Annotated in this window: 90 protein-coding genes, 2 tRNA genes, 3 rRNA genes and 1 pseudogene (2 of these 96 cut by a window edge); 48 read left to right on the top strand and 48 right to left on the bottom strand. The window is 61.6% G+C overall.

The window, feature by feature from the left end:
* The 3 genes in view from LOY35_RS03520 to LOY35_RS03510 are tightly spaced (at most 27 nt apart) and all read right to left on the bottom strand, a layout consistent with a single transcriptional unit that may run on beyond the window.
* Positions 1-333: the 5' end (the start) of a D-aminoacylase gene (locus LOY35_RS03520; RefSeq protein ID WP_258630700.1), read on the bottom strand. The gene continues 1116 nt to the left of window position 1, outside the view; the window shows 333 of its 1449 coding nt (coding positions 1-333); its start codon is at positions 331-333; its stop codon lies off the left edge, out of view.
* A gap of 1 nt (position 334) precedes the next feature.
* Positions 335-1195: a MurR/RpiR family transcriptional regulator gene (locus tag LOY35_RS03515; protein ID WP_258630699.1), complete on the bottom strand. Its 861-nt coding sequence runs from the start codon at positions 1193-1195 to the stop codon at positions 335-337.
* 27 nt (positions 1196-1222) lie between these two features.
* A complete protein-coding gene (locus LOY35_RS03510) occupies positions 1223-2572 on the bottom strand; it encodes a GntP family permease (RefSeq protein ID WP_258630697.1) in 1350 nt (449 codons plus the stop codon).
* 361 nt (positions 2573-2933) lie between these two features.
* On the opposite strand from LOY35_RS03510, the gene LOY35_RS03505 reads away from it, so the two are divergent.
* The gene (locus LOY35_RS03505; RefSeq protein WP_258630695.1) at positions 2934-4379 is read left to right on the top strand and encodes a SulP family inorganic anion transporter; all 1446 of its coding nucleotides are present in this window, start codon (positions 2934-2936) and stop codon (positions 4377-4379) included.
* A gap of 248 nt (positions 4380-4627) precedes the next feature.
* Here LOY35_RS03505 and LOY35_RS03500 read toward each other — a convergent pair whose 3' ends face one another.
* Complete coding sequence (locus tag LOY35_RS03500; RefSeq protein WP_258630694.1) at positions 4628-5545, bottom strand: LysR family transcriptional regulator; 918 nt, start codon at positions 5543-5545, stop codon at positions 4628-4630.
* A 183-nt stretch (positions 5546-5728) separates the two neighbouring features.
* Complete coding sequence (locus LOY35_RS03495; protein ID WP_258630692.1) at positions 5729-6319, bottom strand: NAD(P)H-dependent oxidoreductase; 591 nt, start codon at positions 6317-6319, stop codon at positions 5729-5731.
* 196 nt (positions 6320-6515) lie between these two features.
* On the opposite strand from LOY35_RS03495, the gene LOY35_RS03490 reads away from it, so the two are divergent.
* A complete protein-coding gene (locus tag LOY35_RS03490; protein WP_258630690.1) occupies positions 6516-6827 on the top strand; it encodes a putative quinol monooxygenase in 312 nt (103 codons plus the stop codon).
* On the opposite strand, the gene LOY35_RS03485 is transcribed toward LOY35_RS03490, so the two are convergent.
* Positions 6817-7581: a sulfite exporter TauE/SafE family protein gene (locus LOY35_RS03485; protein ID WP_258630688.1), complete on the bottom strand. Its 765-nt coding sequence runs from the start codon at positions 7579-7581 to the stop codon at positions 6817-6819. The two genes, LOY35_RS03490 and LOY35_RS03485, sit on opposite strands and share 11 nt — an antisense overlap.
* A 236-nt stretch (positions 7582-7817) precedes the next feature.
* Here LOY35_RS03485 and LOY35_RS03480 point away from each other — a divergent pair, with 236 nt between their 5' ends.
* Together LOY35_RS03480 and LOY35_RS03475 are read left to right on the top strand one after the other, a co-directional pair.
* A complete protein-coding gene (locus tag LOY35_RS03480) occupies positions 7818-8702 on the top strand; it encodes a LysR family transcriptional regulator (RefSeq protein ID WP_258630686.1) in 885 nt (294 codons plus the stop codon).
* Between the two features lie 100 nt (positions 8703-8802).
* Positions 8803-9147: a cupin domain-containing protein gene (locus LOY35_RS03475; RefSeq protein WP_024781087.1), complete on the top strand. Its 345-nt coding sequence runs from the start codon at positions 8803-8805 to the stop codon at positions 9145-9147.
* Between the two features lie 242 nt (positions 9148-9389).
* On the opposite strand, the gene mmsB is transcribed toward LOY35_RS03475, so the two are convergent.
* On the bottom strand, positions 9390-10277 hold the full coding sequence (mmsB, locus tag LOY35_RS03470) for a 3-hydroxyisobutyrate dehydrogenase (RefSeq protein WP_258630684.1): 888 nt from the start codon (positions 10275-10277) through the stop codon (positions 9390-9392).
* Positions 10278-10287: 10 nt separating this feature from the next.
* Positions 10288-11814, bottom strand: coding sequence for a CoA-acylating methylmalonate-semialdehyde dehydrogenase (locus LOY35_RS03465; protein ID WP_258630682.1), 1527 nt, complete (start codon positions 11812-11814; stop codon positions 10288-10290).
* A 139-nt stretch (positions 11815-11953) separates the two neighbouring features.
* Between LOY35_RS03465 and LOY35_RS03460 the strand changes: the two genes are divergently transcribed.
* Complete coding sequence (locus LOY35_RS03460; RefSeq protein WP_258630679.1) at positions 11954-12901, top strand: LysR family transcriptional regulator; 948 nt, start codon at positions 11954-11956, stop codon at positions 12899-12901.
* On the opposite strand, the gene LOY35_RS03455 is transcribed toward LOY35_RS03460, so the two are convergent.
* From LOY35_RS03455 to LOY35_RS03395, 13 genes are all read right to left on the bottom strand, one after another.
* The gene (locus LOY35_RS03455; protein ID WP_258633468.1) at positions 12898-13350 is read right to left on the bottom strand and encodes an OmpA family protein; all 453 of its coding nucleotides are present in this window, start codon (positions 13348-13350) and stop codon (positions 12898-12900) included. The two genes, LOY35_RS03460 and LOY35_RS03455, sit on opposite strands and share 4 nt — an antisense overlap.
* Before the next feature lie 73 nt (positions 13351-13423).
* On the bottom strand, positions 13424-14674 hold the full coding sequence (locus tag LOY35_RS03450; protein ID WP_258630678.1) for a diguanylate cyclase domain-containing protein: 1251 nt from the start codon (positions 14672-14674) through the stop codon (positions 13424-13426).
* The gene (locus LOY35_RS03445; RefSeq protein WP_258630676.1) at positions 14671-15246 is read right to left on the bottom strand and encodes a YfiR family protein; all 576 of its coding nucleotides are present in this window, start codon (positions 15244-15246) and stop codon (positions 14671-14673) included. Before LOY35_RS03445 ends, LOY35_RS03450 begins: the two co-directional genes overlap by 4 nt.
* Before the next feature lie 134 nt (positions 15247-15380).
* Positions 15381-17477 (bottom strand): exodeoxyribonuclease V subunit alpha, encoded by a 2097-nt coding sequence (recD, locus tag LOY35_RS03440; RefSeq protein ID WP_258630674.1) that lies wholly within the window; start codon positions 17475-17477, stop codon positions 15381-15383.
* Positions 17474-21163 (bottom strand): exodeoxyribonuclease V subunit beta, encoded by a 3690-nt coding sequence (gene recB, locus LOY35_RS03435; protein ID WP_258630672.1) that lies wholly within the window; start codon positions 21161-21163, stop codon positions 17474-17476. The genes recD and recB overlap by 4 nt, the downstream gene beginning before the upstream one ends.
* On the bottom strand, positions 21160-24609 hold the full coding sequence (gene recC, locus LOY35_RS03430; protein WP_258630670.1) for an exodeoxyribonuclease V subunit gamma: 3450 nt from the start codon (positions 24607-24609) through the stop codon (positions 21160-21162). The genes recB and recC overlap by 4 nt, the downstream gene beginning before the upstream one ends.
* 155 nt (positions 24610-24764) lie before the next feature.
* A 5S ribosomal RNA gene (rrf, locus tag LOY35_RS03425) occupies positions 24765-24880 on the bottom strand.
* A 170-nt stretch (positions 24881-25050) separates the two neighbouring features.
* Positions 25051-27942, bottom strand: a 23S ribosomal RNA gene (locus LOY35_RS03420).
* Positions 27943-28192: 250 nt separating this feature from the next.
* Positions 28193-28268, bottom strand: a tRNA-Ala gene (locus tag LOY35_RS03415).
* A gap of 26 nt (positions 28269-28294) precedes the next feature.
* Positions 28295-28371: transfer RNA gene (locus LOY35_RS03410), tRNA-Ile, on the bottom strand.
* Positions 28372-28436: 65 nt separating this feature from the next.
* Positions 28437-29973, bottom strand: a 16S ribosomal RNA gene (locus tag LOY35_RS03405).
* The 16S, 23S and 5S rRNA genes sit together here with 2 tRNA genes alongside, the layout of an rRNA operon.
* 631 nt (positions 29974-30604) lie before the next feature.
* Positions 30605-32098 carry a CoA-acylating methylmalonate-semialdehyde dehydrogenase gene (locus LOY35_RS03400; RefSeq protein WP_258630668.1) on the bottom strand — a complete coding sequence of 498 codons (1494 nt, stop codon included), beginning with the start codon at positions 32096-32098 and terminating at the stop codon, positions 30605-30607.
* Positions 32099-32169: 71 nt separating this feature from the next.
* Complete coding sequence (locus LOY35_RS03395; protein ID WP_258630666.1) at positions 32170-33519, bottom strand: aspartate aminotransferase family protein; 1350 nt, start codon at positions 33517-33519, stop codon at positions 32170-32172.
* Positions 33520-33641: 122 nt separating this feature from the next.
* Here LOY35_RS03395 and LOY35_RS03390 point away from each other — a divergent pair, with 122 nt between their 5' ends.
* The 3 genes from LOY35_RS03390 to LOY35_RS03380 all read left to right on the top strand — a co-directional run bounded on the left by LOY35_RS03390 (position 33642) and on the right by LOY35_RS03380 (position 35902).
* A complete protein-coding gene (locus tag LOY35_RS03390) occupies positions 33642-34562 on the top strand; it encodes a LysR family transcriptional regulator (RefSeq protein WP_258630665.1) in 921 nt (306 codons plus the stop codon).
* Positions 34563-34656: 94 nt separating this feature from the next.
* Positions 34657-35307, top strand: coding sequence for a TetR/AcrR family transcriptional regulator (locus tag LOY35_RS03385; protein ID WP_258630663.1), 651 nt, complete (start codon positions 34657-34659; stop codon positions 35305-35307).
* Between the two features lie 7 nt (positions 35308-35314).
* On the top strand, positions 35315-35902 hold the full coding sequence (locus tag LOY35_RS03380) for a YigZ family protein (RefSeq protein ID WP_258630661.1): 588 nt from the start codon (positions 35315-35317) through the stop codon (positions 35900-35902).
* Between the two features lie 297 nt (positions 35903-36199).
* On the opposite strand, the gene LOY35_RS03375 is transcribed toward LOY35_RS03380, so the two are convergent.
* On the bottom strand, positions 36200-36643 hold the full coding sequence (locus tag LOY35_RS03375) for a hypothetical protein (protein WP_258630659.1): 444 nt from the start codon (positions 36641-36643) through the stop codon (positions 36200-36202).
* An 81-nt stretch (positions 36644-36724) separates the two neighbouring features.
* On the opposite strand from LOY35_RS03375, the gene LOY35_RS03370 reads away from it, so the two are divergent.
* The 3 genes from LOY35_RS03370 (at position 36725) to LOY35_RS03360 (ending at position 39391) form a co-directional block, all read left to right on the top strand.
* On the top strand, positions 36725-37075 hold the full coding sequence (locus LOY35_RS03370; RefSeq protein ID WP_258630658.1) for a MerR family transcriptional regulator: 351 nt from the start codon (positions 36725-36727) through the stop codon (positions 37073-37075).
* 24 nt (positions 37076-37099) lie between these two features.
* Positions 37100-37786: an SDR family oxidoreductase gene (locus LOY35_RS03365; protein WP_258630656.1), complete on the top strand. Its 687-nt coding sequence runs from the start codon at positions 37100-37102 to the stop codon at positions 37784-37786.
* 246 nt (positions 37787-38032) lie between these two features.
* The gene (locus tag LOY35_RS03360) at positions 38033-39391 is read left to right on the top strand and encodes an 8-oxoguanine deaminase (protein ID WP_258630654.1); all 1359 of its coding nucleotides are present in this window, start codon (positions 38033-38035) and stop codon (positions 39389-39391) included.
* An 81-nt stretch (positions 39392-39472) separates the two neighbouring features.
* Here the strand turns inward: LOY35_RS03360 and LOY35_RS03355 are convergent, their stop codons facing one another.
* Positions 39473-40564 carry a calcium:proton antiporter gene (locus LOY35_RS03355; RefSeq protein ID WP_258630653.1) on the bottom strand — a complete coding sequence of 364 codons (1092 nt, stop codon included), beginning with the start codon at positions 40562-40564 and terminating at the stop codon, positions 39473-39475.
* Positions 40565-40774: 210 nt separating this feature from the next.
* Between LOY35_RS03355 and LOY35_RS03350 the strand changes: the two genes are divergently transcribed.
* Positions 40775-41728: an adenosine deaminase gene (locus tag LOY35_RS03350; RefSeq protein ID WP_041022552.1), complete on the top strand. Its 954-nt coding sequence runs from the start codon at positions 40775-40777 to the stop codon at positions 41726-41728.
* Between the two features lie 120 nt (positions 41729-41848).
* Here LOY35_RS03350 and LOY35_RS03345 read toward each other — a convergent pair whose 3' ends face one another.
* The 3 genes from LOY35_RS03345 to LOY35_RS03335 form a co-directional block, all read right to left on the bottom strand.
* The gene (locus tag LOY35_RS03345; protein WP_258630652.1) at positions 41849-43228 is read right to left on the bottom strand and encodes an MFS transporter; all 1380 of its coding nucleotides are present in this window, start codon (positions 43226-43228) and stop codon (positions 41849-41851) included.
* Positions 43229-43314: 86 nt separating this feature from the next.
* Positions 43315-44049: a helix-turn-helix transcriptional regulator gene (locus LOY35_RS03340; RefSeq protein ID WP_258630650.1), complete on the bottom strand. Its 735-nt coding sequence runs from the start codon at positions 44047-44049 to the stop codon at positions 43315-43317.
* A 160-nt stretch (positions 44050-44209) separates the two neighbouring features.
* A complete protein-coding gene (locus LOY35_RS03335) occupies positions 44210-45139 on the bottom strand; it encodes a LysR family transcriptional regulator (RefSeq protein ID WP_258630648.1) in 930 nt (309 codons plus the stop codon).
* A 114-nt stretch (positions 45140-45253) separates the two neighbouring features.
* On the opposite strand from LOY35_RS03335, the gene LOY35_RS03330 reads away from it, so the two are divergent.
* Together LOY35_RS03330 and LOY35_RS03325 are read left to right on the top strand one after the other, a co-directional pair.
* Complete coding sequence (locus LOY35_RS03330) at positions 45254-46267, top strand: zinc-binding alcohol dehydrogenase family protein (protein ID WP_258630647.1); 1014 nt, start codon at positions 45254-45256, stop codon at positions 46265-46267.
* Positions 46268-46452: 185 nt separating this feature from the next.
* A complete protein-coding gene (locus tag LOY35_RS03325) occupies positions 46453-46623 on the top strand; it encodes a hypothetical protein (RefSeq protein WP_167355722.1) in 171 nt (56 codons plus the stop codon).
* Here LOY35_RS03325 and LOY35_RS03320 read toward each other — a convergent pair whose 3' ends face one another.
* Positions 46624-47826, bottom strand: a complete 1203-nt coding sequence (locus LOY35_RS03320; protein WP_258630646.1) for a multidrug effflux MFS transporter — start codon at positions 47824-47826, stop codon at positions 46624-46626.
* A 94-nt stretch (positions 47827-47920) separates the two neighbouring features.
* Positions 47921-48118: a heavy-metal-associated domain-containing protein gene (locus LOY35_RS03315; RefSeq protein WP_258630643.1), complete on the bottom strand. Its 198-nt coding sequence runs from the start codon at positions 48116-48118 to the stop codon at positions 47921-47923.
* A 149-nt stretch (positions 48119-48267) separates the two neighbouring features.
* On the opposite strand from LOY35_RS03315, the gene LOY35_RS03310 reads away from it, so the two are divergent.
* The 3 genes from LOY35_RS03310 to cueR all read left to right on the top strand — a co-directional run bounded on the left by LOY35_RS03310 (position 48268) and on the right by cueR (position 51651).
* A complete protein-coding gene (locus tag LOY35_RS03310; protein WP_041022545.1) occupies positions 48268-48651 on the top strand; it encodes a hypothetical protein in 384 nt (127 codons plus the stop codon).
* Between the two features lie 196 nt (positions 48652-48847).
* On the top strand, positions 48848-51241 hold the full coding sequence (locus LOY35_RS03305) for a heavy metal translocating P-type ATPase (protein WP_258630640.1): 2394 nt from the start codon (positions 48848-48850) through the stop codon (positions 51239-51241).
* Complete coding sequence (gene cueR / locus LOY35_RS03300) at positions 51238-51651, top strand: Cu(I)-responsive transcriptional regulator (protein ID WP_258630636.1); 414 nt, start codon at positions 51238-51240, stop codon at positions 51649-51651. Before LOY35_RS03305 ends, cueR begins: the two co-directional genes overlap by 4 nt.
* Before the next feature lie 363 nt (positions 51652-52014).
* On the opposite strand, the gene LOY35_RS03295 is transcribed toward cueR, so the two are convergent.
* Complete coding sequence (locus tag LOY35_RS03295) at positions 52015-52908, bottom strand: PA4780 family RIO1-like protein kinase (RefSeq protein WP_258630635.1); 894 nt, start codon at positions 52906-52908, stop codon at positions 52015-52017.
* A gap of 225 nt (positions 52909-53133) precedes the next feature.
* Entirely contained in the window at positions 53134-53925 is a 792-nt protein-coding gene (locus LOY35_RS03290; RefSeq protein WP_258630634.1) for a helix-turn-helix transcriptional regulator, read from the bottom strand.
* A gap of 79 nt (positions 53926-54004) precedes the next feature.
* Here LOY35_RS03290 and LOY35_RS03285 point away from each other — a divergent pair, with 79 nt between their 5' ends.
* Positions 54005-55033 (top strand): bile acid:sodium symporter family protein, encoded by a 1029-nt coding sequence (locus LOY35_RS03285; RefSeq protein WP_258630632.1) that lies wholly within the window; start codon positions 54005-54007, stop codon positions 55031-55033.
* Here LOY35_RS03285 and LOY35_RS03280 read toward each other — a convergent pair.
* Positions 55020-56297, bottom strand: coding sequence for an acetyl-CoA C-acetyltransferase (locus tag LOY35_RS03280; protein WP_258630629.1), 1278 nt, complete (start codon positions 56295-56297; stop codon positions 55020-55022). The genes LOY35_RS03285 and LOY35_RS03280 overlap by 14 nt on opposite strands.
* A gap of 146 nt (positions 56298-56443) precedes the next feature.
* On the opposite strand from LOY35_RS03280, the gene LOY35_RS03275 reads away from it, so the two are divergent.
* Together LOY35_RS03275 and LOY35_RS03270 are read left to right on the top strand one after the other, a co-directional pair.
* Complete coding sequence (locus tag LOY35_RS03275; protein WP_258630627.1) at positions 56444-57796, top strand: 3-oxoacyl-ACP reductase; 1353 nt, start codon at positions 56444-56446, stop codon at positions 57794-57796.
* A gap of 2 nt (positions 57797-57798) precedes the next feature.
* The gene (locus LOY35_RS03270; protein ID WP_258630625.1) at positions 57799-58653 is read left to right on the top strand and encodes a MaoC family dehydratase; all 855 of its coding nucleotides are present in this window, start codon (positions 57799-57801) and stop codon (positions 58651-58653) included.
* Positions 58654-58935: 282 nt separating this feature from the next.
* Here LOY35_RS03270 and LOY35_RS03265 read toward each other — a convergent pair whose 3' ends face one another.
* Genes LOY35_RS03265 through LOY35_RS03250 form a run of 4 tightly spaced genes read right to left on the bottom strand, consistent with a single transcriptional unit; the run spans position 58936 to position 61184 of the window.
* A complete protein-coding gene (locus LOY35_RS03265) occupies positions 58936-59490 on the bottom strand; it encodes a DUF4136 domain-containing protein (RefSeq protein ID WP_258630622.1) in 555 nt (184 codons plus the stop codon).
* 21 nt (positions 59491-59511) lie between these two features.
* Positions 59512-60120 carry a DUF4136 domain-containing protein gene (locus LOY35_RS03260; protein WP_258630618.1) on the bottom strand — a complete coding sequence of 203 codons (609 nt, stop codon included), beginning with the start codon at positions 60118-60120 and terminating at the stop codon, positions 59512-59514.
* Positions 60121-60132: 12 nt separating this feature from the next.
* Entirely contained in the window at positions 60133-60882 is a 750-nt protein-coding gene (locus LOY35_RS03255; RefSeq protein WP_258630617.1) for a methyltransferase domain-containing protein, read from the bottom strand.
* The gene (locus LOY35_RS03250; RefSeq protein ID WP_024780720.1) at positions 60879-61184 is read right to left on the bottom strand and encodes a MazG-like family protein; all 306 of its coding nucleotides are present in this window, start codon (positions 61182-61184) and stop codon (positions 60879-60881) included. Before LOY35_RS03250 ends, LOY35_RS03255 begins: the two co-directional genes overlap by 4 nt.
* Before the next feature lie 163 nt (positions 61185-61347).
* Here LOY35_RS03250 and LOY35_RS03245 point away from each other — a divergent pair, with 163 nt between their 5' ends.
* The 4 genes and pseudogenes from LOY35_RS03245 (at position 61348) to LOY35_RS03230 (ending at position 64875) form a co-directional block, all read left to right on the top strand.
* Positions 61348-61641, top strand: a complete 294-nt coding sequence (locus LOY35_RS03245; RefSeq protein ID WP_024780721.1) for a hypothetical protein — start codon at positions 61348-61350, stop codon at positions 61639-61641.
* Between the two features lie 533 nt (positions 61642-62174).
* Positions 62175-62363 (top strand): annotated as a pseudogene (locus tag LOY35_RS03240) (DUF6124 family protein); the annotation flags it as partial.
* Between the two features lie 542 nt (positions 62364-62905).
* Complete coding sequence (locus LOY35_RS03235) at positions 62906-63253, top strand: DUF6124 family protein (RefSeq protein ID WP_258630614.1); 348 nt, start codon at positions 62906-62908, stop codon at positions 63251-63253.
* Between the two features lie 272 nt (positions 63254-63525).
* Positions 63526-64875: an MATE family efflux transporter gene (locus LOY35_RS03230; protein ID WP_258630612.1), complete on the top strand. Its 1350-nt coding sequence runs from the start codon at positions 63526-63528 to the stop codon at positions 64873-64875.
* Positions 64876-64879: 4 nt separating this feature from the next.
* Here LOY35_RS03230 and LOY35_RS03225 read toward each other — a convergent pair whose 3' ends face one another.
* From LOY35_RS03225 to LOY35_RS03200, 6 genes are all read right to left on the bottom strand, one after another.
* Positions 64880-65677: a DUF4123 domain-containing protein gene (locus LOY35_RS03225; RefSeq protein WP_258630609.1), complete on the bottom strand. Its 798-nt coding sequence runs from the start codon at positions 65675-65677 to the stop codon at positions 64880-64882.
* Positions 65674-66984 (bottom strand): type VI secretion system Vgr family protein, encoded by a 1311-nt coding sequence (locus tag LOY35_RS03220; RefSeq protein WP_258630608.1) that lies wholly within the window; start codon positions 66982-66984, stop codon positions 65674-65676. The genes LOY35_RS03225 and LOY35_RS03220 overlap by 4 nt, the downstream gene beginning before the upstream one ends.
* Before the next feature lie 450 nt (positions 66985-67434).
* The gene (gene speA, locus LOY35_RS03215) at positions 67435-69348 is read right to left on the bottom strand and encodes an arginine decarboxylase (protein WP_047700192.1); all 1914 of its coding nucleotides are present in this window, start codon (positions 69346-69348) and stop codon (positions 67435-67437) included.
* A 210-nt stretch (positions 69349-69558) separates the two neighbouring features.
* Complete coding sequence (locus LOY35_RS03210) at positions 69559-69930, bottom strand: translation initiation factor Sui1 (protein ID WP_258630603.1); 372 nt, start codon at positions 69928-69930, stop codon at positions 69559-69561.
* A 170-nt stretch (positions 69931-70100) separates the two neighbouring features.
* Positions 70101-70646, bottom strand: a complete 546-nt coding sequence (locus LOY35_RS03205) for an NUDIX hydrolase (protein WP_024781396.1) — start codon at positions 70644-70646, stop codon at positions 70101-70103.
* Between the two features lie 3 nt (positions 70647-70649).
* A complete protein-coding gene (locus LOY35_RS03200; RefSeq protein ID WP_258630600.1) occupies positions 70650-71717 on the bottom strand; it encodes a DUF2333 family protein in 1068 nt (355 codons plus the stop codon).
* A 287-nt stretch (positions 71718-72004) separates the two neighbouring features.
* Between LOY35_RS03200 and LOY35_RS03195 the strand changes: the two genes are divergently transcribed.
* The 6 genes from LOY35_RS03195 to accC all read left to right on the top strand — a co-directional run bounded on the left by LOY35_RS03195 (position 72005) and on the right by accC (position 79841).
* Positions 72005-73666 (top strand): PleD family two-component system response regulator, encoded by a 1662-nt coding sequence (locus LOY35_RS03195; protein ID WP_258630597.1) that lies wholly within the window; start codon positions 72005-72007, stop codon positions 73664-73666.
* Between the two features lie 1450 nt (positions 73667-75116).
* Positions 75117-75665, top strand: coding sequence for a methyl-accepting chemotaxis protein (locus LOY35_RS28495; protein ID WP_408981243.1), 549 nt, complete (start codon positions 75117-75119; stop codon positions 75663-75665).
* 315 nt (positions 75666-75980) lie between these two features.
* A complete protein-coding gene (locus tag LOY35_RS03185; protein ID WP_258626100.1) occupies positions 75981-76898 on the top strand; it encodes an IS110 family transposase in 918 nt (305 codons plus the stop codon).
* A 604-nt stretch (positions 76899-77502) separates the two neighbouring features.
* Positions 77503-77955, top strand: a complete 453-nt coding sequence (gene aroQ, locus LOY35_RS03180; protein WP_258630595.1) for a type II 3-dehydroquinate dehydratase — start codon at positions 77503-77505, stop codon at positions 77953-77955.
* Between the two features lie 48 nt (positions 77956-78003).
* Positions 78004-78468, top strand: coding sequence for an acetyl-CoA carboxylase biotin carboxyl carrier protein (gene accB, locus LOY35_RS03175; protein ID WP_258630593.1), 465 nt, complete (start codon positions 78004-78006; stop codon positions 78466-78468).
* Between the two features lie 17 nt (positions 78469-78485).
* On the top strand, positions 78486-79841 hold the full coding sequence (gene accC, locus LOY35_RS03170) for an acetyl-CoA carboxylase biotin carboxylase subunit (RefSeq protein WP_024781402.1): 1356 nt from the start codon (positions 78486-78488) through the stop codon (positions 79839-79841).
* Between the two features lie 65 nt (positions 79842-79906).
* Here accC and LOY35_RS03165 read toward each other — a convergent pair whose 3' ends face one another.
* Positions 79907-83860 carry a dermonecrotic toxin domain-containing protein gene (locus tag LOY35_RS03165; RefSeq protein WP_258630592.1) on the bottom strand — a complete coding sequence of 1318 codons (3954 nt, stop codon included), beginning with the start codon at positions 83858-83860 and terminating at the stop codon, positions 79907-79909.
* 242 nt (positions 83861-84102) lie between these two features.
* Between LOY35_RS03165 and prmA the strand changes: the two genes are divergently transcribed.
* The 8 genes from prmA (at position 84103) to LOY35_RS03125 (ending at position 94449) form a co-directional block, all read left to right on the top strand.
* Positions 84103-84981 (top strand): 50S ribosomal protein L11 methyltransferase, encoded by an 879-nt coding sequence (gene prmA / locus LOY35_RS03160; RefSeq protein WP_258630590.1) that lies wholly within the window; start codon positions 84103-84105, stop codon positions 84979-84981.
* 30 nt (positions 84982-85011) lie between these two features.
* Positions 85012-86238, top strand: coding sequence for a DUF3426 domain-containing protein (locus LOY35_RS03155; RefSeq protein WP_258630588.1), 1227 nt, complete (start codon positions 85012-85014; stop codon positions 86236-86238).
* 184 nt (positions 86239-86422) lie between these two features.
* The gene (gene dusB, locus LOY35_RS03150) at positions 86423-87430 is read left to right on the top strand and encodes a tRNA dihydrouridine synthase DusB (RefSeq protein WP_258630587.1); all 1008 of its coding nucleotides are present in this window, start codon (positions 86423-86425) and stop codon (positions 87428-87430) included.
* Positions 87427-87747: a DNA-binding transcriptional regulator Fis gene (gene fis, locus LOY35_RS03145; RefSeq protein WP_024781407.1), complete on the top strand. Its 321-nt coding sequence runs from the start codon at positions 87427-87429 to the stop codon at positions 87745-87747. The genes dusB and fis overlap by 4 nt, the downstream gene beginning before the upstream one ends.
* 83 nt (positions 87748-87830) lie before the next feature.
* Positions 87831-89438: a bifunctional phosphoribosylaminoimidazolecarboxamide formyltransferase/IMP cyclohydrolase gene (gene purH / locus LOY35_RS03140; RefSeq protein WP_258630585.1), complete on the top strand. Its 1608-nt coding sequence runs from the start codon at positions 87831-87833 to the stop codon at positions 89436-89438.
* Between the two features lie 185 nt (positions 89439-89623).
* Positions 89624-90919, top strand: coding sequence for a phosphoribosylamine--glycine ligase (purD, locus tag LOY35_RS03135; protein ID WP_258630584.1), 1296 nt, complete (start codon positions 89624-89626; stop codon positions 90917-90919).
* A 99-nt stretch (positions 90920-91018) separates the two neighbouring features.
* Positions 91019-93790, top strand: coding sequence for a hybrid sensor histidine kinase/response regulator (locus LOY35_RS03130; RefSeq protein WP_258630582.1), 2772 nt, complete (start codon positions 91019-91021; stop codon positions 93788-93790).
* 62 nt (positions 93791-93852) lie between these two features.
* Positions 93853-94449 carry a MarC family protein gene (locus LOY35_RS03125; protein ID WP_047700219.1) on the top strand — a complete coding sequence of 199 codons (597 nt, stop codon included), beginning with the start codon at positions 93853-93855 and terminating at the stop codon, positions 94447-94449.
* A 13-nt stretch (positions 94450-94462) separates the two neighbouring features.
* Here the strand turns inward: LOY35_RS03125 and LOY35_RS03120 are convergent, their stop codons facing one another.
* Positions 94463-95281 carry a hypothetical protein gene (locus LOY35_RS03120; RefSeq protein ID WP_258630578.1) on the bottom strand — a complete coding sequence of 273 codons (819 nt, stop codon included), beginning with the start codon at positions 95279-95281 and terminating at the stop codon, positions 94463-94465.
* A gap of 213 nt (positions 95282-95494) precedes the next feature.
* On the opposite strand from LOY35_RS03120, the gene LOY35_RS03115 reads away from it, so the two are divergent.
* Positions 95495-96145, top strand: coding sequence for a hypothetical protein (locus LOY35_RS03115; protein WP_258630576.1), 651 nt, complete (start codon positions 95495-95497; stop codon positions 96143-96145).
* Between the two features lie 24 nt (positions 96146-96169).
* Here the strand turns inward: LOY35_RS03115 and LOY35_RS03110 are convergent, their stop codons facing one another.
* The 5 genes from LOY35_RS03110 to cobG form a co-directional block, all read right to left on the bottom strand.
* Positions 96170-103228: a TcdA/TcdB pore-forming domain-containing protein gene (locus LOY35_RS03110; protein WP_258630572.1), complete on the bottom strand. Its 7059-nt coding sequence runs from the start codon at positions 103226-103228 to the stop codon at positions 96170-96172.
* Positions 103229-103537: 309 nt separating this feature from the next.
* A complete protein-coding gene (cobJ, locus tag LOY35_RS03105; protein ID WP_258630569.1) occupies positions 103538-105238 on the bottom strand; it encodes a precorrin-3B C(17)-methyltransferase in 1701 nt (566 codons plus the stop codon).
* Entirely contained in the window at positions 105235-105966 is a 732-nt protein-coding gene (locus tag LOY35_RS03100) for a precorrin-2 C(20)-methyltransferase (protein WP_047700229.1), read from the bottom strand. The genes cobJ and LOY35_RS03100 overlap by 4 nt, the downstream gene beginning before the upstream one ends.
* Positions 105966-106592, bottom strand: a complete 627-nt coding sequence (locus LOY35_RS03095; protein WP_024781417.1) for a precorrin-8X methylmutase — start codon at positions 106590-106592, stop codon at positions 105966-105968. Before LOY35_RS03095 ends, LOY35_RS03100 begins: the two co-directional genes overlap by 1 nt.
* Positions 106585-107934, bottom strand: coding sequence for a precorrin-3B synthase (gene cobG, locus LOY35_RS03090; RefSeq protein WP_258633466.1), 1350 nt, complete (start codon positions 107932-107934; stop codon positions 106585-106587). Before cobG ends, LOY35_RS03095 begins: the two co-directional genes overlap by 8 nt.
* A gap of 926 nt (positions 107935-108860) precedes the next feature.
* On the opposite strand from cobG, the gene cbiE reads away from it, so the two are divergent.
* The 9 genes from cbiE to LOY35_RS03045 form a co-directional block, all read left to right on the top strand.
* Entirely contained in the window at positions 108861-110072 is a 1212-nt protein-coding gene (cbiE, locus tag LOY35_RS03085) for a precorrin-6y C5,15-methyltransferase (decarboxylating) subunit CbiE (protein ID WP_258630564.1), read from the top strand.
* Positions 110065-111162: a cobalt-precorrin-5B (C(1))-methyltransferase gene (locus LOY35_RS03080; RefSeq protein ID WP_258630561.1), complete on the top strand. Its 1098-nt coding sequence runs from the start codon at positions 110065-110067 to the stop codon at positions 111160-111162. Before cbiE ends, LOY35_RS03080 begins: the two co-directional genes overlap by 8 nt.
* A complete protein-coding gene (locus LOY35_RS03075; protein WP_258630559.1) occupies positions 111159-111875 on the top strand; it encodes a cobalt-precorrin-6A reductase in 717 nt (238 codons plus the stop codon). Before LOY35_RS03080 ends, LOY35_RS03075 begins: the two co-directional genes overlap by 4 nt.
* 352 nt (positions 111876-112227) lie before the next feature.
* Positions 112228-112584: a DUF6124 family protein gene (locus LOY35_RS03070; RefSeq protein WP_258630557.1), complete on the top strand. Its 357-nt coding sequence runs from the start codon at positions 112228-112230 to the stop codon at positions 112582-112584.
* A gap of 348 nt (positions 112585-112932) precedes the next feature.
* Positions 112933-113133, top strand: coding sequence for a DNA-binding protein (locus tag LOY35_RS03065; RefSeq protein WP_408981180.1), 201 nt, complete (start codon positions 112933-112935; stop codon positions 113131-113133).
* 147 nt (positions 113134-113280) lie between these two features.
* Positions 113281-113679 (top strand): DUF2946 domain-containing protein, encoded by a 399-nt coding sequence (locus LOY35_RS03060; protein ID WP_258630553.1) that lies wholly within the window; start codon positions 113281-113283, stop codon positions 113677-113679.
* A gap of 51 nt (positions 113680-113730) precedes the next feature.
* The gene (locus tag LOY35_RS03055; protein ID WP_258630552.1) at positions 113731-114210 is read left to right on the top strand and encodes a copper chaperone PCu(A)C; all 480 of its coding nucleotides are present in this window, start codon (positions 113731-113733) and stop codon (positions 114208-114210) included.
* 54 nt (positions 114211-114264) lie between these two features.
* Positions 114265-114657, top strand: coding sequence for a DUF2946 domain-containing protein (locus LOY35_RS03050; RefSeq protein ID WP_258633464.1), 393 nt, complete (start codon positions 114265-114267; stop codon positions 114655-114657).
* A 208-nt stretch (positions 114658-114865) separates the two neighbouring features.
* Positions 114866-115343, top strand: the start of a protein-coding gene (locus LOY35_RS03045) for a PepSY domain-containing protein (RefSeq protein WP_258630548.1). The gene runs 902 nt beyond the window's last position; 478 of the gene's 1380 nt are visible here — the first part of the coding sequence; the start codon lies at positions 114866-114868; its stop codon lies beyond the right edge, outside the window.

Raw genomic sequence — 115343 nt, 5'->3', positions numbered from 1 at the left:
GAGCAGGTTCATCGGGTCCGGCGGATCGCCCCGCAGGCACACCGGTGAAGCACTGATGCCGCAGTTGCCGACGATCACCGTGGTGACACCCTGGCTGAGCTTGGGCAGCATTTGCGGTTGGCGGATGACCATCGTGTCGTCGTGGGTGTGCACGTCGATGAATCCCGGCGCCAGCACGCGGCCAGCAGCGTCGACGTCGGCAATCGCCCGGGCCGCGCCGAGGTCGCCGATGCGCTCGATGCGCCCGGCACGAATCGCCACATCGGCGGTGTAGCCGGGCGTGTCGCGGCCATCGATGACCCGCGCATTACGGATAAGGGTGTCGTACAGCATGTCAGTCTCCCAGCGGCAGGTCATCGTCGCCGCCGCGGTAGTCGTCCAGGGCGAGTTTGACTCGCCGCAGGCGCTCTTGGTTGTCTTCAGGGTTGGCGAGGGCGAGTTCGGTCGCGAGCACATCGATAGCCAGCAGCATGCCGTAGCGCGCCGCCGTGGGCTTGTAGATGAACGAGGTCTCGGCGCCTTGCAGGGGCAGCACGACGTCGGCCAGTCGGGCCAGCGGGGAGTCGGCCCGGGTGATTGCCAGGATCGCCGCGCCGTAACTGCGCGCCAGCTCAACGGCACCGAGCAGTTCCGGGGTGATGCCGCTGAGCGAACAAGCGATGAGCACATTCGCCTCGCTCAACGAGGTGGCGGTGATGCGCATCATCACCGGGTCCCGGCACACGGCAATCGGATAGCCGAAACGCACCAGCCGCACCTGCAACTCCTCACTGCACAACGCCGACCAGCCACCGAGCCCGAACGCATGAATCATGCGTGCCTTGCCGAGCATCCGCACCGCATCGGCGAACCGTGTTTCTTCGAATGCCGACAGATGCTGACGCAAGGTCGACTCGATATCGCCAACAATTTGCCCATAAAACGCCGATTGCTCGGGCGCGCCCGCCGGATCGAGAAACCGGCTGCCAACACCGCTGGCCTGGGCCAGTTGCAGGCGCAGATCCCGCAGGTCGCGACACCCGACGGTACGGGCGAAGCGTGACAGCGTGGCGCTGCTGACTTCGGCGCGGCGGGCCAGGTCGTCCAGACTGGCGGAGGCGGCAAATCCTACGTCGTCGAGCATCAGCCTGGCGATTCTTCCTTCGCCGGCGCTGAAGGAATCCTGACGGACGCGAATCTGGTAGAGGATGTCCATGACGGCTCCTGTGTGGTTGCCTTGTACTCAGAGCAAACGCGCGAGCCCAAGGGTCAGGCCGAAGGCGACCAAAGAGATCAGCGTTTCCAGCACGGTCCAGGTCTTGAAGGTTTGGGCAACGGTCATGTTGAAATATTCCTTGATCAGCCAGAAACCGCCGTCGTTGACGTGTGAAAAGATAACCGACCCGGCCCCGGTTGCCAGCACCAGCAACTCGGGATGGGGATAGCCCAGGCCGATCGCCACGGGCGCGACAATGCCCGAGGCGGTCGTCATCGCCACGGTGGCCGAGCCGGTGGCGATACGCATCAACGCGGCGAACAGCCAGCCCATGACCAGGGGCGACAATTGGAATTCCTGGGCCAGCCCGACGATCTGCTGCGTGACCCCGGCGTCCACCAGGATCCGGTTCAAACCGCCCCCGGCCCCCACCAGCAACGTAATGCTGGCAGTGGGTGCCAGGCACTCGTTGGTGAACTTGAGGATCGACTCACGGTTGAAGCCCTGGGCCAGGCCGAGGGTCCAGAAGCTGAGGACAGTGGCCAGCAACAGTGCAATCACCGAGTTGCCGATGAACAGCAGGAACTGGTTGAAGCCGCTTCCCGGCGTAGAGATCAGGTTGGCCCAGCCACCGATCAGCATCAGGATCACCGGCAGCAGGATAGTCCCCAGGGTGATGCCGAAACCGGGCAACCTGGCGCGAGGTTCGCGCTCGAGAAACTGTCGCTCCAACGGGTTCTCTGCCGGTAACTGGATGCGCGGAACGATGAATTTTGCATACAGCGGGCCCGCGATGATCGCGGTGGGGATGCCAATCAGGATCGCGTACAGCAAGGTCTGTCCCACCGAGGCCTGGAACGCCTGTACCGCCAGCATCGCGGCCGGATGCGGCGGCACCAGGGCATGGACCACCGACAGCCCCGCGACCATCGGCAGCCCCACCATCAGGATCGACACGCCCACGCGCCGGGCGATGGTAAACGCGATGGGCACCAGCAGCACAAAGCCGACTTCGAAGAACAACGGCAGGCCGACCAGAAAGGCGATGCACACCATCGCCCAATGGGCGTTCCGCTCGCCGAAGCGCTCGATCAGGGTCTGTGCCATCCGCTCCGCACCGCCGGACTCGGCCATCATCTTGCCGAGCATCGTACCCAGGGCCACCACCAGCGCAATGTGCCCCAGTGTCTTGCCTACACCGGCCTCATAGGCACCCACCACGCCCGACGGCGGCATGCCCGCCAACAGCGCGAGGCCGATGGAGACCAAGGTGATCACGATGAACGGATTGAGCCGGTAGCGGGCGATCAGGACGATCAGCGCGATGATGGCAATGGCCGCGTAGACCAATAGCCAATAACCGAAAGCAGGTGCCATGCGGTACTCCTTGAACAGGGTCACGTCTATGAGTTGTGAAACTCATAAATCATTTCAAGGAATGATCTTCAAACACTTTGAAAATAACTTTCGTACCTGGATAAGAAACGTCGCTAACGGACATCGCGAAGCAGCCCCCATGAAAATCCACTGCAGAACTTTCATGCCTGTGGGAGCAAAGTTTGCTCGCGACAGCGGCAGACCAGCCAATGCCCTTGTTGACTGGATTGTCCGGATCGCGAGCAAGCTTTGCTCCCACAGGCCCACTGTTCCTCCGCCCGGCAATTGCGTACCATCCTTCTGCTTTTTGCACCACGTCCCCCGGCAGCCGACTCCCAACCGGCGCCCAGTCAGGTAAACCATGAAACCAGCACGCCTTCGCGCCGACGTCCTCGCCGGCCTCACCACGTCTTTTGCCTTGCTCCCCGAATGTATCGCCTTCGCCCTGGTGGCCCACCTCAACCCGCTGATGGGGTTGTATGGCGCTTTCATCATCTGCACCCTGACCGCACTGTTTGGCGGACGGCCCGGTATGGTGTCGGGCGCGGCGGGGTCGATGGCGGTAGTGATTGTCGCGCTGGTGGTTCAGCACGGCGTGCAGTACCTGCTGGCCACGGTGTTGCTGGGTGGGCTGATCATGGTGGCTTTCGGACTGTTACGGCTGGGCAAGCTGGTGCGCATGGTGCCGCACCCGGTGATGCTCGGCTTCGTCAACGGCCTGGCGATTGTCATTGCGCTGGCCCAACTGGAGCATTTCAAGAACGGCGAAACCTGGCTCAGTGGCGCACCGCTGTACTGGATGACGGGCCTGGTGGCGCTGACCATGGCCGTTGTCTACCTGCTGCCACGCCTTACCCGTAGCGTGCCGCCGGCCCTGGTGGCGATTCTCGGTGTCGGCCTGGCGGTCTACCTGCTCGGCCTGCCGACCCGCACGCTGGGCGACATGGCGCACATCGCCGGCGGCTTACCTGACTTCGCCCTACCGGACATCCCCTGGAACCTGGACACCCTGCAGATCGTGGCACCCTATGCGGTGATCATGGCGATGGTCGGTTTGCTGGAAACCCTGCTGACCCTGAACCTGACCGATGAAATCACCGAAAGCCGCGGTTACCCGGACCGCGAGTGCGTGGCGCTCGGCGCGGCGAATATCGCCTCCGGCCTGTTCGGCGGCATGGGCGGTTGCGCGATGATCGGCCAGACGGTGATCAACCTCAGCTCTGGCGGTCGCGGCCGATTGTCCGGCGCGGTGGCCGGGGTGATGGTGTTGCTGTTCATCTTGTTCCTGTCGCCCCTGATCGAGCGCATCCCGCTCGCTGCGCTGGTGGGCGTGATGTTCGTAGTGGCGCAGCAGACCTTTGCCTGGGCCTCGCTGCGGGTGATCAACAAAGTGCCGGCGAATGATGTGCTGGTCATCATCGCCGTGACCGTCATCACTGTGTTCACCGACCTGGCCGTGGCAGTGCTGTGCGGCATCATCGTCGCGGCGCTCAACTTCGCCTGGCAACAGGCCCGGGAGCTCTACGCCGACACCCATCTGGAGGCCGACGGCAGCAAACTCTATCGCCTGCACGGCACGCTGTTCTTCGCCTCGACCACACCGTTTCTCAACCAGTTCGACCCGGCGAATGATCCGATTCAGGTGACCCTGGACTGCCGTCACCTGAGCTTCGTCGACTACTCGGCCATCGCCGCGTTGAAGACCCTGCGCGAGCGATATAGCAAGGCCGACAAGCACCTGCGGGTGTTCCACCTCTCGGAGCGCTGCAAACAGATGCTCAAGCGCGCCGACGTGCATCACGACTGAAAAAACTGTGGGAGCGGGCTTGCTCGCGATGGCGGTGTATCAGCCAGCTCAATATTGACTGACCTGACGCTATCGCGAGCAGGCTCGCTCCCACAGGGGCATTGTGTTGGGCCGGGAAATTGGCCGGCGTTGCGCACCAGCCATTGACTGATGCCCGCGGTGGCGATGGAAACGCCGGTGGAGCGGGTATCGAAGACTGATCCTTGGCGAACCAGTCCCACATTGCCCAAATCACTCTTGCCTTGAAGTCATGAATCAGTCTGCAGATCCCGCGGGGCGTATTCGGCGAGTTTTTCCTGGATGAAGTCCAGGAAACACTGGATGCGCAACGCCAGTTGAGAGTTGCGGTAGTAGACCGCGTTGATCGGCTGGCGGTATCCGCTGTTGGCCTCGGCCAGCAGCACCTTCAATCGGCCGGCACGGATGTCGTCGCGGGTCATGAAGTCCGACAGGCAGGCGATGCCCTGCCCTTGCAGCGCCAGGTGGCGCACCGTTTCGCCACTGGACGCGCTGATGGCCGCCTGGATGGGCCAGCGGTCACCGTGAAGATGGCGCAGGGGCCATTGGTTGAGGCCATCGTTCTGGGCAAACCCCAGCAATACATGCTCCGCCAGTTCGGCGACGGTTGACGGCGTACCGTGCCGCTCCAGGTAGGCGGGGCTGGCCAGGATGTGCAACGGACTGCAACCCAGGGAGCGGGCATGCAGCGTCGAATCGGTGAGGGCGCCGATGCGGATAGCGACGTCGGTGCTCTGCTCCAGCAAATCAATGATCAGATCATTACTGTTGAGCTCAAGCTGGATGTCCGGGTAGAGCCTGCGGAACTCATCGATGTGCGGCACGATGGCATGCAGCATGAACGGCGACGCGGCGTTGATCCGCAACCGCCCCGAAGGCTTTTGCTGGCGGGAGGACAAGCGCTCCTCCAACGCCTCCAACTGGTCGAGAATGCCTTTGGCCTGTTCGAAGAAATACCGGCCCTCCTCGGTCAAATCCATGCGCCGGGTGGTGCGGTTGATCAGCGTGGTGCCGAGCTTGGCTTCCAGTCGGGACAGCGTGCGGCTGACCGCCGAGGGCGTCTGCCCGACCTGCTCGGCGGCGGCGGAGATCGACCCGCATTCGATCACGCAGACGAATATCTGCAACTCGTCGGATCTGGCTTTCACAAATATTCCTGTCGATTGTTCTCTTGTGGCGAGGGGATTTATCCCCGCTGGGCCGCGAAGCGGACCTTGAGTCAACACGCGATGTGCCTGGATGGCCGCGTTATCAACTTCGGCGCCTGCTTCGCAGGCGAGCGGGGATAAATCCCCTCGCCACAAAATAGTAGCCGCATGTGCGCTGAAATATCATGCCTCCAGGCCTAACACCTCGATCAAATGCTGTTCATACCGCGCCACATCGGCCTCGATGTTCGGGCGCTTCATCACGTCCACGCACAGGAAAGTCGGCAAGGCGATCATACCCAGGAACTGGTTGGCCTTGTGAAACGGAAAGTACACCGCGTCCACGCCCTTGCCTTCGAAGAAGTCGGTCGGATCCTCGAAGGCCTGCTGCGGGGCGTTCCAGGTCAGCGACAACATGTATTGCTTGCCCTGCACCAGGCCACCGCTGCCGTACTTCTGCGAGGCATCGGAGCGGGTACGGCCGTCACTGGCATAGAGACTGCCGTGACCTTCGGTGAACACTTCGTCGATGTACTTCTTCACGGTCCATGGCGCGCCCATCCACCAGCCCGGCATCTGATAGATGACGACATCGGCCCAGAGGAACTTGGCGACCTCTTCCTTGATGTCGTAACCACCGTCAATGAACGTGCTTTTGACGTCCAGGCCACCACGGTCCAGCACACTGAGGGCCGTGTCGTGGAGGGTCGCGTTATAGCGGCCGTCGGAATGAGCGAACTGTTTACCACCGTTGAGCAGCAGGACTTTTTTCATGGGGTAGCCTCATCGGGTTCCACGGCGAGCACCGTCTAAGGGCTGCCGAAAGGAGGTTGAAATGATGGGGGCAGACTACCGATGAGCCGCACGCGGAATAAGCGCTGCAACGACAAAACTGATTTGACCTATAAGCACGAATCAACAGCCGATTGTTGCCGTAGGATTCAACTCACTGTCACTCAGGAGACTCGCGATGAGCGAACTGCACGGTTTCATCCTCCACGCCAAGACCCGTCCGGAAAAAGCCGAAGCCTTCGAAGCACTGTTTCGTGCCTACGTCGAACCAAGTCGCGCCGAACCGGGCTGCATCGAATATCACATGCTGCGCGACCAAGAGGACCCGACGCTGTTTATCTTCTATGAAATCTGGCAATCCCAGGCCCACCTGGACGTGCATTCAAATCTGCCGCACATGAAGCAGTTCTTCGAGCAACGCATGGATTACCTGGAGCGCGACTTCGAGATCCGCCGCGTCGAGATGCTGAGTGCGCCGTCTAGCCGCTGATTAGCAAGTGAACGCCGAGCCCGCCAAGGCCGATGAAGAACACCCGCCGAAACAGCACGGCGCTGATCCGCTGGCGCAACCACTGCCCCAGCCACATCCCCAACAGCGCCGGCACCAAGGCCAGCAGCGATGCGCTCAGTTCCCCCCCGCCCAGGGCGCCGCGCCACAACAGGCCGGCCGCCAGGGCCAGCGTCGAAACGGTGAAAGACAGACCCAGGGCCTGCACCAACTCGTCCTTGCTCAAGCCCAATGCTTGCAGGTAAGGCACCGCCGGAATGACAAACACCCCCGTGGCGGACGTGATGACGCCGGTCAGCAGCCCGCAGAGCGGGGCGAGCCAGGGCTCAACATGGCCGCCGACCCGGAGCGTCGGCAGCGCCAGCCCACTCAGGGCATACACTAATAGTGCGCCGCCCAAGGCCCGCACCACCCAAGGCCCGCCGGCCATGCCGATCCACAAGGTGCCAAGGCCGGTGCCGATGAAAATCGCCAGCAGCAGCGGCCACAAGCGCCGGATCAAGGTAAGCAAGTGACCGCCGAAGGCCAGTTGCCAGAGATTGGTCAAGGTGGCCGGGATGATGAGCAATGCGGCAGCCTGCACCGGCGCCATAGCCAGCCCGAGCAACCCCATGGAAATGGTCGGCAGGCCGAGGCCGATCACCCCCTTGATCGTGCCGGCCAGCAGGAAAGTGGCGATGACCAGCAGGGATAGCGCTGGGCCCAGGTTCTGATAAAAAGCGATGAATGTGTTCATGGGCTATCCTGGGCCCAGGCGGGTGGTTTTGAAAATCTGCCATATACTTAGGCAGCCTCTTGTTCAGCAAGAGGCTGGAGACTTTGTGGGGCTATTGACGCCATCGCGAGCAGGCTCGCTCCCACAGGGTTTCGGGTGTACACAAATCTAGAGTCCACATCGGCCACTGTGGGAGCGAGCCTGCTCGCGAAGGCAATCCATCAGGCCCTACAAAACCCGGCACAGGCCCCATACCCATGCACTTCGACCTCACCGACCTGCGCCTCTACGTGAACATCCTCGACACCGGCAACATCACCGCCGGTGCAGCCCGCAGCCATCTGTCCCTGGCGGCGGCGAGTGCACGGGTCCGTGCCATGGAGGCGTCCCTGGGCACCGAACTGCTGGAACGCGGGCGCCGTGGCGTAACGCCCACAGCGGCCGGCAAGGCCCTGGCACAGCATGCCCGGGTATTGCTGCAACACGCGGAGCACTTGCAGCAGGATCTGGCGGAGTACGCCAAGGGGGTCAAAGGCCGGGTACGGCTGCTGTGCAACACCAGCGCCATGAGCGAATATCTGCCCGAGTTGCTGGCCACTTTCCTCAAGGACCATCCTAATCTCGACATCGACCTGCAGGAGCTGCCCAGCTCACGCATCACCCATGCCTTGCGCCAGGGCGCGGCAGACCTGGGTGTCGTCTCCGATGCAGTCGACACCGATGACCTTCAGACCCGGCCCTTTTGCAACGATCCGCTGGTACTGATCCTACCGTCCGAACACCCATTGGCCGACGGTCTCGTGGTGAGTTTCAGCGAGACCCTCAATCATGATTATGTCGGTCTGAACGCCTCCAGCGCCCTGGCGGTGTACCTCGAGGAGCAGGCCCTGCACACCGGGCTGCGCATGCGGATCCGCATTCGTGCCGACGGTTTCGATGGGGTGATTCGCATGGTGGCCCATGGCGCAGGTATCGCCATCGTGCCACGGGCCGCCATCGAACGTCGCCCCGCCGGACCATCGTATCGGTGCGTGCCGCTGCACGAGACCTGGGCACAACGGGCCCTGCTGTTGGCGGCGCGCAATTTCGAAGCGTTGCCGGCCTACGCCAAGGCTCTCGCCGTGCATCTGTCCGAGCATTGATTTGCGTTTCTGGGTAGCCCGATGTCGAGCACAGACAACTGGAGGACCGCAGACGTCTATAGGGTGCCTCTTCAGATTACGTCCAATGCCCGGAGTCCACATGACCGCACCTATCACCGTTCTGCGCGATACCCATCCGCTGCCCGTACTCGATGCCTGCAAATGGGAGAAGCTCGAAGGCGACCCGCACACCGTCAACCTCAACGCCTACACCAGCGAAGATGGCAGCAAAATCATGGGCACCTGGATCTGCACCCCGGGCAAATGGTACGTGGAGTACGTGAAGTGGGAATACTGCCACTTCCAGGAAGGCTACTGCATCATCACTCCGGAAGGCATGGAACCCATCCATTTGCGGGCCGGTGACATCTTTGTCATCGAGCCTGGGATGAAAGGCACCTGGGAAGTGGTTGAAACCGTGCGCAAATACTTCGTCTTTGCCTGACGCGGTTCGATACGCCTGCGGCCGATGCGCTGTGCTCGCCCGATGCGAACACAGCGCAGTGCCACAACCCGCTACACCGTGACGTTGACGACACTGATCCTGCCACTTCGATACGTCTCGAGTATCGGGTGGACACTGGACCGCGCCTCTCCCCCCGCCGTGAAAATCCCCACATATTCATCGACAGCACGTGTGGCGAGGACACTGAACTCACTCCCCCGCCACATTGATCCGTCTCGAGTTTATTGAGGCTTGCGATAGCTGTTAACGATGGCCGAGAAATCCTTGCCGCCCTCGCCCCTCTGGCTCATCGCCTGATACAACTGCTGCGCCACTGCGCCCAGCACTACCGGCTGGTGAACCTGCCTGGCGGCTTCAGTGGCCAGGCCCAGGTCCTTGAGCATCAGGTCGGCACCGAAACCACCGGTGTAGCCACGGGAGGCCGGTGCCGTTTCGATCACGCCCGGCCATGGGTTGTAGGTATCCGAACTCCAGCAACGTCCCGTGGAACTGTTGATGATGCCGGCCAGCACCTGGGTGTCGATCCCCAAGGCATCGCCCAGGGCCATGGCCTCGCTGACGCCCACCATCGAAATCCCCAGTAGCAGGTTGTTACAAATCTTGGCGATCTGGCCGGTGCCGACTTCGCCGCAATGAACGATGTTACGGCCCATTTGCGCCAACACCGGTTGCAAGGTGGCGAACAACTCGGCGGTGGCGCCGACCATGAAGGTCAGCGTGCCGGCCGCCGCGCCGCCAGTGCCACCGGAGACCGGCGCATCGGCCATCGCCACGCCTTGTTTGGCGGCAGCGGCAGCAACGTCGCGGGCGGTCTGCGGGTCGATGGTGCTGCAATCGACCGCTGGCGTACCGGCGGCAATGCCGGCCAGCACGCCGTCTTCACCCAGCCAGACACTGCGCACATGGGCAGCGGCCGGCAGCATGGTGATCACCAGCGCCGCGCCTTGGGCCGCATCGCGAGGCGAGGCGCTGACCGTGCCGCCCAACGCCGCAAGTTCGGCCAGCACGGTCTGGTTCAGGTCGAACAGGTTCAGCGAATGGCCGGCCTTGAGCAGGTTGCGCGCCATGGGCGCGCCCATGTTGCCCAGGCCGATAAATGCGATGTTCATGTCCGACTCCTTAGCGCAGGTTGATGGTGGTGTTCACACCGTCATTGACGCTGTCATCATCGAACCAGCGTGCGGTAACGGTCTTGGTCTGAGTGTAGAACTGCACCACCTGTTTGCCGTATGGACCCAGGTCACCGAGTTTCGAACCACGGGAGCCGGTGAAGCTGAAAAACGGCACCGGCACCGGAATCGGGATATTGATCCCCACCTGGCCAACGTCGATTTCACTCTGGAACTTGCGCGCCGCCGCGCCGCTCTGGGTGAACAGGCCAGTGCCATTGCCGAACGGGTTGGCGTTGACCAGGGCAATCGCCTCGTCGAGGGTGTCGACTTCCAGCACCACCAGCACCGGCCCGAAAATTTCCTCGGTGTAGATCCGCATGTCGGTGGTCACGCCGGAAAACAGCGTCGGCCCGACGAAGTTACCCTGCTCGAAGCCCGGCACGCTGACGCCCCGGCCATCGAGTTCCAGCTTCGCCCCCTGCTGCACGCCACTCTCGATCAATTCGAGGATCCGCGCCTTGGCCCGCTTGGAGATGACCGGACCGATGTCGGTGCCCGGCTCACTCCCGGCGTTGACCTTGAGCTTCTGCGCCAGCGCTTTCAGTTCCGGTAGCCATTGCCTGGCCGCGCCCACCATCACCACCACGGAGGTCGCCATGCAACGCTGGCCCGCCGCGCCGAAGCCGGCACCCACCAGGGCGTTGAGGGTCTGTTCGCGGTTGGCATCCGGCAGCACCACCGCGTGGTTCTTGGCGCCCATCATCGACTGCACGCGCTTGCCGTGCCGCCCCGCAAGGTCATACACATGGGTGCCGACCGCCGTCGAGCCGACAAACGAAACCGCCTTGATGTCTTTATGAGTGCAGAGCGCATCCACCACGTCTTTGCCACCATGCACCACGTTGAGCACGCCCGCCGGCACACCGGCTTCGACCGCCAGCTCGACCAGCAACATGGTCGACAGCGGATCCTGTTCCGATGGTTTGAGGACAAAGGTGTTGCCGCAGGTGATCGCCATGGGGAACATCCACAGCGGAATCATCGCCGGAAAGTTGAACGGCGTGATGCCCGCGCAAACACCGATCGGTTGGCGCAACGTGTAGGTGTCAACGCCACCGGCGACGTTCTCGGCAAACTCGCCCATCTGCAGGGTGCCGATGGAGCAGGCGTGCTCGACCACTTCCAGGCCACGGAAAATATCGCCCTCGGCATCCGCGAGGGTCTTTCCCTGCTCGGCGCTGAGCACGGCGGCGATGCGCTTGGAATGTTCGCGGATCAACGCCTGGAGCTTGAGCATGATGCGCATCCGCGCACCGATCGGCGTCAGCTTCCAGGTCTGGAAGGCACGTTGGGCAGCGGCAATGGCAGCGTCGACTTCCGAGGCGGTGGCGAATGGAACCTTCGCCAGCACCTGCTGGGTGGCCGGGTTGACGATGTCGTGCCATTCGCTGGAACGGGATTCAACCCACTCGCCGTCGATCAACAGTTTGACGGTCTGCAGGGTGGTGTCACTGGGCGTGAGGGAAACGTTCATGCTGGCCTCCGGGATTGTTCTTATAGAGAGCGTTGATTCAGCAGAAACCAAGGCGCAAAGACGCTCTTGGTGATGAGACGATTTTTGGAGTATAGATGTGCAAACTTCTAATAAGAACGCACATAAAAACCGGTCCATCATGCAAAAAAACATCACCTCCCTCGGTTCGCTGAACTGGGATGACCTCAAGTTTTTCCTGGAAGTGGCCCGCACCCGCAAGGCCAGCACCGCGGCCAAGCGCCTCGGCGTCGACTACACCACCGTGTCGCGACGCATCGGCTCGCTGGAAGCTTCATTGGGCACGCTGCTGTTCGAAAAATCCCGGACCAACGGCTTCGTACTGACCGCCGAAGGCCAACGCCTGCTGAGTTACGCTGAATCGATCGAAAGCACCCTGCACATGGCTTGCGAACAGGTGTCGGGATCGGGCGTCGCGTTGTCCGGTCATGTGCGCATGGGCTGCACGGAAGGCTTCGGCAGCTACTTCATCACGCCGCAGCTGAGCCACTTCGTCGACGCCTATCCAGCCATTTCGGTGGACATCCTGCCGCTGCCGCACTTCATCAGCCTCTCCAAGCGCGAAGCCGACATCGTCATCGCCCTGGAGCGCCCCGAACATGGCCCCTACGTATGTTGCAAACTGTGTGACTACCGGCTACAGCTCTATGCCACCCAGCCCTACCTGGACAGCCATCCGCCCATCCATCGTCCGTCCGATCTGAGCAAGCATTCGTTCATCAGCTACGTGGATGATCTGGCCTTCAGTTCGGAGTTGCTCTACCTCGCAAACGTGCTGCCCGACGCCAGCGCCCACCTGCGCAGCACCAGCGTGATCGCGCAGTTCGTGGCGGCGCAGCAAGGACGTTCACTGGCGATTCTGCCGTGCTTCCTCGCCGCCCAGGATCCACGGTTGCTGCCAGTACTGCCGGAGGACATCACCATCACCCGGCAGTTCTGGATGTACTGCCGGGAGGATCTGCGCAAGCTCAAGCGGATTACGTTGTTGTGGGATTACATCAGAGACGTGACTGAACAGAATCAGGCGCTGCTGATGGGCGAGAGCCGGGAGATGCTGTTTGCCGATTAGTCGGCAATGACCACGATGGCCACGCGACGGTTCTCCGTCCGGCCTTCGACCGTGTCGTTGGAGGCGACCGGTTTGCTGCTGCCCAGTCCACGGGATTGAACGTTTTCTTCGCGCATGCCAACACCGATCAGCACCTTGCTCACGCTATAGGCCCGACGTATCGACAGTTGATCGTTATAGGCCTGGGAACCCGATGCGTCGGTATGACCATCGACGCGTACCCGTTCGATTCCAGCGCCCAGCAGCGCCTTGCCGATTCGCTCGACGATCTCGGTGCTGGCTTCATTCAGGCTTTCTACGTCGCTGCCAAACAGCACCTTGCCCGACAGGCCGAACGCCCAACCCTCCTCGGTCAGTTTGAATCCTTGCTCCTTGAGCACGGCAATCTGCGCAGGCGTCAAGCCTTTGGGCGGGGCCGTCTGGCAACCGCTCAGGGCCAGGACGGTCATGAACAGAAATGAAATGAACAGTTGCAGGACAGATTGAGGGTATGAACGCACGCGTCAGCTCCTGGTTTTGAAGTTAAACAACGGGATGCTCCGTCCCCGTCGAATGTTGGCCGCCTCGGGCAAGGCGCTTGGCCTGGTACATCGCTGCGTCGGCGGCATGCAGCAAAGCGCCCGGAGTGGCGCCATGATCGGGATAGACCGCAATGCCGACACTGAGTGAAGTCAGCACAGAGGCATTGCCGGGCAATTGAATTGGTATTTCCATACTGGCGATGATCTTCTCAGCGATCCGTTCGGCGTCCTCGATCTTGTGCAACGGTGCAAGCAGCACCGCGAACTCGTCACCCCCAAGGCGCGCCACCAGGTCATCCTCGCGAAGCTGGGCGCGGACCCGGGTCGCCACCGCCGTCAATACGGCATCGCCGGCAGCGTGACCGAAGTTGTCATTGATGCCTTTGAACCGATCACTGTCCAGGTACAACACCGCCACCTGCTCGTCGAGTTTGCTGGCATTGCGCAAGGCACGAATCAGCCGGCCTTCGAAAAACGCCCGGTTCGGCAGTCCGGTCAGGCTGTCGTGGCTGGCTTGATGGGCCAGGGTCTCGTTCTCGCTCTGCAGATGGGTCTGCCAGGATTCGAGCTCGGCGAGCAGCGCGTTGAAGTCGTTGCCCAGGTTATCCAGTTCGGCAATGGCAGCCGGCGGGACTCGTCGATCCAGGGCTCGTTCGCAGCGGGCGGCGTGGGCCACGTCCGCCAGACTGCGCAGGGGGCCGGTGATCGCCCGCAACTGGCGCCGGGCCAGGTACAACGCCACCCAGGCACTCACCGCCGTGCACACGATGATCCCCGCCAGGCCGCTGAGCAAAAAACGCAACAGGCTGCCGCCATGCCCCGCCAGGTGGACACTGCCAATGGCCTGCCCCTGATGAAGGATCGGCACGCTGATGGGCTTTTCCAGGAATGCCTTGGCGATGTGCATCTCCAACCCCGACAACAAACCGGTTTCCGGTCGCTGCCAATGCGCCAACAGACGGCCATCCTCGTTGAATACCCGCGCATCGGCGACCTCTTCGGTGGTGGCAATCAATGCCAGCGCCTCGGTGGCGGCCACCGAGTCATCGAACACCACGGCCGCCTCCACGGTGTAGTTGATCGACCGTGCGATCAAGTGCAGGTTGTGATCGGCATAAACCCGTAATGCAAGCACTCCCAACAAAGTCAGGGACACACTGGCCATGGTCACCGCCACCAGTGCAACGATCAGATGGCCGCGGCCGATGACCGAGCCCAGGGTGGGACGGATACGCGAGGCTGGCAGACTCATGGCGCTGCTGACCTGCGACGTGAAAGCTGCAGGACACTCGGATGGATGCGTACGCCACTGCGCGCGACCGAATCGAGGTTGACCTCGAACGCCACCTGTTCATCGCCCACCCGCAAACAGAACAGGCTGCCCACGGTGCACTGGTCACCGCCTTCGCTGATGCTCAATACCGGTTTGCCGATCAAGGAGGCAAACAGTTGGGTGTGTTCATCGGCGGTCAGTCTGCCAACGTAGACCGCGTTGCATTCATCGGCGATGCCAGGGTAATCCGCCAGCAAACGCCGCACGTTCACCGTTCGGCCAGTGGACTGGGTGGTGCCGTTGACCAGATCGTCGGTGTATTGGGTCGGCCCGACAATGCAAAGCTGCAGTTGGGTAGGCTCTATGGGCCAGCGGGCGTAGCTGAGAATGCCCAATACGACCTGGGTCACCGCCTCGGCCCGCATCTGCGCGTGACCTGTAGGCTCCTGGCTTTCTGCAACCAGGACAGGCGACAGCAAACACAAAAAACTGGCGAGCAGATAATGCCTCCAGTCCTTGGCGCGCAGTGCTTGCCGAACAGCTCCACCCATGGAAACTCTCTTGATCGGTCCAGTAAATGTCGGAACGATAGCACAGTGCCAAAAAGCCAGCGAGACAACGCCTTACGGTGGCTTCCGACAAAAAGTCGCCGCCATTAAACCCATTGCCGTGAACATCCGTTCATTCAGCTACGCGGCTCCAGATCCAGCATCAGCCCGCTCAAGCGCTTGACCTTGCGCCGGACCGCTTCCTCGAATATCCCCGGCCGTGGCTCGATCAGGCTGAACCACTGTTTGGCCCGGGTAATGGCTGTGTACACCAGCTCTTTGGTCAATACGGGGTTCAACGCATCCGGAAGAATCAGCGCCGTATGGGTGAACTCCGAACCCTGGGATTTGTGCACCGTCATGGCATACACGGTTTCCACATCATTCAAGCGGCTGGGCAGGACGAAGCGCACACCGCCCTGTCCGTCGTTGCGAGGGAATGCCACCCGCAGGACCTGCCGGCCCGCATCCGGCCCATCACGCTCGGGCAATTTGAGGGCGATGCCGATATCGCCGTTCATCAAACCCAGACCATAGTCGTTGCGGGTCATCAAGACCGGACGGCCCTCGTACCACTGGTGATCGCTGTCGATAAGACGGGCCTTGAGCAGCGCTTCGGTCACTCTCTGGTTCAACCCTTCGACGCCCCACGGGCCTTTACGCACGGCACAGAGCAATTGGAACGCATCGAATGCAGAGAGAACCTCCCGAGCCCAATCGACCCAGCAGGCATCCTCCAGTGGACGGGACGCCGCCGGACGTCGTTGCTGCAGCAGGCTCAGGTAATGCCGATAGCCCTGGGGGCCTTCTGCCTGGCCTTCAAGCAGCAAGCGCTCCAGCGCCCCATCATGCTCACCCTTCAATGCCAGGGAGAACAAGTCGGCATGTTGCTTGGCCGCCAGCAACTGACGAGCCTTTTCGGGCTGCTGTTGGTTGACCCATCGAGCCAGTTGGCCGATACCACTGCCCTCGCCGAAGCGACGGGAGTGCCGGAGCATGACCACTTGCTGTGCCAACGGATGAGTGCCATCAAGGTCTTGCTGCAAATCACCAGCCGCCAGGTCTTCACCGCTGACCGACTCAAGCCAGGCTCGGGTTCGGGCGTTGTACCAGCCCTCCTCGGCATCCCGACACAAATCCGCCAGCACCGCACCGGCCTCCACCGAGGCCAACTGATCCTTGTCCCCGAGCAATACCAACCGCGCATGGGACGGCAACGCATCCAGGAGATTGGCCATCATCTCCAGGTCGATCATGGACGCTTCATCGATCACCAGTACGTCCAGCGGCAACCGATTCCCCCCATGGTGCCGAAAATGTCGGGTTCCCGGCCGGCTGCCCAACAACCGATGGACAGTGGTCACGTCGCAAGGAATCCGCTCGCGCACGGCCTCGGGGACATCCAGAGTCCGGACCTGCTGGCTGATGGATTCGGTCAGGCGCGCCGCCGCCTTGCCGGTCGGCGCTGCCAGGCGGATCCGCAGCGGCTTTCCGGCTTCGACCGCGGGAGCCTGAAGCAACGCCAGCAAACGCACGACGGTGGTGGTCTTGCCGGTGCCCGGACCGCCGGTGACGATACTGAAGGCACCGCGGGTCGCCAGGGCACAGGCCAGTTTCTGCCAGTCGATCGGGCCCGCGGCCGTGGCCGGCCCGAACAGCCCGTCCAGGCGTTCGCCCAGATCGACGGGGGCGGCCTCCTGTTCGGCCAGCCGTTGACGCAACGCCTCATCGATCCGCCGCTCATAGGTCCAATAGCGCCGCAGATAAAGGCGCTTACCGGACAGTACCAACGGCCGTTGCAGCGCCTCCTCTCGCACATCTGCGGCCAAGGCCACCAGGCGGCTGGAGGCCAGGGTCTTGCACCAATGGGCGCCCTCCAGGTTCCGCAATATCTGCGATGGCAACAGCATCACACCGGTTTGCGAATCCCCCTCGGGGGGCAGCGACAAGGCAAAATCCGGTTCCTTGAGCGTTTCGAACAGGTCCAGGCAGACATGCCCATGGCCCAGTTGATGACTGGCCAGCGCCGCAGCGAGCAGCACCAATGGATCGTCGTCGGGTGCCAGCTCATGCAGGAACGCGACGAAGGCTTTGTCCAGGGCGCGCAACCAGCCGCGCTCGACCCAGCGGGTCAGCAACAGCAGCAGATCGTCCGCACGGTCCAAAGGCACCAGTTCGACCAGGCTTTCGTCGTCCGACGGTTTGGGCAGCAGATCGACAAACGTCCGACTCATAGCAGTTCTCCCTGTACCCATGCCGGCTCGGCCTTGGGCTCGGGCGCTCCCTGGAAAAGGCGATCCAGTTGTTCGATCAGCGCTCGCGCAGGCTTGGTGAAGTAGACCCCTTGGCTGGCCGCACGGGTGCCACGAAGGAACAGGTACAGCGCACCGCCGACATGTCGGTCGTAGTCATAGTCGGGCAGCCGCGCCTTGAGCTGACGATGCAGCGCCAACAGGTACAGCACATATTGCAGATCGTAGCGATTGTCGAGGATCGATTGCTCCATGGCCTGAGGGGTGTAAGCCGTGTCATCGCTCCCCAGCCAGTTGGATTTATAGTCCGCCACGTAATATCGCCCTTCATGCTCGAAGGTGAGGTCGATGAAGCCCTTGAACATGCCGTTGAGCAGCACCGGCTCGGCAGCGACACGGGCCACACCGCCATGGGTGAATCGGCAAACCAGCTCATCGAGCTTGAGCACATCGACCTTATGGCTGGCGAACCAGAACTCCATCTCCACCTGGAACCGGGTCAGGTGTTCAAGCACCACCGGCGGCTGATCGTTGCCGATGCGCATAGGCATTGCTATCAAGTGCTGCAGCCAATCGTTGAGCGTCGTGATCCAGCCTGTCCAGCCTCGACGGTTGCAACGCCGGGCAATGGCGTCCTCGATGGCCGTTGGAGCGACGGCAAATCCTTCGCCGGCGACCCACTCCAGGAGGCCGTGGAGGAACGTGCCGGGGTTGGGCCCGCGAGGGAAGCGGTGAATGTCGCCTCCGATGGCGACCACTTCCCTGGGCGCATCAGGATCAAGCCGCTCATCGTCGAACAGCTTCTGGGCCTGGGGATCCTCCGGCGCCGCGTCGCTGCCCGCACTCAGGGTCTCGCCGATGCGCAAGGCGCTATACGAGGCGATCCACCAGTTTTCGCTGGCTTTGCGTACCGGCCTCAAGGGCTCGAGCAGCACCGCTTCGTTGCGCGCAGGCCGATAGCGTTCGTCGGTGGCCTGAGGCATCTCCTGGCAACTCACCGCAGTACTGCCTAGTTGCAGGTCTTCCAGCCATCGCCGCAATTGCACCGATTCGGACAGCGGCACACCGCCGCCCAACAGATACCCCAGCGCAGACAGATGCAGGATCGAGCTGCTGTTATTACCCCGCTTGAGATCGGCAACTCCCAGCCAGCAGGCATGTTGGGCGCGAGTGAGCGCCACGTAGAGCAGGCGCAAGTCCTCGGCCAGACGTTCGTCATCAGCCTTGGCGATCAGGTCGGCGGAAGGTTTCAGGCTGATCTGCGCCTTGCCGGCTTCATCGTGGTAATGCAGGGGCAACCGGCTGCCATCCACCGGCTTCGTCGAACAGATGAACGGCAGGAACACCAACGGATACTCCAGCCCCTTGGACTTGTGGATCGTCACCACCTTGACCAACTGCTCATCGCTTTCCAGGCGCAGGATCTGCTCTTCTCCAGCCTGACCGGACAAGGCCAGGTGCTCCGACAGGTGCCGGATCAGGGCCTGTTCACCGTCCAGCTCACCGGCGGCCTGTTGCAGAAGCTCGCTGAGGTGCAGCAGATTCGTCAGCACCCGCTCACCCTCATTGCGCATCATCAAGGCCTGGGGCAGTTCGAAATCATGCAGCAGGCGCCGCAACATGGGCAGCACCCCCTGGGTACGCCAGACCGTACGGTAGCCACGGAACTGCATGACCCGTGCTTCCCAGGCCAGCTCATCCTGGTTGAGTCGCTCCAGCTCCGTGAGCGGCAGATTCAACGTGATGCTCGCCAGTGCGGCCCGCAATGGTCGCTCGACATCAGGCTCGGCACAGGCCCTGAGCCAGGTCAGCAAGTCCCGTGCTTCCTGCGAGACAAAGACCGAATCCTTATCGGACAGATAGACGCTGCGTACCCCTCGCACGGACAACTCGTCCCGCACGGCCTGCGCTTCTTTACCGTCCCGCACCAGGATCGCAATGTCTGCTGGCAATAGCCCACGCAGTGCTTTTCCATCCTCGATGAAGCCGTCGCGCCCCGACTGGCCGCCGTTGAGCAGCGCCGTGATCTCACTGGCGCAGGCCGCCGCCATTTGCTGCCGATAGACCGCACTGGAGAGCGGCTTGTCCGACGGCAGGTGCCAGATGTTCAACGCAGCAAGGGGCTGACCCGCGACCTGCAAGGACTCCTTGCGGCCCTGGGCATCAACGGGCAGGAACGGCACCGGGTTCCGGTCCGGTGCTTCGCGAAACAGGAATGCCCCGCGCCCGCTCGGACGGGATTCGGCGCTCTGGAAAATGTGGTTTACAGCACCCACCATGGCGTGGCTGGAACGGAAGTTGGTTCCCAGGGTATGCAGCCTGCCGTCGGTCGCCTCACGGGCACGCAGGTAGGTATGGATATCGGCGCCACGAAAGGCGTAGATGGCCTGCTTCGGGTCACCGATCAGGAACAGCCCCGTCTCGGGGTTGTTGTCTTCGATGCGGTAGATGCTTTCGAAGATCCTGTATTGAACCGGGTCGGTGTCCTGGAACTCATCGATCAACGCGACCGGAAACTGCTCGCGTATCAGGCTCGCCAGGCGCTCTCCTCCGTCGGCCAGCAGCGCCGCATCCAGCCTCAGCAGCATGTCGTCAAAACCCATCTCAGCGCGTCGACGTTTCTCTGCCTCAAACCGTGCCCCCACCCATTGGGCCGCATGCTGCAACACCGCTGCATCCGGCGTGGGCAAGGCGTCCAGGCTGGCCTTGAGACTGGCCATGGCCTCCAGCCCGGGATGACTGGGCACATCGCCTTTCCAGGCCTCGGCCATGCCTTCGGGGGTCAATCGCGTAAATCCGGTACCGATATCCAGGAGCTCAAGACTCTCGTCATCCACCCAGGCGGAGATTTTCTGAAACCACGGCTCGAAGTAGCGTGCCTGCATCTTGCGCCCGTCGACGCTTTTGTTGGCAACGCCTTGCTGGCAGATCTCCAGCAGCTCCACCGCCCATTGCCGCCACGGCGCCTTGAGGTCGAGCAAGGCGGCACTGCGCTCCTGGAGCGATGCCAGGATGAGCTCGGCAGGCTCAAGCCCGTCAGCGTTGTCACGCTCGCTGGAAAACAGCCCCCTCACCCGCGGCAACAGGGCAGCGGGTCCTCCCCAATGGGTGCGTACCCAGTTCAATGCCTCACCCTGCATCGAGTAGCAGAACAGCCGCCAATAGTCGCGCAACACCTCGCCGAGCAATTCGCTGTGATCGGTTTCCAGGGTCTGGGTAAACAGGCTGCCGCTGTCGAAGGCGTGCTCACGCAACATCCGCTGACACCAACTGTGAATGGTCGAAACCGCAGCCTCATCCATCCATTGCGCGGCGATGTCCAGCCGATTGGCGCAACCGGGCCATTGCGCTTCGTCGAACTCGTCGCGCAATTGGGCAATCAGTGAATCGGGGGCCGGAATCTCATCACGAAAGAAGCGCGCCGCTTCGGCCAGACGCGTGCGGATACGTTCGCGCAGCTCCTTGGTGGCGGCGTCGGTAAAGGTCACGACGAGGATCTGTGGAGGAAGCAGTTCGCGACCGAACCCGGTCACCGAGCCGCCATGGCCCAGCACCAGCCGCAGGTATAACGCTGAAATGGTGAAAGTCTTGCCAGTGCCCGCACTGGCCTCAATCAATTGGCTCCCACGCAGGGGAAAAGCCAGGGCCAGAGGTGTCTGCCGACTCATGATTGCGCCTCCTCGCCAATCGCGGAACGCCATGGCGCGTCGAACAGAGGCCGATAAAGCGCATCACACCAGTCAGGAAATGTCTCGTCTGCCATGAGGGCATCGAAGTCGGCAAACTGCCGGGCCAGGGCCGGACTCTCACGTCGCTCGCCTTCAGAAGTCAGCCCATCGCCCTCGTAGGCTTTTCGGGCCGTCGCCTCGGCTTTATCCGGGTCCGTCTGACCAAGCCAGGCGAAGGCTGTTTTCACCGTGATCGGCAGTGGTTGGCGCATGCCTGACTGCCAAGCTTGCAACAGGTCACTGAGCAGTCTTCGCGCCACGGGTTCTTCAAAAGGCGCCAACAGCAAGCTGTCGTCACTGGCCACCAATGCGGTGGTCATCGACAAGCCGCTGGCGCACGCCACGAGATGATTGACCCAGGGACGTATCAGGCGATGCCACTTACGGGTCCTGACAGAGCCGATGCTGTTGGGTATGGCGGTGATGGCAAGGACCGCGCCGTCGGAGCGCTGGCGCAGGCCACTGAGCCATCCTTCGACGCTAACGTCATGCAACTGGAGACTGACAGGCACCGCGCTGGTCAACGGAGTGGGCCATAACGCCAGAAGCTGCTGATATCGCTGGAGCAGATCCGGCAGAGGCTCGATCAGTTCGCGCTGCATGCACTCACCGAAACCCGCCATGGGTAACAGGCCACTGTTCTGCAGGCGCCTGGCATGGGCCTCCAGGGCTAGATCCGGTTGGTCCAGGCGCACCAGGGCAGCTTCCAGCAAGCTGTCGCTCAGGCTATAGCGTTGAAGGGCATCGAGCACGAAGGGCTCGTCATCGGCCAACGGGGCTTCGATGGCCTCGAAGAACACCTTGAGTCGCTGGCTGAAAAAGTGGCGGACGGGGTTGCGCAGGAAGTCCTGCAATTGCCCGAGGCTCAAGGGCTCTTCCTGAACATAGGGCTCCAGTACCTGGGCGTTGCCCCCATGGTCCTGGTTGTCGTGGAGCATCCGCCATTCGCTGGCATAGCTGAACAACTCACTGCCCTGGAGGAAATAACGGGCACTGAACGGTTGCAGGGGATGTTCCTGGGTCAGCGCCTCGAGAAGATCCTTGTCATCCTCCAGTCGCCAGCCACTGGCCAGGTGATCCCGCAATTGACCGATCAACACCGATGCGGGTCGCTCGCTGTTATCGCGGATACTGCGTCCCACCCAACTGATATAGAGTTTTTCCCGGGCCGACAGCAGCGCCTCCAATAGCAGGTAACGATCATCCTCACGCCGGGAGCGATCGCCGGGACGATAGTCGCTCCCCATGAGATCGAAATCCAATGGTGGCTGGGCTCTCGGATAATCTCCGTCGTTCATCCCCAGCAGGCACACCAGATTGAAGGGGATCGCACGCATCGGCATCAGCGTGCAGAAGTTGACCGCTCCAGCGAGAAAACGCTGGGACAGTCGACCTTGGTCCAGCCCGGCCAGCCAAGCCTCGCGTACCACCGTCAGCGGCAACTCATCCTGCAGCCCAACCGACTCGCAGGTTTCCAGCCACGTTTCGCGCAGGTCTTCGAGCTGGGCCAGCAGATAGTCGTCATGTTCACTGTCCGCCTGGAAAAACAACTGCATCAAGTCACGCAGACGCGATCCCCACACCTGTGGAGACGCGGGCTCGGTGAGCGACTGATGGGCGACTTCCAGCGCATCCAGTAACGCGGCCAGTGGCCCGATCAACGCCGCGTCAAGGCCACCGATTTCGTCATAGGGTTCAATGCCTTCATAGGCGTCCGAACTGCCGACGGCATATCCCAACAGCATGCGCCGCAGACCAAACCGCCAGCTGTTCTGCTCAAGCTCGGCGGGCAACCCGAGCCCGGCGCGATGTTCGGCGTTCATGCCCCACCGAATACCCGCACCTTCGATCCAACGGTGCAGTGTCGGCAAGTCGGCTTCATCAAGGCCTAATCGCTTGCGCAGGGCCGGGACATCCAACAAGTCGAGGATTTCGCTGACGGGGAAGCGGCTATCGGGCAGCTTCAGCAAATGCTCGACGGCAATCAGCAGTGGATCACGTCCACGCTGTCCCTGGTCGGTCAGGGTGAAGGGAATGAAGCGCGGATCCGTCCTATCAAGCTGACCGAACACGGCACGGATATGCGGGGCGTAACTGTCGATGTCCGGGACCATGACGATGATGTCCCGAGGACGTAGCGTCGGGTCCGCGCTGAAATGGGCCAATAACTGGTCATGCAGGATTTCGACTTCACGCTGGGCGCTGTGGGCGACATGGAAACGGATCGATCCGTCTCGCTCCGTATCGACGGCCGGCCAGCGCTCCCGGGTTTCAGCCAGGGGGCGCAGCTCAAGAATGTCATCCTGCAACTGACCGAGAAGGGTCGTGGGATTACCATCACTGAACAGGTCGATCCGGCCATCGCGAAACACCGAGCGATAGCGACTGGGATCGTCGTAGCTGTCGAGCAGGTTGATATAGTCGCGCCCCTGCTTGCCCCATGCCGCGAGTAACGGATGAGCATGTTGATGCAGGGATTGCGGATCGAGGATGGCAGGCATGCCAGCCTTGCGTGCCTGACGCTTGTACTGGTGGCGCAGCAGGTCCTTGTCGGCCACGATGTCCGCCCAATGATGACGACAAGGGTTATGGACACATAGCAGGACCTGGCTGAACCGCGACAGACCGGCCAGCGCCTCGAGGGCTTGGGCCGGTAGCGAGGAAATACCAAACACGATCACCCGTGCAGGAAGTCCTTTCGGAGCGGTCTCCAGGCTGTTGATGCGTTCGATGTACCGTTGATGGACGCCCGCACGGCTTTGAGCCATGCCTTCTTCTCCCACATCCACCAACAAGGCTCGCCACAGCTCGGCTTGCCAGCAATTAGCGGGCGCGAGTGCCTTGATTTCGCCTCGGACATTTCTCGTCTGGTGTCGACCTTCCGCCCAGTCCTCCAGCCAGTCGGCCCGGTACACCTGATACTGGTCGAACAGATCGGCAAGGCGTTCGGACAACTGATAACGCTTGCGAAGGTCTGTGTCATGGGTGAGGAATCGACGCAGAGGCTCGAAATGAGGCTGCTCGATCAACTGCGGCAAGAGACGCATCAGTCGCCAGGTGAGGGGGGCTTTATCCAGCAGGGACTTGGCCGGAATCTCGTCGCGGCCCAGAACAGTTCGATAGAGTTGCCACATGAAACTGCCGGGCAGTTGTACATCAATGGCTGCCGCAATGCCACAGCCGCCGGTATCGTCGTCTTGCGGATCCTCAGCCAGTGCCAGCTTGAGCCATTGAGCAATACCGTTGCTCTGTACCAGTGCAATTTCATTTTCAAGCGGGGCCAGCGGATAACGTCGCATCAAGCTGATTACCAGGCTGCGCAGCTCATCGAGGCGATTGCCATGAATCACCATGAAGGCTGGGCTGAGGGACGTTGCGTCCGGCATAAAGGCATCCTTGAAAATGCAAAAAGCTAGGGCCGAACCTTAGCACTGTCGGGGGGTTGTAGCAGCCGGGAACGGTCCGCGCTTGTCGTAAGAACTTTCCTGTGGGCAAAACAAAACCCCTACCTGCGTCAGCAGATAGGGGTTTCGGAATTTAATCTTGACGATGACCTACTCTCACATGGGGAAACCCCACACTACCATCGGCGATGCATCGTTTCACTGCTGAGTTCGGGATGGGATCAGGTGGTTCCAACGCTCTATGGTCGTCAAGAAATTCGGGTACTGATTCGTGACCGGCTGGCCTCGCTTCAGCAAATTGGGTATGTGACAGCTTTCGGTGCTTTGTGAGCGTCGAACTTTCGGTTCATTTCGTCTTCACACACCGCAATCTGGTGCCCTTGCGCTTTTCAGCTCGGAGCAAGCAAATTGCTTGGGTGTTATATGGTCAAGCCTCACGGGCAATTAGTACAGGTTAGCTCAACGCCTCACAGCGCTTACACACCCTGCCTATCAACGTCGTAGTCTTCGACGGCCCTTCAGGGAGCTCAAGGCTCCAGTGAGATCTCATCTTGAGGCAAGTTTCCCGCTTAGATGCTTTCAGCGGTTATCTTTTCCGAACATAGCTACCCGGCAATGCCACTGGCGTGACAACCGGAACACCAGAGGTTCGTCCACTCCGGTCCTCTCGTACTAGGAGCAGCCCCTCTCAAATCTCAAACGTCCACGGCAGATAGGGACCGAACTGTCTCACGACGTTCTAAACCCAGCTCGCGTACCACTTTAAATGGCGAACAGCCATACCCTTGGGACCGGCTTCAGCCCCAGGATGTGATGAGCCGACATCGAGGTGCCAAACACCGCCGTCGATATGAACTCTTGGGCGGTATCAGCCTGTTATCCCCGGAGTACCTTTTATCCGTTGAGCGATGGCCCTTCCATACAGAACCACCGGATCACTAAGACCTACTTTCGTACCTGCTCGACGTGTCTGTCTCGCAGTCAAGCGCGCTTTTGCCTTTATACTCTACGACCGATTTCCGACCGGTCTGAGCGCACCTTCGTACTCCTCCGTTACTCTTTAGGAGGAGACCGCCCCAGTCAAACTACCCACCATACACTGTCCTCGATCCGGATAACGGACCTGAGTTAGAACCTCAAAGTTGCCAGGGTGGTATTTCAAGGATGGCTCCACGCAGACTGGCGTCCACGCTTCAAAGCCTCCCACCTATCCTACACAAGCAAATTCAAAGTCCAGTGCAAAGCTATAGTAAAGGTTCACGGGGTCTTTCCGTCTAGCCGCGGATACACTGCATCTTCACAGCGATTTCAATTTCACTGAGTCTCGGGTGGAGACAGCGCCGCCATCGTTACGCCATTCGTGCAGGTCGGAACTTACCCGACAAGGAATTTCGCTACCTTAGGACCGTTATAGTTACGGCCGCCGTTTACCGGGGCTTCGATCAAGAGCTTCGCGTTAGCTAACCCCATCAATTAACCTTCCGGCACCGGGCAGGCGTCACACCCTATACGTCCACTTTCGTGTTTGCAGAGTGCTGTGTTTTTAATAAACAGTCGCAGCGGCCTGGTATCTTCGACCGGCGTGGGCTTACGCAGCAAGTGCTTCACCCTCACCGGCGCACCTTCTCCCGAAGTTACGGTGCCATTTTGCCTAGTTCCTTCACCCGAGTTCTCTCAAGCGCCTTGGTATTCTCTACCCAACCACCTGTGTCGGTTTGGGGTACGGTTCCTGGTTACCTGAAGCTTAGAAGCTTTTCTTGGAAGCATGGCATCAACCACTTCGTCACCCAAAGGGTAACTCGTCATCAGCTCTCGGCCTTAGAATCCCGGATTTACCTAAGATTCCAGCCTACCACCTTAAACTTGGACAACCAACGCCAAGCTGGCCTAGCCTTCTCCGTCCCTCCATCGCAATAACCAGAAGTACAGGAATATTAACCTGTTTTCCATCGACTACGCTTTTCAGCCTCGCCTTAGGGACCGACTAACCCTGCGTCGATTAACGTTGCGCAGGAAACCTTGGTCTTTCGGCGTGGGTGTTTTTCACACCCATTGTCGTTACTCATGTCAGCATTCGCACTTCTGATACCTCCAGCAAGCTTCTCAACTCACCTTCACAGGCTTACAGAACGCTCCTCTACCGCATCACTTACGTGATACCCGTAGCTTCGGTGTATGGTTTGAGCCCCGTTACATCTTCCGCGCAGGCCGACTCGACTAGTGAGCTATTACGCTTTCTTTAAAGGGTGGCTGCTTCTAAGCCAACCTCCTAGCTGTCTAAGCCTTCCCACATCGTTTCCCACTTAACCATAACTTTGGGACCTTAGCTGACGGTCTGGGTTGTTTCCCTTTTCACGACGGACGTTAGCACCCGCCGTGTGTCTCCCATGCTCGGCACTTGTAGGTATTCGGAGTTTGCATCGGTTTGGTAAGTCGGGATGACCCCCTAGCCGAAACAGTGCTCTACCCCCTACAGTGATACATGAGGCGCTACCTAAATAGCTTTCGAGGAGAACCAGCTATCTCCGAGCTTGATTAGCCTTTCACTCCGATCCACAGGTCATCCGCTAACTTTTCAACGGTAGTCGGTTCGGTCCTCCAGTCAGTGTTACCTAACCTTCAACCTGCCCATGGATAGATCGCCCGGTTTCGGGTCTATTCCCAGCGACTAGACGCCCTATTAAGACTCGCTTTCGCTACGCCTCCCCTATTCGGTTAAGCTCGCCACTGAAAATAAGTCGCTGACCCATTATACAAAAGGTACGCAGTCACCCAACAAAGTGGGCTCCCACTGCTTGTACGCATACGGTTTCAGGATCTATTTCACTCCCCTCTCCGGGGTTCTTTTCGCCTTTCCCTCACGGTACTAGTTCACTATCGGTCAGTCAGTAGTATTTAGCCTTGGAGGATGGTCCCCCCATATTCAGACAAAGTTTCTCGTGCTCCGTCCTACTCGATTTCACTTCTAAGATCCTTTCGCGTACAGGGCTATCACCCACTATGGCCGCACTTTCCAGAGCGTTCCGCTAAAATCAAAGAAGCTTAAGGGCTAGTCCCCGTTCGCTCGCCACTACTAAGGGAATCTCGGTTGATTTCTTTTCCTCAGGGTACTTAGATGTTTCAGTTCCCCTGGTTCGCCTCTTGCACCTATGTATTCAGTGCAAGATAACCATCTTATGATGGCTGGGTTCCCCCATTCAGACATCTCCGGATCACAGTCTGTTTGCCGACTCCCCGAAGCTTTTCGCAGGCTACCACGTCTTTCATCGCCTCTGACTGCCAAGGCATCCACCGTATGCGCTTCTTCACTTGACCATATAACCCCAAGCAATCTGGTTATACTGTGAAGACGACATTCGCCGAAAATTCGATTGTGCTCAAAGAGCCACTCACAAATTTTACCTTAGCCTGATCCGTTACCAGTGAAAGTAACGTTCAGTCTATCTTTCTATCACATACCCAAATTTTTAAAGAACGATCTAATCAAAAGACTAGAAATCAACATTCAGCATCGTCTTGATGGAATGCTCATTTCTAAGCTTTAACGAGGGTCACCAATCGGTAATGGTGGAGCCAAGCGGGATCGAACCGCTGACCTCCTGCGTGCAAGGCAGGCGCTCTCCCAGCTGAGCTATGGCCCCGTATCGCTACAGGGTGCACCAGTAATTGGTGGGTCTGGGCAGATTCGAACTGCCGACCTCACCCTTATCAGGGGTGCGCTCTAACCAACTGAGCTACAGACCCAATCGTCTTCTTCAATGAATCAAGCAATTCGTGTGGGAGCTCATGAAGCAACTGCCGTCGTCGATTAAGGAGGTGATCCAGCCGCAGGTTCCCCTACGGCTACCTTGTTACGACTTCACCCCAGTCATGAATCACACCGTGGTAACCGTCCTCCCGAAGGTTAGACTAGCTACTTCTGGTGCAACCCACTCCCATGGTGTGACGGGCGGTGTGTACAAGGCCCGGGAACGTATTCACCGCGACATTCTGATTCGCGATTACTAGCGATTCCGACTTCACGCAGTCGAGTTGCAGACTGCGATCCGGACTACGATCGGTTTTGTGGGATTAGCTCCACCTCGCGGCTTGGCAACCCTCTGTACCGACCATTGTAGCACGTGTGTAGCCCAGGCCGTAAGGGCCATGATGACTTGACGTCATCCCCACCTTCCTCCGGTTTGTCACCGGCAGTCTCCTTAGAGTGCCCACCATAACGTGCTGGTAACTAAGGACAAGGGTTGCGCTCGTTACGGGACTTAACCCAACATCTCACGACACGAGCTGACGACAGCCATGCAGCACCTGTCTCAATGCTCCCGAAGGCACCAATCCATCTCTGGAAAGTTCATTGGATGTCAAGGCCTGGTAAGGTTCTTCGCGTTGCTTCGAATTAAACCACATGCTCCACCGCTTGTGCGGGCCCCCGTCAATTCATTTGAGTTTTAACCTTGCGGCCGTACTCCCCAGGCGGTCAACTTAATGCGTTAGCTGCGCCACTAAAAGCTCAAGGCTCCCAACGGCTAGTTGACATCGTTTACGGCGTGGACTACCAGGGTATCTAATCCTGTTTGCTCCCCACGCTTTCGCACCTCAGTGTCAGTATCAGTCCAGGTGGTCGCCTTCGCCACTGGTGTTCCTTCCTATATCTACGCATTTCACCGCTACACAGGAAATTCCACCACCCTCTACCATACTCTAGCTCGACAGTTTTGAATGCAGTTCCCAGGTTGAGCCCGGGGCTTTCACATCCAACTTAACGAACCACCTACGCGCGCTTTACGCCCAGTAATTCCGATTAACGCTTGCACCCTCTGTATTACCGCGGCTGCTGGCACAGAGTTAGCCGGTGCTTATTCTGTCGGTAACGTCAAAACCATCACGTATTAGGTAATGGCCCTTCCTCCCAACTTAAAGTGCTTTACAATCCGAAGACCTTCTTCACACACGCGGCATGGCTGGATCAGGCTTTCGCCCATTGTCCAATATTCCCCACTGCTGCCTCCCGTAGGAGTCTGGACCGTGTCTCAGTTCCAGTGTGACTGATCATCCTCTCAGACCAGTTACGGATCGTCGCCTTGGTGAGCCATTACCTCACCAACTAGCTAATCCGACCTAGGCTCATCTGATAGCGCAAGGCCCGAAGGTCCCCTGCTTTCTCCCGTAGGACGTATGCGGTATTAGCGTCCGTTTCCGAGCGTTATCCCCCACTACCAGGCAGATTCCTAGGCATTACTCACCCGTCCGCCGCTCTCAAGAAGTGCAAGCACCTCTCTACCGCTCGACTTGCATGTGTTAGGCCTGCCGCCAGCGTTCAATCTGAGCCATGATCAAACTCTTCAGTTCAAACATCTTTGGGTTTTGAGAAAACCCTAAACTTGGCTCAGCAATCGTTGGTTACATCTTTGATTTCTCGCGGAGTAACTTGTGATGCTGATAATCTGTTGACTAGCAGTCTGACTCCACAAGCACCCACACGAATTGCTTGATTCAGTTGTTAAAGAGCGGTGGGTTGAGCCTTTCGTCTCAACCGAGGCGCGCATTCTACAGCGCCCCGTGTATCTGTCAAGCGGTTATTTTAGAAGTTTTCAAAGTTTTGCTTTCCAAAACCTCAACAACTTCAACCACTTGCGCTTTCGATCTCTCGTTAGCGGGAGGCGAATTCTACAGCGTTGGTCGCTGCTGTCAACACCTCTTTTTCACCGCTTTCGACCGAGAAGATCGAACCGTCAAACCGAGCCAAACAACCTGCCCTGCCGACTCCTTCCGGACTTCGATGAACTGAAGTCCTGCGCTGCCAGAAAACATCTAACTCATTGAAACTCAAGGAGTTTTCCGTTTCGACTGCGCCGGAAGTGGGGCGAATTATAGAGACTCAGAATCTGCCGTCAACTATTTTCACGTTTCTGTCATATCGGTCAAAAACGGCCATAAACAAAGAGGCCGGCGCTTAAGCGCCGGCCTCTTTGTTCATCCATTACAAACTGGGAAACGCAAACTGCGAAGCTTCATGGCTGGCGCGTTGCGGCCAGCGCTGGGTAATGGCCTTGCGACGCGTATAGAAGCGCCCCCCATCCGGACCGTAGGCGTGCAGATCGCCAAACAACGAACGCTTCCAACCGCCAAAGCTGTGATAAGCCACAGGCACAGGCAGCGGTACGTTGACGCCCACCATGCCTACCTCAATTTCATCGCAGAACAACCGCGCCGCTTCGCCATCGCGGGTGAAGATGCAGGTGCCGTTGCCATACTCGTGATCGTTGATCAGCTGCATGGCTTCCTCCAGGCTGTTGACCCGGACAATGCACAGCACCGGACCAAAGATCTCTTCCTTATAGATGCGCATCTCTGGCGTCACGCGATCGAACAGGCAGCCACCCAGGAAGAAGCCGTCTTCGTGTCCCGTCACGCTCAGGCCACGGCCGTCGACTACCAGCGAAGCACCGGCCGAAACGCCGTCTTCTATATAGCCGCTGACCTTGTCGCGATGCTGACCGGTCACCAACGGCCCCATGTCCAGCCCGCAAGAAGTGCCGGCACCGATTTTCAACGCCTGGATCTGCGGCACCAGCTTGGCCACCAGCGCATCCGCTACCTGGTCGCCCACACAGACAGCCACCGAAATCGCCATGCAACGTTCGCCACACGAACCATAGGCCGCCCCCATCAACGCATTGACTGCATTGTCCAGGTCAGCATCCGGCATCAGCACCGCATGGTTCTTCGCCCCGCCCAGTGCCTGAACGCGTTTGCCGCGACGGGTGCCCTCGGCATAGATGTACTCGGCAATCGGCGTCGAACCGACAAAACTCAGCGCCTTCACCTCCGGCGCCTCGATCAGTGCATCCACGGCAACCTTGTCACCGTGTACGACACTCAACACGCCCTCGGGCAATCCGGCTTCCAGCAGCAATTGTGCAATCAGCAACGTCGAGCTCGGGTCACGCTCGGATGGCTTGAGAATGAAGCAGTTGCCGCAAACGATCGCCAGCGGATACATCCACAGTGGAACCATCGCCGGGAAGTTGAACGGGGTGATACCCGCCACTACGCCCAACGGCTGAAAATCCGACCAGGCATCGATGTTCGGTCCTACGTTGCGGCTGTATTCACCTTTCAGAACTTCCGGAGCCGCACAGGCGAATTCGACGTTTTCGATACCCCGCTTGAGTTCACCGGCGGCATCTTCCAGGGTCTTGCCGTGCTCCTCGCTGATCATCTGCGCGATACGCGACTCGTTCTGTTCCAGCAATTGCTTGAAACGAAACATCACCTGGGCACGCTTGGCCGCCGGCGTCTTGCGCCAGGCAGGGAACGCCGCGGTGGCGGCATCGATGGCCCGCTGGACAGTCGCGCGATCGGCCAGTGATACCTTATGAATCGCCTGGCCGGTGGAAGGATTGAAGACGTCCGCTGTACGCGTGCTGTCGCTCAACAGTTCGCCATTGATCAGATGCGGGATGAGGCTCATGGGGACTCCAGAATTTTTATCCACAGGCGCCCGCGACCGGACGCCTGTCGTTGAAGGTGACAGGGAAAACGTCAGTCGAGCTTGTTCAGCACTTCACCGACCGCGTCGAACAGACGATCCAGGTCCTGTGGCTTGCTGTTGAACGTTGGCCCGAACTGCAGGGTGTCGCCACCGAAGCGGACATAGAATCCGGCCTTCCACAACGCCATGCCGGCCTCGAACGGACGGACGATCGCATCGCCGTCCCGCGGAGCGATCTGGATCGCGCCGGCCAGGCCAAAGTTGCGGATGTCGATCACGTTCTTCGCGCCTTTGATCCCATGCAGGGCGTTCTCGAAATGTGGCGAGACTTCGGCCACGCTCTGCACCAGGTTTTCCTTCTGCAGCAGATCCAGCGCCGCCAGGCCCGCCGCGCATGCCACCGGGTGTGCCGAATAGGTATAGCCGTGAGGAAACTCCACCGCGTACTCAGGCGTCGGCTGGTTCATGAAGGTCTGGTAGATCTCGCTGCTGGCAATGACCGCCCCCATGGGGATCGCACCGTTGGTGACTTGCTTGGCGATGCACATCAGGTCAGGCGTCACACCGAAACTCTCTGCACCGAACATCGAACCCGTGCGGCCGAACCCGGTGATCACTTCGTCGAACACCAGCAGGATATTGTGCTGGTCGCAAATCTGCCGCAGGCGCTTGAGATAGCCCTCGGGTGGAACCAGCACACCGGCGGACCCGGCCATCGGCTCGACGAAGACGGCCGCGATGTTGGAGGCGTCGTGCAACTCGATCAGTTTCAGCAGCTCATCGGCAAGGGCAATGCCACCCTCTTTCGGCATGCCACGGGAATAGGCATTGCTCGCCAACAAGGTGTGGGGCAGGTGATCGACATCCGCCATCGCCTGGCCGAACAGTTTGCGGTTGCCGCTGACGCCGCCCAGGCTGGTACCCGCGATATTCACGCCGTGGTAGCCGCGGGCACGGCCGATCATTTTGGTCTTGGTGGCCTGGCCTTTGAGACGCCAGTAGGCGCGAACCATCTTCACCGCCGTATCGGCGCACTCGGAACCGGAGTCGGTGAAGAACACATGATTGAGATTGCCCGGCGTCAGGCTGGTGATTTTTTCCGCCAGTTGGAACGACAGCGGATGACCATATTGGAACCCCGGTGAGTAGTCGAGGGTACCCAATTGTTTAGCGACCGCGTCCTGGATTTCCTTGCGGGTGTGCCCGGCGCCGCAGGTCCACAGACCCGACAGCGAGTCATACACCTTGCGCCCGTGCTCATCGATCAGCCAACTGCCTTCGGCACCGACGATCAGGCGCGGGTCGCGCTGGAAGTTGCGGTTGGCGGTGTAAGGCATCCAGTGAGCATCAAGCTTGAGCTGACTGGCCAAAGAACTGGTCGCGTGTTCGGGCATGTTCATTGACAAAACCTCGCAAGATTTGAACGGTATCGGGGCAAACGCCTGGTTGCGACTAAGTTGCCACGACGATAAAGTCGGTGAAATCCAACTTTTCTAACCTTCAGTCAGTGGATTACTAAACTATGAGCGTTCGCCGCCCCGATCCGCTGGCGCAGGTCAGTGACTTTGATATTCGTCTGCTGCGTATCTTCCGTAGCGTAGTGGAATGCGGGGGATTTTCCGCGGCGGAAACGGTGCTGGGTATCGGCCGCTCGGCCATCAGCCAGCAGATGAGCGATCTTGAACAGCGCCTGGGCCTGCGCCTGTGTCAACGCGGGCGCGCGGGATTCTCACTGACGGAAGAAGGTCGCGAGGTCTATCAGTCGGCCCTGCAACTACTTAGTGCGCTGGAAAGCTTTCGCACCGAGGTCAATGGCCTGCATCAACACTTGCGTGGCGAACTGAACATCGGCCTGACCGACAACCTCGTCACCCTCCCCCATATGCGCATCACCCACGCGCTGGCGCAATTGAAGGAACGCGGGCCCGACGTACAAATCCAGATTCGCATGATCGCCCCCAACGAAGTCGAGCAAGGTGTTCTCGACGGGCGCCTGCACGTCGGCGTAGTCCCTCAGGCCAGCGCCCTTTCCGGGCTGGAGTACCAGCCGCTCTATAGCGAACGTTCATTGTTGTATTGCGCGGTCGGGCACCCACTGTTTTATGTGGACGACTTGCAACTCGATGAAGTCCGCCTCAACAGCCAGGACGCCATCGCCCCTACCTTTCGCCTGCCAGTCGACATCCAGGCCCATTACCAAGCGCTCAATTGCACCGCCAGTGCATCGGACCGCGAAGGCATGGCGTTCCTGATTCTCACCGGTCGCTACATCGGCTACCTGCCGGATCACTACGCCAACGTCTGGGTCCAGCAAGGCCGGTTACGTGCCCTGAAACCCACGACGCGGTTCTATGACCTGAGCCTGGCCTCGGTGACGCGCAAGGGGCGCCGTCCTCATCTGGTGCTGGAGAGTTTCCTCGAGAGCCTGGCGGCAACCCGCTAATGCGTTCGCCTTTTGTGGCAACAGTACTTGTCGGATCGGTGCCGGTGCGCTATCAACGCATTTGCCTGCCCACAGACCCAGCCCGGAAACGTCCATGACCTTTGAAGTCCCAGCCCACGGTGGCAAGCCCACCGGCCGCATTCGTCAGAAGAACGAAGAGACCATCCTCAAGGCTGCTGAAGATGAATTCGCCCGTCACGGATTCAAAGGCACCAGCATGAATACCATCGCGCTGAATGCCGGATTGCCCAAGGCGAACCTGCATTATTACTTCAGCAACAAACTCGGGCTGTACGTGGCAGTGCTGAGCAACATCATCGAGTTGTGGGACAGCACCTTCAATACCCTCACCGCCGAGGATGACCCGGCCGAGGCGTTGACGCGCTACATTCGCGCCAAGATGGAATTTTCCCGTCGCCAACCCCAGGCGTCGCGGATCTTCGCCATGGAAGTGATCAGCGGCGGCGAGTGCCTGACCGAATACTTCAACCAGGACTACCGCGCCTGGTTCAAGGGCCGCGCGGCGGTGTTCCAGGCGTGGATCGATGCCGGCAAGATGGACCCGATCGACCCGGTGCATCTGATTTTCCTGCTATGGGGCAGCACCCAACACTACGCCGACTTCGCCACCCAGATCTGCCGCGTGACCGGCCGCAGCAAGTTGAGCAAGCAAGACATGACCGACGCTGGTGACAACCTGATCCGCATCATTCTCAAAGGCTGCGGCCTGACACCCACCCTTTAAGACACTCATGCCCTTTACTCTCGTAGGCTTTTGCGAATACCGCGAAGAAATTCGCAAAAGCCGCTTCATCACCTTCGCGGCCCCCATCACCAGCCCCGCCGATGCCCAGGCCTTTATCGAGCAATACAGCGACCTGAACGCCACACACAACTGCTGGGCCTGGAAGCTGGGCGATCAATACCGCAGCAACGACGATGGCGAACCGGGGGGTACTGCCGGGCGCCCGATCCTGGCGGCTATCGAAGCCCAGGCTTGTGACCAGGTGGTGGTGCTGGTGATCCGCTGGTATGGCGGGATTCAGTTGGGTACCGGTGGGCTGGCCCGGGCTTATGGCGGTGGCGCGAACAAGTGTCTGCAAAACGCCGAAAAGCTTGAACTGATCAGCCGTGTGCCGCTGCACTGCACCTGCGGGTTCGCGGAACTGGCCTTGGTAAAACTGCGGGTGGCCGAATGCGGTGGCCTGATCCATACGGAAGGGTTTACCGCCAACGGCGTTGAATTGCAGCTGGCGGTGGGTGAAGGCCAGATCGACACGCTGCAAAAGCAACTGGCCGACTTGAGTCGCGGACGGATTCTGCTGGAGCGTTCAGCCTGACTTGCCCACATCTGCTGTGTGCCTGCTTGTGGATAACCTGAGCACATCCGCCTGTAACCCTTCTGTCATGCGGGTTTGCGAGGGTTGCTCATTTTTCATCCAAATCTTTACCCACGCCTTAAATAAGTCAGCAAAACAAACGCTTGCAGCGAGTTATCACCTTTGGGAGAAAGCCGTGCGGTGCTTATGCCCGAGTTTCCAGCTTGCGCACAATAACTGTGGAGCAAGCTGTGGATAACCCGTTCATGGCTCACGCGACCCCAAGAAGGACATGGCTCCCAAGCGCTTGTTCATTTTTTAACCATTCGTTAACGAGTGATCACGCCTCCAGCTGGAACCCGTGTTCTCGTCACGCACGGGTAACAGCTGAACAACACCCCACACCAGCTCGAAAAACACAAATATCCACACCAACGCGCTGGCGCCGTGCAGCAGCGCGTAGAACATCCAGGCCGCAAACAGCAACCGTCCCGCCGCGTCATACCGTCCGTACAGTGGTCGCGGATCTCGAATCCGCAGCACCGACCATACGCAAACGATCGAGCCCAGCAGATTGGCCATCAACAGGTGCATAGGCGCAAACGGCGGCAGCTCGCCAGGCAGGTCGAGCATTTGGGTCACGCCCAGCAACCAGCCGTGCAGGGCGGCGAAACTCCATGGCGTGGCAAATGCCGCAGTGACGATCAGGTCGTACCAGGCGCCACCGAGCACCACGCGACGAAATTGCAGTGAAGTCCACATAGGCATTGCTCCGGATAATCAAGGAGCAAAGAGCCTAAAGCCTGGGGTATGCTCCAGGGTCAAGCTTTCCTGGAGATTGCCATGCGAATCGGTGAACTGGCCCAGGCCTGTGCCGTCAGTCGTGACACGCTGCGCTTCTATGAGCAGCGCGGGCTGATTGCGGCGGGACGCAGCGCCAACGGGTATCGCGACTACCCCGCCGACATGGTGCAACTGGTGCTCTATATCAAGACAGCCCAACGCCTGGGCTTTACCCTTGGCGAGATTGGCAGCAGCGTCGCCACTGTGCGGCAGGCACCCGACCCGGACCTCGCCGTGGCTCATCTGCTGCAGAACAAACTGAACCTGATCGAAACCCGCATGACCGAACTCGACGCGTTGCGTCATGAGCTGAAACAACGGCTCGGACAACGTTGTCCATTAAATCCGTGACCATTTCTTTCAAGGATGCCTTCCATGAATTCGGCAAAAAACGCATTGATCATCGGCGCCTCCCGGGGCTTGGGCCTTGGCCTGGTGAAGACCTTGCTGAGCGATGGCTGGAACGTGATCGCCACCGTGCGCAACCTGCAGAATGCAGAGGCATTGAAGGCGCTGGGCCCGGTACGGATCGAGAAACTCGACATGGACGACCAGCAAGCCGTCATTGCCTTGAGCCAACAGCTCAAGGGCGAGACCTTCGACCTGCTGTTCGTCAACGCCGGCGTCAAAGGTCCCGATAACCAGGGCCCCGACGGTGCGACCCTGGCCGAGGTCGGCCAGTTGTTCTTCACCAACGCGGTGGCGCCGATCAACCTGGCCCAGCGTTTCGTCGGGCAGATCCGCGACGGCAGCGGCGTGCTGGCGTTCATGAGTTCGGTGCTGGGCAGCGTGACCATGCCCGACGCCCCGGAACTGGCGCTGTACAAGGCAAGCAAGGCGGCCCTCAACTCCATGACCAACAGTTTCGTCACCCAACTGGGCGAACAGACATTGACCGTCCTGTCGCTGCACCCAGGTTGGGTGAAGACGGACATGGGCGGTGAAGGAGCGGACATTGACGTCGAAACCAGTACCCGCGGCTTGATCGACCAGGTCAATGCCTTTGCCGGCCGGGGTGGGCATCACTTCGTCAACTACAAGGGTGAGACGATTCCCTGGTAAACACCTCATATTCCCTGTGGGAGCGGGCTTGCTCGCGAAGGCGCTGTTTCAGTCGACATTGATGGTGAATGACATTCCGCTTTCGCGAGCAAGCCCGCTCCCACAGGGGGGCGATGCTGAGCACTGGATATGCACACCGCAACCTGAGTAAACTCCGAACCTCGCCCGTTGCGGCGACCCTGGATCAGCAGACAGGGCATCACTGAGCTGGCTAACCTGAACCCACTTTCAGAGGAGCCGGCCACCATGCCTGCGACCCGTACCTGGTTAAAAAACCCTCTCGCCATTTTCACTGCCAACGGCCTCGATGCCCGTGGCGGTCTGGTCCTGCAGGACGGCGTAATCGTCGAACTGCTGAGTGTCGGCCAACACCCCACCCAACCCTGTGACCAGGTCTTCGATGCCCGTGAGCATGTGATTCTTCCGGGATTGATCAACACCCATCATCACTTCTACCAGACCCTGACCCGTGCCTGGGCACCGGTGGTGAACCAGCCGCTGTTCCCCTGGCTGAAAACCCTCTACCCGGTGTGGGCGCGGCTGACGCCGGAAAAACTCGCCCTGGCGACCAAGGTGGCCTTGGCCGAACTGCTCTTGTCTGGCTGCACCACGGCGGCCGATCACCATTATCTGTTTCCCGAAGGTCTGGAAAACGCTATCGATGTCCAGGTGCAAAGTGTGCGTGAACTGGGCATGCGAGCGATGTTGACCCGCGGTTCCATGAGCCTGGGCGAAGCCGACGGTGGCCTGCCGCCGCAGCAGACCGTGCAGCAAGGCCAGGTGATTCTCGACGACAGCCAGCGGCTGATCGACCGCTACCACGAACGGGGCGACGGTGCGCAGATCCAGATTGCCCTGGCGCCCTGCTCACCGTTCTCGGTCACCCCCGAAATCATGCAAGCCAGCGCCACCCTGGCGGATCAACTGGATGTCCGCTTGCACACACACTTGGCCGAAACCCTCGACGAAGAAGACTTCTGCCTGCAACGCTTCGGCCTGCGTACCGTGGATTATCTGGACAGCGTCGGCTGGCTCGGTCCGCGTACCTGGCTGGCTCACGGCATTCACTTCAATCCCGAGGAGATCGCCCGGCTCGGCGCCGCCGGCACCGGTATCTGCCACTGCCCAAGCTCCAACATGCGCCTGGCCTCGGGCATTTGCCCCACCCTCGAACTGACCGCCGCCGGCGCCCCGCTCGGCCTCGGCGTGGACGGCTCGGCCTCCAACGATGCCTCGAACATGATCCTCGAAACCCGCCAGGCGTTGTACATCCAACGCCTGCGCTATGGCGCGCAAGCGATCACACCGGAGCGGGTACTCGGTTGGGCAACCCAGGGCTCGGCAAAATTGCTCGGGCGCAGCGACATCGGCGAGTTGGCAGTGGGCAAGCAGGCTGATCTGGCGTTGTTCAAGCTCGACGAACTGCGCTTCTCCGGCAGCCACGATCCGGTTTCAGCGCTGTTGCTGTGCGGCGCGGATCGAGCGGATCGGGTGATGGTCGGCGGGCAATGGCGAGTGATCGACGGTCAGGTCGAAGGTTTGGACTTGAAAGGCTTGATCGCCGATCACAGCCAGGCGGCGCGGGAATTGATCGCGGGCGTCTGATCGAATGCTATCGCGGGCAAGCCTTGCTCCCACAGGTATCAGGACACATCTGTGGGAGCAAGGCTTGCCCGCGATGCTTTTCTAAAGGCCGAGCAGCGACAGCATGATAAACGTCGCAAACAGCACGAAGTGGGTCATGCCTTCAATGGCATTGGTCTCGCCGTCGTTGAGATTGATCGCGCTGACGATCAGGGTGATGAAGATCATCACCGTCTGCACCGGCGTCATTGCCATCTGGAAAGGCTGGCCGGTGTAAAGCGCCATGGCTTCCATCACCGGCACCGTCAGGATCACCGTCGACAGCGACGCCCCCAGCGCGATGTTCACCACCGACTGCATGCGGTTGGCGAGGGCGGCGCGCAGGGCGGTGAGAATCTCTGGAGCCGCGGAAATGGCCGCCACCAGAATGGCCGTGACCACCGGCGGCGCTCCCGATCCTTCCAGTCCCAGGTCGATGGCCTTGGACATGACCTCGGCCAACGCACCGATCACCACCACCCCAAACACCAGCGCGCCGATGGAAAACGCCAGGCTGATGGGCTTCGGCTCGGTTTCCACCGGCTCCTTGCGGCGACGTTTTTCCGGGTAGCTGTAGCTGAAAAAGTAGCTGTGTGGCCCCACCTGCATGCGCAGGAACAGCGTATACAGGACGAGCATGGCGCCGATGGTGAACGCCGAATAGAGCTTCCAGTTCTCCTGGGGAATGAACTCCGGCACCACCATCGACACACCCATGGCGGTGAGAATCATCACGCTGTAGCTGCGCGCAGAGTCATCGTTGTAGACCTGTTCGCCGTGCTTGAGACCGCCCATCAGCGCCGCGAGTCCGAGAATGCCGTTGATGTCGAGCATCACCGCCGAATAGATCGTATCGCGCACCAGGGTCGGCGACGCTTCGTTGCTCATCATGATCGCCAGGATCACCACCTCGACCAACACGGCCGACAGGGTCAGGATCATGGTGCCGTAAGGATCGCCAACCTTTTCCGCCAGCAACTCGGCGTGGTGGGCCACACGCATCGAGGCCGCGACGATAAAGCCGATCAGTATCAGACCGCCAACCAGCGCCACCGCCTGCCCACTGCCCAACAGCCAGTGCTCCAGCGGGTAGGCGACAACGGCGGCGATCAGAGCCAGCACCAGCAGCTTTTCTTGCTTGATCAAGGTGAACATCACAGGCCTATCACCGTGCACGGGGTATGACCTACTAGACTGTGGAGGGCCGTGAACGTTTCGTCCGGTGTGACACTCCCTGATGGATCCGCACAGGGCTCATCGCAGGCAAGCCGTGCCTGCATAGTGGATCGGCCGGTCAGGTTTTTCCAGACATTGCGGCCAGCCTCTGTAGAATGCCCACCATCGATTCACTGATGAGATAAGAACATGTACGACTGGCTGAACGCTCTGCCCAAGGCTGAACTGCACCTGCACCTGGAGGGTTCGCTGGAGCCCGAACTGCTGTTTGCCCTGGCCGAGCGCAACAAGATCGCCCTGCCGTGGAGCGACGTCGACACTTTGCGCAAGGCCTACGCCTTCAACAATCTGCAGGAATTCCTCGACCTGTATTACCAGGGCGCCGACGTGTTGCGCACCTCCCAGGACTTCTACGACCTGACCTGGGCCTACCTGTTGCGTTGCAAGGCGCAGAACGTGATTCACACCGAACCGTTCTTCGACCCGCAGACCCACACCGACCGTGGCATTCCCTTCGAAGTGGTCCTCAACGGCATCGCCGCCGCCCTCAAGGACGGTGAACAGCAACTGGGTATCACCAGCGGTCTGATCCTGAGTTTCCTGCGTCACCTGAGCGAAGAACAGGCCGAGAAAACCCTCGACCAGGCGCTGCCGTTCCGCGATGCCTTTGTCGCCGTCGGCCTGGACAGTTCGGAAATGGGCCATCCGCCCAGCAAGTTCCAACGGGTATTCGACCGGGCCCGCAACGAAGGCTTCCTGACCGTCGCCCACGCGGGCGAAGAAGGTCCACCCGAATACATCTGGGAAGCCCTGGACCTGCTTAAGATCCAGCGCATCGACCATGGTGTCCGGGCCATCGAAGACGAGCGGCTGATGCAGCGGATCATCGACGAGCAGATTCCGCTGACGGTATGCCCGTTGTCCAACACCAAGCTCTGCGTGTTCGACGACATGTCGCAGCACAACATCCTCGACATGCTCGAACGCGGCGTGAAGGTGACAGTGAACTCCGATGACCCGGCGTACTTCGGCGGCTACGTCACCGAAAACTTCCACGCCCTGCACACCCACTTGGGCATGACCCAGGACCAGGCCAAGCGCCTGGCCCAGAACAGCCTGGATGCGCGGTTGGTGAAGCCTTAGCTTTCATCAACTGTCCCCTGTGGGAGCGAGCCTGCTCGCGATAGCGGTATGTCATTGAGACAAGTGTCCGCTGACACACCGCTATCGCGAGCAAGGCTCGCTCCCACAAGGGAATGGTGTTTAACCGCCCACGCCCTCGCTCAACTCTTCCAGCGTCTTGCCCCGCGTCTCCATTCCAAACAACCAGACCACACCCGCCGCCACCACGAAGCACAGCGCGCCCAGGCCGAACACGCCGCCCTGCCCGGTGATGGGAAAGACCAGCCCGGTCACCAGTGGCCCCAACAGCGAACCGATGCGACCAATCGCCGAGGCGAAACCCGAGCCCGTTGCCCGTGCCGAAGTGGGATACAGCTCCGGTGTGTAGGTGTAGAGCACCGCCCACATGCCGAACAGGAAAAATTGCATCAGCAATCCGCTACCGATCAGCAGCCCGACATTGCCGCCGAACACCGCACTCTGCCCGTAAAGAAAGGCCATCGCCCCGCCGCCCAACAGGGTGATGACACACACCGGCTTACGCCCCCAGCGCTCCACCAACCAGGCAGCCATCAGGAAACCGGGAATCCCGCCCAGGGAAATCAGCACGGTGTAATACACCGACTGGGTCACGGCGAATCCCGACTGTTGCAACAACGCACTGAGCCAGGACGTCAGCCCGTAGAAGCCGAGCAAGGCAAAGAACCAGACGCTCCAGATCATCATCGTGCGTTGGCGATACAGCGGCGACCAGATCTGCGCCAGCGCCGAGAAGAAGGTACCCGGCGTACTCGCCAGCCTCGGCAGGCGAACCGGCTCCGGCAAGTTCTGGGTACCCAGCGAGACCCGGACCTTGTCTTCGATACGGCGCAGCACGGCGTCCGCCTCATCATCCCGCCCGGCCTGCTCCAGCCAACGGGGTGACTCGGGGATAAAGAAACGGATCGCCAGGACAAACACCGCCGGCACCGCCAGGACCAGGAAGATGTCGCGCCAGCCAACCAGTGGCAGCAGGAAATACGACAGCACCCCCGCCGCGACGAAGCCCAGCGGCCAGAAGCCGTCCATCAAGGCGATGTAGCGGCCTCGGCGCTTGGCCGGGATCAGTTCCGAGAGCATCGACTGGGCAATCGGAAACTCCATGCCCATGCCGATACCCAGCAGGACGCGAAACAGCGTCAGGGTCTCGACGTCCTCGGCCGTGGAGCACAGATAACTGGCGACACCCCACAGCACGATGCTCCATTGGAACACCGGTTTACGCCCGAACCGATCCGCCAGCATGCCCGACAGCGAAGCACCCAGCACCATGCCGAAGAAACTGGAGCTGGCCAGCAGGCCTGCCTGGGCCGTGCTCAGGCCAAACTCGGTTTTGATCGAGCCGAGCAAGAACGTCATCATCGCCAGGTCCATGGAATCGAAGAAGAACGCCAGAGCGATAATGATGAAGATGACCCGGTGGTAGCCGCTGATGGGCAGCCGCTCCAGACGTTCTGCCGCGCTGTATCCGTGATTATCCATGCTGCATTCCCCCAGTCCGATAGTTTCTCGGCGAGTGTGCGCGAACCTTGCAGGTGGCTATTGCTGAATGCGACCTGTCAACAGGCCTAGAGCGCCATTTCCAACGTGTCCTGCCGGGCGAACCGATGGATTTCCTGCTGGCCGAGCACGGTCACCTGCAAGGCTCGCGAGTCGTTGGGCAGGCTCAGCCAGCCGGATTGCATGAACAGTTGCAGCAACGCAGCCCCCAACGCGCCCCCCAGATGCGGCCGGCGTTCGCTCCAGTCCGGGCAGGCGCAGGCGATGCGGGCATTGCGATGGGCCAGGGCCTGGATGAACAGGCCATGCCCGGCCAGCTGGCTCGCGCCCTTGTGGGTGACGATCACCCGCTGCTCGCATTGTTCGATCCATCCGGCATCCAGCAGGCGCTGGTACAGATCGGCCGCCAGGGTGCCGCCAAGATGATCGTCGCACAGTCGCGCTCGCAACAGCGAGGCGGGGGCCGACGGCGCCTTGTTCGCTATGACGCCGCGCTTGAAGACATCCGGAATCTGCCGTGGAGCGCTGGCCAGGGTTGCGCTGGCCAGCGCTTCGACAGCCGCGCCGATCTCCGGCGCGGCCAGGCGGAAAAACCGCTTGCGCCCCCTGGCTTCCACCTTCAACAGGCCACCGGCCGACAGACGTCCCAGATGGGCGCTGGCCGAGGATGGCGACAACCCGGCCAACAAGGCCAGCTCTTCGGCCTGCCGGGCCGTGCCGTCCATCAAGGCCCACATCATTGCGCTGCGCTTGGGGTCGGCCAGCAGCGTGGCGATCTGGCTGATGCAAGGTGCATGTTCCATGTATTCACTCCCTGTTGAATCATTCGTCTACTGCTCTTGATGCGCGATGCCGCGCCGATTCAGGCGGTCGCTAGTATAAGCGTGCAGATCAAGCTTTCCTGTCCTCCGGAAACCTTTGGAGGCGATTGTTCGTGAGGGAAAATTCTCTATTTACCCGCGACTATTGGCCGACTGGCGTCGAGAGCGGAAATTGCGCGGTCAATTCACCACAACGGGCCTGGAGCATCTCCCGCAACAGCTTGACGGGCTTACTCAACTGCGCCCGATGAGCGCACAGCAGATTGAGCGGCGCGCGCTCGCAGTGCAGGTGCGGCAGAAGGATCTTCAGACGCCCGGCCAGCACATCGGTCGAAACGTCCATCCACGATTTGTAGGCAATGCCAGCACCGGCCACGGCCCAGCGCCGCACCACATCAGCATCGTCACTGAAGCGGTCACCGCTGACGGTAAGGCTCACTTCCCGCTTGCCGTCATGAAAGCACCAGCGGTCATGAACCCGAGTGCCGAGCATGTACAACAGGCAATTGTGTTGAGCCAGTTGCTCGAGCTGAAGGGGTTCGCCATGACGGGCCAGATAGTCCGGCGAGGCACACAACACCCGACGGTTGTCCGCCGCGACCGGCAAGGCCACCAGGCTTGAATCCTCCGGTTCGCCGTAACGCAACGCGATATCCACCGGCTGCTTGAACAGGTCGGCAATGCGGTCGCCCAACAACAGCCGCACCGTTAGCCTGGGGTGTTCGCGCTGGAAGTCATCCAACCAGGGCAACAGCAGGTTGCGTCCCAGGTCCGACGGCGCGGATAACTGCAAGACACCGCTGACCTGGTCCTGGCCGCGGGTCAACAGTCGTCGCCCTTCATCCAGGCTGCCCAACGCCGCCCGGGCATATTCGAGAAAGCTTTCACCCTCGGCGGTCAGGCGCAGGCTGCGGGTGGAGCGCGCCAGCAGGCGGGCACCGAGGTGCTGCTCGATGCGTTTCAACGCGGCACTGGCCACCGCCGCCGACAGATCCATGACCCTGGCAGCGGCAGAAAGACTGCCCAGATCCGCCGCCCGGACAAACAGCTGCAGGTCATCGAATCGAAGCATAGCGACTCCATTATCAAAAAAATATTGAAAGAGTCTGTTCTTTTAGCGGGTTTTATCGCGCTGATAAATAGCTAAACATGGCTGCCATCGAACTCACCTCACGGAGCCCGTTCCATGAAAGCCATCGCCTACTACCATTCCTTGCCGATCACCGATCCGCAATCGCTGCAGGATGTCGAATTGCCGGAGCCCGTCGCCGGTCCACGCGACCTGCTGGTGGAAGTCAAAGCCATTTCGGTCAACCCGGTGGACACCAAGGTCCGTCAGAACGTCCAGCCCGAAAGCGGCGCAGCCAAGGTGCTGGGGTGGGATGTGGCCGGGGTGGTCAAGGCCGTGGGCAGCGAAGTTTCCCTGTTCAAGGCCGGTGACAAGGTGTTCTATGCCGGCTCCATTGCCCGTGCGGGCGGCAACAGCGAACTGCACGTCGTGGATGAACGCATTGTCGGCCACATGCCCAGGACCCTCGGTTTCGCCGAAGCGGCTGCGCTGCCACTGACCGCCATTACCGCTTGGGAGCTGTTGTTCGAGCGGTTGCAGATCCAGGAAGGCCAAGGCACCTCGGAGCAGAGCCTGTTGATCGTCGGCGCCGCTGGAGGCGTGGGCTCGATCCTGACGCAACTGGCCAGCCAGCTCACCGCACTGAAGGTCATCGGTACCGCTTCCCGTCCGCAGACACAGGATTGGGTGCGGAGCCTGGGCGCCGATCTGGTGATCGACCACAGCCAACCGCTGAGCGTGGTCATGAAGGACGCAGGCCAGCCACAGGTCACCCATGTCGCCAGCCTGACCCAGACCGACCAGCATCTGGACCAGTTGGTCGAGGCCCTGGCGCCCCAAGGCAAACTGGCATTGATCGATGATCCCAAGTCCCTGGACGTGACCAAACTCAAGCGCAAGAGCTTGTCCCTGCATTGGGAGTTCATGTACACCCGCTCGCTGTTCGAGACGACCGACATGATCGAACAACACAAGCTGCTCAACCGTGTTGCCGAACTGATCGATGCTGGCACCTTGAAGACCACCGTCGGCGAGCACTTCGGCACCATCAACGCCGAAAACCTGCGCCGGGCCCACGCGCTGCTGGAAAGCGGCAAAGCCAAGGGCAAGATCGTGCTCGAAGGTTTCTGACCGCCCAGCCTGCACTCAGGCTCAAGGCAAATAACCGGTGGCGAGGGGATTTATCCCCTCGCCACCGGTTATTTGAAAAAGATCGGACCGTCAGTCCGAGAATTGACCATTGTCACAATTGCGATTGCGTTCCGGTCTACACTCGAGGCCTTTGCAACGCAATCTTTTACGTGAGGAGGTCAGCAATGAAGATCCTGATAAAAGAAGTGGCAAAATCCCAATGGCAAGTGCGTCTTGACCAGCACGCCGTCACCTTTCGCACCGAGGCCGAAGCCAAAGCTTTCGCCACCACCCTGCAAGCGCGCATTCACGCGCCGCACCACTTCCCCGAACAGCAGCAACGCGCGGCCTGCTGATCAGCCCTCGCGGCTGGCTTGTGTCAGCGCCTGGGCATTTTGCAAGCGTCGGGTCAGCATGGCTGCGCTCACCACCAACAGCCCGCACAGGCTGATGACCATCGCCATGGGCACCGCGCTGCCGTCGTGCAAAGCCGCCACCAGCGCGGCGGCCCCGGCGGCCACGGAAAACTGCAGGCAGCCCAGCATCGCCGAGGCACTGCCGGCCCGGGCACCTTGCCCGTTCATCGCGCAGGCGGAAGCGTTGGGCAGGATGCAGCCCAGGCTGGCGATACAGATGAACAATGGAATCAGCAATGGCCATAGATGCTCGGGGTGCAGGGCGCTGACGGCCAACAGGCTCAACCCCGCCGTGAGGTAGATCCACACAGCACGGGTCAGCAGGAACGCCGGGCCACGCTTGGACAGCAACCGGGCATTGACCTGCGCCACCAGAATGAAGCCTGCCGCGTTGGTGCCGAACAGCCAGCCGAAGTGTTCGGCTGGTATGCCATAGAGCTTGATGAACACGAAAGGCGAACCGGCGATGTAAGCGAACATCCCGGCGATGGCAATCCCGCCCGTCATGGCATGCCCCAGGAAAACCGAGTCGGTCAGCAACCTGCCGTATTGGCGCAACGCCCCCGACAGCGGTTGTCGAGGCACATGGGCCGGCAGGCTCTCGGGCAACCACAGGGCCACGGCCGTCGCCGCCACGGCGCTGAACAGAGTCAGGCCGATGAAAATCGATTGCCAGCCGTGCAGGTTCACCAGCAACCCGCCAAGCATTGGCGCGAGAATCGGCGCCAGGCCCATGACCAGCATCAGTTGCGAAAACACCTTGGCCGACCCCACCGCATCGCATTTGTCGCTGACCACCGCCCGGGAAATCACCATTCCGGCACATCCGCCCAGGGCTTGGACGAAACGCGCGCCGATCAGCCATTCGAGGCTCGGCGCGTAGGCGCAAGCCAGGGACGCCAGCGTAAACAGGCCGACCCCGACCAGCAGTGGAATCCGTCGCCCGAAGCGATCCGCCACCGGCCCGTAGGCCAACTGCCCGATGGACAGCCCGAGGAAATAAGCGGCCAGGGTCAATTGGATGTGTTTTTCGTCCGTGCCGAAGGCAGTTGCCATGGCTGGAAAGGCTGGCAGGTAGAAGTCGATCGCCAAGGGACCGAAAGCGCTCAAGGCGCCAAGAATCAGAATGGTACGAAGGTTCATCGGGCGTCCGTCAGGCGTCAGTCAGCAGCCCGACAGTCTAGCCCCGCCAGGCGCTCTTGAACATTCCGATAGGTCGCTAACGATTAAAAAATATTCAAGCAGGGCTGACCTCGTAGCCCTCTTCCCGGATAACCTCGACCAGGGTGTTGGCCGGCAATGAACTCTGGACCCGCACGGTCCTGGCGCCCAGGTCGATCTGCACGTCTGCCGCCGGATCCCTGGCCTGTACAGCCTGGGTGATGGCTTTGACGCAGTGACCACAGGACATGCCCTGGACATTGAAAGTTTGCATCGGGTGACTCCTTGAGAATGAACGTTGCCGGCAGTTTCAAGCTTGCCATCGTGGCAAGGTCAAGTTCTGCTGAAAACTGCCGGGCTGGCAATTGGCGTCGCGCTCGGCCAAGCTGCCACTATCAAGGATTCCACACCGGAGGTTCGGCCATGCGCTGGTCAGCGTTCAGCCTGTTTTGCATGTTAGGTTTTTCAGCGATGGCCCCCCAGGCCTCGGCCGCCGGCGAAGATTACGGTGTGCTGATCATTTCCCGGGAACGACTGGAAGTGTCGACCTCCTGCGAGATCGGCATCTACATCCAGGACCAGCTCACCGCCCGGCTCTTCCAGGAAGACAGCACCTCCTTCAACTTGCCTCCGGGCCAGTTCTCCCTGCGGCTGAAGTTGTTGCCTGGCCAGGCACCGGGTTGCAATCCGGGCATGCTCGCGCCGGGTTCCCAGGAGATTACGATCAGGGCCGGCGACATCCTGAAGTACCGTATCGCCATGAATGAACAAGGGATGTACCTCAAGCAGGCCGGGCTCGGTTACTGACCTCACCCGGTTCCCTTGTGGGAGCGAGCCTGCTCGCGATAGCGGTATATCAGTGTAAGAAGTGCTACCTGACAAACCGCTATCGCGAGCAGGGCTCGCTCCCACAAGGATCGGCGAAGGTCTTTTGGATTGGCGCTTGACCTTGCCAGCATGGCAAGGTTGATCCTGTAGTCATTCACTACAGGGAGCCCGACCGATGTCCGAATCCACCACTTTCGACCTGCCGATTGCCGGCATGACCTGCGCCAGCTGCGCCGGGCGGGTCGAACGGGCCTTGAGCAAAGTCGCCGGAACCCGGGCCGTCAGTGTGAACCTGGCGACCGAGCAGGCGCGCGTCCATGCCTCCGAGCAGAGCCTGCCAGCCTTGATAGAGGCCGTTGAACAAGCGGGCTACCATGTTCCTGTCCAAACCCTGGAACTGAGTATCGGGGGAATGACCTGCGCCTCGTGCGTGGGTCGAGTCGAACGCGCCCTGGGCAAAATCCCCGGGGTTAACGGTGTCAGCGTCAACCTCGCCAACGAACGGGCCCACCTCGAACTGCTCGGAGAGGTCGATCCGCAAATCCTGATCGATGCAGTGAAGCGCGCCGGTTACGAAGCCAGTGTCTGGCAAGCCGAGCAGCCCCATGACACTCAGCCCCGTCAACTGAATCGTGAGCGCCTGATCCTGGTGTTGGCGATTCTGCTCTCGGTGCCATTGGTGCTGCCGATGCTGCTGCAGCCGCTGGGTGTGCACTGGATGCTCCCGGCCTGGGCGCAGTTCGCCCTCGCGACGCCGGTGCAATTCATCTTCGGTGCGCGTTTCTACGTCGCGGCCTTCAAAGCCGTGCGGGCCGGTGCCGGTAACATGGACCTGCTGGTGGCCCTGGGCACCAGCGCCGGCTACGGCTTGAGCCTGTATGAATGGATCATTGCCCGCCCCGGCAGCATGCCGCACCTGTATTTCGAAGCATCGGCGGTGGTGATCGCCCTGGTCTTGCTGGGCAAATACCTGGAAAGCCGCGCCAAGCGCCAGACCGCCAGCGCCATTCGTGCCCTCGAAGCCTTGCGGCCGGAGCGGGCGATCCAGGTGATCGATGGCGAGGAGCGGGATGTCGCCATCAGCGCCCTGCGCATAAATGACCTGGTACTGGTCAAACCCGGTGAACGCTTTCCGGTGGACGGTGAAGTGCTGGAGGGCCAGAGCCACGCCGATGAAGCGCTGATCAGCGGCGAAAGCCTGCCGGTGCCCAAACAACCCGGCGACAAGGTCACCGGTGGCGCCATCAACGGCGAAGGTCGCCTGCTGGTGCGCACCCAGGCCCTCGGCACCGAGACAGTCCTGGCGCGCATCATCCGCCTGGTGGAAGACGCCCAGGCGGCCAAGGCCCCGATCCAGAAACTGGTGGATAAAGTCAGCCAGGTCTTCGTACCGGTGGTTCTGCTGCTGGCCCTGGCGACGCTGGTCGGCTGGTGGCTTTACGGCGCACCACTGGAGACCGCGCTGATCAATGCCGTCGCCGTGCTGGTGATCGCCTGTCCCTGCGCGCTGGGCCTGGCGACACCCACGGCGATCATGGCCGGCACGGGCGTGGCGGCGCGCCACGGGATCCTGATCAAGGACGCCGAGGCGTTGGAGCGTGCCCATGAAGTCGATACGGTGGTGTTCGACAAGACCGGAACCCTGACCTCCGGCACACCGCGCATCGCTCATTCAAAGGCCCTGGACGGTGACGAAGCCAGCCTGTTGCAACTGGCCGGCGCCCTGCAACGCGGCAGCGAACACCCTCTCGCCAAAGCCGTGCTGGACGCCTGCGCCGAGGGTGGCCTGAACGTGCCGGATGTCAGCGACAGCCAGGCCCTGCCCGGACGCGGTATTGCCGGCAGCCTCGATGGACGCCGCCTGGCCCTGGGCAATCGGCGCCTGCTGGACGAGTCAGGCCTGGACGCCGGCTCGCTGGCCGAATCGGCGCAGGCCTGGGAAACCGAAGGCCGGACCTTGTCCTGGCTGATCGAACAAGGCGCGACACCACGGGTGCTGGGGCTGTTCGCCTTCGGCGACACCCTCAAACCTGGTGCGCTCGCGACCGTGCGAGCCTTGGATGAGCGCCGCATAGCCAGCCATTTGCTCACGGGCGACAACCGCGGCAGCGCCCAGGTGGTGTCCCAGGCGCTGGGGATCGTCAACGTGCATGCCGAAGTGCTGCCGGGGGACAAATCCGCCATTGTTCTTGATCTGAAGAAAAACGCCGTGGTGGCGATGGTCGGGGACGGCATCAACGACGCCCCGGCCCTGGCCGCCGCAGACATCGGCATTGCCATGGGCGGCGGCACCGACGTGGCGATGCACGCCGCCGGCATCACCCTCATGCGCGGCGACCCGCGACTGGTGCCGGCCGCGCTGGACATCAGCCGCAAGACCTACGCCAAGATCCGCCAGAATCTGTTCTGGGCGTTCGTCTATAACCTGATCGGCATCCCGTTGGCGGCTTTCGGTCTGCTCAACCCGGTGCTGGCCGGCGCGGCCATGGCGTTGTCGAGCGTCAGCGTGGTGAGCAATGCGCTACTGTTGAAATTCTGGACCCCCGAGCACCTGGAGGACAACCGATGAACATCGGCCAAGCGGCCCGCCAGAGCGGCCTGAGCGCGAAAATGATCCGCTACTACGAGTCCGTCGGCCTGCTCAGGGCGGCCCATCGCACCGACAGCGGCTACCGGGTCTACGGCACCGATGACTTGCACACCCTGGCCTTCATTAAGCGCTCCCGGGACCTGGGCTTTTCCCTGGAAGAAGTCGGCAAGCTGCTGACCCTCTGGCAGGACCGGCAACGGGCCAGCGCCGACGTCAAGGCCCTGGCCCGGCAACACATCGATGAACTGAACCAGAAAATCCGCGAACTGGCCGAACTGCGCGACACGCTCCAGGACCTGATGGAGCACTGCCACGGCGACCACCGCCCGGACTGCCCGATCCTCAAGGAACTGGCGTCGGGGTGTTGCAAGGAAACGGTCACGGCCTGACACCCAGCCCCACAGGGGAGTGGCGGTGAACACGGATGTTCTGTTCACCCAAGATCAGGGTGGGAGCGAGCCTGCTCGCGAAGACGGCGGAACATTCAACATCCATCCAAGCTGACCCACCGCTATCGCGAGCAGGCTCGCTCCCACAGGGGATCGGCGGTGTGCATGGATATCGTGTCCACCCGCCGAGATCAGGGTGGGAGCGGGCTTGCTCGCGAAGACGGCGGAACATTCAACATCCATCCAAGCTGACCCACCGCTATCGCGAGCAGGCTCGCTCCCACAAGGGATTGGTGGTGAGCATAGAGGGTGTGTTCACCCGAGATCACCCCACAAAAAACCCGGCCTTGGCCGGGTTTCGGGTCATTGCATCCAGGGCGGAGGCGGTTCTTCGGTTTTGCCGGGGGGAGCGTCGTCCGCCGCGCGTACGGCCTGACGACGTTCCTCGTCGAGGCGAGCGGCCTCGATCTCGCGCATGATCCCGCCAACATCCGCCAGCTCTTCCGGCTCGTCGAACTCGCCGGTCAACGTGCTGGCCGGATGCAGAGTGCCAGCCTCATACAGTGCCCACATCTCCTTCGCATACCGGGTGCGCTTGAGCTCCGGTGCGAACCGGCCGAAGTAGGACGCCATGTTGCCCACGTCCCGCTCCAGCATGCTGAAGGCATGGTTGTTACCGGCGGCATCCACGGCCTGTGGCAGGTCGATGATTACCGGCCCTGTCGGCGTGAGCAGCACGTTGAACTCCGACAGGTCCCCGTGCACCAGACCGGTACACAGCATCAGCACGATCTGGGAGATCAGGAACGCGTGGTATTCACGGGCCTGATCCGGCTCCAGCACCACATCGTTCAGGCGCGGCGCCGCATCGCCGTACTCGTCGGCCACCAGTTCCATCAGCAGCACGCCCTCGAGGAAGTCGTACGGCTTGGGCACTCGCACACCTGCGTTGGCCAGGCGGAACAGTGCCGCCACTTCGGCATTCTGCCAGGCATCCTCGGTTTCCTTGCGCCCGAACTTCGAGCCTTTCGCCATGGCGCGAGCCTGGCGACTGTTGCGGACCTTGCGGCCTTCCTGGTACTCGGCCGCCTGACGAAAACTTCGCTTGTTCGCCTCCTTGTAGACCTTGGCGCAACGCAGCTCATTGCCGCTGCGCACCACATAAACAGCTGCTTCTTTACCACTCATGAGAGGGCGCAGCACTTCGTCGACCAGACCGTCTTCGATCAGGGGTTCAATGCGTTTTGGAGTCTTCATCAGCTTTTATTCTGGGTCCTTTATGACCAAACACGCGAATGACAGCCGTTATACGGCAATCCTTCCTCCACGGGGAGGGGTTGCCGACCTATGAACCTTCGATGCACACAATGTGCCGATAATCGACCAGGCCGAATCATAGCTGACAGCCGCGCCGCCGTTGGCATTTGGATGCGTCTGTATTTGCGACAAAATTTACGACGAACCGGAATCCGGTAAGCGGATTCAGGGCTTGAACAACTCCCCCGGCGTACACCCGAACATCCCCTTGAACGCCGCAATGAAAGCGGACGTGGAATCGTACCCACACGACAACGCCGCAGCGGTCACGCTATCGCCGTCCTCCAGCGATCTCAGGGACGACAGCAACCGCATGCGCTGGCGCCAGGCACGAAAGCTCAGGCCGGTTTCACGCTGGAACAGGCGCATCAGGGTTTTCTCCGAGGTGCCCAGACGTTCCGCCCACACGTGCAGGGTCACGTTGCGCTCAGGTTGTTCGATCAACTCGTTACACAACCCCAGCAGCCGGCCATGGCGTGGCAACGGCAGGGAGAACCCCACTTCCGGCAGCACCGCCAACTGATCCAGCAACACTTGCACCAGCCGTGCCTCTCGCGTATCGCCCTGCGGATAATCGGCCGGCCACTGACAAAACGCCTTGATCAACTCTCTGGCCAGCGGCGTGACCTCCAACACCCGGCAACGATCATCGGCCCATGGGCAGCTGTCGCGGTGGACATACAGGCTACGCATCTCCGCTCGCATCGACGTCACGACCTGATGTTCCAGGTCGGCCGGGATCCAGATCCCCCACTGCGGTGGCGCGAAGAAGCTGCCGGCGGCGGTGTGCACACCGAGAACGCCACTGATGGCGTAGGAAAACTGCACCCAGTCATGCCGATGGGCCTGGGTCCACGAACCGGCGCTCAAGCTTTCGACACGGGCATACAGTGGCCTGGGCAATTGCGTCAGGTCGGGAATACGACGTTCGAGCTGTTGTTGTCCGTTAGTCGGCATTGATTGGCCTTATGTCGCAAGACGACTGTCAGAACCGACGTTAGGCTAAGTCACCTCCTCTGACAACCTGCGGTGCCCTATGTCTATATTCAGACACTTAAAGCGCTTGGTGACCGACTGGTTCCTGTGCGGCATGTTGCTCGCCACGCTGCTGGCGTATTTCTTCCCAGGCTTTGGCGCCACCGGCGGCGCCATGCACGCCGAATGGGTGGTCAATATTGGCATCTTCGTGGTGTTTTTCCTGCATGGGGTCAACCTGTCCGGCGAGCAGATCCGGCACGGCTTGAAAAACACCCGGCTGCACTTGATGGTTCAGGTGTTTACCTTCGGAGTGTTCCCCTTGATCTGGCTCGCCAGCAACAAGCTGCTGGGCAGTCATGTGCCGTCACTGCTGATGCTGGGGTTCTTTTACCTGTGCGCCCTGCCCTCGACCATTTCCTCCTCGGTAGCCCTCACCGGCAGTGCGGGGGGTAACGTGCCGGCGGCGATTCTCAACGCCAGCCTGTCCAGCGTGCTGGGGGTTTTCCTGACCCCGCTGCTGGTCAGTCTGGTGGTCGGTCGCGGCGATGGCGGTATCGACTTGGGCTCGACCCTGCTCGACCTGTGCATGATGTTGCTGCTGCCGCTGGTACTCGGGCAGTTCCTGCGACGCTGGCTGGCCGGCTTTTTTGGCCGCTACAAGCGCTACACCAGCATCATCGACAAGTTGGTGATCCTGTTGCTGGTCTACGCAGCGTTCTGCAATTCCATGGTGTCCGGGATCTGGCAACAGCAAGGCAACGGCGTGCTACTCAGTGCGGTGCTCGGCAGCGCCGTGCTGCTGGCAATCATCCTCTGGATGACCACCCGCACCGCCCGTACCCTGCGCTTCAACAATGCCGATGAAATCGCCGCGGTATTCTGTGCCAGCAAGAAGTCCCTCGCCGCCGGGGTGCCGATGGCGGCGCTGATCTTCGGCAGCAACCCAGGCCTGGGACTGATCCTGCTGCCGATCATGATCTACCACCCGATGCAGTTAATCGTCTGCTCGATCCTCGCCGAGCGTTACACCAGCCGCCGGCGAGTGTTGGTCACCCAGCAGAACGAGACGCTGCTCAACGCTCGATAATCGCCGTCACGCCTTGGCCGGCGGCCGCGCAGATGGAAATCAGCCCCCGGCCCCGCCCTGCGGCATCGAGCAACTTGGCGAGATTGGCAACGATACGCCCACCCGTGGCGGCAAACGGGTGGCCGGCGGCCAGGGAGCTGCCCTTCACGTTCAACCGGCTGCGATCTATAGCGCCCAATGGCGCGTCGAGGCCCAGGCGGGTCTTGCAGTAGTCCGCATCCTCCCAGGCCTTGAGCGTGCATAGCACCTGGGCGGCGAATGCCTCGTGAATCTCGTAGTAATCGAAGTCCTGCAGCGTCAGGCCGTTGCGCGCCAGTAGCCGGGGCACGGCATAGACCGGCGCCATCAGCAGTCCTTCGGCACCATTGACGAAATCCACCGCCGCGGTCTGTCCGTCCCGCAGATACGCCAGGATCGGCAACCCCCGCGCCTTGGCCCATTCCTCGCTGCCCAACAACACCAACGAAGCGCCATCGGTCAGTGGCGTGGAGTTACCGGCGGTCATCGTGCCCTTGGCGCTTTTTTCGAAGGCAGGCTTGAGCGAGGCGAGCTTTTCCAGGGTCAGGTCCGGGCGCAGGTTGTTGTCCCGGGTCAGGCCGAGAAACGGCGTCATCAGGTCGTTCTGCCAGCCTTCGGCGTAGGACGCTGCCATTTTCTGGTGGCTTTCCAGGGCCAGTTGGTCCTGTTCTTCCCGGGGAATCTGCCAGGTCTGGGCCATCAACTCGCAGTGCTGCCCCATGTTCAGGCCGGTGCGCGCCTCGTTGATGCGTGGCAGCTCGGGGACGAGGTGCTGGGGACGCAGTTGCAGGAATACTTTGATTTTCTCGGCGGTGGTCTTGGCGCGATTGGCTTGCAGCAGCAGGCGGCGCAGTCCTTCGTTGACGGCGATGGGCGCATCCGAAGTGGTGTCCACGCCGCCGGCAATCGCGCTGTCGATCTGGCCCAGGGCAATCTTGTTGGCTACCAGCAGCACCGTCTCCAGCCCCGTGCCGCAGGCCTGTTGCACGTCATAGGCCGGGGTGGCGGGCGACAGCCGCGAGCCGAGCACGCACTCCCGGCTCAGGTTCATCTCCCGGGAATGCTTGAGCACCGCACCGGCGGCCACCTCGCCGATGTGCAGGCCATGCAGGTTGTAGCGCTCGATCAGGCCTTCAAGGGCGGCCGTCAGCAGTGCCTGGTTGCTGGCGGTGGCATAAGGCCCGTTGGAACGGGCGAAAGGAATGCGGTTACCCCCGATGATCGCGACGCGGCGTAGCTGTGTCATGAAGAACTCCCCGAGTAGATTCGAATACGCTGACGGTCCCGAAACAAATGCTGCTTGCGCACAAGCTTAGGCTTTATCTTGGCAATCGAACGACTGATTGCCGATCGTGGTCCACACTTGGGAGCTCATCAGCCGGAGTACGTTCCATGTCTGACCGTTATATCGACTTCGCCAATTCGCCCATTGGCCTGCGCCTGGTCGGGGCCCTTGGCCTGCCATCGCCGGTACGTCTGGAACGCTGGCAGGCCGGGCGGCTGCGGCCTATCGAGGGCGCGCTGCTGCTGGGCGGCGGGCCGCTGATCGAAGCGATCGGCACGTTCGCCAAGCGCCTGACCGACGCGATTTTCGTCTACGGCGCCGAACCGACCCTGGCCACCGAGTGGATCCCCGGCCACGGCCCGAAAATCAAGGCCGTGGTGTATGACGCCAACCATCTGGCCCAGGCCGATCAGCTCAAGCAACTGCGGGAATTTTTCCAGCCGCTGATGAAAAATCTCGACCGCAGCGCCCATGTGGTCATCCTCGGTCGGGCCCCGGAAAGTCTCACGGATCCCTTCGCCGCCAGTGCCCAGCGAGCGCTGGAGGGGTTCAGTCGCTCCCTGGCCAAGGAGCTGCGCCATGGCGGCACGCTGCAACTGTTGTATGTCGGTGATGGCGCCGAAACCCAGTTGGAAGGGCCCCTGCGGTTCTTCCTGTCGCCCAAGAGCGCGTTCATTTCCGGGCAGGTCATTCGCCTGAACGCCTGCCAGGCCCAGGTCCAGGACTGGACGCGACCGCTCACCGGGCTCAAGGCACTGGTCACCGGCGCGGCCCGCGGAATTGGCGCCTCCATCGCCGAAACCCTGGCCCGCGACGGCGCCAACGTGATTCTTCTGGACGTGCCCCAGGCCAAGGCCGATCTCGATGCCCTCGCCGCACGCCTGGGCGGACGCGCCGTGACCCTGGACATCTGCGCCGAAGACGCCGCGAGCCAGTTGATCGAACACCTGCCAGGCGGCGTCGACATCGTCGTGCATAACGCCGGCATCACCCGGGACAAGACCCTCGCCAACATGACGCCGGAATTCTGGGACGCGGTGCTGGCGGTCAACCTCAACGCACCCCAGGTGCTGACCAAGGCCCTGCTCGACAGCGGCACCCTGCGGGACAACGGCCGGGTCGTTCTGCTGGCTTCCATCAGCGGCATCGCCGGCAATCGCGGCCAGACCAACTATGCCGCCAGCAAGGCCGGGTTGATCGGCCTGGCCCAGGCCTGGGCGCCGCTGTTGCAGACGCGAGGCATCAGCATCAACGCCGTGGCCCCAGGCTTCATTGAGACCCGCATGACCGCCGAGATCCCCTTCGCCCTGCGCGAAGCCGGACGGCGCATGAGTTCCATGGGCCAGGGCGGCTTGCCCCAGGACGTCGCCGAAGCCGTGGCCTGGCTCGCGCAGCCGGGCACGGGGGCGGTCACCGGGCAGGCGCTGCGGGTCTGCGGACAAAGCCTTTTGGGAGCGTGACCATGACGATCCAATGGCATGAGGTCAGCAGCGCGCCGGGCATGTCGGGGCTCTATGCGAAGGCCGCGACTCGTCGCAAGATCACCGGCAAGACCTTGCCGGAGACCGGGTTGCGCCAGGTGCTCCAGGTGGATCAGCAGCGCCTGGCGGCTTATCGCAAGGTCTGTGGTTTTGTCGACAACGGCCTGCTGCCACCGACTTATCCCCACGTGCTGGCGTTCGCCCTGCAAATGCAATTGCTCACTGCCCGGGACTTCCCGTTCCCGCTGCTGGGGTTGATCCACCTGAGCAACCGCATCCGCGTGCTCCGTCCCATGGGCGGCGTCAGCCAGGTACGGGCCAGTGTCAATGTCGAACAGCTGCAGCCCCACCCCAAGGGCGCGGTGTTCAACCTGGTGACCCGCATCGAGGATCAACTGGGACCGTTGTGGGAGGCGGAGAGCGAGATGCTCTGCAAGGGTGTGCAGCTTGATGGTGGGCTGGTGGAGCCGCCACCCCGGACAACTCCAGCGCTGACCGAAGTCACGCGCTGGACAGCCCCTGCGGATATCGGCCGGCAATACGCCAAGGTGTCCGGCGACTACAACCCGATCCACCTCAGTGCCATCAGTGCGCGGATGTTCGGCTTCCCCACCGCCATTGCCCATGGCCTGTGGAACAAAGCCCGGACCCTGGCCGCACTGGATGAACACCTGCCCGAAGCCAACCTCGAAATCGAGGTAACCTTCAAGAAGCCGGTACGCCTGCCCAGCGAAGTGACCCTGCTGGCGAGCGCGGCGGGGTCCAGCGGGGATTTGCAGTTGGTGGGGTCGGGAGATCTGGAGCACATGGTAGGAAGCTGGCGACCGATTGCCTGAACCATGCGGTGGGTCAGCCTGCATCCATGTTGAATGGATTGCCGTCATCGCGAGCAGGCTCGCTCCCACATTTGGATCTGCAGCGACCAAACATCTGTGTTCGACACAAATCCCCTGTGGGAGCGAGCCTGCTCGCGATAGCGGTGGGTCAGCTTGCACCAATGTTGAATGGGCTGCCGTCATCGCGAGCAGGCTCGCTCCCATATTTGGATCTGCAGTGACCAACTCTCCGCGCCTGGCACAAACCCCCTGTGGGAGCGAGCCTGCTCGCGATAGCGGTGGTCACCGCGGCGGATAGTTGGCCAGGATACGCCCGACCGTCTCGCGCACCGCGCTGTCGCGGTCAACCGGGTTGGGCGAGCTGCTGAGCAATCGCTCATCACTGCCCCGCCAGACCAACTTGCCGTCCTTGCCATCGAGCAAGTCGATCTGCACCGTGGCGACCTTGTAGCTGACATTACGGGTTTCGTTGTACATCGGTCCGCCCCAGTAGCCATTCCAGGGTCCGCCCCAACCGCCGCCATAGTTGGTGGTCACTTGTTGCTGGCGATCTTCGACGATCAGATAGGCCTGGACCAGAACATCGCCGCGCCCGCCCGCGGCAGGGCGCAGGCCGCGCTGGTCGAGTTGATCGGTCACGGCCTGGCGGATCCGCTGCTCGGTCAGGTCACTCTTGATCCGCGGATCATCGGGGCGGTACTGCAACGCCGGTTCTTTCCAGCTCCAGCTTCGATAGGCCGCGAAGTCGCGACTGGTATCGAAATCATGATTGACCTGGTTGGTCGCACAGGCGCTAAGCAGCAGGGCAAGGCCCAGTAGAGCAAGACGACGGAACATCACTCTTCTCCTGTTGCGTAATCAACTGGGCGGATAAGTCGACATGGCTTTCTCCACCGCCTCGCGAATGGCATCGGTGTTATCGCCGGGCCTGCCACGTTGAGAGGTTTCGGCACTGGCACTCCATACCGGTTGGCCGTTGCGGGCGTCGAACAGGTCGACGCGAACCACCACGACCTGCTCCTGATACGTGCGCACGACCGGCACGGTGTTATACATGCCGTAGCCAGGCCCGTAGCGGTTGTAGCCACCGTAGTAACCCGAATCATAGTCTTCCCGAACCTGGCGCAGACGGGTTTCCAGCCGCAGGTCGGCGCTGACGAACAGGTCGGCCGGCCGGTTGTCATGCAGCGGGCGCAGGCCGCGCTGGTCCAGGGCATTGCTCACCGCTTCGGCCACCTGGGCCGAATCCGCCCACGCGGTTCCCGCCGGCAGGCGTCCGTTGAGCCAGGCCCAACTGCGATAGCGCCCATAGTCACGAGGTGCCGCCGGGTATGCGCTACGGTCGAACACCGTGGCAGCCTCGGGCGGAGCCGGCGGCAGCGGCCTGGAGGTGGCGACATAGGGGTTGGTGCCCTGGCAGGCCGCCAGCCCCAGACATAACATCAGTAACCCTGTACGGCCTTGCATTTCGCTCTCCGATCAGAGGGGACGGCAGATCCAGTGCAGATAACGTCCCAGCCCGGCAAACGCGGGATGGCGACGATGGGCCAGCTCCATGTCCAACAATTGCGAGAGCTCGACCCGCCCCTGGAACTCCACCGGCATGTAGTCGTGAAAAACCCGCACGCCACTCTGGCTTTCGACCTGCCACACACCCTCAAGTTGCGCCGCCAGTTCTCGCGGATCAAGAGGTTGTTGCGGCGTCAGGCTCTGTTTTTCACCGGCCATGTCATTGTTGCGCAGTTTGCGGAAATGCCCCTTGAGCAAGTTCCGATAAACCAGCGCGTCACGGTTGTAGAACGCCAGCGACAACCAGCCGCCGGACACCGTGAGTTGATGCAGCACCGGCAGGATCGTGTGCGGCTCGGCCAGCCACTCCAGCACCGCGTGGCACAGCACCAGGTCGTACGGTTCGGTAAGCAGGCCCGGCAGTTCCTGCCACGGCGCCTGGATGAAAGTTGCCTCCTGGCCGGCATCGGCAAACCGCTGGCGGGCGCCTTCGAGCATGGGCGCGGCCGGTTCCGCCAGGGTGACCTGATGGCCGCGCTCGGCCAGCCACAACGACATATGGCCTAGGCCTGCACCTATGTCGAGCACACGCAACGGGCACTCAGGCAATACTTCGAGCAAATCGGCCTGGAGCACCGCCAGGCGAATCGCGCCCTTGGCGCCGCCATAGATTTTTTCGGCAAAACGCGTGGCGAGCTGATCGAAATGACGGTCGCTCATTGGCCGAACCGCCGCTCACTGTCAGCCAGTTTGCTGCGCACCACGGCATCCATGTCCAAGCCTAATTCGCTGCACAGCAGCAACAGGTACAAGACGATGTCACCGACTTCCTGCCCGGCATGGGCCAGTTTGTCCGCCGGCAGCTGGCGCGACTGGTCCTCGGTCAGCCACTGGAAAATCTCCACCAGCTCGGCCATTTCCACACTGGCGGCCATGGCGAGGTTCTTCGGGCTGTGGAATGGCCGCCAATCGTTGCGATCACGAATGGCGTGCAGGCGTTCAGTCAGTTCAACAAGGTTCATCGGGCTCTCCTGGATGCCCATAGCTTCCGGGGGATGACGGGGGAAGGCAAGCGTCTCGATACGAAGCGGCAATTTGCCCCATAATCGAACGATCGCGACGCCAATGGCTCCTACAATCAGGAGCCCGAGGCTCGACTCGATTCTCTTCCATCAGGATGCAAACATGCAGGTAGAAAGCTTTTTCGAATGGCTCGGCCAGGCACTCGGTTCGATAATCCGCTTCATCGTCGACCTGCTCAGCGGCCTGTTCAACACCCTGGCCAATGCCGGCGGCAACTTTGTCGACGGCCTGTCGCGCGCGTTGGGCATGGACACCTCGATCATCAGCATCATCGCGCTGATCCTCGGGCTGATGCTGCTATACTCGGCAATCCGCGCCTTCATGCGCGCCTCAATTGTGCTGGGGATCATCTGGCTGGTATTGGGGTTGTGGTTGTTGAGTTGGATCATTCACTAAGATTGAAATTGCTCTCACCACAAGTACCACGCCGGACATTGTGGCGAGGGGATTTAGCGAAACGTCGCACCGCCCCGCTCGGCTGCGCAGCAGTCGTAAAACCGGCCGACGCGGTTTACCTGTTGCACCGCAGAGCTTGGTTTTGGGACTGCTACGCAGTCCAGCGGGGATAAATCCCCTCGCCACAAAAGCCCTCTGTTTATTCCATTCCTTCAGGTGTAGGTCCCGGCTACACCGCCTTGCGCCGCTGCCTACAACTACGCCAGAATCCGCCGGCTTGTGCGCCTTGAGGCCGGGTTTTATTGTTTTCCCGTCGCTGACAAATCAGCGATCGGGTTTAGCAGCTCGGATAACATCAAGGCACGCCAGTGTCGCCATCGGAACAGTCAATCCGCATCGGATTGTCAGCACTATGGTGGCTATGCGTGGGGCACTTCGGTGCGCCGGGTTCCTTGATGCCTGGTCTGCTAACCCGCGTACAGCCGCCACCCAACTCGTTTAGCAGCGAAGGATGACGGCTCCATCATCAAGGAGACGGCATCGACACCGAATGCCTGCTCGCCAACCTCAGCGAAACCCTGGCCTCGGCCAACGCCATGGCCTGTGACCTGGCCTTCGACCTGGACGGCTCACGCCGCCACGTGGCCCTGGGCATCCAGCAGTTGATCGAACTGGGCGGCTTACTGGCCAACCGGGCTCTGGATAACGTCGACCCACGCTAACCGAAGCAACGACTCACCTTTGTGGCGAGGGGATTTAGCGAAACGTCGCACCGCTCCGCTGGGCTGCGAAGCAGCCCCAACAGCCTCGCCTCGACATGTCAGACAGATTGAGTTCAATGTTCCTGGAGGGGCGCTTCGCGCCCCAGCGGGGATGAATCCCCTCGCCACAATAAATCCCCTCGCCACAAAAGCCTTCTGTTTATTCCATTCCTTCAGGTGTAGGTCCCGGCTACACCGCCTTGCGCCGCTGCCTACAACTACGCCAGAATCCGCCGGCTTGTGCGCCTTGGGACCGGGTTTTATTGTTTCCCCGTCGCTGACAAATCAGCGATCGGGTTTAGCAGCTCGGATAACATCAAGGCACGCCAGTGTCGCCATCGGAACAGCCAATCCGCATCGGATTGTCAGCACTATGGCGGCTATGCGTGGGGCACTTCGGTGCGCCGGGTTCCTTGATGCCTGGTCTGCTAACCCGCGTATAGCTGCCACCCACCTCGTTTAGCAGCGACGGATGACGGCTCCACTCATCAAGGAGTTTCACCATGTTCAAGGTAACCCCCAATCCACCGGTCACCGATTCAACATCTCCCAGCGATCCGTCCGACTCAACGACCTTCGACAAAGCCGCCAAACGCGCCCTCGACTTCTACCTCAAGCCCGAACCGCCTGAAACCCAACCAGACCAACTGTTCACGGTTGTGAATGGCATCGATACCGAATGCCTGCTCGCCAACCTCAGCGAAACCCTGGCCTCGGCCAACGCCATGGCCTGTGACCTGGCCTTCGACCTGGACGGCTCACGCCGCCACGTGGCCCTGGGCATCCAGCAACTGATCGAACTGGGCGGTTTACTCGCGAACCGGGCCTTGGATAACGTCGACCCACGCTAACCGAAGCAACACATCAACTCTGTGGCGAGGGGATTTAGCGAAACGTCGCACCGCCCCGCTCGGCTGCGCAGCAGTCGTGAACCGACTGACGCGGTTTACCTGTTGCACCGCGGAGCCTGGTTTTCGGGGCTGCTTCGCAGCCCAGCGGGGCGGTGCGACGTTTCGCTAAATCCCCTCGCCACAATGAGTTCGGAGCATCCCGCGTGTTCGGGACGTACTGGAAACGATTACTCAGAGAACCCGCTACAATTGCGCTCCATCAAGGAGCCCCCATGTCCAACCTGCTCGCCGACTGGCGCGACCGTCTCACCCATCGTCGGGTCTGGGCGTTGGCTGCGCCGATGATTCTTTCGAACATTTCCGTGCCGCTGGTGGCATTGGTGGACAGCACCGTCATCGGCCATTTGCCCCATGCCCATCAGTTGGGCGCGGTGGCGGTCGGGGCGAGCTTGTATACGGTGCTAGCCTGGGCGATGGGTTTCCTGCGCATGGGCACCACCGGGTTCGCGGCCCAGGCGGCCGGGCGTGGCGACGGCGCAACGTTGCGGCAAGTGCTGTTGCAAGGCCTGCTGCTGGCGATGGGGTTGGCTGTGGCCCTCGGAATCGTCGGGGTGCCGTTGAGTAACGTGGCGTTGCATTTCATGCAGCCGTCCGCCGAACTCAATCAGTTGACCCGGGACTTCTTCTACACACGCCTCTTCGGCCTTCCGGCGGCGCTGGCCAGTTATGCGCTGGTGGGTTGGTTTCTCGGAGCCCAGAACGCCCGGGCACCGCTGACGATTTTGCTGACCACCAATCTGGTGAACATCACCCTCAACCTGTGGTTCGTACTCAGCCTGGACTGGGGTGTGGCCGGTTCGGCCCGGGCCTCGGTGATCGCCGAATGGACCGGGGCGCTGGTCGGCCTGGTCCTGGCCCACAAAACCCTGCGGGCCTGGCCCGGACAGATTGCCTGGGCGACCTTGGGGGTATGGCAGAACTGGCGACCGCTGCTGGCGGTGAACCGGGACATTTTCATTCGCAGCCTGGCCCTGCAATCGGTGTTTTTCCTGATTACCGTACAAGGCGCGCGCCTGGGGGATGCAACCGTTGCGGCCAACGCGCTGCTGCTCAACGGGCTGTTGCTGACGGCCCATGCCCTGGACGGCCTCGCCCATGCCGTCGAGGCGCTGTGCGGCCACGCTATTGGTGCCCACGACCGTCTCGCGCTACGCCGCTCACTGGTGGTGGCCTGCGGTTGGTCACTGATTGCAAGCATCGGGTTCGCGCTGCTGTTCCTGCTCGCCGGGCATCTGTTCGTCGATATGCAGACCGACATCCCCGACGTGCGCGACACCGCCTACCGCTATCTGCCCTATCTCGCCGCCCTGCCGCTGATCGCGGTCTGGAGCTATGTGCTCGACGGCTTGTTCATCGGCGCCACCCGCGCCCGGGAAATGCGTAACGGCATGCTGCTGACCCTGTTGCTGGTGCTGCCCTTTGCCTGGGCACTGCAAGCGCTGGGCAACCATGGGCTGTGGATCACCTTCCTGTTGTTCATGGCGTTGCGCAGCCTGACCCTCGGTGGTTTCGCCTGGCACTTGCACCGCCAGGATCGCTGGCTCGCCGCCCAAGCCCAATAGCGCCTTACCCCTCATCGCCCTGCCACAACCGTCGCAGATGTTCGAGCCGCTCGCGCTGGGAGCTGCCGACCAACGCTGACGTTGGCGGGGCGTCGGGGTACTGCAGGCGCAGCCATAGCCAGCCGTCGAGCACTTCCCGCTCGGTGAATCCCAGTTTCAAGCCCTGCTCCAGGCAATCCCAGAGCGCGCGATACTCGCGCCCGGTGGCACGGGACCAATGCCAGGCATGCCGCTCCAGCAGGCATTGCTGCAATTTGTGCTGTTGTCGGTCGCTGAGGCTGTGCTCGTTCTCCAGTGGCGCCACGGGCAGCCCCGGATTGGACAGTTGCTGCCAGCCCTGGCTGCCAATGGCCCGGTCGGCCCAGGTGCCGCCGAACCAGCGCAGCAGGCGGATGGGCCCCAGCCAGCAACTGAGTTCCCCAGGGTCGCAGCCATCGAAGAAATAGCTGGCGGTGTGGGGGTTGTAATAGCTCAGCAACGCCTTGTAGTGAGGGCCCAAGGTCACCGTCAGCATGCGTCGCAGATGCGCCAGCAACTGGGTAACCGGTGATTCGCTCACCAACAACAGTCCCGGCCAGGCACCCGCGTCGACATGACACAGGCTCGCCAGTGCCGGCGCTTGCTGCAAGTCCACCAGCAGCGGACCGTGCGCCTTGAGCCCATGCCATTCGGTGTCTTCGAACAGGGCAAAGCACCGCGCTTGCGCGAACTGCTCTTGCAGGCGTTGCGCCGCGCTGGGGACGCCGGGTATGTCGAGCAGCAGCCATTGAGGCGGTGTTCCGGTCAGGCTTGCAGCGCTCATGGAGCGGCACCCGTGTCGCGCCGCGTCACCAGCCGGCAGGTGCATATCGGTTGGTCACAGGCACTGAAGCTGCCGCCCCCGGGCAACAGGCAGAGCAACACCAGCGGCTCGGCCGCCTGGATCGCGGCTAACAACGCCGGATCGGCTCCGGACGGCCAGGCTGCTTCGAAGGTTGTCGAGTCCGAGGGGGCCTCATCAGCTACGTCCGCAACTGCCGGTACGTCAAGGAGCGCGCTGATCATGGGGCGATCCGGGTCGCCCTCGCAGAAACTCACCAACACCTCGGTACCCGTCCGGAAGGCGCCCAGCGCGCAGCCGGCCAGCTCGGGCGCCAATGGCAGCCAACAATGACTGGGGCTAGCCCCCTCGCCCTGATAAACCCAATCGAACTGCACGGCCACCCGTCCGGCCATCTGTGGCGCCGGCTCGTCCACTTCCACCACCCACCCGCGCTGCCGGCCCTGCATGCGCGGCTTGGCCGGAAGGCCGGTGGCCACGAACGGCAGTCCCCAGGGAACGGCCTGGAAATGATTGCCATACCCCCAAGCCTCGGCTCGGTGCTGCACCTTCGTCAGCAGCCAGCGCTGGTTCCAGTCGCTGAAAGGATGGGCCGTGAGCAACAGCACCTGCCCGCTGTACAGCCCCATCAGGTCACTGCTGCCTTGGGCGACCTGTTCCCCCGAAGCGCTGGTTTGCACGTTGAAAACCTGAATTCCCCGAGCCGTCCCATAGGCGGCCTCGTCGACTGGAGTAAAGCCGCCCGCATTGTCGGAGAACACCACGCAGTGCCCATCCCGAGCCTGTTCGAAATAGAAGTGAATGCCGGCCTGAGCACACACCCGCTGAAGAAACTGCAGGTCCGACTCACGATACTGGGTACAGAAATCCTGCGGCGGGTAGTCCCCCTTCAAGTCCAGGCACAGCTGGCGGCCGCCGATGCCATGGCCCTTGAGCACCTGGCGGATGATCTGCGGCACCGTGCAGTCGCTCAGTACCCGCTGGTTGAAGCGCTGCGCCAGGCAGGCCAGCTTCGGCCCGATACGCAGGCGACAGCCGGCGTCGGGACGCTGCTGCACAAGCTCGTGAAGCTGCCCGTGGATGCCTGCGTCCGACTCGCCGAAACTCAACCAGACGCTGCGGTATAACAAGCCCGCCAGGTCCGGCGGCGTGTCGTCGGGCGACAACTCCACCTCATAGGCGAAAGGTTCGCTGATGGCTTCGCTACCCGTGAAGGCCGACACGACGAAAGGTTCGGGCAGACCGGCTATCTCCAGACGAAATGATGGCTCGTTGGCTGGATCGGACATCGGCGTATCTCTACAGGAGGGGCGGCCGGGGATTCTCGCTGAGAGCCATGGCGGAGTAGAGAGCCCAAGTACAAGTTAGGAAAGGGACTACATGAAATGAGGACAGCATCGGATAAATCAGCCGACGTGCGGAAATAACAGCGGCGCAAATAAAAATGCCCTCCGGAACTATCCGAAAAAACCCGCGATGCACGGTGAGTTTTCTGACAGACCCGGAGGGCAATGCCAATCGATCAAAGCGCTGCCACAGAGCCCTGATGCCGATCAGTCAAGCCACAAACCTGTGGGAGCAAAGCTTGCTCGCGATTGCGGTAAGTCAGTCAGCAACAATGTTGAATGATCTGTCGCTACCGCGAGCAAGCTTTACTCCCACGAGGTTTGTGCCGTTCGATCCTTGACTGACTGGCATTAACCACAGAGCCCCGGGTTCGACCGGTTTTCATTTGCACATCAGGACGACAAGTACGACGAACGCGTCAACCCCAGGCGCAGGGCGTCGAGGAACTGGGTGCGTTCGGCGGCGCTGATACGGGCGCTGGCACATTTGTCGCGGTAGTGGGTCATCAACTCCTCCGGCGACAGGTGCACGTAGCGCAGCATGTCTTCGATGGTGTCGTGGGTTTCGATACCGGCGTGGTACACGCTGCCGTCGGCGTTCTGATAGATGTTCACCGAGTCGGTGTCGCCGAACAGGTTGTGCATGTCGCCAAGAATCTCCTGGTAGGCACCTACCAGGAAGATCCCCAGCAGGTAGTCCTCGCCGGGATTGAGGGCATGGACCGGCAGGCTGGTCTCGATGCTCTGTTCGTCGACGTACTGCTTGATCTTGCCATCGGAGTCGCAGGTCAGGTCTTGCAGCACGGCGCGGCGCAGCGGTTCCTCGTCGAGACGATGCAGCGGCAGGATCGGCAGCACCTGGCCGATGGCCCAGGTGTCCGGCAGGCTCTGGAACACCGAGAAGTTGCAGATGTACTTGTCGGCGAGCTTGTCGTTGAGTTCATCCAGCACCTGGCGATGGGAACGCTGGCGCGCCTTCAACGAGTTGTGCAGGCGGCGGCACACGGCAAAGTAGCATTGCTCGGCCAGGGCTTTTTCCGCCAGGGTCAGCTTGCCGTCGGCGTACTGGGTGGCCACGTCGCTCATGTAGTGGGTGGCGCGCCAGTAGGTTTCGGTGACCATCTCGATATCGGTCGGGCCCAGCAGGTCAACCAGCCACTGCACGGTTTCCGGCAGCTCCTGCTTGTTGTCGATCACCGGCATGTCGTCGACGTGTTTCTCGACGTCGGTCACCTGCACCACCAGCATCGCGTGGTGCGCGGTCAGGGAGCGACCGCTTTCCGAAAAGATGTGCGGATGCGGCAGGCTCTGGGCATCGCAGAATTCCTTGAGCATGCCGACCACGACACCGGCGTAGTCGTCCATGTCGTAGTTGATCGAACTGGCGTTGCGCGAATGCGTACCGTCGTAGTCCACGCCCAGGCCACCGCCGACGTCGATGTGATCCACCGGCAAGCCGAGGTTGCGCAGTTCGCCGTAGTAACGGATCGCTTCCTTGAAACCGTGCTGGTAGTCCGCCAGGTTGGCGATCTGCGAGCCCATGTGAAAGTGCAGCAGGCGAATGCCCTGGTCCAGGCCGGCCGCGCGGAAACGCTCGACCACCGACAGCAGTTGTGCGGCAGATAAACCGAACTTGGATTTTTCGCCACCGGTGTCGGCCCATTTGCTCGAAGCCAGGGACGACAGGCGCACCCGCAGGCCCACCTGTGGCTTGACCTTGAGCGAAGCGGCCTCTTCGATCACCAGACCGACTTCGGACTCTTTCTCGATCACGATGAACACGTTGTGGCCCAGCTTCTGACCCATCAGCGCCAGGCGGATGAACTCACGGTCCTTGTAACCGTTGCAGACGATGGTCCCGCCCTTCGGCGCCAGGGCCAACACCGCCAGCAGCTCGGGCTTGGAGCCGGCTTCCAGGCCGATGGAGACGTTCTGGGTGGCGATGATGTTCTCGATCACCGCTTCCTGCTGGTTGACCTTGATCGGGTAGAGCGCGGTGTACTGGCTCTGGTATTCCAGGCGTGCGATGTTGCTGTCGAATGCGCCGGTGAGCTGGCGCACACGGTCTTGCAGGATGTCGGGGAAGCGCACCAGCAAGGGCAACGACAGGCCGCTCTGGCGCAGTTGATCGACCTGCTCGAACAGATCGATGGGCGAACTGTCGGGACCGTTCGGACGAACTTCGACGCGACCGGCGTCATTGATCGCGAAATACCCGGCCCCCCAATGGCGGATCCCGTAAACACTGCGGCTGTCCGCAACTGTCCATTGGCTGCCATCGTCTTTGCGTGTGCGTCGTACGGACATCGAAGTCCCCTATAAAGAAGTCAAAATGCACCATCCGGTCGGAGGCTGGCGCAGTCTAGAGAATGGAAATGACGATTTGCCTGCAAGCAGGGTAGACCCTGCTGGCAGCGCTGAGTTTAGAAACCCGTTCAGAACAGGCTCTGTGAAAACCCTATGGGCGACCTCGAACATCGGGTTCGGATCAAGCCGGAGCGGTTTTCACAGAGGCTGCTAGCCGCCGGATTTCTTTGCCTTGAAACCGTGCTTGACCAGTTCCGCCAGCAACAGTTCGACGTGGTCGCCCTGGATCTCGATGACGCCGTCTTTCAACGCGCCACCGGTGCCACAGCGCTTCTTCAACGTGGTGGCCAGGTCCTTGAGCGCGTCTTCGGCCAACGGCACGCCGGTGATAGTGGTCACCGTCTTGCCGCCGCGGCCCTTGCTTTCACGGCGCACACGGGCAATACCGTCACCGGCGGGGATGACGGTCTGTTTGCAGATGCAGGCATCCACCGGCTGACGGCAATCAGGGCAATGACGACCGGCGTCGGTAGAAAATACCAGGCCGCCCAGGGCGGCGAAGGATGCGGCTTTTTTGGCCACCGGCAATCCTCTCGGGAGGACAAAGACTGGTCGGGGAGAAAAAGTGCCTCGACCGCGAAGCCCCACTCAGGCAGGGGCAGCGCTACTGGACCGCAGACGTCGGTTCAGCTTGAAAAGTCGCGCAGTGTAGCGGCAAAAAGCCGACTTGCTAAGGGCCAATCCGCGCCAATTTACAGCTTCTTTGCGACACCGCGCAGATAACGCTCGAGCGCCGCCAACGAGTCCGGGCAATAAGGCTTGTGCCGGATTTCATCCAGTACCTGTTCGATCGGCATGAAGCGCGCTTCGAGCACCTCTTCGGGCTGCAACACCAGGGGGCCGTCCCACACCGCCGAAAACGCCGAGCACCAGAGGCGACTGCCGGGGTCTTCGAAGTAAAAGTGGTCATGGGCGGTGAGTTGCACCCCGCTCACGCCCAACTCCTCTTCCAGCTCACGGGCCGCCGACTCGGCATAGGTTTCGTGGGCCTGCACCATCCCGCCCGCCGCCACGTCCCAGAAGCCCGGATAGATCGCCTTGCTCAGGGTTCGCCGGTGGACGCACAGTTCGCCCGCCGAGTTGAACAGCATGATGTAAGTGCCACGCCCGATCAGGCCTCGCTCGCGCAGATCCGAACGCACCAGGCTGCCGAGCAGGTTGTCGTGTTCATCGACCCAAGCGATCAGCTCGGCATCCGAGGCCACTCGGTGAGCGGCCTCCCGGGGACTCTCGCTCATGGATCAGCCTTGGTTCAGCAACTGCCGCAAGTCGATCACCGCCGCGTTGGCCCGGGAGATGTAGTTGGCCATGACCAGGGAATGGTTCGCCAAGACACCAAAGCCGCTGCCATTGAGGATCATCGGGCTCCAGACCGGCTCCTGGGAGGCCTCCAGTTCACGAATGATCTGCCGCACGCTGACCGTGGCGTTCTTCTTCGCCAGCACATCGGCGAAGTCCACTTCGATGGCACGCAGCAGATGGGACAAAGCCCAGGCCTGGCCGCGCGCTTCGTAGAACACGTTATCGATCTGCAACCATGGGGTCTCGACCACCTCCTCATCCACCTGCGGTACCTGGCCCGGAACCGGGACTTCGGTTTTCAGCGAAGTGTTGAGCTTGACCCGGCCGACACTGGCCGACAGGCGCTGGGACAGCGAACCCAGACGAGTACCGACATCCCCCAGCCAGTTGTTCAGGTTATCGGCGCGGGCGTAGAACAAAGCGCTTTTCTGGGCAGAATCGGACAGGCGCGCCTGATAGCGGCTCAGGGAATTGATGCCTTCCTGGTACTCCGACTCGCTGGAGGGCAGCACCCAGCTGCGGTTATCGAAGTTGAAACGCGGCTCGGCCTTGGCCAGGTCGGCGTCCTCGGCGGACTGGGACTGGGAACGGGCGAAGTCCTTGCGCAGGGCGCGACTCAGGTCGCGGACCTGCACCAGCACGCCATATTCCCAGCTCGGCATGTTGTCCATCCACAGGCCAGGCGGAAAGCGGTCGTTGGAAATGTAGCCGCCCGGCTTGGTCAGCAGGGTACTGGCCACGGTCTTGAGGGTCTCGACGGTGGTGTAGCCGACCACCATTTGCCGGCCATCCTTCTCGGCCGCCGCCTGGGCATTCTGCTGCACGGGAAACAGCGCGGGCTCCTGGCTCCAGTACCAGCCGATGGCGATGGTCACCAGCAGGTACAGGCCGATCAGCGTGGCCAGCGCACGGCTGAAAAACAGCCCACCCAGGTAGCTGCGAGTGGCCGATTTCGGCTCGGCGGCACGTTCAGGCGCGCTGCCCGCGCGGTTTTTCCAGTCCAGCATGGCGATGTCCCTTCAATCACTTGAGTTCACGGTTCGACCACAACCCTACGCCATCGTGCCTGATTTGAAACGCGATAAATCCTGCGCAAATCATGCTGGCCCAGGCGAGGCAGTCGGATGGCAACTATAAAGGAAGCGCGGCCATCGGCCTACGAAACCGACCGGTCACAAACTGAATGTCGCTGCCGGGTAGATTATTGACGTACGACACTCATGCGCATGAAAAGAGATGCTAGCATAGAGCCACCAGTCGACCTCAGCATGTATCTAACTAAGTAGTCAGGATAATGACCGAGCCAGAAGACCCCAGCCGTGAGCGCCTCAAGCACCACTTTGCCCAGCGGGTAATTCATCAGGCCCGTCAGATCCTGGAGATCTGGCAACGCCTGCAACGCAGCGAGTGGTCCAGCACCGACCTGTTGGAGCTCAGCGAAGCCAATCTGCGCCTGCTGCGTTTTGCGGAGCGCTTCGAACAGCCGGAGCATTCCCAACTGGCACAGGGCATCAGCCAGTCACTGCAAGCGGTGGATGCCAATCGCGGGCGGCTGAGCAGTCAACTGATCACTGAGATCAATCGCCTGATGCAGCGCCTGTCCCGTACCGGCCTGCGCCATGGAGACCAGCTCGAACAAACCTTCCTGCCGCCGTTGCGCAAACCCATCTATGTGTTGCTGCAAGACCATGACCGGGCCGAACGCCTGGCCAAGCAACTGGAGTTCTTCGGCCTCAGCGCCCAGGCGTTGGACAGTGTCGCGGCATTTCGCGCCTCGATGATCGAGCGGCTGCCGGCGGCGATTGTCATGGATGTGGATTTCAGCGGCCCCGGCATCGGCCTGAAACTGGCGGCCGAAGCCCAGCAAGGTCTGGAACAGCCGTTACCGCTGTTGTTCTTCAGCCTGCTGGAAACCGATACCCCGACACGTCTGGCGGCCGTGCGCGCCGGCGGGCAGGAGTTCCTCACCGGCACCCTCGAGGCCTCGAGCCTGCTGGAGAAGATCGAGGTGCTGACCTGCGTCGCCCAGTACGAACCCTATAAAGTGCTGATCATCGATGACTCCCGCGCCCAGGCCCTGCACACCGAGCGCCTGCTCAACAGCGCCGGCATCGTCACCCGCACGCTGATCGAACCGATCCAGGCCATGGCCGAGCTGGCTGATTTCCAGCCCGACCTGATCATTCTCGACATGTACATGCCCGCCTGCACCGGTACGGAACTGGCGAAAGTGATCCGCCACAATGACCGCTATGTCAGCGTGCCGATCATCTACCTGTCCGCCGAAGACGACCTGGACAAGCAGCTCGATGCCATGAGCGAGGGCGGCGATGATTTCCTGACCAAACCCATCAAGCCCCGCCACCTGATTACCACCGTGCGCAACCGTGCGGCCCGGGCCCGCAACCTCAAGGCGCGGATGGTGCGCGACAGCCTCACCGGCCTGTACAACCACACCCACATCCTGCAACTGCTCGAAGACTGCTGCTTCCGCGCCCGCCGCGAAGACAAGCCGCTGAGCTTCGCCATGCTGGACATCGACCATTTCAAACGGGTCAACGACAGCCATGGCCACCCCATGGGCGACCGGGTGATCAAGAGCCTGGCACTGTTTCTAAAGCAGCGCCTGCGCAAGACCGATTTCATCGGCCGTTATGGCGGCGAAGAGTTCGCCATTGTCATGCCAGACACCAACATCAACGACGCCTGCGCGGTACTGGACGAAATCCGCCAACGCTTTGCCGAGATCCACTACCCGGCCCAGCCCCAGGACCTGTGGTGCACGTTCAGTGCCGGTGTGGTGGAGATGAGCGAGGCGTCCGACAGCCTGATGATGGCCAGTGAGGCGGATGAAGCCCTGTATCGCGCCAAGCACGCCGGTCGCAACCGGGTACAGAGCGCAAGGCAAAGTGCCACTTTTTCATCGGAATCCACCGACTCGGTCATAAACCTGTAACTCAAGCGCAATAAATTCAGGCACTTACGATTCTGCCCCCGGTAGACCTTGAATGCGCCTGAAACTGCTGACCAACCTCAATACCCTGCTTTTATTGGCCGTCTGCCTGGGCCTCGGCGCCACGCTATGGTGGTCCCAAGCCGCGCTGGAACGTCCTTACCTGTTGATGGAGCGCTACTTGGGCCTGTCACGGCAATTCCAGGGCGCGGTGACGCGCAACATCGAGGATTATCTGGCCAGTGGCGACGCCTTGCGCCTCAGTGCCGCCAGTCAGGCCCTCGACACCCTGCAAAAAGAACTGGATCGATTTCCTCCGGAACTGGCCCGCACCCTCAGGCCGAGCCTGTCGAGCCTGGAAGACTTCAGCAAGACCGAGCTGCTGGGCGCCGGCAAGCTGGCTGGTGATCCCCAGGCCCTGCTGCTGCAGGCCGAGCGTGAACTGGGCGCCAACCTGGACCAGCTCGCCCGGTACGCCAACGGCGCCCCGAGTTACTTGCCTTTGTTGTTCAGCGCATCGCAGCACCTGGGGCGGCTGTCCCTTGCGCGGGACAAACTGGTCAGCAGCGGGCGCAGCGAATTGGCCGACGATGTCGAGCGGGAACTTGCAAGCATCCGTGCCCAGGCCGGTCAACTGGACAGCCTGCCGTTGCTGGGCGTGACAACCAGCAGCGACTCCGCCGGCGATGATTTCGCCGCGCTGATGGGCCTGGAAAACCAGGAAAAAGCTGTCGCCGAAGACGCCGGCATCGCCCTCAAGCGCGAACTCAACAGCCTGCTCGGACGCTACCCCGCGGAGCTGGCGCGCACCCGCGAGCTGATCCAGAAGCGCACCGAACTGAGCAACGCCACCCATGTGAAAACCGCCGACGTGCAACAGGCGATCGATGCACTGGAGCCCGTAGTGCGAGCCCAACACGGGCAGATCCAGGGCGAGGTCCGGTTGATCCAGGGGGTGATAATCGGCTTGATCCTGTTGATCGCATTGCTCATCGATACTTTGCAACGACGCCTGGCCCGAACCTTGACCCACCTGGCACCGGCCCTGTCGACCTGGGCCGAAGGCGACTTCAGCCGCGACATCCATGTGGGCGCCAGCAACCGTGAGCTGCAAGACATCCAAGCATCACTCAATCGGCTGCGGGCCTATCTGGCGGACCTGGTGGGCACCATTCACCTGAACGCCGAACAGGTCGCTGGCAGCAGCCGGACCCTGGCCGATCTCAGCGCCGAAATGCACAGCGGCGCGCAATACCAGGCCGACGACACGGCGCTGATCCGCGACTCCCTCAGCGAACTTGAAGCGACGATTCAACAGGTGGCCGGCGACGCCAGCCAGGCCGCCGACGCCAGCCGCAGCGCCGGGCATGCCGTGGAGCAGGGGCAGAAAGTCATTGGCCTGAGCCTCACCGGACTGCATGCACTGGTGGGCGAAGTACAAGGCAACGCGCAGATGATCGAACAACTGGCCGAGGAATCGGCCACCATCGGCGGCGTGTTGACGGTGATTCGCTCGATTGCCGACCAGACCAACCTGCTGGCACTCAATGCCGCCATCGAGGCCGCCCGCGCCGGAGAGATGGGCCGAGGTTTTGCGGTAGTGGCCGAAGAAGTTCGTTCCCTGGCCCAACGCACGGCCGGGGCCACGGCCGAAATCCAGGCCTTGATCGCTCGCCTGCAACTGGCCGCGCGCCAGTCAGTCGATGGCATGCGCGCCCAAGTCGAACACGCCAAAGCCACCGCCAACCAGGCACAAGCGGCCGACGGTGCACTGGATAAAATCGTCGATGCCATCCAGACCATCGCCGACACCGCCGTGCGCATCGCCGAAGTCACCGCCCAACAGAGCGGCGCCGTCAGCGAAATCCGCGATCACAGCGAGCGCATTCACCAACTGGGCGGGGAAAACCTGCTACGTATCGGCCAGGGACGGGAACAGGGCGAAAACCTGCTGGTGCTGGGCGGCCGCCTGCATACGGCAGTGCAGGCGTTTCAGGTTTGATCCAAATGCCAGCCACTACCCCCTGTGGGAGCGAGCCTGCTCGCGATGGCGGTGGGTCAGCTCGCATCGATGTTGAATGTGCCGCCATCTTCGCGAGCAAGCCCGCTTGTGTCTGAGTAAGGGAATAAACTCTGGGTTGAGAGGGGTAGATGGCAAGCTGTGAGTCCGCGGTGCTTGAAGCACGAGTGGGAGCAAAGCTGCCATCTACCTTTCTACTCTGGCCCATAAGCCCGAACAGTTGGACGAGCGGCACTCGAATCACAAGCGTGGGCAAAGCCAGAGCACTCTCATTTCTGAGTGTAAGAGGGTTTTGCCATGATTTCCTGGGTCGGTATCGATATATCCAAATCAAATCTCGTCGTTTGGGTTCGACCACAGAACCAAGGCTATGAGGTCCCCAATACGCTTGAGGGCTTTGCACAACTGGTCGAACAGCTAAGCCAGTACACGATTGGCCGGGTGTTACTGGAAGCCACGGGCGGCTATGAACGAAAGGTTATGGCAGCACTGCAGGAGGCAGGTTTCAATGTGCTCAGGATCAACCCTCGCCGGGTTAGAGCCTTCGCTGTAGCAATGGGCAAGAATGCCAAGACCGACCCCATCGATGCGGCTGTTCTTGCCGATTTTGCCGAAGCTCTGCATGCGTCTCACGAAAAGCCCATTTCACCTGAGCGTGAAGCACTGCGTGAGCTGATTCAGCTGCGCGAACACTTCGTCCAGCAGCGAGATGACAACAAGCGCCGGCTGCAGCAGGCTCAGCTTCCGGCGGTTATCGAGGTGATCAAAGACCATATTCGCTACCTGCAAATCCAAATCAAGCAGTTTGGCAAAGCCATTAATCAAAGCATGCGTAAGCTGGATGCGGAGAAGGCCGACCGACTCACGTCAGTTAAAGGGATCGGCACTGTGGCGACTGCTAGTTTGTTGGTTTACCTGCCTGAACTCGGTGAGCTTGATCGCAGAGAGATCGCGGCCCTGGCGGGAATCGCCCCCTACAACGACGACAGTGGTAATCACAGCGGCAAACGTCAGATTTACGGAGGAAGAGCGCGGGTCAGACGTGCGCTTTATATGTCGTGCTGGGTTGTCATCCGCTATCACGCCGACTTCAAGGCCCGGTATGAAGCACTTCGAGAGCGAGGCAAGAGCGCGAAAGTCGCGCTCATCGCCTGCATGCGAATATTGCTAATCAGACTGAATGCCATGCTTCGAGACGGCACTGAGTGGCGGTGACGGGTGGCGGAAGTAAGACAGTTGCTCCCACCCAGGCCACGGGTGAACACACCCTCCACGCCCACCACCAATCCCTGTGGGAGCGAGCCTGCTCGCGATGGCGGTGGGTCAGCTTGCATCGATGTTGAATGTGCCGCCATCTTCGCGAGCAAGCCCGCTCCCACCCGGGCCACGGGTGGACACACCCTCCACGCCCACCACCAATCCCCTGTGGGAGCGGGCTTGCTCGCGATGGCGGTGGGTCAGCTTGCATTGATGTTGAATGTGCCGTCGTCATCGCGAGCAGGCTCGCTCCCACCCGGGCCACGGGTGGACACACCCTCCACGCCTACCACCAATCCCTGTGGGAGCGAGCCTGCTCGCGATGGCGGTGGGTCAGCTTGCATTGATGTTGAATGTACCGTCGTCATCGCGAGCAGACTCACTCCCACAGGGTTCAGCGTGATCCGTGAAGGAGTGGTGACCGGATCCCAGACCATGGTCACAAATTTTTCGCAAACATCGCTCATCGTGCTGGCTATTGCCGAGAACTGGACAGTCATTAAGGGTTTGCGGCATAGTCGCCGGGTTCTGATACCTGCTCACAGATAACAAGGAACAGCAGATGGCGACCCTCTTGGTCCTGCACGGACCCAACCTGAACCTGCTGGGCACCCGTGAACCGGGCGTCTATGGGGCGGTGACACTGGCCCAGATCAACCAGGACCTGGAGCAGCGGGCCCGCGCCGGCGGCCATCATCTGCTCTACCTGCAAAGCAACGCCGAATATGAATTGATCGACCGCATCCACGCCGCCCGTGGCGAAGGCGTGGACTTCATTTTGATCAATCCAGCAGCTTTTACGCATACAAGTGTCGCATTACGTGACGCGCTGCTGGCGGTGAGCATCCCATTCATCGAAGTGCATTTGTCCAACGTGCACAAACGCGAACCTTTCCGCCATCACTCCTACTTCTCCGATGTAGCGGTGGGAGTGATCTGCGGCCTTGGCGCCAGCGGTTACCGACTGGCCCTGGAGGCCGCCCTAGAGCAGCTTGAAAAACAGGCAACAGCTTGAACAACAAGCGTTAAACGCCCCTGACCGACCCTTGGGAGTTGATGATTCATGGATATCCGTAAAGTTAAGAAACTGATCGAATTGCTGGAAGAGTCCGGCATCGACGAGCTCGAGATCAAGGAAGGCGAAGAGTCCGTACGCATCAGCCGCCACAGCAAGACTCCAGCCCAGCAGTTCTACGCCCCGGCACCGATGCAGGCTCCGGCCGCCGCGCCAGCGCCAGCCGCACCTGTTGCTGCTGCCGCTGCTCCAGCCGCTGCCGCCGCTCCAGCGCTCAACGGCACTGTCGCTCGCTCGCCAATGGTAGGCACCTTCTATCGCAAGTCTTCGCCAACCTCGCCGTCCTTCGTCGAAGTGGGCCAGACCGTGAAGAAAGGCGACACCCTGTGCATCGTCGAAGCCATGAAGATGATGAACCACATCGAAGCTGAAACCAGCGGTGTGATCGAGTCCATCCTCGTTGAAGACGGCCAGCCGGTTGAGTACGACCAACCGCTGTTCACCATCGTTTGAACCGCGGAGAGCCTTTGATGACTGCGAAGCTGGAAAAAGTCCTGATCGCGAACCGCGGTGAGATCGCTCTGCGGATCCTGCGTGCCTGCAAAGAGATGGGCATCAAGACCGTCGCCGTTTACTCCAAGGCCGACAAAGAGCTGATGCACCTGGGCCTGGCGGACGAATCCGTCTGCATCGGCCCGGCTTCTGCCGCGCACTCCTACCTGCACATCCCGGCGATCATTGCCGCTGCCGAAGTGACCGGCGCCACCGCCATTCACCCAGGCTACGGGTTCCTGGCGGAAAACGCCGACTTTGCCGAACAGGTCGAGAATTCCGGTTTTGCCTTCATCGGTCCGAAAGCCGAAACCATCCGCCTGATGGGCGACAAGGTGTCGGCCAAGCACGCCATGATCGCAGCCGGCGTACCGACCGTTCCGGGTTCCGACGGCCCGCTGCCTGAAGACGAAGAAACCGCTCTGCGCATTGGTCGCGAAGTCGGTTACCCGGTGATCATCAAGGCCGCTGGCGGCGGCGGTGGTCGTGGCATGCGCGTAGTACACAAGGAAGAAGACCTGATTTCCTCGGCAAAACTGACCCGCTCCGAAGCAGGCGCGGCGTTCGGCAACCCGATGGTCTACCTGGAAAAGTTCCTGACCAACCCACGCCACGTCGAAGTCCAGGTGCTGTCCGACGGCCAGGGCCAGGCCATCCACCTGGGCGACCGCGATTGCTCGCTGCAACGTCGTCACCAGAAGGTCCTAGAAGAAGCGCCGGCACCGGGCATCGACGAGAAGGCCCGCCAGGAAGTCCTGGCGCGTTGCGTCAAGGCCTGCATCGACATCGGCTACCGCGGCGCCGGTACCTTCGAGTTCCTGTACGAGAACGGTCGCTTCTACTTCATCGAAATGAACACCCGTGTTCAGGTGGAGCACCCGGTTTCGGAAATGGTCACCGGTATCGACATCGTCAAGGAGATGCTCAGCATCGCCGCCGGCAACAAGCTGTCGTTCACCCAGGATGACGTAGTCATCCGCGGTCACGCGCTGGAATGCCGGATCAACGCCGAAGACCCGAAAACCTTCATGCCGAGCCCAGGCACGGTCAAGCACTTCCATGCACCGGGCGGCAATGGCGTTCGCGTCGACTCGCACCTGTACAGCGGTTATGCCGTTCCGCCGAACTACGATTCGTTGATCGGCAAGCTGATCACCTACGGGGCGACCCGCGACGAAGCCATGGCGCGCATGCGCAATGCGCTGGAAGAAATCGTGGTGGACGGGATCAAGACCAACATCCCGCTGCACCGCGATCTGGTACGTGACAAAGGCTTCTGCGAAGGCGGCGTCAACATCCATTACCTGGAACACAAGCTGGCCCACGAGGCTTGATGTCACAGGTGATGTAAAAAAGACCCCGGTCCTTTGGCCGGGGTTTTTTTTTGCCTGCCGACCGATCAGCTCAGCAGCACCGTCGAGAAAGCCTGCGCTTCGATCTGCGCGGAAGTCACCGGCCTCCCCTGCGCAGTGCTGATGGCACCGCTGGGATTGGCGACCAGGGGCTCGTTGCGCAGGCGCCTCATGAACCCCCGTGCTCGCGCCGACACCGGATCGGCACTCTTTTTCGCTCGCGCCAGCACCGGTATGTAGTAGCGTTCGACCTGGTCGCGCGATGTCTTGAATACCGAAGTCACGCCATTGCGCAGGTCCAGCGCGACACCATAGGTATTGCCAAAACAGGAAGAGTACGACCAGTGATCCCACGTGGGTTGCAGGCCCTGACGCCGCATCGCCGACCTGACCCGCCCGCCGATGTCAGTGCCTGTCAGCCAATCCCCACCCACCAGGATGGCACGGATATCCTGCGTCACGCCGCCCAGGCGCTGCGTTATGTCCCGCAGACAGCGTTCGATCAGCGCGCGGATATTGTGATCGAAGTGAATGACAGCCCCCATTCCGGTGGTCGGGTTGTACAGCGAAGCGATCACGCAGGTCTGCGCGTTCAGGGAGAACAGATAATTGTCCGCCACCGCCTCGCTGAACCTCGCCACTACCGCCTCGCCCTGCAACGCTCCCCTTGAGACATCCGGGAAGACATGACCAGGAAACGCCGTCCGCAAGTCATCCACTCGCCCAAGGTAGGCCACCTCGCCGTTTCCACCCAGCAAGCCCGGCTTATCGTAGACCCACTTGCCATTCGACATCCTGCGCAGGGGCTCCTGATAAAACGCCCCGGGATTCCTGGCATCCACCAGGCGCAGACCATCAAAAAAGGGATCTTTCTTCACCTGGTAATACCTGCCCCCACGCTTGATGAAGTAGCTGTCCTGCGGCTGCGACGCACTGGACGGGCTACGCCAGGTGCCCTTGAAATTGCCCTCCTCAGTCACCTCCACCAGGTTTGCAGGCACCTCCTTGATAGCCTGATGGGACTTGAAGCGTACGGGCCGCAGGGGCGGATCGCTCTCTCTGGCTGACACGGAGGCTGCATGCCTCAAGCGCCGGGAGGACAATGACACAGGTTTCAGCACCTGCTTCAGACTTCTGGCAGCGCCCACCATCTGCAACCCCAACGTGGCGAACAACGCTCCCCAGGCCGCGTCCAGCCAATGCCACAGCGCCCGTTCAGTGTCGCCTTGGACATGGGCTTCGATGGCCTGTCCGGAACTGACAGTCATAAAGACGATATCCAGCAGCAGAACAAAGGGGGGATACACCATAGAGACCGGGGCCGACGCAAAGAGCAGGCCCTTGAGGACCTGGCTCTCGATCACTTCGGTACGGCTGGTGGTGACATCCTCCACATCGGTGACACTGCGCTCGATATAGGCATCGAACCCGGCGCGGATGTCGATGACCCGATTGAGCTCGCGCAATGTATCGACGCCCGCACTCCCCGTTGCCAGGGCCGCCAGCGAGCGTCTTACCGCCCCCCTGGCGGTAAGGGCCACGCGCCCCAGCACGTAGTCATGCAGCTGCGCGGCGACCCTGCCGGCAAAATCACGGTACTGGCGGAATATGACACCGTCCGGTGCATCGGGCGTATACAGCCAGGACGAACGCTTGGGATCGAAGTAGGTGAAAACGTAAACACCCAACACGACGTGCCCATCGACGGTAAACCTGACCACGCCCTCACGTCTCACCACCGCCCCGGGATACTCCGCACCGCCCGAAGACGCCGCTTCACCCAGCAGGGTGACTTGTCGGGTGAGCCACCAGAATTCCGAATCGTTCAACAAGCCCTTACCCTTCGCGATGCGCAGATCACGGTCCATTCGGATCAGCAGCATGTGGCGGTAGGTATTGCGACGCTTGATATAGGCGGGTGAATCGACGTCGAGGAATCTGGCGCGGGTCTCCCTCCCGTAGCGCTCGCCCACATAGGCCCGACGGATATAGAACGCCAGCTCGGCACTGCGGACCTGCCCCAGGTCATGCCCGACAGAGGAGCGCACGCCTTTGCGGGGGTCGTCGATACCCGAATTGTCGTCGTAGCCATGGATGACCAGATCCAGCAGGCTCGTAGTCTTCGTGTCACGTCCCGCGAGCCCCGGGCGGTAATCGATGAGGATGGTCCCGGGATCGACCGGCTCAAGCACGCCCCTGCTGCGCAGGTAAGGCGAGATCGCCTGGGCGACGGTGCGCCTGGCGAAGTCCACGAAGACTTCGAAGTCCGCAAGCTGCTCGTTGAACGCCCGCTGATGCACCAGGAGCTCCTGGCTCAAACTGCTGATGTTTCGACGGGAATCAAGCGGCAACGCGCAGTACCAGCGAGGCGACTCGTCCAACTGCACCTGCGCCAGGTTATTGGCCAACCCTATGGCCACGGCGTCTTCCAGGCATGCCCTGAATCCTGTCACTCCTCCCCTGAGATCCTTGCCCGAGTTCCATGTAACCGGCTTGTCCACCACGCGGGCGAAGTATTCCCGGGCTATCTCGCGATCATCGGGGGACAGTTGCTGCGCCAGGTATTCGCGCCCAGCCTCGGTTCGGGTCCATGCGCCTATTTCCATGCTCACCGCCCACAGCGATGGCAGCTCGATCCACTCCTGGCCATCCGGCTTGGCGGGGGCATACAGCAACAGGTCGCCCTGCATGTCCTCGCGAAAAAACAGCAACAGATCGGCGCATCGCAAGCCGTTGGGCAATGCCAGACCGGTGACATGCAGCCGGTTGGCGGGCAATGTCGATGCCTCGCCCTCCCACAGGGTTTTGACAGCGTCATGATTGACCGCCTTCAGATGCCCCGCGCAACGTGCCACGAATGCACTTTGCCGCAGTCGGGCCACGAGCCAGTCGAACATGGCGCGCTTCAGATCCGCCCGTTCATATCGATCGGTCAGCGCCTGCAAGTACCCCGCGGGCGCATCCACGTCCGCCAACAACCGGCTGACGAAAGCCGATGCAAGGGGCTGATTGCGCAGCATCGCGCCATTTTCCACCAACAGCACCGACACGGCATCGGCCCTTACCGGCCCTGCCGCCACCAGGTCGCTCAGACTGTGACGCTGGATGGGCTGGTCAACCACCGTTCTCCATTGCAACGTCACCCGAACGCGGTCCGGCTCGACGTCCATGTCCAGTTCATGCCGGACATGCGCCTTGGCCTGTTGCCTGGCGAAGGCTCGTATTGAGCCCAGGCCATCGAGCAGCTCATCGACCCGCGCCTGCGCCTGCTGAGTCCGCTCCTGAAGCAACTGTAGCGATGCTCGCCCAGGCTCATCCAACACCCGCAGCCAATGAGGCAGTTGCAAGCGTGCCAACGCCTCGAGATCCCGGCGCTCCCGCACTGTGGCCAGCGCGCTTGATTCACTCATGCGACGCCAGGCGTCCTGGAGCTTTTCGATGCGCTCCCGCAGTTCATCGACATCCAGACCCGCCAACTGGTCGAGCTGAAAAACCCTGTCAATGGCCGCCATGTGTTCATTGAGCTTGCGTTGGACCACGCCCTCGAGCGAGACGTCGCCGTTTGTCATGCGCCAATGACGACGCAGGTAGTCCTTGTAATGATTGATTCCCCCCCTGGCTGCGGATTCCAACACCTGGACAATGACGTCCTGACGCTCGGCCGAAAACCCCATGTCGGGCCCTCCAGGCCAACGGAATGCCACGTCGTATTCCGGGTCAGGCGCCAGCGGCTTATCGTCGATCATCCGTTGCAGCACCGTGTCCAGCAGGGTGCCGATGAAATGTGGATCGATATTGCCTTCCTGATAACGGGTACGCAGTTCGACCAACAGATACTCCTCCAGCACCTCCAACAAGGTCATCTGGCCCTGCAATCGCGGGTCGATCACGGCCTTCCAGCGTGCCAGCCTTTCCAGAACGGCTTGTGCGGTTTCCGCCTGCGGGCTGGATACTGATCCCGCGCCATTCGCCTTGCTTTGCCCCTCGGCAGTGTTGTCCATCACGTTCCTCCCTGTTGTGTGGACCCTCACCTTATCCGCGGTACAACGCCTCCATGTCATACATATATATATCGAAACACCACGCCGGACGGCACCCGCGCGCCGTGCTCGAATCGGCCGCGGACCTCCGGGCTTATCCACTTTGACGACGACCTGGCGTACACTGCGCAGCTTTCGCAGCCTGGTCGCCACACAGGCCACCAAGGCTGCTTCCTGTAGATTCATTTCCAAAGGTGCCCGCCATGCCTTGGCTGCAAGTACGTCTGGCCATCAGCCCGGAACAAGCCGAAACCTACGAAGATGCGTTTCTTGAAGTAGGCGCCGTATCGGTCACCTTCATGGACGCCGAAGACCAGCCGATCTTCGAGCCGGAACTCAACACCACGCCGCTGTGGTCCCACACCCACCTGCTGGCCCTGTTCGAAGGGGGCACCGAAGCGGCCAGCGTGCTGGCCCATCTGGAACTGCTGACCGGCAGCCCGCTGCCCGAACACCACAGCGAAGTGATCGAAGACCAGGACTGGGAACGCAGCTGGATGGACAATTTCCAGCCGATGCGCTTTGGCCAGCGACTGTGGATCGTACCGAGCTGGCACGCGGCGCCGGAGCCGGACGCCGTCAACCTGCTGTTGGACCCGGGCCTGGCGTTCGGTACCGGCACCCACCCGACCACCGCGCTGTGCCTGGAATGGCTCGACGGCCAGGATCTGAAAGGCTGCGATGTGCTCGACTTCGGCTGCGGTTCGGGCATCCTGGCCATTGCCGCCCTGCTGCTGGGTGCCAAACAGGCGGTCGGCACCGACATCGACGTCCAGGCCCTGGAAGCGTCCCGCGACAACGCCGGGCGCAACAACATTGCCGAAGCACTGTTCCCGCTCTATCTGCCGCAGGATCTGCCCCAGGTCCAGGCCGACGTGCTGGTCGCCAATATCCTGGCCGGACCGTTGGTCTCCCTGGCGCCGCAACTGTCGGGCCTGGTCAAGCCGGGCGGGCAACTGGCGCTGTCGGGCATCCTGGCCGAACAGGGCGAGGAAGTCGCCGCTGCTTATGCCGCCGACTTTGACCTGGACCCTATTGCCAATCGTGATGGCTGGGTGCGCATCACCGGACGTCGGCGCTAGAATGGCCGCCTGTATCCACCGGATTGCCGCATGACTGACAGTTTCGTCACCCAGTGCCCGCATTGCCACACCAGTTTTCGCGTCAGCCATGCTCAATTGAGCGTGGCTCGCGGAGTGGTTCGCTGCGGCTCGTGCCTGCAAGTCTTCAATGCCGCGCGGCAATTGCTGGAACAACGGACCACCAGGGAGCCCGCTCCCACCGTCGCCGCGCCCCTGCGGCCCGCTGCCGTCGAAACACCGCCCAGGGCGATCAGCCAGAAACAGTGGACCGCCGCCGAGCTGGACCTGGATGACCTGGACAAGGAACTGGCTCGCCTGGAACGGCGTGACAAACGGGCGCCGGACTCCTTCGGCCGACGCCGCGAAGATAACCTGAGCGCACAGCGGGACCACCTTTCCGACGAGCAGGAGCCCTGGTCCGACAGCCTGTACAGCGAATCTCCCGCCGAACGCGCGGAAGCAGTGACCCAGGTCCCTATCGAACCGTTCGCCCCCCATGAGCCCGTCCGGCCACCACGCACCGAGCCGTCGCTGTCCCTGCCTCTGACGCTGGAACCACTGGAGCCGGACGATGAACCTGGCGCACCGCTGCACCTGGCGCCGGACGATGAACCCGACGAACGCCTCGAGCGCCTGTCCGCTACCGACGATATTGACGAAGAACCGGCCCTGCCGCGCAAGAAACGCCAACGCCAGGAACCCGGAATACGTGCCGAAGTCCTTCAGGACCTTGACGACGATCCGTTGCAACTGGACTGGCGCAAACGCCGCTCGCCCTGGGGGCGACGCCTGCTGTGGAGCCTGCTGATCCTGCTGGCCGCCGCCGCGCTGGCCGGCCAGTACATCGCCTACCACTTCGAGGAATTGGCCCGCCAGGACCAGTATCGTCCGTGGTTCCTGCAGATATGTCCGACCATCGGCTGCGACGTGCCGTCCAAAGTCGACATCGCCAAGATCAAGAGCAGCAACCTGGTGGTACGCAGTCATCCAGACTTCAGCGGCGCCCTGGTGGTGGACGCGATCATCTACAATCGTGCGCCCTTCTCCCAGCCTTTTCCGCTGCTGGAGCTGCGTTTCGCCGACCTTAACGGGCACTTGATCGCCAGCCGTCGCTTCAAGCCTGGAGAGTACCTGGGTGGCGATCTCGAGGGCCTGGGGGAAATGCCACCCCAGACCCCCATCCACATCGCCCTGGACATCCTCGACCCAGGCCCCAAGGCGGTGAACTACAGCCTGAGCTTCCACTCGCCCGAGTGAAGCCACCGGGGCCAGTCGATTGACGGCGGCTTTCTGACCCACCCCAGCCGGACCAAACCGCTGGCGATAACAAAATAGCTGTTCAGATTTTATCCAATTCGATCTTTATCCAGTCATCGAGAGCGGGTATCATGCCAACCCTTTTTCGAAGTCTCATGATCCGGCCCCACTTCAGGGAAGTCCTATGTCGGCGGTACGCATCGGCCCATATACACTGCAGAACGGTCTGGTTCTCGCCCCCATGGCGGGCGTCACCGATCAGCCCTTTCGTCAGTTGTGCAAACGGCTGGGCGCGGGTCTTGTGGTTTCGGAAATGGTCACCAGCGACATGAGCCTGTGGAACACCCGCAAGTCACGTCTGCGCATGATCCACGAAGGCGATCCCGAGCCCCGCTCGGTGCAGATCGCCGGTGGCGATGCACAGATGCTGGCGGAGGCGGCCCGGGCCAATGTGGCGCTGGGGGCACAGATCATCGACATCAACATGGGCTGCCCGGCGAAGAAGGTCTGCAACAAGGCTGCCGGCTCGGCACTGTTGAAAGATGAGGCCCTGGTTACCGAGATCCTGCGGGCGGTCGTCGCCGCAGTCGATGTGCCAGTGACCCTGAAGATCCGCACCGGGTGGGACCGGGAAAACAAGAATGGCCTGACGGTGGCGAAGATCGCCGAACAGGCGGGAATCACGGCGTTGGCGGTCCATGGCCGCACCCGTGCCGACCTGTACACCGGCGAGGCCGAGTACGACACCATCGCCGCGATCAAGCAGGCGGTGTCGATACCGGTGTTTGCCAATGGCGACGTCGACTCGCCAGAGAAGGCCCGGTACGTGCTGGACGCGACCGGTGCCGACGGCCTGTTGATCGGCCGGGCTGCCCAGGGGCGGCCCTGGATTTTCCGTGAGATCGAACACTTCCTGCGCACTGGCGAAAAGCTGGCGGCGCCGCAAATGTCCGAGGTGGAACGAATTCTGCTGGAGCATCTGGCCGCGCTGCATGCCTTCTACGGAGAAGTCATGGGCGTGCGCATCGCGCGCAAGCATGTGGGCTGGTATCTCGCAACCCTGCCGGGCGCCAGGGAGTTTCGCGCCCGCTTCAATCGTTTGGATGGTACGCAAGCACAATGCGCCGACGTTCAGGCCTTCTTCGCTGAACGTTACAAGAGCCTGACAGGGGACGAAGGGGTGGCCGCATGACGATGATGACCGAGACTTTAGTGAGTGGAATAACACCCGTGAGCGACAACGTGAATTTGAAACAGCACCTCAATACGCCTAGCGAAGAGGGTCAGACCCTTCGCGGGAGTGTCGAGAAGGCGCTGCACAATTATTTCGCCCACCTTGAGGGCGCTGCCGTCACGGATGTGTACAACCTGGTGCTTTCCGAAGTCGAGGCGCCACTGCTCGAAAGCGTGATGAACTACGTCAAGGGCAACCAGACCAAGGCCAGTGAGATGCTGGGCCTGAATCGCGGCACCCTGCGCAAGAAACTCAAGCAGTACGATCTGCTGTAAGCATTCAATCAAACCAGAAAGGCGCCCGCGTAAAAAACGGTCGCCTTTTTTGCTGACTTCCCTTGCTTTTGATGGAAATTGAAATGACCGACCAGACCACCCGCCTGCCGATCCGCCGCGCCTTGATCAGCGTCTCCGACAAGACCGGGATCCTCGAATTCGCCCGCGAGCTGCAACAGCTGGGCGTCGAGATCCTCTCCACCGGCGGGACCTTCAAGCTGCTGCAGGACAATGGCGTCGCCGCAGTGGAAGTCGCGGACTACACCGGTTTTGCGGAAATGATGGACGGTCGGGTCAAGACCCTGCACCCGAAAATCCATGGTGGGATCCTGGGCCGTCGCGGTATCGACGACGCCATCATGAACGAACACGGCATCAAGCCGATCGACCTGGTGGCGGTCAACCTCTACCCGTTCGAAGCCACCATCAGCAAGCCTGGCTGCGACCTGCCGACCGCCATCGAGAACATCGACATCGGCGGCCCGACCATGGTCCGCTCGGCGGCCAAGAATCACAAGGACGTGGCCATCGTGGTCAACGCCAGCGACTACGCCGGCGTGCTGGAGAACCTCAAGGCCGGTGGCCTGACCTACGCCCAGCGTTTCGACCTGATGCTCAAGGCCTTCGAACACACCGCCGCCTACGACGGCATGATCGCCAACTACATGGGCACCGTGAACCAGGCCGCTGAAACCCTGTCGACCGAAGGCCGCAGCGAATTCCCGCGCACCTTCAACACCCAGTTCATCAAGGCCCAGGAAATGCGCTACGGCGAGAACCCGCACCAGAGCGCGGCGTTCTACGTTGAAGCCAAGCCTGCCGAAGTCGGTATCGCCACCGCCACCCAGCTGCAAGGCAAGGAACTGTCGTTCAACAACGTGGCCGACACCGACGCCGCGCTGGAATGCGTGAAGAGCTTCGTCAAGCCGGCCTGCGTGATCGTCAAGCACGCCAACCCGTGCGGCGTGGCCGTGAGCCCGGATGCCGAGGGCGGTATCCGCCAGGCCTACGAACTGGCCTACGCCACCGACACCGAGTCGGCCTTCGGCGGCATCATCGCCTTCAACCGTGAACTGGACGCCGAGACCGCCAAAGCCATCGTCGAGCGTCAGTTCGTCGAAGTGATCATCGCGCCTTCGGTCAGCGAAGAAGCTCGCGCCATCGTGGCCGCCAAGGCCAACGTGCGCCTGCTGGCCTGCGGCCAATGGTCGGCCGACCGTGCTCCGGCCTGGGACTACAAGCGCGTCAATGGCGGCCTGCTGGTACAGAGCCGTGACATCGGCATGATCGGCAGCGACGACCTGAAAGTCGTGACCCAACGCGCCCCGAGCGAACAGGAAATCCATGACCTGATCTTCGCCTGGAAAGTCGCCAAGTACGTCAAGTCCAACGCCATTGTCTACGCCAAGAACCGCCAGACCATCGGCGTCGGCGCCGGCCAGATGAGCCGCGTGAACTCGGCCCGTATCGCCGCGATCAAGGCTGAACACGCCGGCCTGCAGGTCCAGGGCGCGGTCATGGCGTCCGATGCGTTCTTCCCGTTCCGCGACGGTATCGACAACGCGGCCAAGGTCGGTATCACTGCGGTGATCCAGCCGGGTGGCTCGATGCGTGACAATGAAGTGATTGCCGCCGCTGACGAGGCTGGCATCGCGATGGTCTTTACGGGCATGCGCCATTTCCGTCACTAACATCGATCGATGTGGGCGCTGAGTTTGTGTGGGAGCAAGGCTTGCCCGCGATAGCATCACCTCGGTGCGCCTGATAAACCGAGTTGCCTGCATCGCGGGCAAGCCTTGCTCCCACACAAGCTCGCTTCCACAGAAGAGCAGCTTCAGCGCTGCATACAGAATCAGCGTCATCCGAGGTTTTTGAAATGAATGTTTTGATCATTGGCAGCGGCGGCCGTGAACACGCCCTGGCCTGGAAAGTGGCCCAGGATCCGCGTGTGCAGAAGGTTTTCGTGGCGCCGGGCAATGCCGGTACCGCCATCGAAGCCAAGTGCGAGAACGTCGCGATCGACGTGCTGGCCCTGGAGCAACTGGCCGATTTCGCCGAGAAGAACGTCGCGCTGACCATCGTCGGCCCGGAAGTGCCGTTGGTCGCCGGTGTCGTCGACCTGTTCCGCTCCCGTGGCCTGGACTGCTTTGGTCCGACCGCCGGTGCCGCACAGCTGGAAGGCTCCAAAGCCTTCACCAAGGATTTCCTGGCCCGGCACAAGATTCCGACCGCCGCCTACCAGAACTTCACCGAAATCGAGCCGGCCCTGGCCTACCTGCGGGAGAAAGGCGCTCCGATCGTGATCAAGGCCGATGGCCTGGCCGCCGGTAAAGGCGTGATCGTGGCCATGACCCTGGCCGAGGCCGAAGACGCCGTGCGCGACATGCTGGCCGGCAATGCCTTCGGCGACGCCGGTTCCCGGGTGGTGATCGAAGAGTTCCTCGACGGCGAGGAAGCCAGTTTCATCGTCATGGTCGACGGCAAGAACGTCCTGCCAATGGCCACCAGCCAGGACCACAAGCGCGTCGGCGACGGCGACAGCGGCCCGAACACCGGCGGCATGGGTGCTTATTCCCCGGCTCCGGTCGTCACCGCCCAGGTGCACCAGCGCGTCATGGACCAGGTGATCTGGCCAACCGTGCGCGGCATGGCCGAGGAAGGCAACGTCTACACGGGTTTCCTCTATGCTGGTCTGATGATCGACAAGGCTGGTAACCCAAAAGTCATCGAATTCAACTGCCGTTTCGGCGATCCTGAGACCCAGCCGGTGATGCTGCGCCTGCAATCGAGCCTGGTACTGCTGGTCGAAGCCGCGCTGGCCCAGGCGCTGGACAAGGTCGAAGCCCAGTGGGATCCGCGCCCGAGCGTGGGTGTCGTATTGGCGGCCGGTGGCTACCCGGGCGACTACGCCAAGGGCAGCCCGATCCGTGGCCTGGAAGCCGCGGCTCAACTGGAAGGAAAGGTTTTCCACGCCGGGACCGCGCTGAAGGACGGCCAGGTCGTCACCGCCGGCGGTCGCGTGCTGTGCGCCACCTCCATGGGCGCCAGTGTCGACGCCGCCCAGCAGCAAGCCTACAAGCTTGCCGCCGAGATCGATTGGGCAGGTTGCTTCTACCGTAAGGACATTGGCTATCGTGCCATTGCCCGCGAGCGTGGCGAAAATCTGCAATAACCCGGCCTTTCAGCCAGGCAGGGCTCCGTGGCCCTTGCCTGTCTGTCAGGGCGCCGCGCATAGTTATAATCTGGCATCAACCTACGAAGGGATTTCGCCGTGCGCTGGCTCAGGATCGCCATAGGCTTTACCGTCACCCTGCTGACGCTGCTCATGCTCCCGGCCCAGGCCGCGCCAGGCAGTGGCTGGGCGGTATTGCTCGACGAACAGGGCGACCTGAAGCTGAGCGACATCCGCTCTGCCCGCTACACCAACCAATTCAGCCCCATCGACCTCGACCGTCTCCAGGCCGCCGGGCCCGATGGAGCACTGTGGCTGCGCTTCCGGCTGGCTCCCGACAAGCATGAACAGATCCTGCGCATCTTCGCACCCGACCTGTCGCGCCTGAATCTCTATGCGCTGGACGGCGATGCCCTGGTCGACCAGCAGATCACCGGCAATGCCCTGCCCCGCAGCGAACACTCGGTACCCAGCAGCGATTTCATGCTGGCCCTGCCCCGCAGCGACAAACCGGTGGACGTCTACCTGCGGCTGACATCCCGGCACGAACTGCGCCCGTACATCACCTTGCAGCCGGCAATCATGGCGGCCGCGGATCAGAACCAGACCCTGATCTATGGCTTGCTGTTCGGCTGCCTTGCCATGCTGATCCTGCACAACCTCACCCGCTACGCCTACACCCGCTCACGCAGTTGCCTGTGGCTGGCGGCGTGTGAGGGGCTGCTGATGCTGAGCCTGGCCCTGTTGCTGAACCTGGCGGGGGGCTGGCTGCCCGACTGGCCGGCGGTGCAGACGCCGGGGGCCTACCTGGCCCTGTTGCTGACCGCGCCTTGCGGCCTGATGTTCGCCTACCGCTTCTTTGCGCCCCTGGGACCGCATCCGCTGAACCGGCTGCTGCTGGGGGACATCGTCTTCATCATGCTGTGCAGTCTGCTGCTGTTGTTCGTCAACACGCTGCCGCTCAATATCATGACCTATGCGCTGGTGGCCCTGGCCGGCCTGAGCATGCTGTTCGTCAGTGCCTGGCACTGGCAGAAGGGCTACCGCCCGGCACGGCTGTTTGTCGCAGCCATGGTGGTTTTCAACCTGGGCACGCTGATCATCCTGCCCGCCCTGCAAGGCCTCACGGAGGTCGCGCCCCAAGGCCTGATCGTCACCTTGCTGGTGTTCATCTGCATCAGCGGCCTGTTGATGAGCGTCGCCTTGGGCGAACGCCAGCGCTCCATCAACGAGAGCCGCTTCAGCATCAGCCGCGACCTGGCCGCGAGCAATGCCGAGATCAATGCCAAGGCGGAATTCCTGGCCAAGATCAGCCACGAGATCCGTACCCCGATGAACGGCGTGCTGGGCATGACCGAACTGCTGCTGGGCACGCCGCTGTCGGTTAAGCAGCGCGACTACGTGCAGACCATCCACAGCGCCGGCAACGAGCTGCTGACGCTGATCAATGAGATCCTCGACATTTCCCGGCTCGAATCCGGCCAGATCGAACTGGACGACGTGCAGTTCGATCTCAACGCGTTGATCGAGGACTGCCTGAGCATCTTCCGCGCCAAGGCCGAGCAGCAGAATGTCGAACTGATCAGTTTCATCCAGCCCCAGGTACCGCGGGTGATCAGCGGTGATCCGACGCGGTTGCGCCAGGCGTTGCTGAGCCTGTTGGAAAACGCCTTGAAGAAGACCGACGAGGGCGAGGTGCTGATCGTCGTGGCCCTCGACGAGCGCAGCAGCGAACCGCGCCTGCGCATCGCCGTGCAGGACAGCGGGTTGCCCATGGACGCCGAGGAGCGCGACACGCTGATGCACGCCGAGCTGCACAGCAAGAACTTCCTGTCGGCCACGCGCCTGGGCGGCAACCTGGGCCTGGTCATCGCCCGCCAATTGATCATGCTGATGCACGGCGAGTTCGGCATCAAGAGCGGAAGCAACCAGGGCAGCACCTTGTGGCTGACCCTGCCGCTGGACCCGGATCGCCTGGAGCATCCGACTTCCGATCTCGACAGTCCGCTGCAAGGCGCACGGGTACTGGTCGTCGACGACAATGAGACCTGCCGCAAAGTGCTGGTGCAGCAATGCAGCGCCTGGGGCTTGAATGTCAGCGCGGTGCCTTCGGGCAAGGAAGCCCTGGCACTGCTGCGCACCAAGGCCCACCTGCGGGATTATTTCGACGTGGTGTTGCTGGACCAGAACATGCCCGGCATGACCGGCATGCAACTGGCGGCCAAGATCAAGGAAGATCCGAGCCTGAACCACGACATCCTGTTGATCATGCTCACCGGCATCAGCAACGCACCGAGCAAGATCGTGGCACGCAACAGCGGGGTCAAGCGCATCCTCGCCAAACCGGTGGCCGGCTATACCCTCAAGACTACCCTCGCGGACGAACTGAACCAGCGCAACAAGGGCCATGGCCCCAATGTCCCATTGAATGCCGGCCCCGCCGCACCGGTGAAAGTCCCCAGTGATTTCCGCATCCTGGTGGCCGAAGACAACAGTATTTCCACCAAGGTCATCCGCGGCATGCTCGGCAAGCTCAACCTGCAACCCGACACCGCCAGCAACGGCGAGGAAGCCCTCAAGGCCATGAAGGAACGGCGCTACGACCTGGTCCTGATGGATTGCGAAATGCCGATCCTCGACGGGTTTTCCGCCACCCAGCAGCTGCGAGCCTGGGAAATGGGCAACCAGCGAACCCGCACGCCCATCGTGGCGCTCACCGCCCACATCCTGGCCGAGCACAAGGAACGGGCCCGCCAGGCCGGGATGGACGGCCACATGTCCAAACCGGTGGAGTTGTCGCAACTGCGCGAGCTGATCGAGCATTGGGTCGCCCAGCGCGAGCAACAGAATCGTACGGCGCAAACGTCCTGAGCCGACAGACGTCACAGCGCCTGATAGACTTCCGTCCTCTTTCTCCGCCTTGAGCCCCGACCATGCTCCATGTGCTGTTCAGCGTTTATCTGAAGATGCTGGTGCTCTACAGCCCCTTCTTCGTGTTGTCGTGTTTTATCGGCCTGACCCGTGGCTATTCGCGCAAGGAACAGCGACGCCTGGCCTGGAAGGTCGCGATCGCAACGCTGGTCTCCAGCGTCCTGCTGTACTTGTTCGGACGGGTGATTTTCAGCGTGTTTGGCATCACCGTGGATGCGTTCCGTATCGGCGCCGGCAGCGTGCTGTTCATTTCGGCGCTGGGCATGGCCCAAGGCAAGTCGGCGGTACAGACCGACAGTGTCCAGCAGGACGTGACCATCGTCCCTCTGACCATTCCGTTGACCGTCGGCCCCGGTACCATCGGTGCGCTGCTGGTGATGGGCGTGAGCCAGCCGCACTGGGACGACAAACTCATGGCCATCATCAGCATCGCCCTGGCCAGTTTCACCGTCGGCGTCGTGCTCTACCTGTCCAGCCGCATCGAACGGATCCTGGGTGACCAGGGTTTGCAGATCGTCAGTCGCCTGATGGGGTTATTCGTCTGTGCGTTGGCGGCACAGATCATCTTCACCGGCGTAAAAGGTTACCTGGTACCGTAGCTCCGCTGACCGCTTACCCTTGCTTGCGGCGGTTGAAGCGCTTTCGCAGTACTTCCCGGCGATGCTCGCCCAGGTATTCCTCGATGTCCGACCTGAACTCTTCGTAACGAGTCGGGTTGAACGTCACGAAGGATTTACCGCGAAAGATGTCCCGCGCCGACGATTGCCAGTTCACGAAAAGCACACCACCGTTATTCGAAGTGCCGGTCTGCCTGATCGAGGCGGACGAGGCGATCAGGATGCCGTTGGCCAACTGCTCGCAGGGAATCACGGAGAGGCGGGCACCCTCGGGGGTCTTGACCTGGCTGTTGTACAGATTGAGGGTTTGCTTGTCCTGCTTCAGCCCGTCGATCGTGGTGTTCACCACCGTACCGAGCACCGACGCTGCCGGGACGCTGGCCTTCACGCCATCGATGATCCCCTTGACGATATCGCTGATCACGAAGTCCATGTCCACGCGCTGGGAACTCTCGGAGTAGCGGGTATAGCCGTCATCGGCCACGAAACAGCCGAGGTCGTGCAGGCACCGGATAAACGCGTCATACCACGCCAAGGTGTTCTTGCCCCCCGGCACTTCAAAGTTGGCCTCCATGATGGCCATGGTCATCAGGTTCTCCATGATCGCCATGTTGGTGAGCGACATGTTGGCGCCGTAACCTACCAGCGCGTTTCCCAACATCAGCGCGTCCAGGTCCCTGGTCGGGCTGTCCTGCAACGCCGCGGATCGACGCACACGCCGGCCGGCGGCAACCAGCGCCTTGCGCCTGTTGATGCGCGCGCCGATCAGCTCAATACTCTGTTCAACACTTACTTCACTTTCAAACTGTTCCATATAACTTCCCTGGTTATGTAATGACCGCTCCTGCGGACCAACAGCAATCTAATTCAGCCTTCAGGCAAACTGCAACTTTCAGCCAATTACAACATATGTAGCCCTTCTTGCTTCCCACCCCAACAAACATCCAGATTTAAATCAACTCTTTCATTCACTTGAACTCACCGATCATCGTTGTATTTATAAAGACAACTTTAACGGAGACTCCCCATGAACACCCCATTACTGACCGGCCTGGTCACGGGCCCTAACCTGCTGTCCTATATCGAGACGCTTTCCCCGCAGGATCACAACGACATCGCGGACTGCAACAGCATTGCCACCCGATCAGCCGACCTTGGCCATAACCGCTACACCGACTCGAAAGGCTGGTTCGAAGAGTACGTCCGCACGCTGAATTTCCTCGGCTGGTCGCTGTATGACGACACTATCTTCACCCGTACCCGGCACCTCGTCTCGGGCTCGGTGGCAGACTTTTTGGTTCAGGGCGCCCAGGCCATGAAGGATTCGCGGCAGGCGAACGCGATGATCGACACCCTCGATGCCCTGAAAGCCGATCAGCCGGCGATGCTGTCCTTCGACAGGGAAACCCGGCAAGGCGAAACGTTTCAGATCATCCCGGCCCGCTACGACTCACGGAACAACGTCCATATCGCCGTCTATAAACTCGAGCTGAGTGTGGATATAAAAAAACATAACTTTCTATTCTGGAACTGGGAAAAGCGTTCGGCAAAAATTGTCCAGCAACAAGCATTCCTCAAATTGGACAGGGACCACTTGAACAATAAAAGACCGCTCATCAAAAAGAAGCTCGACGAACACCTCATGAAGCGATTCAACCTGAGAAGAATCGCCCCCTGAGTGTTCAGCAACCTGACGGTCAGATTAATTCACTGCATTGTTTTCCAGCGTCTTCGAGACGTTCAGCAACGCCTTCAGCGTGATGCTATTGCGCGGATTAGGCTGGGCGTCCAAGCGCTGTATCAACCTCGAAACGGCATAGCGTCGATGGGCCTCGAAACTGAGCAACACCTCACCCCGCAAGTTGATATCGCTGGCATACACTTCACGAACAATCACACTGTGCCCGGTGTCAGGATCAATGATCACCAAGTGCTCATCGACAATGCTCAGCAGCAGTCGGTCCGGGTCATCCAGCTCCCAGATCAGCTTGCCAGGCTCGGCAGCCGTGCCATCCAGAGGAGGCCGGCAGTCGAGAACGACCGATTCGAGCCTCAGCCACGCCGCCTTCGTCAGCCGATAACTCATCCCCCCCTGCCCCATGCGCAGGATCAGGGTCGTGACCTCGTCCGGCAGCAGACCGTCGATCTTCAGCTTTTCCCCGCCGATGGCCAACACCTCGCCCTCACGCTGGACGTAGCCGAGGGGGCCCGCCTCTTCCATGGCCGGGTAGCTCAACAGCCTGCCTTTGCTCTGTTCATGAAGCAGCACGTTGTCCTGTCGCCGGGTTCCCAATACATCGAAGACTCCCGGAATATCGACCTTGGGCACCCGAATCAGGCGCTTGCGCTCAGTGACGAACCATTTCAGGTCGTCGGGATCCTCCACGGTCAGTAACGCGCTACGAAACGGCTGGTCCGCCAATTGCTCGAGCATTTCCTGCTCCCGGCCATCCTGGGCAATGACCCATTCACGCGTCACGCCCGTGATCAACACCGGCGCTCGATTGCGCAGCGACACCACGACACCTTCGGGCGTCACGCCCCGCAGCCCGGGGCCTTCGACCGTCACCTCGGCAAATGTCCAGGACGCCCATTCACGCTGCGCCGTGGGTAACGCATCAGCCTGCAACACTCGCGCGCCCTGTCCGAAAGCCGGCTCAAGCTTCTGCGGATCGATGAAGGTCTGGCGATACACTGCGCCCTTCGAGACATCGAACAGCCAGGCCGCCTCGCCATCCGGCGTGACGCTCAGCAAGCGCATGTCCTTGCCATGCCCCGGTTCGGCCAGCAGCAGCCTGTTGCCGATGTACCAGGCACACAACGTCGCGTCAGCGCGGAAACTGGTCAGACCGACAAGGGCCAGACGCTTGCTGGCGTGTCGTCGGGCCAGCGGCTCCAATGCAGACCACCAATGTGCCCGACTCTTGAACCATGGCTCGTTCACGCCTCCCAGGCTCAGTTCGCCCTGGTCCGTGAGGGTGTAGAACAGCCCGTCGGAAGTCAGCACCAGGTAGCCATCGTCGATGGCGATGATATTTTCCAGTTTCTCGTGCTGCTTCCACTTGCTCGACCATTGCCACTTGTCCGCCACCCGAGTGCGTCGCCGGCGGCACAGCGTCTTTGCGGGCCTGTCGTATACGATGAACACATCGCTGCCATCCTTCGGCGTGAGCAAGGTCAGATCCGTCATGTTCCTGATCGAATCCGGCCAGCCACGCAGATGATTGTGTTTCGGCACGGGGCGGATGATCAGTTGGTCGCTGCGACGAACCCAGGCCATGTCCCGCCGTTGCGCGTCGATTTTCCAGCAGACCGACACAAAGGGGGCCGGCTGCCAGTTGACGGTGACGTAAGCCGCCTCCTTGTCGACATACGGTGTGAAGGGGTAACCGTCGCCCAGGACCTGGGCCCAGTCGGCCAGTGTTTCGCTGGCACTGAACACCGACTCCAGCGCCGGCCCCGCATCCCGGGTCACCGAACTCAACAGCAATTGCCCATCATGGATCACATAGACCAGCACATCGCGGGTCTGGTCGGCGCGGGTGATGCGCTGCTCGACATGAACCACTCCTTGAGCGTCCGCCTCGACGCGGCTGATAGTGGTCGCCGCATCCCTTGCGCTGCGTAGCCAATAACGATGACTCAACAGCCCGGTGGTCGCGTCGGCCTGCCAGACGATCAAGCCCTGCGGGTCAAAGAAGTAGGCGCTGTCGCCTGCCACCGCGCCTAACAGCGCGTCATCGGTACCGGGGATCTCGTTACGGATGTACAGGAACCGATCCTCCTTCGAGTCATACCAGGCCGTGACGTGACGGGGCTCGTCGGGCTTCTCGAAGGGAACCCGGTAACGATGGAGCGGCGTGTAGGGCATCACCAGGCGGTGACCTTGCGCCAGGCTCCTGAGGTGTGACTGCAGCGCCTGTCGATCCATGCCCGCAGGTACATCCTGCTCAAGGAGCGTGAGCTTGCGTTCGCCCAGCCCGACCTGGAACACCTGGTTGCCAGCGATCCGCAGCAGCACGTCATGAAGACCCGTTCCGGTGAAGCTCACCTGGACGGCGCCCACGAACAGGTTCGCGTAGCGCTCGACCCGGATGTCGCTCTCGCTGGCCCATGGAGCGTCCAATACCCAATCCGACTTCCGGCGGTTCAGCGACTCGAGCGTGAGACTCACACCCGGATTGAGGCCCACCGCGCAGCGCTTGCCCGCGCCTTTGATCCGATAGCTGATTTTTCCGTGCCATTGCGCAGGAAGCACCGGCACCACCAGGGAGCGCTCGGCCTCATCGAGCACCACGTCGATTACGGTTGGCCGATAGTCCGGGAGCATGCGGTGCAGGATGTAGTCGCTCGGAAATGAATAAAACGAAAACAGGAACAACCATCCGCCATCCGCCTTTTTTTTCTCCAGCCGCCGTGCCGTGTCGAAGCCGGTGTCATGGCGCAGTCCCGCGAATGGCAGCGCCTTGTACTCATAGCGGTAACAGGTTTCCGGCACGCAAGGCAGTACGATGGCCTGGCCGGCGGACGGGGTGAACTTGACCCGATCGACCAGGCGCAGCTCCCGTCGGATATCGATCGCCCGGTCATAATCGTCATCGAACGTCGGCACACCGAAATGATCACGCAATGGATACAACTTCGGGCTGTCCAGGGCCAGTTCGCCACGGACAAGATCCAACGTGCCGGCGATCAGTGACGGACGCGGCAACCAGGCGTCGCTGCGGGCGTCAAACCGATAGGCCTGGAGATGGGCCTTGCTCAGTTCGTCGAAGAACAGCCCGACCTGTTTGGCTTCTTCGGCAATGGCGGCAAACCCCTGGGCCACTGCCGTCATCCCTACCGCCAGGCCGCCCAGGATCACGGCAGCCCCGCCAAGAATCGCTCCGGCCGTGGTGGCACCGACTGCAAGCGCTCCCGCCGACAACATCAGCCCGGCCGAATCGAACGCCAGTTGAGTACCGAACCGGGCGCGCTCGATCTCATTGGACGCGGTCGACAACTGATAGATATCGAACCCCACATTCGCCAGTTGCAGCACGCCTCCGGTCGCCTCGCTCACGCTGGACCCCACCGCCGCCTTGACCACGGGTGCGACGGTGCGGGCAATCAGCTTTTCTTCCGCCAACGCCTGCCGGACCAAACCGATCAAGCCCGCTACATCGGCCACGTTGCCATGCACCAGTTGTGCGTAGTTGACATAGCCATGCAGCCGGACCGCCAGGGACAAGGGACGCTCCGGCCCTTCCCGCTCAGTCAGCGCGGACATCAGTGCCTGTATGCTGAAGCCGGCATTGAGGGTGTGAACACTGCCCACTTCGGCAGGCTCGCCCGGGACCAGGGGTTTGTTGGCCAAGGCCAGGAAACGCTCCGAGAGGTAGTCCTTGATCCGCAGGAGTCGATGATCGTCGCTGACAACCCGTACCAACTGCCCGGGCTCCTTCGGATCGATCAGGTTGATCCGATACGACCCGTCCGAGGTGATTTCCAGTGTTTCGAATAACGGCACAAGCTGCGGCGCCAATCGGTTCTGCTGCTTGAGCTGGGTCGTGACTTCTGCAATCCGCTGTCCCCACCAGTGACCGTCCAGCGCCAGCAGGCTGCTGCCGAGTCGAGGATTGTTCATGAGCGATTGTCCGCGGGCACTGGCCAACCGCTGCGTGACGGGGGACTGCGCATGACCAGGCAAAGCGCCGGGCTGCAACAGCTCCGCGACCCGGATCGAACCGGGCAACGAGGCTTTCGACACCCGCTCACCGTCCAGCTCGATCAGCTCGAACGTCGGACGAGCCGCATCACCATACGCCGCATAGTGAACGGCCATTTCCTGCTGGATAAAGAAGCGTTCCAGCGCCTGTCTGAATCGAGTGGCATGCTCGAACTCGAAGACGCCGAAATTCGGATCGTAGAAGTGATAGGTGCTACGCACACCGTCGAAGGTCCTCGCCACCAACATGGCGTGGTTGTCGGAATTGAGCAGCAACGTGCCGGTGGTCGTCCTCGCTTGCAGGGTCTCCACCACCCGCTTCAGATCCGAACGCCCCAAGGCATTGCCGACGTCACTGAGCTGCACTTCGCGCAACGCTTCCACGCCTTGCAGGAACGTCACGCAATCGCTGGCCTCAGGCTCGATGGCCCCCAGGTAGAAGCGCTCGCGCAGGGTGTTGACCGCCGACTTATCCGTCGCCATGGCCGCCGCCATGACCAGGGTCAGCGGATAGCAACGCCCGCCGACCCTGTCGCCTTCGCCCTGAAGCAACAAGTCCTGGGGGACAAGCTTGATCGTGTCAGCCTCGAAGCCATCGAGGATCGTTGCCAAGCGCTCGGTGATCCGTACACGGTACTCAAGCTTCGCCACCTGCTGGATCCGGGCAACGTGCCGCCCCCACTGGCGCAATGTCAGTGGCTGCTCCAGCGCCTTCTTCTTCAAGCCCAGGGCGGTTTCGGAATGCCCGGGCGGCTCACCGCTCGGGTCAGCCAACCCGGCCTGGAAAGCCGACGCCTGAAGCTTGAACAGGACACGCTCGATCGTCGCGTAGTTGCCCGCGATGCCGCGCTCGTCGAGGTTGTTGGCCAGGTTATCCAATTGTGGGCGAGCCGCCTCGAAGCTGCGGTTATCCAGCGCCTGCGCGCCTATCAACGCCCCCACCAGCAGGCGTTGCAGTGGGCTCAGTTGAGCCACTTCGAAACTGCCCTTGGCCAGACGGCCCAACAGTTCGGTTATAGACAAGCGCTGGGTTTGTGCATCGCTCAAGGAGGCGGGGGGCAGCAGCTTCGTGTTCTGGTCGCGGATCGACTGGCGCTCGCTGAAACCCAAGGCGACAGGCTTGTCGAAAGTCACCGAACCGGTATGGCTGCGACTCATCATTGTCATGAAGGTATCGCCCAGCTCGTCGGCCAGATGCTGCAGCAACCCGGTGGATAGCACGTGGCGCCCCGCCAGCACCGGCCAGCCTTCATCGAACTGGAGCGAGCGGTACTTGAGCAGCTCAGCCATGTCACCGGCGTAACGGGCCGCGAAACGGCCGTCCTTCCAGCGTTTTTGCTCGTTGACGAGCCATTGCGCCGTATCGCTTTCATTCTCCTTCCAGGAGTGGTCCTGCTCTTCCTCGGTGGCCAGGTTAACGGAGCCAACCGCCGGGATGGCGGCCTCCGTGCGCCACCGCTCAGCCAATCGAGGCGTGAAATGCGCCTGTTGGTAATCCGCCATCCCCTCGCGCATGGCACCAGGTCCGGTCAGGTAGATCGTCACTTCGCTCTGGGGGCGAATGCCATCGCTGTAGTAGGTAGCGGCGGCCTGGGCCAGGAAAGACATCGTCATTTCCGCCTCCGGCGACAGTTCACGCAAGGTACCGAATACCCGGGTCACGGCCTGCTCGGCGACACGGGCCATGGCTTTGACATCGATAAAGGCAACGTTCTGTTCATCGGCCAGGCGTGCGGTAGCGCCGACGATTTCATAGTTGAGCTTGAAACGTTCGAGCACGGCCTTGAGCATCGCCGAACCCGGGTGGGCCATCAGAAATGCGTTGCTCAGCGAGTTCCGTACCACAACGGCGCGCAGCTCGTATGGGCGAGCCAAGCGTTCCACCGGCATGCGAAAAACGCGGTTCAACTCGGGTTTGCTGTCCGCGAAGCCCTTGAGTGCCTCGCGACTTTCTAATGGAATCTGTTCCAGGTAGTCCTTGTACCGGTTGCGCAAGGCCTGGCGTCCCGGCATCCAGTCGGGATTGCGATCAAGCAGCAACTGCAGCGTGCCCAGGCGCGCATCGGTCTTGAACCCGCGAATGTCGACCGGCCCGAGTTTCTCCAGCAAGGGTGGCAGACAGTCGACGTCGGCATATCGGCCGCCCTCCCTGAACAGCGCTTCGGCGCGCACGACATCGGAGGCTGAGGCAAAATTGCCACGCAGGCTGATCTCGCGTTGGTAGATATCCTTCAGTTGAAGCTCTTCACCCCGGGCCAGATCACGCAGCGCCAGGTTCCCTTCGGCCAGTGCCTGGAGGCTGTGCCGGTTATCGGCCTTGAGGGTATTGAGCCGCGCCTTGTCCTGGCCATAGGCCTGAACCAGCAGGTCCACTCTTGCATCATCGGCACTGCCGCCGTTTTCCATCGCCTTCTTGATATGGGCGTACATCTGTTGCTTGAGGACGATGACACGTTCTTCATAGCGGTCACCCAACTCAAACGCATCGGTACTGTCCTCTCCACCACTGGACATGGCATCTGTCTTGGCGGCCTCGACAATAATCCGGTTGGTTTCATAGGCCAGCAGTGCATCACTGTCATACCAGAGATAAAGTTGATGGCCGGCTGCGCCCACCAGCTGTTTCCATATATTGATGTAATCACGTTGAATCGCACCAACACCGCCGCCGAGCCAGGCAAAATGCAGTTTGTCCGGAACTTCGGTGGCGGGCACTTTCAATTGTTCGACACTGTTTTGCAGACGCGCTTCAAACTGCTCGACCTGATTCTGGATGTGCACCAGATCCATTGGGGCGGTGCCGCCGGGCGGCGTCGGTTCGGCGGCACGGCGTTGACGACTGCCTGGCAGTGCCGTCAATGCCTGTTTGAGCAGCCCCAGCGGCGCCAACAGGTATGGTGCATCCTGCACGGCGGTACAGCCGGAGTAATAGCGGAGCACCGCTTCATATTGATCGGTGCCCTTGTAGGGCGCCAACGCTTGTTCAAGATCCTTCGGTTTCAATACACCCTTGAAGTCGACATAACCCTCTGTCGAAAGTTTTTTCTCACTCATAACAACACTTCCATTTATCGTACATGAATAGCCGAAGCCATTTTCAGGCAACAGCAACCCACACGTGCATCCAGGCACTTGGGCATTAAACTCTAAACACACATCGCTCTTGATCAGCGGAAATGAAAATAACCTGGTGCCCGCGCACAACTCAACCAATAAGCAAACCAATAAATTTCCAAATAAGAAACCAACTTCATGTTACAAGCGCAGTGCATCCGCAACTTGTTGTCCTGTACCAGGATATATACGTATAACAACTAACAGGTTCAGGAAACGACGGCGGCCCGAGCGGACCGCCGGGTGGTATCAGAGCGGTTTGCTGCCATACCAGCGCGGCGTGTACACCCACTGGCCACCGTCGGCGCGGGGAAACACGCAGGTGGTCGAAGACCCGACCAGGACCATGGTACGCATGTCGACCTGGTCCGGGGTCAACTGCCCCAGCGTCGTGACCCGCAGAGTCTGGCCCGGCCGGCCGATGTCACGCCCCAGGACCACGGGGGTCTGCGCGGTTCGATGCCGGGCGACGATCTCCAGCGCTCGCCCCAGTTGCCATGGGCGGGAACGAGAGATGGGGTTGTAGAACGCCAGCGCGAGATCCGCTTGTGCCGCAAGGTCCAGGCGTTTCTCGATGATCGACCAGGGCTTGAGGTTGTCCGACAGCGACAGCACGCAGAAGTCATGGCCCAGCGGCGCGCCGGCCTGGGCAGCGGTGGCCAGGGAAGCCGAGACGCCCGGCAGGATCTGCAGGTCTACAGCGTGCCAATCGGCATTCGTCGAATCATGCAGCGCTTCCAGCACCGCGGCGGCCATGGCGAACACCCCCGGATCGCCGGACGACACCACCACCACGGAGCGTCCCTGGGCCGCCAGTTCGAAGGCATGGCGGGCGCGTTGCAGCTCTTCGCGGTTGTCGGTGCAGTGCTGCACCTGATCGGGACGAAACGGCCCGGCCATGCGCACATAGGTTTCGTAGCCCAGCACATCGTTGGCGCGGTCGAGTTCGGCGCGCACCGCCGGCACCATCAACTCGGCCGCGCCCGGGCCCAGGCCGATCACCGCCAGGCGCCCGCGTGGGCGGCCGATGCGTTGCGGATCCAGGGGCTGTTCGGCCACCGCGATGGCCAGGCGGCCCATGACCCGAATCGAAGCCGGCTGGCCGAGGGCCTCGCTCAATCTGTGCGCGATGTCGCCGCTGGCGCAGGCAAAGCGTAGCGGCACGCCCAGGCTCGCAGTGGCTTCGTGCAAGTCTGGACGGGTCATGTCGCTGTCCGCCGCCAACACACACGCCAGTGATTGCACCGCAAGGCCGGCCTGCTCCAAGGCATCGTCAATGGCGGCCGCTACGTCCGTCGTCCCGGCGCTCAGCGCCACCACGACGTTGCGTGGATAGATACGCAATTCATCGACTGCGGGCACGCTGGCAGCACTGTCGATACGGATGGCCAGGCGCGCCTGTTGGTCCTGGGGCAAGTGCGCTTGATCCAGCCACGGCGCGGCCCCTTCGATGCGCACTGTCTCACCGGCCAGCAGATCGGAGACGAAGCGCTTGCCTTGCTCCAGATCGTCGAGACGGTAGCCGCTCGGTGGATTGAGCAGGCAAGTGCCGAAACGCAATTCGCCGCTGGTGGTGATCGCCGGGGCGACTTGCAGCGCAGTCGCGATTTCCCGGGCCATGACGTTGACTCCGCCCAGGCCACCGAGCAACGGCACCACGGCGCTGCCGTCCTCGGCCACCGCCAGCACGGCGGGCTCGACGCCTTTTTCCAGCAGCAGCGGCGCCAGGGTGCGGATGACGATGCCCGCCGCGCACAGGGCAATGATCGGTGTGTCCTGCTGATAGAGCTCGCGCAACGTCGCGCCGAATTCCAGGTAGTGACGGTCCGCGCCCTCGACCCGCCCGGCCAGGCCGTGGATCAAGGCGCCGGGATAGCACTGCTGGACCCGCCGGGCCGTTGCGAGGCTGCCAGGGCCGAGGATGACGATTGCCGGTGCCTTGAGCGTCATCCCTGCCACCGTTCGCCCGGCACGATGATCAACGAAAAATACGGCGAGGACATCGGCTCGACTTCATCCAGCGGCACGATTTTCTGATTGGCCATGGTCGCCCGTTCGACGTACAACGCCCGGCCATCCAGGCCCAGTTCCCCGAGCACCTGACGGACCTTGGGGAAGTTGCGCCCCAGTTTCATGATCACCGCCGCGTCGGCATCGGCCAACCGGCGCTTGAGCTCGTCATGGGGCAGCACGCCGGAGAGCACCGACAGGCTCTGGTTGCGATACACCAGCGGCGCGCCGAGCACCGAGGCACCGCCCAGCATCGAGCAGACGCCGGGAATGACTTCGGCGTCGTAGCGCTCGGCCAGACGATCGTGCAGGTACATGTACGAACCGTAGAAGAACGGATCGCCCTCGCAGATCACGGCCACGTCGCGACCGGCATCCAGATGCACCGCCACCTGTTCGGCGGCGGTGTCGTAGAAGTCGGCGATCACCTGCTCATAGGACAGCGGCGCCGGCAATACTTCGGTGGTGACCGGGTACACCAGCGGCATCAGCGTTTGCGTCTCTTGCAGGTGCATCTCGATGATCCCGAAGGCGTTGCCTTTCTTGCCCTTGGCGACGAAGTACCCCACCACAGGGGATTCGCGCAGCAGGCGCAGGGCCTTGAGGGTAATCAGTTCCGGGTCACCGGGGCCCACGCCGAGGCCGATCAGACGTCCACGCTGCTGCATTATTCAATCTCCGTAGCGAGGGCATTGACGGCAGCCGCGGCCATGGCGCTGCCGCCGAGTCGGCCTTGCATGATCACGAACGGCACACCACGGCTGTTGGCCGCCAGCATCGCCTTGGATTCAGCCGCGCCGACGAACCCCACCGGGAAGCCCAGGATCAACGCGGGTTTCGGTGCACCGGCGTCGAGCATTTCCAGCAGGTAGAACAGCGCGGTGGGTGCATTGCCGATCACCACGACACTGCCTTCCAGATGCGGACGCCACAGCTCCAGGGCCGCCGCTGAACGGGTGTTGCCCAATTCGCGGGCCAGCTGCGGCACGCTCTCGTCGCGCAAGGTGCAGATCACCGGGTTGTTGGCCGGCAGGCGAGCGCGGGTCACACCTTCGCTGACCATCCGCGCATCGCACAGGATCGGCGCACCGGCAGCCAGGGCCTGGCGCCCGGCCGTGCCCGCGCCTTCGGAAAACTGCAGCCCGTCGACCGCCTCAACCATGCCGCAGGCGTGGATCACCCGTACCGCGAGTTTTTCCAGATCGGCCGGAATGCGCGCCAGGTTGGCCTCGGCGCGAATGATCGCGAAGGAGTTGCGATAGATCTCCTGACCGTCGCGGATGTAATCAAGCATCAAAGGGGCTCCGGGGGCGAGCGTCGAGCCATTGGCCGACCGCTTCAATAGTCAGGTTGTGCGCCTGCAACGCGCCGAAACCCGGCTGCGTGGCATCGCGAAAATAGAGGTCGTAACGACCGGGAGCGACCGCCAGCAAGGTGGCGGGCGCGATATGGGCCGCCGCGCAGGAACGCGGGCAGCCGGACAAATGGACGTTCATCCCATGGCCCTGGCGTTGCAGTAAGTCGGCCAGTCGCCGGGCGTCGGCCTTGGTGTCGGCCAGGGCCTTGCCGCAGCCACTGGAACCGGTGCAGGCGATGAGGTGCGCCAACGGTTGCTCCGCCGAACACAGCAGGCCCAGCCCTTCGAATCGCGCCAGCACTTCGTCCGCATCCTCGCGGCGTACGTTGGGCAACAACAGGCTTTGCCATGGGGTGAAACGAAGGCTGCTGTCGCCCTTCTCCCGTGCCAGTTGCGCCAGGCCTCGCAGCATGACGGCGTCGAGTCGGCCAAGGGGCGCGGCGCCCCCCACGTAGACACGTTCGTCATGTTGGGGCTGGATGCCGAGGTGCAGTCCATCGATGGACCCATCGCGCTGCCAACCGGTACACGGTTTTAACGCGACCCGGCAGGCCAACTGCTGGATGAATTCCGTGTGGGGAAGTTCTGCCAGCAGGTGGCGCATGCGAGTCTGGTCCGGGCGGGCCAGGTCGAGGAACAGTTCCAGCACCGCCAGCACCAACCCATGTCCTTCGGCCAGGAGGACCGCGCCGGCCGGTTCATCCAGCGGCGACCCCGCCAACCCGAATGCCAGCCAGGGCTCACCGTGACGCATGAACGCCGACAACCACAGGTCATGGTGATGATCGAGCATCGCCAGCGCCTCGCCGCCGTCCAGTTGCACGGCGAACTTGGCCGACAGCTCATGGAACCGGTCGTGGGTTTGCAGGCTGAGCAGGATCTGCGCGGCCAGCGGACGGGTGTCCAGCAGCATCTGCCGGTCGATGCCGGCCATGGGGCTGAGCATCAGGTTGCGTACATCGTCGCCGGCCGGTGTGTGCGGGCCAAGTCCGGCGGCCAGCAATGACTCGATCAACGCGGCGTGCTCAGCGCCGATCCCGCGGATCTGCAAGTTGGCCCGGTTGGTCGCCTCGATCACGCCACCGGCGAACCGCTCGGCCGCCAATGCCACGGCTTCGGCCTGATCGGCCCGGATAGCGCCGCCATCGAGCTTGATCCGGCAGATGCCGCCGTCCAGCGCCTGGACGACACGCAGCAACCCCGGGCAACCCGAGGGGCGTATGGCGTTGGTGGATGGACGTTCGTTCAAGGGCAAACCGGTCAATGGGACACGCCGCATCGGGCGAAGGACCGCCATTATGCCTGCTTTGCCGGGGGGCATGAAAAGCTTGCCCGTCGGATTATGTGCAGTGCCGTCAGGAATGTGAGCTGGGCGCTTGCTGGCGATAGCGGCCTGGCTGGCAAGGTGGGGTTGAATGGACCGACGCCATCGCGGGCAAGCCTTGCTCCCACAGGGGATCTGCGGCAGACGCAAATTAAGTGGGCAACCCCATTCCAATGTGGGAGCGAGCCTGCTCGCGAAAGCGGTCTGTCTATGACGGTAATGTTGAATGGAGCACTGCCATCACAGGCAAGCCTTGCTCCCACAGGGGATCTGCGGCTGGCACGAAATAGAAGGACAACCCCAGTCCAATGTGGGAGCGAGCCTGCTCGCGATAGCGGTCTGTCTGTGACGATGATGTTGAATGGAGCACTGCCATCGCGGGCAAGCCTTGCTCCCACAGGGGATCTGCGGCGGGCACAAATTAAGTGGGCAACCCCATTCCAATGTGGGAGCGAGCCTGCTCGCGATAGCGGTCTGTCTGTGACGGTGATGTCGAATGAAGCACTGCCATCGCAGGCAAGCCTCGCTCCCACAGGGGATCTGCGGCTGGCACAGAATGTGTGAACAACCCCATTCAAATTGTGGGAGCGGGCTTGCTCGCGAAAGCGGTCTGTCTATGACGGTAATGTTGAATGGAGCACTGCCATCGCGGGCAAGCCTCGCTCCCACAGGGGATCTGCGGCTGGCACAGAATGTGTGAACAACCCCATTCAAATTGTGGGAGCGGGCTTGCTCGCGAAAGCGGTCTGTTTGTGACGGTAATGTTGAATGGAGCACTGCCATCGCGGGCAAGCCTTGCTCCCACCGGCGCGGTATGATGGCGGCCCGGTTCGCGGGACTGAAATGCCCGTCGAGCAAACCTACTCATTCGAGGAACAGAGATGACCCCCTGGTTGACCGTAGTGGGCATCGGCGAAGACGGCTTCAAGGGCCTGGGCCGAACGGCGCGCCATGCCCTGTTGCGGGCGACGCGCATTGTCGGCAGCGCTCGCCAGCTGGCGTTATTGCCGGTGTGCATTCGCGGCGAACGGGAGCTGTGGCCAAGCCCGTTTTCCCTGGAACCACTGCTGGCGCGACGGGACGAGCCGGTGTGCGTGCTGGCCAGCGGCGATCCGATGTTCTACGGCGTCGGCGCCAGCCTCGCCAAACACCTGCCAAGCGAGCAGATGCTGGTCATCCCGGCGCCATCGTCGTGTTCGCTGGCGGCGGCGCGCATGGGTTGGCCGCTGCAGGAGGTGGTCACTGTGTCGCTGGTGGCGCGCCCCCTGGCGGCGCTCAATGCCTATTTATCCACAGGCGTCAGGCTGCTGATGCTGAGCAATGACCGCCACACTCCAGCTGCGGTGGCGTCATTGCTGCGCGAGCGCGGGTTCGGCCCCAGCCCCATGACCGTGCTGGAACACCTGGGCGGCCCGGCAGAGCGGCGGATCGAAAGCTGCGCGGCACAGTGGTCCGAACCGGACATTACCGACCTGAACCTGATCGCCGTCGAGTGTCGGGCCGAACCCTCGGCGTTGCGCCTGTCGCGCCTGGCCGGCCTGCCGGACACCGCGTTCGAACATGACGGTCAATTGACCAAGCGCGACGTGCGCGCCATCACCCTGGCCCGCCTCGCCCCGATGCCCGGCGAATTGCTCTGGGACGTGGGCGCCGGCAGCGGCTCCATCGGCATCGAATGGATGCGCACGCACCCAGCCTGCCGGGCCCTGGCCATCGAGGCCGACGAAGGCCGCCAAGGCTTGATCGAACGTAACCGCGACATCCTCGGCGTGCCCGGCCTGCAACTGATTCGCGGGCGAGCGCCCCAGGCCCTTGAGGGACTGGAGCCACCGGACGCCGTATTCATTGGCGGCGGCGTCACCCGTGAAGGCGTGCTGGAAACCTGCTGGGCCCAACTCAAGCCCGGTGGCCGGCTGGTCGCCAATGCCGTGACCCTGCAAAGCGAGATGACGCTCATGAACTGGCGCGAGCTCCATGGCGGCGAACTGACCCGCATCCACATCGCCCAAGCCCAACCATTGGGTGAGTTCGACACCTGGCGCCAGGCGTTGCCGATTACCCTGCTGGACCTGGTAAAGCCCCTCGATGCGTGACGAAACCGCCGAACAACCCGCGCCCCTGCGCAGCGGCCTCACCACCGGCAGCTGCGCCACGGCCACCAGCCTGGCGGCGGCGCGCCTGTTGCTGCAAGGCCATTGCGCCGATGCCGTGGAGATCGTTTTGCCCAAGGGCAAACAGGTGCAGATGCGCCTGGAGTTCTGCCGGTTGAGCGGCCAGGGCGCCGAGGCCGGGACAATCAAGGACGCCGGCGACGACCCCGACGTGACCCACGGTGCGCTGTTGTTTTCCCAGGTGCGGCTGACCGCCGAACCGGGGGTGCGTTTCGTTGCCGGGCGCGGCGTCGGCACGGTGACGCGACCGGGCCTGGTGCTGGCGGTCGGCGAACCGGCGATCAACCCGGTGCCGCGCAAGATGATCGGTGATCACCTGGACCGGCTGGCCGAAGAAACCGGTTATACCGGCGGTTTCGAAGTCACGGTCAACGTCGAGGGCGGTGAAGCCCTGGCGTTGAAAACCATGAACCCGCGCCTGGGCATCCTCGGCGGCCTGTCGATCCTCGGCACCAGCGGCATTGTCCGGCCCTTCTCCTGCGCGGCCTACATTGCCTCGATCCATCAGGGCATCGACGTGGCGAAAACCAACGGCTACCTGCACATCGCGGCCTGCACCGGCAACGCCAGCGAAGACACCATGCGCCGGGTCTACAACCTGCCGGAAATCGCCTTGATCGAAATGGGCGACTTCGTCGGGGCCGTGCTCAAGCACGTGCGCAAGGTCCCGGTGGACAAGCTCAGCCTCTGCGGCGGCTTTGGCAAAATCAGCAAACTCGCCGCCGGTCACATGGACCTGCACAGCCGTCATTCGAGCATCGACCTGCCACAGCTGGCCGACTGGGCCGCCGCAATCGGCGCCGACGAGGCTTTGCAGCAAGGCATCCGCGGCGCCAACACCAGCCAACAGGCCTTGGCGATGGCCAGTACCGCGGGCATCGCCCTCGGCGACGCGGTGTGCGGGCACGCCCTGGCCTTCGCCCGCAGCATCGTGCCGCCCCAGGTTCAAGTCGAAGTGTTCGCCATCGACCGCCAGGGCGGAATCGTCGGCCACGCCGGAGCCTTTACATGAAACGTATCCTGCTGCTGGGCGGCGTCACCGAAGCCTTGGCCATCGCTCGCACCCTCGGCCCCCAACACATCTACAGCCTGGCGGGCGTGGGCCGTGTCCCCATCGACCTGACCTGCCAGGTGCGCGTCGGCGGCTACGGCGGTGCTGAGGGCCTGGCGCAGTTCATCCGCGACCAGGGCATCAGCCTGCTGTTGGACGCCACCCACCCCTACGCCGCCCGGATCAGCCACAACGCCGCCCACGCAGCCCGCGCCTGTGGCATCCCCTGCTGGGCCCTGCGCCGCCCGGCCTGGCAGCCCCGCCAGGGCGATGACTGGCGCGAAGTGGCCGACTGGGCCGAACTGATCCAGGCCCTGAAACCCTTCCATCGCCCCCTCTTCACCCTCGGCCGCGAACCGCTGCAACATCTGCATGAAATTCCCCCGGAGCAATTCTGGACCCTGCGCGCCCTGGACGTTTACCCCGGTAACGAACGCTGCGAAGTCATCGGCGCCCGCGGACCGTTCCATATCGACGGCGAACGGGCGCTGTTCGAGCGGCGGCAGATCGATGTGCTGGTCAGCAAGAACAGTGGCAGCACTGCAACCGAGCCGAAGCTGGAAGCGGCGCGGGAGCGTGGGGTGCCGGTGCTGGTGTTGAGGCGGCCGGTGTTGGCGGGGGTGGATCGGGAATTCTGGACGCTGGATGAGATGTTGTCGGCGCTGTCGATGTAACTCTGCCGACCTTCACGATCCGGCCGCACTGAGACTACGAACCCAGACTACATCGCCTTGCGCCGCTGCCTACAACTGCGCCAGAATCCGCCGGCTTGTGGACCTGGGAGCGCATCGGTAGCTTGGACTCCGTCACTGCCCCTCAGTGATCGGGTTTAGTCGCCCGTGGCTTTCAGCTGGTTCATAAGCTCCGTCCAGTCAGGTATTCAACCTGCACTTGATGGTGGTTGTGCGCAGGGCGCCCTCGGGCGCGCCGGTAATGCTGAACTCCCCGGTCGACTAACCTGCGTACAGCCGCCTCCCTTCGTTTAGTCGCGAAGCCGTTGCGGCTCCATACAAGGAGTTTTCAGCAATGTTTAAGATCACACCCAATCCCCCAGACACCGACGACACTGAATCTGGCGGTAACAGCATCAACTCAAAAAAACTCGATGATGCGGCCACCCGCGCCTTGGACTACTACCTCAAACCGCCCGCTGAAGAAAAGTCCGACACCCTCCATAGCATCTTTCTCATCGCCCCCGACATCGATGCCGAATGTCTGCTCGCCAACCTCAGCGAAACACTCGCCTCGGCCAACGCTATGGTCAGTGACCTTGCCTTCGATCTGGACGGTTCGCGACGACACATTACACTGGGAGTTCAGCAAATGATCGAGCTGGGCCAGTTGTTGGCAAATCGAGCATTGGATGAGGTTGACCCAAGGTAAGCAACAGGTTCTTGGCTTGATCACTATAAGGGTCGAACCCAATATCTGTGGCGAGGCGGGTTTAGCGAAACGTCACACCGCTGCGCTTTGTGGGAGCAAGGCTTGCCCGCGATGAAGCCGACGCGGTTTATCTTGGAACCGAGTCGCGCTCATCGCGGGCAAGCCTTGCTCCCACAGTGTCTACTCAGCCCAACGGGGAATAAATCTTCTCGCCACAGATACTCACCAGCTATTGGAGTCTTTGAAGGTAATCCTATGGTCCTCACACGAAATTACAAACACACGATTGTCGAACGCGCCAGGCGTGACCCTGAGTTTGCTCAGCTCCTGTTGGAGGAGGCGCCCTCAATGACCGGAACATTCACACGCTTCGATGCTGCTATTTATCTCAAAACGCCTGAGGAAATGACCGCGTATCTGGATGGCTGTTTCGACGAGGACGATGGTGACGGCGTACTGGTACGAGCGGCTCTCGACGATATCGCTCGAGCAAAAGACATGACGCCGATTGCCCTCGATGCGGATGGTGACCAATCGAACGTCGACTGATATCTCGCCACAACAGCGCTCACTTGGCGATCAATTGCTACTGTTAACACGAGCCCTGCGACCCTACACCGCACATGGCTTTTTTACTTCCAGCCTGCGATCAGGCTAAATACCGCCACCTGATCGCCCAACCGAGCGGATTCGCCCATGTCCCGACAACGGCTTGCATTTGCCTGGATCGCCTGCTTCGCAGTGCTGTTCAACATGCTCGCCATGCCGCTTTCCGGCAGCGGGGCGGTGCAGGAGAATGCGCCGGCCGAGCAGTTGTTGTGGGGCAGTTTCTGTTCCTCCAGTGGCACCAAGCTGGTGGCGATTTCCCTGGGCAAGCTCGAACAGGGCACGCCCCGCAACGACGACCATTCGACCATGCAGCATTGCTGGTGCTGCGCAGGCTCGGCGTCGTTGGTGGCGCTCACTGGACAGGCTCCGCGGCTGTACCTGGCCCCACAGCCTGCCCACCGCGGCCTTGTCCACTCAACATTCGACAGCCCCACGCCACGCCAGCAATGGCCGAGTCTCAACCCCCGCGCCTCGCCTCTGGTCTGATTCCCACCGCATAAAAACAATTGCGCCCTGAATCGTTCCGGAGAATCACCCATGTTGAACAGACTCATCCTGCTGGCTGCCCTGCTGCTTCCCGTCGGCTTTGCCCATGCTCATCAGTACAAGGTCGGCGACCTCGAGATCGCCCATCCCTGGTCCCAGGAGCTGCCGCCCAACGCGCCGACCGTGGCCGCGTACTTCGTGATCCACAACGCCGGGGCAACAGCGGACAAACTGCTCAGCGTCGACACGCCGATTGCTGGCAAGGCCGAGCTCCACGAGCACGTGAAGCAGGACGACCTGATGAAGATGCAGCCCGTGCCCACGGTTGCGATTGCCCCCGGTGCCACCGTCACTTTCGCCCCCATGGCTTACCACGTCATGCTGCTGGACCTGAAAGACCGCAGCCTGCTGAGTGACGGCAAACGCTTTGCCATGACCCTGCATTTCGAGAAAGCCGGGGATGTCACGGTCGACGTTGCGGTGCAGAAAAAAGCCCCCGACGGCACCATGACCGAAGGCCACATGCACTGATAGCGGCCCATGGGTCTTCCCCGCGCCAGGCCTGACATGCCCCGCCGCCAGCCGATGAGCCTGGCACGCGGCAGCTGGATCAGCCTGTTCGCCATGCTGATGATCTTTATCGGTCCACTGGTTTCCCAGTCGATGCCGATGGATCAACGCATGTCTTCGTCCATGACGATGAGCATGGATATGGACATGTCCGCAGGCGCTCACGCCGGACATGACGCACCGGCAGCCGAACACGGCACGCCCCGGAACGAGCATCACGCGCTGTGGGAGAAATGCGGCTATTGCAGCCTGCTGTTCAATTGCCCGGCCTTGCCGGGAGCGCAGTCTCTCGCCGTTTTCGACACCCCAGCGGCCAACACCTACACCAGCCCTTCCCCACGCCTAGGTCATGCCCGGCCGTCATTCTTCCCGGGTGCCCGCACCCGTGCCCCGCCCCTCGACGCGTAGACCCGACACTTACCCACCCGGTCGTACAAGACAGCCCCAGGCTGCCCGACCGTGTCGTTTACGTCTGCTCGATGGAGTCAGCATGTCCAGTTTTTACCGTGACATGAGGCAAAACAATCGAGCGCACAAAACCTGCGGGGAGCAAGCCTGCTCGCTCCCCGCAGGGATTTGACCGTACAAACACATTTGCCAAGCGGAGCGCTTTTCGATGAGCCAACCGAAACCGAATTTCTACAACCTGGCCTGGCGCTGGCATTTCTATGCCGGGCTGTTCGTCGCGCCGTTCATGGTGATGCTGGCACTGACCGGCATCATCTACCTGTTCAAACCTCAACTCGATCCACTGATGTACGGCAGCCTGCTGAACGTACCGGCCGGTCATCACACGATGGCCGCGGACGACCTGCTTCAGAAGGTTCGCCAGGCCTACCCCGCAGCCCAGGTCAAACAGTACCTGCCACCGGCCGACGCCGAACGCAGTGCGCAGTTCGTGGTGATCGACAAGGGCCGGGAGCTGAACGTTTTCATCGATCCGTACCACGGCGACGTCCTCGGCGAACAGGATGCCAAGAACAACCTGCAAGCCATGGCCAGGGCTATCCACGGCGAGCTGCTGATCGGCACCGTCGGTGACCGACTGGTGGAGATGGCCGCCGGCTGGGGCGTGGTGCTGGTGGTGTCGGGGT

Origin of the sequence: Pseudomonas sp. B21-028 (genome assembly GCF_024749045.1) — a bacterium.
Lineage (GTDB): Bacteria > Pseudomonadota > Gammaproteobacteria > Pseudomonadales > Pseudomonadaceae > Aquipseudomonas.
The sequence above is the reverse complement of the archived record's forward strand: the minus strand, read 5'-3'. Positions and strand labels throughout refer to the sequence as shown.

Coding starts and splice junctions, on each gene's coding strand:
- LOY35_RS03125 (WP_047700219.1), top strand. CDS start 93,853: ATGCTCCATGTGCTGTTCAGCGTTTATCTGAAGATGCTGGTGCTCTAC.
- LOY35_RS03275 (WP_258630627.1), top strand. CDS start 56,444: ATGTCTGACCGTTATATCGACTTCGCCAATTCGCCCATTGGCCTGCGC.
- LOY35_RS03235 (WP_258630614.1), top strand. CDS start 62,906: ATGTTCAAGGTAACCCCCAATCCACCGGTCACCGATTCAACATCTCCC.
- LOY35_RS03265 (WP_258630622.1), bottom strand. CDS start 59,490: ATGTTCCGTCGTCTTGCTCTACTGGGCCTTGCCCTGCTGCTTAGCGCC.
- mmsB (WP_258630684.1), bottom strand. CDS start 10,277: ATGAACATCGCATTTATCGGCCTGGGCAACATGGGCGCGCCCATGGCG.
- LOY35_RS03270 (WP_258630625.1), top strand. CDS start 57,799: ATGACGATCCAATGGCATGAGGTCAGCAGCGCGCCGGGCATGTCGGGG.
- LOY35_RS03335 (WP_258630648.1), bottom strand. CDS start 45,139: ATGCTTCGATTCGATGACCTGCAGCTGTTTGTCCGGGCGGCGGATCTG.
- LOY35_RS03050 (WP_258633464.1), top strand. CDS start 114,265: ATGAGCCTGGCACGCGGCAGCTGGATCAGCCTGTTCGCCATGCTGATG.
- LOY35_RS03200 (WP_258630600.1), bottom strand. CDS start 71,717: ATGCTGGACTGGAAAAACCGCGCGGGCAGCGCGCCTGAACGTGCCGCC.
- LOY35_RS03465 (WP_258630682.1), bottom strand. CDS start 11,814: ATGAACGTTTCCCTCACGCCCAGTGACACCACCCTGCAGACCGTCAAA.
- cobJ (WP_258630569.1), bottom strand. CDS start 105,238: ATGACGCTCAAGGCACCGGCAATCGTCATCCTCGGCCCTGGCAGCCTC.
- prmA (WP_258630590.1), top strand. CDS start 84,103: ATGCCTTGGCTGCAAGTACGTCTGGCCATCAGCCCGGAACAAGCCGAA.
- LOY35_RS03230 (WP_258630612.1), top strand. CDS start 63,526: ATGTCCAACCTGCTCGCCGACTGGCGCGACCGTCTCACCCATCGTCGG.
- LOY35_RS03475 (WP_024781087.1), top strand. CDS start 8,803: ATGACCGCACCTATCACCGTTCTGCGCGATACCCATCCGCTGCCCGTA.
- aroQ (WP_258630595.1), top strand. CDS start 77,503: ATGGCGACCCTCTTGGTCCTGCACGGACCCAACCTGAACCTGCTGGGC.
- accB (WP_258630593.1), top strand. CDS start 78,004: ATGGATATCCGTAAAGTTAAGAAACTGATCGAATTGCTGGAAGAGTCC.
- LOY35_RS03370 (WP_258630658.1), top strand. CDS start 36,725: ATGCGAATCGGTGAACTGGCCCAGGCCTGTGCCGTCAGTCGTGACACG.
- LOY35_RS03225 (WP_258630609.1), bottom strand. CDS start 65,677: ATGAGCGCTGCAAGCCTGACCGGAACACCGCCTCAATGGCTGCTGCTC.
- dusB (WP_258630587.1), top strand. CDS start 86,423: ATGTCGGCGGTACGCATCGGCCCATATACACTGCAGAACGGTCTGGTT.
- LOY35_RS03065 (WP_408981180.1), top strand. CDS start 112,933: ATGACCGGAACATTCACACGCTTCGATGCTGCTATTTATCTCAAAACG.
- LOY35_RS03185 (WP_258626100.1), top strand. CDS start 75,981: ATGATTTCCTGGGTCGGTATCGATATATCCAAATCAAATCTCGTCGTT.
- accC (WP_024781402.1), top strand. CDS start 78,486: ATGACTGCGAAGCTGGAAAAAGTCCTGATCGCGAACCGCGGTGAGATC.
- fis (WP_024781407.1), top strand. CDS start 87,427: ATGACGATGATGACCGAGACTTTAGTGAGTGGAATAACACCCGTGAGC.
- LOY35_RS03080 (WP_258630561.1), top strand. CDS start 110,065: ATGCGTGACGAAACCGCCGAACAACCCGCGCCCCTGCGCAGCGGCCTC.
- LOY35_RS03245 (WP_024780721.1), top strand. CDS start 61,348: ATGCAGGTAGAAAGCTTTTTCGAATGGCTCGGCCAGGCACTCGGTTCG.
- LOY35_RS03360 (WP_258630654.1), top strand. CDS start 38,033: ATGCCTGCGACCCGTACCTGGTTAAAAAACCCTCTCGCCATTTTCACT.
- LOY35_RS03095 (WP_024781417.1), bottom strand. CDS start 106,592: ATGCTTGATTACATCCGCGACGGTCAGGAGATCTATCGCAACTCCTTC.
- LOY35_RS03205 (WP_024781396.1), bottom strand. CDS start 70,646: ATGAGCGAGAGTCCCCGGGAGGCCGCTCACCGAGTGGCCTCGGATGCC.
- LOY35_RS03510 (WP_258630697.1), bottom strand. CDS start 2,572: ATGGCACCTGCTTTCGGTTATTGGCTATTGGTCTACGCGGCCATTGCC.
- LOY35_RS03315 (WP_258630643.1), bottom strand. CDS start 48,118: ATGCAAACTTTCAATGTCCAGGGCATGTCCTGTGGTCACTGCGTCAAA.
- LOY35_RS03280 (WP_258630629.1), bottom strand. CDS start 56,297: ATGACACAGCTACGCCGCGTCGCGATCATCGGGGGTAACCGCATTCCT.
- LOY35_RS03120 (WP_258630578.1), bottom strand. CDS start 95,281: ATGGAACAGTTTGAAAGTGAAGTAAGTGTTGAACAGAGTATTGAGCTG.
- LOY35_RS03505 (WP_258630695.1), top strand. CDS start 2,934: ATGAAACCAGCACGCCTTCGCGCCGACGTCCTCGCCGGCCTCACCACG.
- cueR (WP_258630636.1), top strand. CDS start 51,238: ATGAACATCGGCCAAGCGGCCCGCCAGAGCGGCCTGAGCGCGAAAATG.
- LOY35_RS03480 (WP_258630686.1), top strand. CDS start 7,818: ATGCACTTCGACCTCACCGACCTGCGCCTCTACGTGAACATCCTCGAC.
- LOY35_RS03290 (WP_258630634.1), bottom strand. CDS start 53,925: ATGCCGACTAACGGACAACAACAGCTCGAACGTCGTATTCCCGACCTG.
- LOY35_RS03375 (WP_258630659.1), bottom strand. CDS start 36,643: ATGTGGACTTCACTGCAATTTCGTCGCGTGGTGCTCGGTGGCGCCTGG.
- LOY35_RS03305 (WP_258630640.1), top strand. CDS start 48,848: ATGTCCGAATCCACCACTTTCGACCTGCCGATTGCCGGCATGACCTGC.
- LOY35_RS03220 (WP_258630608.1), bottom strand. CDS start 66,984: ATGTCCGATCCAGCCAACGAGCCATCATTTCGTCTGGAGATAGCCGGT.
- LOY35_RS03390 (WP_258630665.1), top strand. CDS start 33,642: ATGAGCGTTCGCCGCCCCGATCCGCTGGCGCAGGTCAGTGACTTTGAT.
- LOY35_RS03490 (WP_258630690.1), top strand. CDS start 6,516: ATGAGCGAACTGCACGGTTTCATCCTCCACGCCAAGACCCGTCCGGAA.
- LOY35_RS03320 (WP_258630646.1), bottom strand. CDS start 47,826: ATGAACCTTCGTACCATTCTGATTCTTGGCGCCTTGAGCGCTTTCGGT.
- cbiE (WP_258630564.1), top strand. CDS start 108,861: ATGACCCCCTGGTTGACCGTAGTGGGCATCGGCGAAGACGGCTTCAAG.
- LOY35_RS03395 (WP_258630666.1), bottom strand. CDS start 33,519: ATGAACATGCCCGAACACGCGACCAGTTCTTTGGCCAGTCAGCTCAAG.
- LOY35_RS03350 (WP_041022552.1), top strand. CDS start 40,775: ATGTACGACTGGCTGAACGCTCTGCCCAAGGCTGAACTGCACCTGCAC.
- LOY35_RS03165 (WP_258630592.1), bottom strand. CDS start 83,860: ATGGACAACACTGCCGAGGGGCAAAGCAAGGCGAATGGCGCGGGATCA.
- cobG (WP_258633466.1), bottom strand. CDS start 107,934: ATGCGGCGTGTCCCATTGACCGGTTTGCCCTTGAACGAACGTCCATCC.
- LOY35_RS03450 (WP_258630678.1), bottom strand. CDS start 14,674: ATGAGTCTGCCAGCCTCGCGTATCCGTCCCACCCTGGGCTCGGTCATC.
- purH (WP_258630585.1), top strand. CDS start 87,831: ATGACCGACCAGACCACCCGCCTGCCGATCCGCCGCGCCTTGATCAGC.
- LOY35_RS03195 (WP_258630597.1), top strand. CDS start 72,005: ATGACCGAGCCAGAAGACCCCAGCCGTGAGCGCCTCAAGCACCACTTT.
- LOY35_RS03115 (WP_258630576.1), top strand. CDS start 95,495: ATGAACACCCCATTACTGACCGGCCTGGTCACGGGCCCTAACCTGCTG.
- LOY35_RS03485 (WP_258630688.1), bottom strand. CDS start 7,581: ATGAACACATTCATCGCTTTTTATCAGAACCTGGGCCCAGCGCTATCC.
- LOY35_RS03285 (WP_258630632.1), top strand. CDS start 54,005: ATGTCTATATTCAGACACTTAAAGCGCTTGGTGACCGACTGGTTCCTG.
- LOY35_RS03445 (WP_258630676.1), bottom strand. CDS start 15,246: ATGGGTGGAGCTGTTCGGCAAGCACTGCGCGCCAAGGACTGGAGGCAT.
- LOY35_RS03325 (WP_167355722.1), top strand. CDS start 46,453: ATGAAGATCCTGATAAAAGAAGTGGCAAAATCCCAATGGCAAGTGCGT.
- LOY35_RS03330 (WP_258630647.1), top strand. CDS start 45,254: ATGAAAGCCATCGCCTACTACCATTCCTTGCCGATCACCGATCCGCAA.
- LOY35_RS03310 (WP_041022545.1), top strand. CDS start 48,268: ATGCGCTGGTCAGCGTTCAGCCTGTTTTGCATGTTAGGTTTTTCAGCG.
- LOY35_RS03110 (WP_258630572.1), bottom strand. CDS start 103,228: ATGAGTGAGAAAAAACTTTCGACAGAGGGTTATGTCGACTTCAAGGGT.
- LOY35_RS03365 (WP_258630656.1), top strand. CDS start 37,100: ATGAATTCGGCAAAAAACGCATTGATCATCGGCGCCTCCCGGGGCTTG.
- LOY35_RS03060 (WP_258630553.1), top strand. CDS start 113,281: ATGTCCCGACAACGGCTTGCATTTGCCTGGATCGCCTGCTTCGCAGTG.
- LOY35_RS03355 (WP_258630653.1), bottom strand. CDS start 40,564: ATGTTCACCTTGATCAAGCAAGAAAAGCTGCTGGTGCTGGCTCTGATC.
- speA (WP_047700192.1), bottom strand. CDS start 69,348: ATGTCCGTACGACGCACACGCAAAGACGATGGCAGCCAATGGACAGTT.
- LOY35_RS03455 (WP_258633468.1), bottom strand. CDS start 13,350: ATGACCGTCCTGGCCCTGAGCGGTTGCCAGACGGCCCCGCCCAAAGGC.
- LOY35_RS03295 (WP_258630635.1), bottom strand. CDS start 52,908: ATGAAGACTCCAAAACGCATTGAACCCCTGATCGAAGACGGTCTGGTC.
- LOY35_RS03460 (WP_258630679.1), top strand. CDS start 11,954: ATGCAAAAAAACATCACCTCCCTCGGTTCGCTGAACTGGGATGACCTC.
- LOY35_RS03385 (WP_258630663.1), top strand. CDS start 34,657: ATGACCTTTGAAGTCCCAGCCCACGGTGGCAAGCCCACCGGCCGCATT.
- LOY35_RS03340 (WP_258630650.1), bottom strand. CDS start 44,049: ATGGAACATGCACCTTGCATCAGCCAGATCGCCACGCTGCTGGCCGAC.
- LOY35_RS03400 (WP_258630668.1), bottom strand. CDS start 32,098: ATGAGCCTCATCCCGCATCTGATCAATGGCGAACTGTTGAGCGACAGC.
- LOY35_RS03515 (WP_258630699.1), bottom strand. CDS start 1,195: ATGGACATCCTCTACCAGATTCGCGTCCGTCAGGATTCCTTCAGCGCC.
- LOY35_RS03070 (WP_258630557.1), top strand. CDS start 112,228: ATGTTTAAGATCACACCCAATCCCCCAGACACCGACGACACTGAATCT.
- LOY35_RS03075 (WP_258630559.1), top strand. CDS start 111,159: ATGAAACGTATCCTGCTGCTGGGCGGCGTCACCGAAGCCTTGGCCATC.
- LOY35_RS03495 (WP_258630692.1), bottom strand. CDS start 6,319: ATGAAAAAAGTCCTGCTGCTCAACGGTGGTAAACAGTTCGCTCATTCC.
- LOY35_RS03380 (WP_258630661.1), top strand. CDS start 35,315: ATGCCCTTTACTCTCGTAGGCTTTTGCGAATACCGCGAAGAAATTCGC.
- LOY35_RS03345 (WP_258630652.1), bottom strand. CDS start 43,228: ATGGATAATCACGGATACAGCGCGGCAGAACGTCTGGAGCGGCTGCCC.
- purD (WP_258630584.1), top strand. CDS start 89,624: ATGAATGTTTTGATCATTGGCAGCGGCGGCCGTGAACACGCCCTGGCC.
- LOY35_RS03255 (WP_258630617.1), bottom strand. CDS start 60,882: ATGAGCGACCGTCATTTCGATCAGCTCGCCACGCGTTTTGCCGAAAAA.
- LOY35_RS03100 (WP_047700229.1), bottom strand. CDS start 105,966: ATGCAGCAGCGTGGACGTCTGATCGGCCTCGGCGTGGGCCCCGGTGAC.
- recC (WP_258630670.1), bottom strand. CDS start 24,609: ATGCCGGACGCAACGTCCCTCAGCCCAGCCTTCATGGTGATTCATGGC.
- recB (WP_258630672.1), bottom strand. CDS start 21,163: ATGAGTCGGCAGACACCTCTGGCCCTGGCTTTTCCCCTGCGTGGGAGC.
- LOY35_RS03155 (WP_258630588.1), top strand. CDS start 85,012: ATGACTGACAGTTTCGTCACCCAGTGCCCGCATTGCCACACCAGTTTT.
- LOY35_RS03055 (WP_258630552.1), top strand. CDS start 113,731: ATGTTGAACAGACTCATCCTGCTGGCTGCCCTGCTGCTTCCCGTCGGC.
- LOY35_RS28495 (WP_408981243.1), top strand. CDS start 75,117: ATGATCGAACAACTGGCCGAGGAATCGGCCACCATCGGCGGCGTGTTG.
- LOY35_RS03260 (WP_258630618.1), bottom strand. CDS start 60,120: ATGCAAGGCCGTACAGGGTTACTGATGTTATGTCTGGGGCTGGCGGCC.
- recD (WP_258630674.1), bottom strand. CDS start 17,477: ATGAGTCGGACGTTTGTCGATCTGCTGCCCAAACCGTCGGACGACGAA.
- LOY35_RS03250 (WP_024780720.1), bottom strand. CDS start 61,184: ATGAACCTTGTTGAACTGACTGAACGCCTGCACGCCATTCGTGATCGC.